The organism is Anaerobacillus sp. ABD4_527, from assembly GCF_056160805.1.
The window spans coordinates 807,400-919,320 of record NZ_JBSWXZ010000001.1 but is presented as its reverse complement, the minus strand read 5'-3'; the positions used below and the strand labels follow the sequence as shown (position 1 = coordinate 919,320).

133 protein-coding genes and 2 riboswitches (2 of these 135 cut by a window edge) are annotated in these 111,921 nt (G+C 41.0%); of the genes, 121 read left to right on the top strand and 12 right to left on the bottom strand.

What is annotated here, in order from left to right:
- The 8 genes from ACXAHI_RS04875 to ACXAHI_RS04840 all read left to right on the top strand — a co-directional run.
- Positions 1 to 214, top strand: the 3' portion of a protein-coding gene (locus ACXAHI_RS04875) for an ABC transporter permease (protein ID WP_474846358.1). The gene continues 608 nt to the left of window position 1, outside the view; 214 of the gene's 822 nt are visible here — the last part of the coding sequence; its start codon lies off the left edge, out of view; its stop codon occupies positions 212 to 214.
- 16 nt (positions 215 to 230) lie between these two features.
- Positions 231 to 1,220, top strand: a complete 990-nt coding sequence (locus ACXAHI_RS04870) for an ABC transporter ATP-binding protein (RefSeq protein WP_474846356.1) — start codon at positions 231 to 233, stop codon at positions 1,218 to 1,220.
- The gene (locus ACXAHI_RS04865) at positions 1,217 to 1,870 is read left to right on the top strand and encodes a TVP38/TMEM64 family protein (protein ID WP_474846354.1); all 654 of its coding nucleotides are present in this window, start codon (positions 1,217 to 1,219) and stop codon (positions 1,868 to 1,870) included. Before ACXAHI_RS04870 ends, ACXAHI_RS04865 begins: the two co-directional genes overlap by 4 nt.
- A 17-nt stretch (positions 1,871 to 1,887) precedes the next feature.
- On the top strand, positions 1,888 to 2,469 hold the full coding sequence (locus ACXAHI_RS04860; RefSeq protein ID WP_474846352.1) for a CDP-alcohol phosphatidyltransferase family protein: 582 nt from the start codon (positions 1,888 to 1,890) through the stop codon (positions 2,467 to 2,469).
- Between the two features lie 13 nt (positions 2,470 to 2,482).
- Complete coding sequence (locus ACXAHI_RS04855; RefSeq protein ID WP_474846350.1) at positions 2,483 to 3,910, top strand: dihydrolipoyl dehydrogenase family protein; 1,428 nt, start codon at positions 2,483 to 2,485, stop codon at positions 3,908 to 3,910.
- 18 nt (positions 3,911 to 3,928) lie between these two features.
- The gene (locus tag ACXAHI_RS04850) at positions 3,929 to 5,008 is read left to right on the top strand and encodes an FAD-dependent oxidoreductase (protein WP_474846348.1); all 1,080 of its coding nucleotides are present in this window, start codon (positions 3,929 to 3,931) and stop codon (positions 5,006 to 5,008) included.
- A 224-nt stretch (positions 5,009 to 5,232) separates the two neighbouring features.
- Positions 5,233 to 5,550, top strand: a complete 318-nt coding sequence (locus ACXAHI_RS04845; RefSeq protein WP_474846346.1) for an iron-sulfur cluster biosynthesis family protein — start codon at positions 5,233 to 5,235, stop codon at positions 5,548 to 5,550.
- Positions 5,551 to 5,567: 17 nt separating this feature from the next.
- Positions 5,568 to 5,729, top strand: coding sequence for a hypothetical protein (locus tag ACXAHI_RS04840; protein WP_474846344.1), 162 nt, complete (start codon positions 5,568 to 5,570; stop codon positions 5,727 to 5,729).
- Between the two features lie 50 nt (positions 5,730 to 5,779).
- Here ACXAHI_RS04840 and ACXAHI_RS04835 read toward each other — a convergent pair whose 3' ends face one another.
- Positions 5,780 to 6,697, bottom strand: coding sequence for a hydroxymethylglutaryl-CoA lyase (locus ACXAHI_RS04835; protein WP_474848070.1), 918 nt, complete (start codon positions 6,695 to 6,697; stop codon positions 5,780 to 5,782).
- Between the two features lie 157 nt (positions 6,698 to 6,854).
- On the opposite strand from ACXAHI_RS04835, the gene ACXAHI_RS04830 reads away from it, so the two are divergent.
- From ACXAHI_RS04830 to ACXAHI_RS04820, 3 genes are read left to right on the top strand one after another with little or no spacing between them, the layout of a single operon-like run.
- Entirely contained in the window at positions 6,855 to 8,039 is a 1,185-nt protein-coding gene (locus tag ACXAHI_RS04830; protein ID WP_474846342.1) for an acetyl-CoA C-acetyltransferase, read from the top strand.
- Between the two features lie 23 nt (positions 8,040 to 8,062).
- Positions 8,063 to 8,749, top strand: coding sequence for a CoA transferase subunit A (locus ACXAHI_RS04825; protein ID WP_270179140.1), 687 nt, complete (start codon positions 8,063 to 8,065; stop codon positions 8,747 to 8,749).
- 11 nt (positions 8,750 to 8,760) lie between these two features.
- Complete coding sequence (locus ACXAHI_RS04820; protein ID WP_474846340.1) at positions 8,761 to 9,429, top strand: CoA transferase subunit B; 669 nt, start codon at positions 8,761 to 8,763, stop codon at positions 9,427 to 9,429.
- A gap of 300 nt (positions 9,430 to 9,729) precedes the next feature.
- Here the strand turns inward: ACXAHI_RS04820 and ACXAHI_RS04815 are convergent, their stop codons facing one another.
- Complete coding sequence (locus ACXAHI_RS04815; protein WP_474846338.1) at positions 9,730 to 10,641, bottom strand: aldo/keto reductase; 912 nt, start codon at positions 10,639 to 10,641, stop codon at positions 9,730 to 9,732.
- A 129-nt stretch (positions 10,642 to 10,770) separates the two neighbouring features.
- Between ACXAHI_RS04815 and ACXAHI_RS04810 the strand changes: the two genes are divergently transcribed.
- Positions 10,771 to 11,313 carry a cysteine hydrolase family protein gene (locus ACXAHI_RS04810; protein WP_474846336.1) on the top strand — a complete coding sequence of 181 codons (543 nt, stop codon included), beginning with the start codon at positions 10,771 to 10,773 and terminating at the stop codon, positions 11,311 to 11,313.
- Between the two features lie 323 nt (positions 11,314 to 11,636).
- Here ACXAHI_RS04810 and mciZ read toward each other — a convergent pair whose 3' ends face one another.
- The gene (gene mciZ, locus ACXAHI_RS04805) at positions 11,637 to 11,795 is read right to left on the bottom strand and encodes a Z-ring formation inhibitor MciZ (RefSeq protein WP_474846334.1); all 159 of its coding nucleotides are present in this window, start codon (positions 11,793 to 11,795) and stop codon (positions 11,637 to 11,639) included.
- Positions 11,796 to 11,910: 115 nt separating this feature from the next.
- On the opposite strand from mciZ, the gene ACXAHI_RS04800 reads away from it, so the two are divergent.
- The 27 genes from ACXAHI_RS04800 (at position 11,911) to ACXAHI_RS04670 (ending at position 34,240) form a co-directional block, all read left to right on the top strand.
- Positions 11,911 to 12,450, top strand: a complete 540-nt coding sequence (locus ACXAHI_RS04800) for an NUDIX hydrolase (protein WP_474846332.1) — start codon at positions 11,911 to 11,913, stop codon at positions 12,448 to 12,450.
- 9 nt (positions 12,451 to 12,459) lie between these two features.
- Positions 12,460 to 13,620 carry an endonuclease Q family protein gene (locus tag ACXAHI_RS04795; protein ID WP_474846330.1) on the top strand — a complete coding sequence of 387 codons (1,161 nt, stop codon included), beginning with the start codon at positions 12,460 to 12,462 and terminating at the stop codon, positions 13,618 to 13,620.
- 74 nt (positions 13,621 to 13,694) lie between these two features.
- Positions 13,695 to 14,336 carry a stage II sporulation protein M gene (spoIIM, locus tag ACXAHI_RS04790; RefSeq protein ID WP_270179133.1) on the top strand — a complete coding sequence of 214 codons (642 nt, stop codon included), beginning with the start codon at positions 13,695 to 13,697 and terminating at the stop codon, positions 14,334 to 14,336.
- Positions 14,337 to 14,447: 111 nt separating this feature from the next.
- Complete coding sequence (gene fur / locus ACXAHI_RS04785; RefSeq protein WP_270179132.1) at positions 14,448 to 14,930, top strand: ferric iron uptake transcriptional regulator; 483 nt, start codon at positions 14,448 to 14,450, stop codon at positions 14,928 to 14,930.
- A 97-nt stretch (positions 14,931 to 15,027) separates the two neighbouring features.
- Positions 15,028 to 15,255, top strand: a complete 228-nt coding sequence (locus tag ACXAHI_RS04780) for a YqzK family protein (protein ID WP_270180579.1) — start codon at positions 15,028 to 15,030, stop codon at positions 15,253 to 15,255.
- Positions 15,256 to 15,269: 14 nt separating this feature from the next.
- Positions 15,270 to 16,160: a site-specific tyrosine recombinase XerD gene (gene xerD / locus ACXAHI_RS04775; protein WP_474846328.1), complete on the top strand. Its 891-nt coding sequence runs from the start codon at positions 15,270 to 15,272 to the stop codon at positions 16,158 to 16,160.
- Positions 16,161 to 16,299: 139 nt separating this feature from the next.
- Positions 16,300 to 17,478, top strand: a complete 1,179-nt coding sequence (deoB, locus tag ACXAHI_RS04770; RefSeq protein ID WP_474846326.1) for a phosphopentomutase — start codon at positions 16,300 to 16,302, stop codon at positions 17,476 to 17,478.
- 21 nt (positions 17,479 to 17,499) lie between these two features.
- Complete coding sequence (locus tag ACXAHI_RS04765; protein WP_474811310.1) at positions 17,500 to 18,327, top strand: purine-nucleoside phosphorylase; 828 nt, start codon at positions 17,500 to 17,502, stop codon at positions 18,325 to 18,327.
- A gap of 17 nt (positions 18,328 to 18,344) precedes the next feature.
- Positions 18,345 to 19,646 carry a pyrimidine-nucleoside phosphorylase gene (locus ACXAHI_RS04760; protein WP_474846324.1) on the top strand — a complete coding sequence of 434 codons (1,302 nt, stop codon included), beginning with the start codon at positions 18,345 to 18,347 and terminating at the stop codon, positions 19,644 to 19,646.
- 130 nt (positions 19,647 to 19,776) lie between these two features.
- Positions 19,777 to 20,952 (top strand): D-alanyl-D-alanine carboxypeptidase family protein, encoded by a 1,176-nt coding sequence (locus ACXAHI_RS04755; RefSeq protein WP_474846322.1) that lies wholly within the window; start codon positions 19,777 to 19,779, stop codon positions 20,950 to 20,952.
- A 101-nt stretch (positions 20,953 to 21,053) separates the two neighbouring features.
- Positions 21,054 to 21,404, top strand: coding sequence for an anti-sigma F factor antagonist (spoIIAA, locus tag ACXAHI_RS04750; RefSeq protein WP_270179126.1), 351 nt, complete (start codon positions 21,054 to 21,056; stop codon positions 21,402 to 21,404).
- A complete protein-coding gene (spoIIAB, locus tag ACXAHI_RS04745) occupies positions 21,404 to 21,844 on the top strand; it encodes an anti-sigma F factor (RefSeq protein ID WP_474846320.1) in 441 nt (146 codons plus the stop codon). The genes spoIIAA and spoIIAB overlap by 1 nt, the downstream gene beginning before the upstream one ends.
- 12 nt (positions 21,845 to 21,856) lie before the next feature.
- The gene (gene sigF, locus ACXAHI_RS04740) at positions 21,857 to 22,612 is read left to right on the top strand and encodes an RNA polymerase sporulation sigma factor SigF (RefSeq protein ID WP_270179124.1); all 756 of its coding nucleotides are present in this window, start codon (positions 21,857 to 21,859) and stop codon (positions 22,610 to 22,612) included.
- A gap of 165 nt (positions 22,613 to 22,777) precedes the next feature.
- Positions 22,778 to 23,377 carry a stage V sporulation protein AA gene (locus tag ACXAHI_RS04735; RefSeq protein WP_474848068.1) on the top strand — a complete coding sequence of 200 codons (600 nt, stop codon included), beginning with the start codon at positions 22,778 to 22,780 and terminating at the stop codon, positions 23,375 to 23,377.
- Positions 23,374 to 23,805, top strand: a complete 432-nt coding sequence (locus ACXAHI_RS04730) for a stage V sporulation protein AB (RefSeq protein WP_474846318.1) — start codon at positions 23,374 to 23,376, stop codon at positions 23,803 to 23,805. The genes ACXAHI_RS04735 and ACXAHI_RS04730 overlap by 4 nt, the downstream gene beginning before the upstream one ends.
- Positions 23,806 to 24,258, top strand: coding sequence for a stage V sporulation protein AC (spoVAC, locus tag ACXAHI_RS04725; RefSeq protein WP_474846316.1), 453 nt, complete (start codon positions 23,806 to 23,808; stop codon positions 24,256 to 24,258).
- 16 nt (positions 24,259 to 24,274) lie between these two features.
- Positions 24,275 to 25,288: a stage V sporulation protein AD gene (spoVAD, locus tag ACXAHI_RS04720; RefSeq protein ID WP_474846315.1), complete on the top strand. Its 1,014-nt coding sequence runs from the start codon at positions 24,275 to 24,277 to the stop codon at positions 25,286 to 25,288.
- Positions 25,288 to 25,638, top strand: a complete 351-nt coding sequence (gene spoVAE, locus ACXAHI_RS04715) for a stage V sporulation protein AE (protein WP_270179121.1) — start codon at positions 25,288 to 25,290, stop codon at positions 25,636 to 25,638. Before spoVAD ends, spoVAE begins: the two co-directional genes overlap by 1 nt.
- 4 nt (positions 25,639 to 25,642) lie before the next feature.
- Positions 25,643 to 26,227, top strand: coding sequence for a stage V sporulation protein SpoVABEA (spoVAEA, locus tag ACXAHI_RS04710; RefSeq protein WP_474846314.1), 585 nt, complete (start codon positions 25,643 to 25,645; stop codon positions 26,225 to 26,227).
- Entirely contained in the window at positions 26,205 to 27,698 is a 1,494-nt protein-coding gene (locus ACXAHI_RS04705) for a spore germination protein (protein ID WP_474846312.1), read from the top strand. Before spoVAEA ends, ACXAHI_RS04705 begins: the two co-directional genes overlap by 23 nt.
- Positions 27,699 to 27,744: 46 nt before the next feature.
- Positions 27,745 to 27,928: riboswitch (Lysine riboswitch) on the top strand.
- 104 nt (positions 27,929 to 28,032) lie between these two features.
- On the top strand, positions 28,033 to 29,355 hold the full coding sequence (gene lysA, locus ACXAHI_RS04700) for a diaminopimelate decarboxylase (RefSeq protein ID WP_474846310.1): 1,323 nt from the start codon (positions 28,033 to 28,035) through the stop codon (positions 29,353 to 29,355).
- Between the two features lie 91 nt (positions 29,356 to 29,446).
- A complete protein-coding gene (locus tag ACXAHI_RS04695; protein WP_270179117.1) occupies positions 29,447 to 29,881 on the top strand; it encodes a peptidylprolyl isomerase in 435 nt (144 codons plus the stop codon).
- 25 nt (positions 29,882 to 29,906) lie between these two features.
- Positions 29,907 to 30,063: riboswitch (FMN riboswitch) on the top strand.
- A 149-nt stretch (positions 30,064 to 30,212) separates the two neighbouring features.
- Positions 30,213 to 31,280 (top strand): bifunctional diaminohydroxyphosphoribosylaminopyrimidine deaminase/5-amino-6-(5-phosphoribosylamino)uracil reductase RibD, encoded by a 1,068-nt coding sequence (ribD, locus tag ACXAHI_RS04690; protein WP_474848066.1) that lies wholly within the window; start codon positions 30,213 to 30,215, stop codon positions 31,278 to 31,280.
- The gene (gene ribE / locus ACXAHI_RS04685) at positions 31,280 to 31,930 is read left to right on the top strand and encodes a riboflavin synthase (RefSeq protein ID WP_474846308.1); all 651 of its coding nucleotides are present in this window, start codon (positions 31,280 to 31,282) and stop codon (positions 31,928 to 31,930) included. The genes ribD and ribE overlap by 1 nt, the downstream gene beginning before the upstream one ends.
- Before the next feature lie 21 nt (positions 31,931 to 31,951).
- Positions 31,952 to 33,145: a bifunctional 3,4-dihydroxy-2-butanone-4-phosphate synthase/GTP cyclohydrolase II gene (locus ACXAHI_RS04680; RefSeq protein WP_474846306.1), complete on the top strand. Its 1,194-nt coding sequence runs from the start codon at positions 31,952 to 31,954 to the stop codon at positions 33,143 to 33,145.
- Between the two features lie 27 nt (positions 33,146 to 33,172).
- Positions 33,173 to 33,643 carry a 6,7-dimethyl-8-ribityllumazine synthase gene (gene ribH / locus ACXAHI_RS04675; RefSeq protein ID WP_474846304.1) on the top strand — a complete coding sequence of 157 codons (471 nt, stop codon included), beginning with the start codon at positions 33,173 to 33,175 and terminating at the stop codon, positions 33,641 to 33,643.
- Positions 33,644 to 33,868: 225 nt separating this feature from the next.
- A complete protein-coding gene (locus ACXAHI_RS04670) occupies positions 33,869 to 34,240 on the top strand; it encodes a GNAT family N-acetyltransferase (RefSeq protein WP_270180575.1) in 372 nt (123 codons plus the stop codon).
- 353 nt (positions 34,241 to 34,593) lie between these two features.
- Here the strand turns inward: ACXAHI_RS04670 and ACXAHI_RS04665 are convergent, their stop codons facing one another.
- Complete coding sequence (locus tag ACXAHI_RS04665; protein WP_474846302.1) at positions 34,594 to 35,121, bottom strand: DUF309 domain-containing protein; 528 nt, start codon at positions 35,119 to 35,121, stop codon at positions 34,594 to 34,596.
- Positions 35,122 to 35,253: 132 nt separating this feature from the next.
- Between ACXAHI_RS04665 and ACXAHI_RS04660 the strand changes: the two genes are divergently transcribed.
- The 17 genes from ACXAHI_RS04660 to ACXAHI_RS04580 all read left to right on the top strand — a co-directional run bounded on the left by ACXAHI_RS04660 (position 35,254) and on the right by ACXAHI_RS04580 (position 50,102).
- Positions 35,254 to 35,406, top strand: a complete 153-nt coding sequence (locus ACXAHI_RS04660; protein ID WP_474846300.1) for a hypothetical protein — start codon at positions 35,254 to 35,256, stop codon at positions 35,404 to 35,406.
- Positions 35,407 to 35,513: 107 nt separating this feature from the next.
- Positions 35,514 to 36,260: a segregation/condensation protein A gene (locus ACXAHI_RS04655; RefSeq protein ID WP_474846298.1), complete on the top strand. Its 747-nt coding sequence runs from the start codon at positions 35,514 to 35,516 to the stop codon at positions 36,258 to 36,260.
- Positions 36,260 to 36,838 carry an SMC-Scp complex subunit ScpB gene (scpB, locus tag ACXAHI_RS04650; protein ID WP_474846296.1) on the top strand — a complete coding sequence of 193 codons (579 nt, stop codon included), beginning with the start codon at positions 36,260 to 36,262 and terminating at the stop codon, positions 36,836 to 36,838. Before ACXAHI_RS04655 ends, scpB begins: the two co-directional genes overlap by 1 nt.
- Before the next feature lie 24 nt (positions 36,839 to 36,862).
- Positions 36,863 to 37,198 carry a hypothetical protein gene (locus tag ACXAHI_RS04645; RefSeq protein WP_474846294.1) on the top strand — a complete coding sequence of 112 codons (336 nt, stop codon included), beginning with the start codon at positions 36,863 to 36,865 and terminating at the stop codon, positions 37,196 to 37,198.
- Between the two features lie 114 nt (positions 37,199 to 37,312).
- A complete protein-coding gene (locus tag ACXAHI_RS04640; RefSeq protein ID WP_474846292.1) occupies positions 37,313 to 38,404 on the top strand; it encodes a type III polyketide synthase in 1,092 nt (363 codons plus the stop codon).
- The gene (locus ACXAHI_RS04635; protein WP_474846290.1) at positions 38,401 to 38,937 is read left to right on the top strand and encodes an isoprenylcysteine carboxyl methyltransferase family protein; all 537 of its coding nucleotides are present in this window, start codon (positions 38,401 to 38,403) and stop codon (positions 38,935 to 38,937) included. The genes ACXAHI_RS04640 and ACXAHI_RS04635 overlap by 4 nt, the downstream gene beginning before the upstream one ends.
- Before the next feature lie 65 nt (positions 38,938 to 39,002).
- On the top strand, positions 39,003 to 40,163 hold the full coding sequence (locus ACXAHI_RS04630) for a D-alanyl-D-alanine carboxypeptidase family protein (protein WP_474846288.1): 1,161 nt from the start codon (positions 39,003 to 39,005) through the stop codon (positions 40,161 to 40,163).
- On the top strand, positions 40,156 to 40,728 hold the full coding sequence (locus tag ACXAHI_RS04625; RefSeq protein WP_474846286.1) for a nucleoside recognition domain-containing protein: 573 nt from the start codon (positions 40,156 to 40,158) through the stop codon (positions 40,726 to 40,728). The genes ACXAHI_RS04630 and ACXAHI_RS04625 overlap by 8 nt, the downstream gene beginning before the upstream one ends.
- A gap of 12 nt (positions 40,729 to 40,740) precedes the next feature.
- Positions 40,741 to 41,259, top strand: a complete 519-nt coding sequence (locus tag ACXAHI_RS04620) for a spore maturation protein (protein WP_270180573.1) — start codon at positions 40,741 to 40,743, stop codon at positions 41,257 to 41,259.
- A gap of 564 nt (positions 41,260 to 41,823) precedes the next feature.
- The gene (locus tag ACXAHI_RS04615) at positions 41,824 to 42,558 is read left to right on the top strand and encodes a pseudouridine synthase (protein WP_474846284.1); all 735 of its coding nucleotides are present in this window, start codon (positions 41,824 to 41,826) and stop codon (positions 42,556 to 42,558) included.
- A 69-nt stretch (positions 42,559 to 42,627) separates the two neighbouring features.
- Positions 42,628 to 43,155: a thiol-disulfide oxidoreductase ResA gene (gene resA, locus ACXAHI_RS04610; RefSeq protein ID WP_474846282.1), complete on the top strand. Its 528-nt coding sequence runs from the start codon at positions 42,628 to 42,630 to the stop codon at positions 43,153 to 43,155.
- 12 nt (positions 43,156 to 43,167) lie between these two features.
- The gene (gene resB / locus ACXAHI_RS04605; protein WP_474846280.1) at positions 43,168 to 44,790 is read left to right on the top strand and encodes a cytochrome c biogenesis protein ResB; all 1,623 of its coding nucleotides are present in this window, start codon (positions 43,168 to 43,170) and stop codon (positions 44,788 to 44,790) included.
- Between the two features lie 30 nt (positions 44,791 to 44,820).
- Positions 44,821 to 46,020, top strand: coding sequence for a c-type cytochrome biogenesis protein CcsB (ccsB, locus tag ACXAHI_RS04600; RefSeq protein WP_474846278.1), 1,200 nt, complete (start codon positions 44,821 to 44,823; stop codon positions 46,018 to 46,020).
- 167 nt (positions 46,021 to 46,187) lie between these two features.
- Entirely contained in the window at positions 46,188 to 46,904 is a 717-nt protein-coding gene (locus tag ACXAHI_RS04595; RefSeq protein WP_270179101.1) for a response regulator, read from the top strand.
- Positions 46,904 to 48,682 (top strand): ATP-binding protein, encoded by a 1,779-nt coding sequence (locus ACXAHI_RS04590; RefSeq protein ID WP_474846276.1) that lies wholly within the window; start codon positions 46,904 to 46,906, stop codon positions 48,680 to 48,682. Before ACXAHI_RS04595 ends, ACXAHI_RS04590 begins: the two co-directional genes overlap by 1 nt.
- A gap of 123 nt (positions 48,683 to 48,805) precedes the next feature.
- Positions 48,806 to 49,162 (top strand): hypothetical protein, encoded by a 357-nt coding sequence (locus tag ACXAHI_RS04585; RefSeq protein ID WP_474846274.1) that lies wholly within the window; start codon positions 48,806 to 48,808, stop codon positions 49,160 to 49,162.
- A gap of 130 nt (positions 49,163 to 49,292) precedes the next feature.
- A complete protein-coding gene (locus tag ACXAHI_RS04580; protein ID WP_474846272.1) occupies positions 49,293 to 50,102 on the top strand; it encodes a histidinol-phosphatase in 810 nt (269 codons plus the stop codon).
- A 77-nt stretch (positions 50,103 to 50,179) separates the two neighbouring features.
- Here the strand turns inward: ACXAHI_RS04580 and serA are convergent, their stop codons facing one another.
- Together serA and ACXAHI_RS04570 are read right to left on the bottom strand one after the other, a co-directional pair.
- Complete coding sequence (gene serA, locus ACXAHI_RS04575) at positions 50,180 to 51,760, bottom strand: phosphoglycerate dehydrogenase (RefSeq protein ID WP_474846270.1); 1,581 nt, start codon at positions 51,758 to 51,760, stop codon at positions 50,180 to 50,182.
- A 150-nt stretch (positions 51,761 to 51,910) separates the two neighbouring features.
- Positions 51,911 to 52,159 (bottom strand): ferredoxin, encoded by a 249-nt coding sequence (locus tag ACXAHI_RS04570; protein ID WP_224878050.1) that lies wholly within the window; start codon positions 52,157 to 52,159, stop codon positions 51,911 to 51,913.
- A 212-nt stretch (positions 52,160 to 52,371) separates the two neighbouring features.
- On the opposite strand from ACXAHI_RS04570, the gene ACXAHI_RS04565 reads away from it, so the two are divergent.
- The 5 genes from ACXAHI_RS04565 (at position 52,372) to ACXAHI_RS04545 (ending at position 56,246) form a co-directional block, all read left to right on the top strand.
- On the top strand, positions 52,372 to 53,424 hold the full coding sequence (locus ACXAHI_RS04565; RefSeq protein ID WP_474846268.1) for a YpbB family protein: 1,053 nt from the start codon (positions 52,372 to 52,374) through the stop codon (positions 53,422 to 53,424).
- Positions 53,424 to 54,944: a RecQ family ATP-dependent DNA helicase gene (locus ACXAHI_RS04560; protein ID WP_474846266.1), complete on the top strand. Its 1,521-nt coding sequence runs from the start codon at positions 53,424 to 53,426 to the stop codon at positions 54,942 to 54,944. The genes ACXAHI_RS04565 and ACXAHI_RS04560 overlap by 1 nt, the downstream gene beginning before the upstream one ends.
- Positions 54,934 to 55,512, top strand: a complete 579-nt coding sequence (locus tag ACXAHI_RS04555; protein WP_474846264.1) for a lysostaphin resistance A-like protein — start codon at positions 54,934 to 54,936, stop codon at positions 55,510 to 55,512. Before ACXAHI_RS04560 ends, ACXAHI_RS04555 begins: the two co-directional genes overlap by 11 nt.
- Positions 55,513 to 55,535: 23 nt before the next feature.
- A complete protein-coding gene (locus ACXAHI_RS04550; RefSeq protein ID WP_474846262.1) occupies positions 55,536 to 55,715 on the top strand; it encodes a hypothetical protein in 180 nt (59 codons plus the stop codon).
- 81 nt (positions 55,716 to 55,796) lie between these two features.
- On the top strand, positions 55,797 to 56,246 hold the full coding sequence (locus tag ACXAHI_RS04545; protein ID WP_474846260.1) for a DUF2663 family protein: 450 nt from the start codon (positions 55,797 to 55,799) through the stop codon (positions 56,244 to 56,246).
- A 3-nt stretch (positions 56,247 to 56,249) separates the two neighbouring features.
- Here the strand turns inward: ACXAHI_RS04545 and ACXAHI_RS04540 are convergent, their stop codons facing one another.
- Positions 56,250 to 56,465: a hypothetical protein gene (locus ACXAHI_RS04540; protein ID WP_270179090.1), complete on the bottom strand. Its 216-nt coding sequence runs from the start codon at positions 56,463 to 56,465 to the stop codon at positions 56,250 to 56,252.
- A gap of 214 nt (positions 56,466 to 56,679) precedes the next feature.
- Between ACXAHI_RS04540 and ACXAHI_RS04535 the strand changes: the two genes are divergently transcribed.
- The 5 genes from ACXAHI_RS04535 (at position 56,680) to ACXAHI_RS04515 (ending at position 60,238) form a co-directional block, all read left to right on the top strand.
- Positions 56,680 to 57,315, top strand: a complete 636-nt coding sequence (locus ACXAHI_RS04535) for a CBS domain-containing protein (protein WP_474846258.1) — start codon at positions 56,680 to 56,682, stop codon at positions 57,313 to 57,315.
- A gap of 57 nt (positions 57,316 to 57,372) precedes the next feature.
- Positions 57,373 to 57,765, top strand: coding sequence for a hypothetical protein (locus tag ACXAHI_RS04530; protein ID WP_474846256.1), 393 nt, complete (start codon positions 57,373 to 57,375; stop codon positions 57,763 to 57,765).
- The gene (locus ACXAHI_RS04525) at positions 57,762 to 58,520 is read left to right on the top strand and encodes a metallophosphoesterase (protein ID WP_474846254.1); all 759 of its coding nucleotides are present in this window, start codon (positions 57,762 to 57,764) and stop codon (positions 58,518 to 58,520) included. Before ACXAHI_RS04530 ends, ACXAHI_RS04525 begins: the two co-directional genes overlap by 4 nt.
- 77 nt (positions 58,521 to 58,597) lie before the next feature.
- The gene (locus tag ACXAHI_RS04520) at positions 58,598 to 59,509 is read left to right on the top strand and encodes a MerR family transcriptional regulator (protein ID WP_474846252.1); all 912 of its coding nucleotides are present in this window, start codon (positions 58,598 to 58,600) and stop codon (positions 59,507 to 59,509) included.
- 138 nt (positions 59,510 to 59,647) lie between these two features.
- The gene (locus ACXAHI_RS04515; RefSeq protein ID WP_270179085.1) at positions 59,648 to 60,238 is read left to right on the top strand and encodes a genetic competence negative regulator; all 591 of its coding nucleotides are present in this window, start codon (positions 59,648 to 59,650) and stop codon (positions 60,236 to 60,238) included.
- Positions 60,239 to 60,283: 45 nt separating this feature from the next.
- Here ACXAHI_RS04515 and ACXAHI_RS04510 read toward each other — a convergent pair whose 3' ends face one another.
- Complete coding sequence (locus ACXAHI_RS04510) at positions 60,284 to 60,997, bottom strand: PIG-L deacetylase family protein (RefSeq protein ID WP_474846250.1); 714 nt, start codon at positions 60,995 to 60,997, stop codon at positions 60,284 to 60,286.
- A 201-nt stretch (positions 60,998 to 61,198) separates the two neighbouring features.
- On the opposite strand from ACXAHI_RS04510, the gene ACXAHI_RS04505 reads away from it, so the two are divergent.
- From ACXAHI_RS04505 to ACXAHI_RS04495, 3 genes are all read left to right on the top strand, one after another.
- On the top strand, positions 61,199 to 62,113 hold the full coding sequence (locus ACXAHI_RS04505; RefSeq protein WP_474846248.1) for a D-alanine--D-alanine ligase: 915 nt from the start codon (positions 61,199 to 61,201) through the stop codon (positions 62,111 to 62,113).
- 297 nt (positions 62,114 to 62,410) lie between these two features.
- Complete coding sequence (locus tag ACXAHI_RS04500; protein ID WP_270179082.1) at positions 62,411 to 63,691, top strand: Glu/Leu/Phe/Val family dehydrogenase; 1,281 nt, start codon at positions 62,411 to 62,413, stop codon at positions 63,689 to 63,691.
- Between the two features lie 118 nt (positions 63,692 to 63,809).
- Complete coding sequence (locus tag ACXAHI_RS04495) at positions 63,810 to 64,802, top strand: YpdA family putative bacillithiol disulfide reductase (RefSeq protein ID WP_474846246.1); 993 nt, start codon at positions 63,810 to 63,812, stop codon at positions 64,800 to 64,802.
- An 80-nt stretch (positions 64,803 to 64,882) separates the two neighbouring features.
- Here the strand turns inward: ACXAHI_RS04495 and ACXAHI_RS04490 are convergent, their stop codons facing one another.
- Positions 64,883 to 65,854, bottom strand: a complete 972-nt coding sequence (locus ACXAHI_RS04490) for an asparaginase (RefSeq protein WP_474846244.1) — start codon at positions 65,852 to 65,854, stop codon at positions 64,883 to 64,885.
- A gap of 124 nt (positions 65,855 to 65,978) precedes the next feature.
- Here ACXAHI_RS04490 and prsW point away from each other — a divergent pair, with 124 nt between their 5' ends.
- The 7 genes from prsW to rpsA all read left to right on the top strand — a co-directional run bounded on the left by prsW (position 65,979) and on the right by rpsA (position 71,848).
- Positions 65,979 to 66,665 (top strand): glutamic-type intramembrane protease PrsW, encoded by a 687-nt coding sequence (gene prsW / locus ACXAHI_RS04485; protein WP_474846242.1) that lies wholly within the window; start codon positions 65,979 to 65,981, stop codon positions 66,663 to 66,665.
- A 123-nt stretch (positions 66,666 to 66,788) separates the two neighbouring features.
- Entirely contained in the window at positions 66,789 to 67,577 is a 789-nt protein-coding gene (gene sleB, locus ACXAHI_RS04480; protein ID WP_474846240.1) for a spore cortex-lytic enzyme, read from the top strand.
- 16 nt (positions 67,578 to 67,593) lie between these two features.
- A complete protein-coding gene (gene ypeB, locus ACXAHI_RS04475; protein ID WP_474846238.1) occupies positions 67,594 to 68,943 on the top strand; it encodes a germination protein YpeB in 1,350 nt (449 codons plus the stop codon).
- A gap of 12 nt (positions 68,944 to 68,955) precedes the next feature.
- The gene (locus tag ACXAHI_RS04470; protein ID WP_474846236.1) at positions 68,956 to 69,123 is read left to right on the top strand and encodes a DUF5359 family protein; all 168 of its coding nucleotides are present in this window, start codon (positions 68,956 to 68,958) and stop codon (positions 69,121 to 69,123) included.
- 133 nt (positions 69,124 to 69,256) lie between these two features.
- Complete coding sequence (gene cmk / locus ACXAHI_RS04465; RefSeq protein ID WP_474846234.1) at positions 69,257 to 69,928, top strand: (d)CMP kinase; 672 nt, start codon at positions 69,257 to 69,259, stop codon at positions 69,926 to 69,928.
- Between the two features lie 4 nt (positions 69,929 to 69,932).
- A complete protein-coding gene (locus ACXAHI_RS04460) occupies positions 69,933 to 70,514 on the top strand; it encodes a lysophospholipid acyltransferase family protein (RefSeq protein WP_474846232.1) in 582 nt (193 codons plus the stop codon).
- A gap of 188 nt (positions 70,515 to 70,702) precedes the next feature.
- A complete protein-coding gene (rpsA, locus tag ACXAHI_RS04455) occupies positions 70,703 to 71,848 on the top strand; it encodes a 30S ribosomal protein S1 (RefSeq protein ID WP_270179074.1) in 1,146 nt (381 codons plus the stop codon).
- Positions 71,849 to 71,893: 45 nt separating this feature from the next.
- Here rpsA and ACXAHI_RS04450 read toward each other — a convergent pair whose 3' ends face one another.
- Positions 71,894 to 72,031: a YpzI family protein gene (locus ACXAHI_RS04450; RefSeq protein WP_474846230.1), complete on the bottom strand. Its 138-nt coding sequence runs from the start codon at positions 72,029 to 72,031 to the stop codon at positions 71,894 to 71,896.
- Between the two features lie 119 nt (positions 72,032 to 72,150).
- On the opposite strand from ACXAHI_RS04450, the gene ACXAHI_RS04445 reads away from it, so the two are divergent.
- From ACXAHI_RS04445 to ndk, 17 genes are all read left to right on the top strand, one after another.
- Positions 72,151 to 72,753 carry a YphA family membrane protein gene (locus ACXAHI_RS04445; RefSeq protein WP_474846228.1) on the top strand — a complete coding sequence of 201 codons (603 nt, stop codon included), beginning with the start codon at positions 72,151 to 72,153 and terminating at the stop codon, positions 72,751 to 72,753.
- Complete coding sequence (locus tag ACXAHI_RS04440; protein ID WP_474846226.1) at positions 72,750 to 73,640, top strand: YIEGIA family protein; 891 nt, start codon at positions 72,750 to 72,752, stop codon at positions 73,638 to 73,640. Before ACXAHI_RS04445 ends, ACXAHI_RS04440 begins: the two co-directional genes overlap by 4 nt.
- Positions 73,637 to 73,822 (top strand): capping complex subunit for YIEGIA, encoded by a 186-nt coding sequence (locus ACXAHI_RS04435; protein ID WP_474846224.1) that lies wholly within the window; start codon positions 73,637 to 73,639, stop codon positions 73,820 to 73,822. The genes ACXAHI_RS04440 and ACXAHI_RS04435 overlap by 4 nt, the downstream gene beginning before the upstream one ends.
- 173 nt (positions 73,823 to 73,995) lie before the next feature.
- A complete protein-coding gene (der, locus tag ACXAHI_RS04430) occupies positions 73,996 to 75,309 on the top strand; it encodes a ribosome biogenesis GTPase Der (RefSeq protein WP_474846222.1) in 1,314 nt (437 codons plus the stop codon).
- A gap of 32 nt (positions 75,310 to 75,341) precedes the next feature.
- Positions 75,342 to 75,941, top strand: coding sequence for a glycerol-3-phosphate 1-O-acyltransferase PlsY (gene plsY, locus ACXAHI_RS04425; protein WP_270179068.1), 600 nt, complete (start codon positions 75,342 to 75,344; stop codon positions 75,939 to 75,941).
- Between the two features lie 13 nt (positions 75,942 to 75,954).
- Positions 75,955 to 77,007, top strand: a complete 1,053-nt coding sequence (locus tag ACXAHI_RS04420; RefSeq protein ID WP_474846220.1) for an NAD(P)H-dependent glycerol-3-phosphate dehydrogenase — start codon at positions 75,955 to 75,957, stop codon at positions 77,005 to 77,007.
- A gap of 85 nt (positions 77,008 to 77,092) precedes the next feature.
- A complete protein-coding gene (locus ACXAHI_RS04415) occupies positions 77,093 to 77,344 on the top strand; it encodes a stage VI sporulation protein F (RefSeq protein WP_270179066.1) in 252 nt (83 codons plus the stop codon).
- A gap of 254 nt (positions 77,345 to 77,598) precedes the next feature.
- On the top strand, positions 77,599 to 77,796 hold the full coding sequence (locus ACXAHI_RS04410) for a DUF2768 domain-containing protein (protein WP_270179065.1): 198 nt from the start codon (positions 77,599 to 77,601) through the stop codon (positions 77,794 to 77,796).
- Between the two features lie 37 nt (positions 77,797 to 77,833).
- Complete coding sequence (locus ACXAHI_RS04405; RefSeq protein WP_474846218.1) at positions 77,834 to 78,553, top strand: hypothetical protein; 720 nt, start codon at positions 77,834 to 77,836, stop codon at positions 78,551 to 78,553.
- 220 nt (positions 78,554 to 78,773) lie between these two features.
- Positions 78,774 to 80,252 carry a stage IV sporulation protein A gene (gene spoIVA, locus ACXAHI_RS04400; protein WP_270179063.1) on the top strand — a complete coding sequence of 493 codons (1,479 nt, stop codon included), beginning with the start codon at positions 78,774 to 78,776 and terminating at the stop codon, positions 80,250 to 80,252.
- Positions 80,253 to 80,549: 297 nt separating this feature from the next.
- A complete protein-coding gene (locus tag ACXAHI_RS04395) occupies positions 80,550 to 80,822 on the top strand; it encodes an HU family DNA-binding protein (protein ID WP_224877993.1) in 273 nt (90 codons plus the stop codon).
- A 118-nt stretch (positions 80,823 to 80,940) separates the two neighbouring features.
- Entirely contained in the window at positions 80,941 to 81,507 is a 567-nt protein-coding gene (folE, locus tag ACXAHI_RS04390) for a GTP cyclohydrolase I FolE (RefSeq protein WP_474811392.1), read from the top strand.
- Positions 81,508 to 81,528: 21 nt separating this feature from the next.
- On the top strand, positions 81,529 to 81,750 hold the full coding sequence (gene mtrB, locus ACXAHI_RS04385) for a trp RNA-binding attenuation protein MtrB (RefSeq protein WP_224877989.1): 222 nt from the start codon (positions 81,529 to 81,531) through the stop codon (positions 81,748 to 81,750).
- 126 nt (positions 81,751 to 81,876) lie between these two features.
- On the top strand, positions 81,877 to 82,704 hold the full coding sequence (locus ACXAHI_RS04380) for a heptaprenyl diphosphate synthase component 1 (RefSeq protein ID WP_474846216.1): 828 nt from the start codon (positions 81,877 to 81,879) through the stop codon (positions 82,702 to 82,704).
- 4 nt (positions 82,705 to 82,708) lie between these two features.
- Positions 82,709 to 83,428 (top strand): demethylmenaquinone methyltransferase, encoded by a 720-nt coding sequence (locus ACXAHI_RS04375; protein WP_270179060.1) that lies wholly within the window; start codon positions 82,709 to 82,711, stop codon positions 83,426 to 83,428.
- Positions 83,429 to 83,460: 32 nt separating this feature from the next.
- Positions 83,461 to 84,432 (top strand): heptaprenyl diphosphate synthase component II, encoded by a 972-nt coding sequence (gene hepT / locus ACXAHI_RS04370; protein ID WP_474846214.1) that lies wholly within the window; start codon positions 83,461 to 83,463, stop codon positions 84,430 to 84,432.
- Between the two features lie 99 nt (positions 84,433 to 84,531).
- Positions 84,532 to 84,975 carry a nucleoside-diphosphate kinase gene (ndk, locus tag ACXAHI_RS04365; RefSeq protein ID WP_474835301.1) on the top strand — a complete coding sequence of 148 codons (444 nt, stop codon included), beginning with the start codon at positions 84,532 to 84,534 and terminating at the stop codon, positions 84,973 to 84,975.
- A 66-nt stretch (positions 84,976 to 85,041) separates the two neighbouring features.
- On the opposite strand, the gene ACXAHI_RS04360 is transcribed toward ndk, so the two are convergent.
- Positions 85,042 to 86,457 (bottom strand): amidase, encoded by a 1,416-nt coding sequence (locus ACXAHI_RS04360; RefSeq protein WP_474846212.1) that lies wholly within the window; start codon positions 86,455 to 86,457, stop codon positions 85,042 to 85,044.
- Between the two features lie 259 nt (positions 86,458 to 86,716).
- Between ACXAHI_RS04360 and aroC the strand changes: the two genes are divergently transcribed.
- The 23 genes from aroC to ACXAHI_RS04245 all read left to right on the top strand — a co-directional run bounded on the left by aroC (position 86,717) and on the right by ACXAHI_RS04245 (position 107,907).
- A complete protein-coding gene (gene aroC, locus ACXAHI_RS04355) occupies positions 86,717 to 87,889 on the top strand; it encodes a chorismate synthase (RefSeq protein ID WP_474846210.1) in 1,173 nt (390 codons plus the stop codon).
- Between the two features lie 3 nt (positions 87,890 to 87,892).
- Positions 87,893 to 88,969: a 3-dehydroquinate synthase gene (gene aroB, locus ACXAHI_RS04350; protein WP_474846209.1), complete on the top strand. Its 1,077-nt coding sequence runs from the start codon at positions 87,893 to 87,895 to the stop codon at positions 88,967 to 88,969.
- Between the two features lie 3 nt (positions 88,970 to 88,972).
- Positions 88,973 to 89,335: a chorismate mutase gene (aroH, locus tag ACXAHI_RS04345; protein ID WP_474846207.1), complete on the top strand. Its 363-nt coding sequence runs from the start codon at positions 88,973 to 88,975 to the stop codon at positions 89,333 to 89,335.
- A gap of 289 nt (positions 89,336 to 89,624) precedes the next feature.
- A complete protein-coding gene (trpE, locus tag ACXAHI_RS04340) occupies positions 89,625 to 91,136 on the top strand; it encodes an anthranilate synthase component I (protein ID WP_474846205.1) in 1,512 nt (503 codons plus the stop codon).
- On the top strand, positions 91,129 to 92,151 hold the full coding sequence (gene trpD / locus ACXAHI_RS04335) for an anthranilate phosphoribosyltransferase (protein WP_474846203.1): 1,023 nt from the start codon (positions 91,129 to 91,131) through the stop codon (positions 92,149 to 92,151). Before trpE ends, trpD begins: the two co-directional genes overlap by 8 nt.
- Positions 92,144 to 92,911, top strand: coding sequence for an indole-3-glycerol phosphate synthase TrpC (gene trpC / locus ACXAHI_RS04330; protein WP_474846202.1), 768 nt, complete (start codon positions 92,144 to 92,146; stop codon positions 92,909 to 92,911). The genes trpD and trpC overlap by 8 nt, the downstream gene beginning before the upstream one ends.
- The gene (locus ACXAHI_RS04325; protein ID WP_474846201.1) at positions 92,901 to 93,533 is read left to right on the top strand and encodes a phosphoribosylanthranilate isomerase; all 633 of its coding nucleotides are present in this window, start codon (positions 92,901 to 92,903) and stop codon (positions 93,531 to 93,533) included. Before trpC ends, ACXAHI_RS04325 begins: the two co-directional genes overlap by 11 nt.
- A 2-nt stretch (positions 93,534 to 93,535) precedes the next feature.
- Positions 93,536 to 94,723: a tryptophan synthase subunit beta gene (trpB, locus tag ACXAHI_RS04320; RefSeq protein WP_474846199.1), complete on the top strand. Its 1,188-nt coding sequence runs from the start codon at positions 93,536 to 93,538 to the stop codon at positions 94,721 to 94,723.
- A complete protein-coding gene (gene trpA / locus ACXAHI_RS04315) occupies positions 94,716 to 95,543 on the top strand; it encodes a tryptophan synthase subunit alpha (protein WP_474846197.1) in 828 nt (275 codons plus the stop codon). Before trpB ends, trpA begins: the two co-directional genes overlap by 8 nt.
- A 9-nt stretch (positions 95,544 to 95,552) precedes the next feature.
- Positions 95,553 to 96,656 (top strand): histidinol-phosphate transaminase, encoded by a 1,104-nt coding sequence (gene hisC / locus ACXAHI_RS04310; RefSeq protein ID WP_474846195.1) that lies wholly within the window; start codon positions 95,553 to 95,555, stop codon positions 96,654 to 96,656.
- Positions 96,653 to 97,756, top strand: coding sequence for a prephenate dehydrogenase (locus tag ACXAHI_RS04305; protein ID WP_474846193.1), 1,104 nt, complete (start codon positions 96,653 to 96,655; stop codon positions 97,754 to 97,756). The genes hisC and ACXAHI_RS04305 overlap by 4 nt, the downstream gene beginning before the upstream one ends.
- Positions 97,757 to 97,776: 20 nt before the next feature.
- The gene (aroA, locus tag ACXAHI_RS04300; protein ID WP_474846191.1) at positions 97,777 to 99,063 is read left to right on the top strand and encodes a 3-phosphoshikimate 1-carboxyvinyltransferase; all 1,287 of its coding nucleotides are present in this window, start codon (positions 97,777 to 97,779) and stop codon (positions 99,061 to 99,063) included.
- A 257-nt stretch (positions 99,064 to 99,320) separates the two neighbouring features.
- Positions 99,321 to 100,313: a hypothetical protein gene (locus ACXAHI_RS04295; protein ID WP_474846189.1), complete on the top strand. Its 993-nt coding sequence runs from the start codon at positions 99,321 to 99,323 to the stop codon at positions 100,311 to 100,313.
- A complete protein-coding gene (locus ACXAHI_RS04290) occupies positions 100,253 to 101,527 on the top strand; it encodes a tetratricopeptide repeat protein (RefSeq protein ID WP_474846187.1) in 1,275 nt (424 codons plus the stop codon). Before ACXAHI_RS04295 ends, ACXAHI_RS04290 begins: the two co-directional genes overlap by 61 nt.
- A gap of 71 nt (positions 101,528 to 101,598) precedes the next feature.
- On the top strand, positions 101,599 to 102,135 hold the full coding sequence (locus ACXAHI_RS04285; RefSeq protein WP_474846185.1) for a ReoY family proteolytic degradation factor: 537 nt from the start codon (positions 101,599 to 101,601) through the stop codon (positions 102,133 to 102,135).
- A gap of 71 nt (positions 102,136 to 102,206) precedes the next feature.
- Entirely contained in the window at positions 102,207 to 103,031 is an 825-nt protein-coding gene (locus ACXAHI_RS04280) for a GNAT family N-acetyltransferase (RefSeq protein WP_474846183.1), read from the top strand.
- Positions 103,028 to 103,498 carry a YpiF family protein gene (locus ACXAHI_RS04275; RefSeq protein WP_474846181.1) on the top strand — a complete coding sequence of 157 codons (471 nt, stop codon included), beginning with the start codon at positions 103,028 to 103,030 and terminating at the stop codon, positions 103,496 to 103,498. Before ACXAHI_RS04280 ends, ACXAHI_RS04275 begins: the two co-directional genes overlap by 4 nt.
- 131 nt (positions 103,499 to 103,629) lie before the next feature.
- Positions 103,630 to 104,127: a Rieske (2Fe-2S) protein gene (locus tag ACXAHI_RS04270; protein WP_474846179.1), complete on the top strand. Its 498-nt coding sequence runs from the start codon at positions 103,630 to 103,632 to the stop codon at positions 104,125 to 104,127.
- A 12-nt stretch (positions 104,128 to 104,139) separates the two neighbouring features.
- Complete coding sequence (qcrB, locus tag ACXAHI_RS04265) at positions 104,140 to 104,811, top strand: menaquinol-cytochrome c reductase cytochrome b subunit (RefSeq protein WP_194221909.1); 672 nt, start codon at positions 104,140 to 104,142, stop codon at positions 104,809 to 104,811.
- A 57-nt stretch (positions 104,812 to 104,868) separates the two neighbouring features.
- Positions 104,869 to 105,636: a c-type cytochrome gene (locus ACXAHI_RS04260; protein WP_474846178.1), complete on the top strand. Its 768-nt coding sequence runs from the start codon at positions 104,869 to 104,871 to the stop codon at positions 105,634 to 105,636.
- Between the two features lie 62 nt (positions 105,637 to 105,698).
- A complete protein-coding gene (gene lhaT / locus ACXAHI_RS04255) occupies positions 105,699 to 106,292 on the top strand; it encodes a lipoprotein heptaprenylglyceryl N-acetyltransferase LhaT (protein ID WP_474848064.1) in 594 nt (197 codons plus the stop codon).
- 67 nt (positions 106,293 to 106,359) lie between these two features.
- Positions 106,360 to 107,133, top strand: coding sequence for a sporulation protein YpjB (locus ACXAHI_RS04250; RefSeq protein ID WP_474846176.1), 774 nt, complete (start codon positions 106,360 to 106,362; stop codon positions 107,131 to 107,133).
- Positions 107,134 to 107,229: 96 nt separating this feature from the next.
- Complete coding sequence (locus ACXAHI_RS04245; RefSeq protein ID WP_474846175.1) at positions 107,230 to 107,907, top strand: zinc metallopeptidase; 678 nt, start codon at positions 107,230 to 107,232, stop codon at positions 107,905 to 107,907.
- Positions 107,908 to 108,120: 213 nt separating this feature from the next.
- On the opposite strand, the gene ACXAHI_RS04240 is transcribed toward ACXAHI_RS04245, so the two are convergent.
- The gene (locus tag ACXAHI_RS04240) at positions 108,121 to 108,990 is read right to left on the bottom strand and encodes a YitT family protein (RefSeq protein WP_270179035.1); all 870 of its coding nucleotides are present in this window, start codon (positions 108,988 to 108,990) and stop codon (positions 108,121 to 108,123) included.
- Positions 108,991 to 109,142: 152 nt separating this feature from the next.
- Between ACXAHI_RS04240 and ACXAHI_RS04235 the strand changes: the two genes are divergently transcribed.
- The 5 genes in view from ACXAHI_RS04235 to bshA are tightly spaced (at most 11 nt apart) and all read left to right on the top strand, a layout consistent with a single transcriptional unit that may run on beyond the window.
- Positions 109,143 to 109,505 (top strand): nucleotide pyrophosphohydrolase, encoded by a 363-nt coding sequence (locus tag ACXAHI_RS04235; protein ID WP_474846173.1) that lies wholly within the window; start codon positions 109,143 to 109,145, stop codon positions 109,503 to 109,505.
- A gap of 1 nt (position 109,506) precedes the next feature.
- Positions 109,507 to 110,307, top strand: coding sequence for a 4-hydroxy-tetrahydrodipicolinate reductase (gene dapB / locus ACXAHI_RS04230; RefSeq protein WP_474846171.1), 801 nt, complete (start codon positions 109,507 to 109,509; stop codon positions 110,305 to 110,307).
- A gap of 11 nt (positions 110,308 to 110,318) precedes the next feature.
- Entirely contained in the window at positions 110,319 to 110,732 is a 414-nt protein-coding gene (gene mgsA, locus ACXAHI_RS04225) for a methylglyoxal synthase (protein WP_474835329.1), read from the top strand.
- A complete protein-coding gene (gene bshB1, locus ACXAHI_RS04220) occupies positions 110,710 to 111,417 on the top strand; it encodes a bacillithiol biosynthesis deacetylase BshB1 (RefSeq protein ID WP_474846169.1) in 708 nt (235 codons plus the stop codon). The genes mgsA and bshB1 overlap by 23 nt, the downstream gene beginning before the upstream one ends.
- A gap of 10 nt (positions 111,418 to 111,427) precedes the next feature.
- Positions 111,428 to 111,921: the start of an N-acetyl-alpha-D-glucosaminyl L-malate synthase BshA gene (gene bshA / locus ACXAHI_RS04215; protein ID WP_474846167.1), read on the top strand. The gene runs 643 nt beyond the window's last position; the window shows 494 of its 1,137 coding nt (coding positions 1–494); its start codon is at positions 111,428 to 111,430; the stop codon falls past the right edge of the window.

Genomic DNA, 111,921 nt, shown 5'->3' with positions numbered 1-111,921 from the left:
ATTTGTAATATCTCTTGGGCAATATGCCCTAACAGCAATTATTGGTGGAGGGGTTGTAACAACACTGCCATTACTATACTATCCTTATTTTTCAAGCTCCAATGAAGCAGTTATCGCTGGATTCTCATTATTATTTGCTTTGCTTCCACTCCTATTTGTAGGAGTCGCGGAAATCGCATTAAGAGCGGTCATTCGGGTAGTCAATCGAATTTGAAAGGAAGTTTATAGGTATGAATGACCTTATTCAATGTAACCAGTTAACCAAAAACTATTCGGGCGAGCCGATCTTAAAAGGTGTTTCTTTTTCTCTGAAAAAGGGAGAACATGCAACGATCGTTGGACCTTCAGGCTGTGGAAAATCAACATTATTACGCTGTCTAGCAGGACTCGAATCGATCGACAGTGGAGATATTATGCTCAATGGTAAGTCGGTTACAAAAACCAAACCTGAAAAACGTTCGATCGTTCTGATGTTTCAAGATTCCTTATTATTTCCCCATCTATCCGTGCTAGAGAACGTCACGTATGGATTGAAAAGGAAAAAGGTTCCTAAAAAAGAGCGAATCTCACAAGCGCTACAGATGATACAAAAGGTGAAACTTTCACCTTGGAAGGACGCCTATCCACATGAGCTTTCTGGTGGCCAGAAGCAGCGGGTTTCTCTAGCGAGAGCACTTGTGTTAAAGCCGGATTTACTTTTACTTGACGAACCATTCAGCTCGTTAGACGCTTCACTTCGAGAATCTTTAAGAGGTGAAGTAAAGGAAATATTACATGAGGAAAACATTACATCTTTATTTATTACGCACGACAGGGATGAAGCGATCGAGTTGGCAGACATGCTTGCTGTCATGTATGAAGGTCGATTGATACAGCAGGGGGCTCCTTATGATGTTGTAACGTACCCTTCCTCTAAAGAAAGTGCAAGAATTATAGGTGAAGGTCTTCCTTTAGGAAAAGGGTTTGTACCTCAACATCAAATAACTGCTGTAAATCCTCATAATCATGTTCAAAATGATAAGGAACAAATTTCAATCCCAGGAAAGGTAACCGCGCTTACAGTTAAGAACAATTCTGTTTGTTACCGTGTATCTTGGGAAGGTGGAACCATTCTCGTTCCTTCTGAAGACATATTAGAGCCCGGTCAAGATGTTCTGTTGAGAGCAGCGCACGTATACCCATACGATCGAAACGAACGTGCATGGAGCAATACTCCATGACGATAAGAACGCTATTAAAAGGGATTATGATGATTTGTGTCGTGATCGGCATTTACTTACTTAATGAGAATGTTTTCAACCTGCGTCCTTCCCAAATTCGTTCGTGGATTTCGTCCTTCGGGCTTTATGCGCCTGTGATCTTCCTTATTGCTTGTATAGGAAGACCGTTCATTTTATTTCCAACATCGGTACTTTCTATAGCGGGTGGGTTGGTTTTTGGTCCGTATATTGGAACGCTCTTAGCTGTAGTAGGAGGATCGACTGGAGCACTTCTTTTCTTTCTTGCTGCTCGAAAACTAGGCTTCAAGGCTCTACCAGATGCATTGCGGAAGCGTGGAGAGAAATTAGAAAAAGGGCTTTCAGAGCAAGGTTTCTCATATGTGTTGCTACTAAGGTTGGTTCCCTTTCTGCATTTTGATCTTGTCAGTTACGTGTGCGGTGTTTCTAATGTTGATAAGAAGAAATATTATTTTGCAACGTTAGTAGGTATGCTTCCTGGTGCTCTTGTTTTGAACTTTTTAGGTGCGAGTTTTTTATCAAACAATATCAAATCGGTCGCAATTGTATCGATTGCTTTATTAGTTCTCTTATTAATCACGTTATATATCCGTAAAAAGGCATTCGGATCAGAATTAGAAGAAGAAATTTAATTGAAGGATGGTGTGCTGTGCTCGATACTCATGGCAGGAAATATGTACAGCCTGTTATGGATAGAACCGCAGGCTGGTTACTTAAGATAGGTCTTAGTGCGAATCAGGTAACGATCATATCGTTTATTATCGGGGTCACATCTGGGTTGTTTATTTATCTAGATCGTCCTGTTCTAGCGATCATTGTATTATGGGTTTCTGGATACTTAGATGCTGTGGATGGAACGATGGCTAGGAAAACGAAGCCTTCACCATTTGGAACAGTATTAGACGTAAGTTTTGATCGAGTTGTAGAGATAAGTGTGATATTAGGACTTGCCTTTGCATTCCCTGAATCGATGTGGGCATTGTTATTATTGAGTACCTCAATCATATTCGCAATGACGATCTTTTTAACGGTAGGAGCTGTTTCAGAAAAGCAAGGAATCAAATCATTTTATTATCAAGCAGGTGCCGCTGAACGGACAGAAGGTTTTCTATTGTTTACGGCTATGATTCTCTTTCCTGGGTACTTAACGCTACTTACCTTATTGTTCTTAGCAATCGAACTATTTACTAGCATACAAAGACTTACTGAAGCAAAAAGAATACTCGGATAGAGAGGTGTTTGAATTGGAAAAATATGATTTGATCGTAATAGGAGGAGGTTCTGGAGGGTTAACTGCTGCAGCAGGTGCCGCTAACATGGGCGCGAGTGTAGCGTTAATCGATGACCAGCCAGGACTTGGCGGAGATTGTTTGCATTTTGGATGCGTTCCTTCAAAAGCATTCATTACTGCAGCAAAAGAAGTTCATGCTGTCTATAAAGGTGCTAAAGAATTTGGCTTAACAGTAAATGGAGAGGTTCGATTTCAACGCGCGATCGAACGCGTCCATGAAGCGATCGAAGAAATACAAGAAGTAGATAGCGATGAGCGTTTTGAGGAGCTAGGCGTAACAATCTACCGTGGAAAAGGTTCTTTTGTCGATGAACATACTGTTTCGATCGATGGACAAACCTCCATTTCAGGTAAGCGGATTGTCATTTCAACAGGGTCCAGTCCGAACGTTCCTCCTCTTGAAGGAGTAGATAACGTCTCTTTTTTAACGAATGAATCCATCTTCAATTTAGATCACCTACCTGAGAGTATTGTATTTATAGGTGGGGGAGTCGTTGGTCTCGAACTTGCTCAATCATTAGCAAGGTTTGGATCAGATGTTACTGTCATCGAAACGTCAGATACCATCTTAAAAAAAGAAGATAGTGACATTATTCCAGTAGCTCGAGAGATTCTAGAAAAAGAACTGTCCTTTATCTATAACGCAGAGGTAACAGGAGTTTTCACACGTGAAGGAAGAAAAGTTGTCACATATAAAGTTGATGGCAAAGAAGAAGAACTAGTCGCTCATGAAATTATGATGTCGACAGGACGAAAGCCTAATACCGACAAGTTAAACCTAGAAGCGGCTGGTGTTGATTCCAACAAAGGCTACATTACAGTAAATGAGCAGCTACAAACATCGAAGTCTCATATTTATGCGATCGGTGACGTCAACGGAGCTTTTCCATTCACGCATGGAGCCGGAATGGAAGGGAAATTGATCGTACAAAATGCTGTGTTCGGTTTAAGAAGAAAAGTGAAATATGATAATGTACCATGGGTAACGTACACTGATCCTGAAATTTTTCACCTTGGATTAACTGAGAGCGAGGCAAGAGAAAAGCACGGTGAGGATGTGCGTATATTTAAAGTTGATATTAGCGATGTCGACCGTTTTATTGCAGAACGTAAGAAAGACGGTCTTGTGAAGGTGATCACTGATTCGAAAGGGAAAGTGTTAGGGGCGCATGCCGTAGGCGAAGATGCTTCAAGCTGGATGCAGGAAATCGTGTTTGCAAAAGAACATGGACATAAGCTAGGAGATCTATCGACAGTCATACATCCGTACCCGACCAAAGGAGCCATTCTTAATCAAGCTTCAGATTTATATTGGCGTGAAAAACTCTTCGATGGTGTCATTCCAAAGGTTGCTGAAAAGTACATTAAGTGGGTTCGGTAAGAGAAAAGGATGATTTGATTGAAAAAGAAGTTGTTGTTGATCGGTGGAGGTCATGCTCACCTTCATGTGATAAAAAAACTACAAGAAGAAGCAATAGATGCCGAGGTATCAGTCATTTCACCGTCTGAGTACCAATATTATTCAGGAATGTTTTCAGGATTTATGGAGGGGTTATATGAATTCGAAAAGATACGTATTCACATACCGACCCTCTCTGAAAAAGCAAATGTCACATTTATTAAGGGCGCAGCATTGTCGATCGATGCAGAAGCGAAAGTGGTGCTGACTGAAAAGGGTGATATCGTTCCTTACGATGTTTTATCAGTTGATATCGGATCTTACACGGGTGGGATCGATGTGCCTGGAGTAAGGAAACATGCGTTACGAATCAAACCTACTTATCGAATTGAAGATGTAGTAAGTAAGTTGTGGGATGCAGAAGATCCGGTGGTTGTAGGTGGAGGTGCAGCAGGAATCGAAATGGCGCTCTCTTTACATGCAAAAAGACGTTCTGAAGATGCTCCAGTAACGTTAGTAACCCAATCTACGCTTTTAGCAGGAGAAACTGAAAAGGCAACGTCTAAGATCCAAGAGATTGCAAAGGAAAAAGGGTTAAAAGTTTATGAACATGAGAAAGTATCGAACGTTACTTCTTCCCATGTCATCACTGGCGGAGGTAAGCAGATCGCTTATGATGAATTTTTATGGTTGACTGGTCCTAAAGCGCCTGGACTTTTTCAAACGTCGAAATTGCCAGTTGATCCTCAAGGTTATTTGCTAGTGGAAGATACATTGCAAGTAAGGGAATACCCTGCTATTTTTGCTGCAGGAGATTGTTCTTCGATAAAAGGTTTCCCGAACCTTCCAAAATCAGGAGTTATCGCTGTTAGGCAGTCAGAAGTGCTTTGGGATAACATCAAGGCCTTTATAAAAGGAGAAGACGGAACGCGTTTTCAACCTAAGCGAAAATATCTTTCTATCCTTTCTACAGGAAACCGTGAAGGTTTATTATTATACGGCAATTTAAGCTTTCACCACCATCTTTCGTGGAAGTTAAAAAATAAAATCGATCGGAAATTTGTTGAAACTTATAAATAAACCTAAGAAAGCAGGCTGCAGAGCCTGCTTTCTTAAGTTCACTTCATCACAGGGTGTGCAATTTATTGGCGTTCGCGTTTATAATAGAGTAGAAGTGAAAGCTTAGTAGCTAAAGAGAGGCTTGAATAATATAGTTCAGCTATATATCTAAAGCCAACCGTATTAAGTGAGTTTCGTGAGGTTAATTTTTGCCTTGCGATCGTGAGGAAAAAAGGAGTGAAATGATGAAGTTACAGTTTACAGATAGAGCGATTGAAAGACTAGAAAAAGAACAAAATGGTTTTCTTAAATTGAACTATGATATTGAGGATTGTGGATGTGTTGTCAACGGCGTAACACAGCTAGTATTAGATTCAGAGGTTGGGGATTATGATCTAGAAATAGAAACAAATTTCAGACCTGTTCTTGTGCAGAAACAATATAAGGTGTTTTTTGATGAGAACATGAAGATGGACTATTTACCGAAATACCATTGTTTTATGCTTAAAAGCGACAATGAGATACTGAACCCAAGAATGCGATACATCAATCGTATTTCATAATCTAGGAGGCATGTAACGTGTCATTTTTTATGTATTTTCTTATGTTTTTTGTTGTTTATATGATTGTGAAAGGAATCTCAAATTTTATTAAAGAAAAGAAGATGGATCGGATTTCATTCATTGGTGGAATTATTTTAGCTTTAATCTATAGCACGATCATTACGATTTTCAAAGGGTAAAAGGAGCACAAAAAGGTGCTCCTTTTTAATTTTTTTAAAATCGTAAAAAGTTAGTTTAGTTCAGCAGACGATTCTTTTTGATGGAGAGAGCGGTATGGAGTGTGAATGGAACGAGAGAGGTGCGGTTCGATTTCATCGATCGCTTTCATAAGTTTTTCTAGGTCGATACCAGTTTCAATCCCCATTCGTTCAAGCATATAAACCACACTCTCAGTTGCGACATTACCTGTTGCTCCTTTCGCAAAAGGACATCCGCCTAGCCCGCCTGCTGATGTGTCAAACCTTGATATGCCTGCAGTAAGGCAAGCGTAAATGTTTGCAAGCGCCATTCCTCTCGTATCATGAAAATGAGCTGTCAAAAGCGTGTTTGGAAATTCACTTTTTAGTGTATGAAAAAGGTTGTAGGACTCCTCTGGCGTCGCCATACCAATCGTATCTGCTACACTAAGTTCGTCGACCCCTGCTTCAACGAATGTTCTACAAACACCTAACGTATCCTTTAAGGTCATCTTTCCCTCATATGGGCAGTAGAAAGCTGTTGAGATACAGGCTCTGACAAAGTAACCATCACGCTTTAGTTCATCTACTAACACAACCAATTCTTCTAATAATTGAGCGGTCTCTTTGTTGCTGTTCTTTTTATTGAATGTATTACTTACACCTGCGAACAGCGCAACGGCTGAAACAGACGTTTCTTTTACTCGTTCAATTCCTTTTCGATTTGGTGCAAGTACAAAATTTCTTGACTCATCTAGACATGAGCTGACAATTTCTTTTGCATCTTTCATTTGTGGAACCCATTTTGGGGAAACAAAAGAAGTAAGCTCTATTTCACGCACGCCCGAATCTTTCAGTGCTTTTATGAATGATAGTTTATTTTCTGTAGGAACGTAATTTGCTTCATTTTGAAGTCCATCTCTTGGACCTACTTCAATTATCGTAGCTTGATTTGGTATCATAACGATCAGCCCCTTTATTTGTAAGCGTTATCTTTTTCATTAAAACAAAGCTTATTGGCAGTTGCAAGGAAATCGTTAGAATAATGGGAATTCTTTTTGTTTGAAGGAGTTTTCTGATTAAATTAAGAATTATGTAGAAGAGAGTCAATTTAAGGAGGAAAATGACATGAATCAAGATGTAGTAATTGTAAGCGCTGTCAGAACGCCGATCGGATCTTTTAATGGTGCCCTAAAGAATGTTTCAGCACCAGAGCTTGGAGCACTAGCGATTCAAGAATCGATACGACGAGCCGGCATAACGCCTGATCAAATACAAGAAGTCATCATGGGAAATGTACTACAAGCAGGGCTAGGTCAAAATCCAGCTAGACAAGCCGCTATTAAAGCTGAGATTCCAGTGACTACTCCTGCGATGACGATTAATAAAGTGTGTGGCTCAGGCTTGAAAACTGTTCATCTTGGTGCGCAATCGATCATGCTTGGTGAACAAGACATCGTCGTTGCTGGTGGAATGGAAAACATGAGCCAGGCACCATATCTTTTAAATGGAGCTAGGGATGGCTTAAGAATGGGTGATCAAAAGATGATCGACAGCATGGTTCATGATGGGCTATGGTGTGCGTTCAATGATTACCATATGGGTGTAACAGCAGAAAATTTATGTGATCATTACAACCTCAGCCGAGAAGAAATGGATGAATTCGCAGCTCAAAGTCAGCAAAAAGCACAGGCTGCAATTGAAGCAGGACGTTTTACAGACGAAATCATACCCGTTTCGATTCCAAAGCGAAAAGGCGATCCAGTAGTCTTTGATACAGATGAATATGTAAAACCGGGCACAACCGCTGAAAAGCTTGGGAAATTAAAACCAGCTTTTAGAAAAGATGGACGCGTAACAGCAGGTAATGCATCAGGAATAAATGATGGAGCAGCAGCTGTTGTTTTAATGAGTCGTAAGAAAGCAGAAGAGCTAGGTGTTGAATACATGGCGGTGATAAAAGCAAACGCGAGTGGTGGAGTAGACCCTAGCGTAATGGGACTTGGTCCTGTCCCTGCAACAAAGAAAGTACTTGAGAAAGCGAATCTATCCATGAGTGATATGGACTTAGTAGAAGCGAACGAGGCATTTGCCGCACAGTCGCTCGCTGTCGGAAGAGATTTAGACTTTAATCGTGAGATTCTTAATGTTAATGGTGGGGCGATCGCTCTTGGGCATCCAATCGGGGCGAGCGGAACAAGGGTATTTGTAACACTACTTCACGAAATGAAGCGAAGAAACAATCGCTATGGACTAGCTACCCTCTGTATAGGCGGTGGACAAGGAGTAGCGACAATTGTAGAAAGACCGTAATAAAAGAAGGAGGAATATTTGATATGAAACCGATACTTAACTCATTCGACGAAGCAGTGAAGGATATACAAGATGGTGCAACGCTTTTAGTAGGTGGATTCGGTCTTGTTGGTATTCCGGAAAATTTAATTATGGCTATCCGAGATAAAGGTGTGAAAGATCTGACCGTCATATCAAACAATTGTGGTGTAGACGACTGGGGTCTTGGTCTTTTGTTGAAGAATAAGCAGATTAAGAAGATGGTAGGTTCATACGTAGGTGAAAACAAAGAGTTTGAAAGGCAAGTTCTATCAGGTGAATTAGAAGTAGAATTGATTCCTCAAGGTACACTAGCTGAACGAATTCGCGCTGGAGGAGCTGGTATTCCAGCTTTCTATACACCTGCAGGAGTAGGTACTCCGATTGCTGAAGGAAAAGAGGTAAGGAGTTTTGATGGAAAGGAATACTTGCTTGAACCTGCGATTAAAGCAGACTTTTCACTCGTTCGAGCTGCCAAAGCAGACTTGATGGGAAACCTTATCTACAACAAAACGGCTAGAAACTTTAACCCTATGATTGCAGCAGCAGGTGAAGTAACGATTGCAGAAGTTGAAGAGCTTGTTGAAAACGGAGCGCTTGAGCCTGATCAAATTCATACTCCTAGTATCTATGTTCAAAAAGTGATTGTTGGTGAACAAGAAAAGAGAATCGAAAGACTAACGACTAGGTAAGGAGGCTAACTATGACAAAAGTGGATAAAGCAGCAGTTAGAGAGAAGATTGCGAGACGTGCAGAAAAAGAAATCAACGATGGTTTTTATGTGAATCTAGGAATTGGAATGCCAACGATGGTTGCGAACCATATCCCTGATGGCAAAAAGATCGTACTTCAATCCGAAAACGGTCTTCTAGGTATTGGACCTTATCCATCGGAAGGTGAAGTGGATCCAGACTTGATCAACGCTGGTAAGGAAACGGTAACAGCGATGCAGGGAGCAGCTTACTTTGATAGTGCTGAATCGTTCGCTATGATTCGTGGAGGCCATATTGACGTTGCAATTCTTGGAGGTATGGAAGTTTCGAAGAATGGTGACCTTGCGAATTGGATGATCCCAGGTAAGATGATTAAAGGTATGGGCGGTGCAATGGATTTAGTACATGGTGCTAAACGTATCGTCGTGATTATGGATCACGTTAATAAGAGCGGTGATCCGAAAATACTAAACGAATGTTCATTACCTTTAACTGGGAAGGGTGTGGTCAATCGAATCATAACAGACCGAGCTGTATTCGATGTAGCCGATGAAGGGTTGGTCCTCAGGGAAGTTGCTGAAGGATATACTGTTGATGAGATTAAAGCCTCTACTGAGCCAGAAATTATTGTGAAAGACGTCATAATGGACGCATATTAATAGAGAAGAGGCTGGGACAAAACCAACATACATGAAGGAAATCGCGAATGTTGAATGTTTAAGAGTAAGACCTTAGCGTAGCCAACATACGTAGACTCCTGCGGGAACAGCACGAGTCCAAAGGCCCCGCAGGAAAGCGTTTTTTGCTTTCTGAGGAGACTGAGGCCGTGCCCGCGGAAAGCGAAGTATGTTGGCGAAGCGGCGGTTTCCTATCTGTAAATTACAAAAGACCCGATCTAATTCAAATGAATTGATTGGGTCTTTCTCATGGTTATATGCTTATGTCCCAGCCTCTTTTACTTACCGGTGCTTATCATAAGTATTGGCTGTTGAGATCGATCGTATCTCGTTAATCTCATTTTGGGTTAGTTCAGGCGCATTTTGCGCTGTGAGGTTAGAAAGCAGCTGTTCGCTCTTACTCGCACCAGGTATTGCAGTTGCGACTGCTGGATGAGCAAGGGTATAACGTAAAGCAGTTTGCGTCATATTCCGTTCGTTTCCTTGCATATCGGATAGTTTTCTTGCAATTTCAAGTACGTCATCTTTAGAATGCGTTAGAAAACCTTCGTCTTTAACTTTATGCTCGAATCGGTCTGTTAGCATGCCTTTCGCGAGTGGCCCTCTTGCAATCACACTGATGTTGTTTTTGTGTAGCAAATCTAGTATTTCTTCCTCTGGGCGGCGATCAAGAATGCTGTACTGCATCATGACGGATGCGATCGATGAGCGCTTAACATACTCTCGAATCACGTTAGGGCGAATACTAGAAATTCCATATTCACGGATGAGACCCTCCTGTTTTAATTCTTCGAAAGCCTCGATCGTCTCATCAATCGGATCGTCAATCGTACCACCATGCAATTGATAAAGGTCGATATAGTCGGTCTTCAACCGTTTTAAGCTTTGCTTACATGCATCTTTGATATGTTCTTTAGAAGGGTCCCAGTACCAATCCTCTTTTCCTTCCTCCCAGTGATTTCCACCTTTTGTGGAGAGGATGACGGAGTCTCTTCTACCTTGAAGTGCTTCCCCAACAAGTTCTTCGTTCAAACCAAAATCATAAAGATCGGCAGTATCAATAAAGTTAACGCCGTTATCGATCGCTTCACGAATGAGTGAGATCCCTTTTTCGCGATCCGTGCCGATAGACATCGTGCCGAATCCGATTTCACTCACTTGAAGGTTGGATTTGCCTAATTGATTCTTATTCATCTTATACCTACCTCCCATTAAAATAACTACTACTAGTTTATCGTGACAAGAGCACTTAACGCTAATGATATGGGTGTCTTGTCACTTGTCAGATCGACTGGTATAGTTAATGGTTGAGGAGGCGTTTTGATGGGGAAAGAAGCTCTGTTAATAATCGATATGAGTAATGATTTTATTCACGACAAAGGGAATTTAACAGTAGGATTAAAGGGTCAAGAAATCGTACCTCATATCCTCTCGATTGCTAGCTCGTTTATAGCAGAAGGGAATGAAGTGATCATCTGTATGGACGCACATAATGAACAAGATTCACATTTTGATTTATGGCCTGTCCATAATGTTATAGGATCTTGGGGACAAGAATTGTATGGAGAGCTCCAAGACTGGTATGAGGAGTATAAAGACCATAGTTGTGTAGAGTATGTACCAAAGCCAGAATATGATGCTTTCTACAACACGAACCTCGAAGAGCTATTGCGGTCAAAAGGAGTAGAAACTGTTCATTTAACAGGTGTTTGTACAGACATATGTGATTTTCTTACCGCTTATGGTGCTTATGCAAGAGGCTTCAAAACCGTTGCACGTAGACGTGGTATGGCAACGTTCTCAGATCATCATGACGTTTTTCTTGAACAGATGAAAACCATCTTCCAAACAGAAATAAGAGATTGATAAATTCGTTAGTATAATACATCTACTCAAAAAGAGGCTGGGACAAAACCAACATACATGAAGGAAAACGCGAATGTTGAATGGTAAAGAGTAAGACCTTAGCGTAGCCAACATACGTAGACTCCTGCGGGAACAGCACGAGTCCGAAGGCCCCGCAGGAAAGCGTTTTTTGCTTTCTGAGGAGACTGAGGCCGTGCCCGCGGAAAGCGAAGTATGTTGGCGAAGCGGCGGTTTCCTATATGTAAATTACAAAAGACCCGATCTAATTCAAATGAATTGTTCGGGTCTTTCACATGGTTATATGCTTATGTCTCAACCTCTTTTTATTGAATTAATCTCAAATGTGACTTTGATTTTGATGGTGGTGCTTGGATCCACTCTTCGATCGTCTCATAGTGTTTCATATAGTGCTTGATCATTAATTGGATCTGTTTCGGTTTCCCTACCATTGTAACTCCGTTAGATTGTATATAAATCTTCACTCGTTTACCCTCCTACTTGATCGATACATAATCATCTGATCTGCCCCTATTATCTGTCTGTTGTGATAGACTTTATGTATCGGATATAAAATTTAGAACCAGGAGATGAGAGGACATGGATCATCTATATGAAAAGACCCTTCGTTCAGAAACACTCTATGAGGGTCGAATAATTAATTTAAGAGTTGAAGATGTAGAACTCCCGAACGGAAAAAAGAGTAAGCGAGAACTCATCGACCATCCTGGAGCTGTTGCAGTTATCGCAGTAACGCCTGATAATAAAATTCTTGCTGTAAGACAATATAGGAAGGCGCTAGGCAAATCGATCGTTGAAATTCCAGCAGGAAAGTTAGAAGCTGGCGAAGAGCCTGAAATCACTGCTGTAAGAGAGCTTGAAGAAGAAACGGGCTATACATGTCAATCGTTAAAAGAAGTAATATCATTTTATACTTCACCTGGATTTGCGAACGAGTTAGTTCATCTTTACGTTGCAGAGGGGCTAGTGAAAAAGGGAGAACAGTCTGCCGATGAAGATGAGTTCCTTGATGTTCTTTATCTATCGCTAGATGAATTAGAAGAAATGGTAAACACAAAAGAAGTGCATGATGCAAAAACGGCTTATGCTTTGCTTTATTTGAAAATGAACCAAAGGTGACGTTGCGCTATGATTGATTGTTATGCAGATTTTCACATACATATTGGAAGAACTTCTTCTTATAAACCGGTGAAAATCACTGCATCTGACTCTCTAACACTTTCTTCGATTTTAGATGAAGCTTCAAATCGTAAAGGGTTGGACATGATCGGTATAATCGATTGTCATGTTCCTGAAGTGATCGCTGATTTAGAAAATGAGGTCAGAGTAGGGAATGGTTATGAATTGGATGACGGTGGTATTAGGTTTGGAGATCTTACGTTAATTCTGGGTAGTGAGATTGAGATCTATGATGAAAATTGCAAAGGTCCTATTCACGTATTAGTTTATTTGCCTGATTTGATTGCAATGAAACATTTTTCAGAGTGGTTGATAGGCCGAATGACAAATATTCATTTGAGCTCGCAACGAATTTATGAAGATGCACAAGCATTGCAGCGTAAAGTTAAAGAACTCGGCGGATTGTTTATCCCTGCTCATATTTTTACACCTTTTAAAAGTTTGTTCGGTAGAGGGGTTTCTTACTCGTTAAAAGAAGTGTTCGATATTAAATTTATCGATGCTGTAGAATTAGGATTATCATCGAACACAATGATGGCAGATGAGATAGAAGAACTCCATGCTTTACCATTTCTTACGAATTCTGATGCCCATTCAACGCCAAAAATTGCACGAGAGTATCAACTATTGAGGGTGAAAACGCCTAGTTTTCAGGAATGGAAGAAAGCATTGAAGAACGAGGACGATAGGCAAATTGTTAGAAACTATGGGTTAGATCCTGAACTAGGTAAGTATTTCGAAACAGTTTGTGCAAAGTGTGAAACAAGCGTGCATGGGAGCGAATGTCAAACATGTAAGAGCACGAAATTGATTAAGGGTGTATCAAATCGAATACAAGAATTGCGTTCGACAACTAATAAGCCCTTAAGGCCAGAATATATTCATCATGTTCCTCTTGAATATATTCCTGGTATCGGACCAAGAACGTTAAGTCGATTGTTAGATCATTTTGGAAATGAGATGAATATTTTACACCGGGCTAAGGAAGAGGAGCTCGGGACAGTAGTGTCTTCTAAGATAGCGAGACTAATTAACCTTGCAAGAAACGGAGAACTCACGATTGATAAAGGTGGGGGAGGAAGATACGGCAAAGTACGAACAGGAGAGTGACAATCTAGCACCTGTCATACGCCTAGTATTCGATTCATAGACTTTACCAAGAGCAGTTTGGAGGGGGAGTTCTTATGAATCGGAGTCGACAGTTGAAGCAGATCATTTCGTCGCATATTACTGACCATCTATCGATTTATACATTCATCGCTGTGTTGTTTCTAATGGGGATCGTTTTCGGTGCAGTCATTGTTAACAGCTTAAGTTTAACCCAAAAAGAAGACCTCGCTCTCTATTTAAGCCGATTCTTTGGACAAGTGTCTGAAGGACAGTTTGCAACGTCTTCAGAGATGTTCCAGCAAAGTTTTACACACTATGTGAAATATATCGGATTGATGTGGCTACTAGGATTGACAGTGATCGGTCTACCGATTATTTTAGTGATGTTGTTTTTAAAGGGGATCGTAGTCGGATTCACAGTAGGCTTCCTTGTGAATCAAATGAGTTGGAAAGGTTTTCTATTAGCCTTTGTATCTGTTTTTCCTCAGAATGTATTGGCAGTTCCTGTATTTATAGTAATCGGAACAGCTTCCCTAACATTTTCTCTTCGACTTGTTAGACAGCTGTTTATGAAACGAAAAACAGAGTTGATCTTTCCTCCATTCATTCGGTTTTCTTTATTAGTTCTTGGTTCGCTGTGCGTGCTTTTTCTAGCATCATGGTTTGAAGCTTACTTATCCCCTTCATTAATTAAAGCTGTAGTTGATATTCAGTAATTATTATATGATAATAATTATAACGTACTATTGATAATTATTTTAGTTTGACACCTTTTTTTCTACTGCTTATAATGAAATTGGCATCGATCGAGGGAGGGAATAAGGGATATGGAAAGCAGAATCGATCGAATTAAGAAACAGCTTCATTCTCAAAGCTATAAGCTAACACCTCAACGTGAAGCAACCGTTAGGGTACTTCTTGAGAATGAGGAAGATCATTTGAGTGCTGAAGACGTTTACCTTCTCGTTAAAGAAAAGTCTCCAGAAATTGGACTGGCTACAGTATACAGAACGCTAGAGTTGCTAGCAGAATTGAAAATCGTTGACAAAATTAATTTTGGTGATGGCGTATCCAGATTTGATCTAAGACAAGAAGGTGCTGCACATTTCCATCATCACCTCGTATGTATTGAGTGTGGAGCAGTAGACGAAATACAAGAAGATCTACTCGGAGACGTAGAAGAAGTTGTCGAGAAAGATTGGAACTTCAAAATCAAAGATCATCGTTTAACATTTCATGGGATTTGCTACCGCTGTCAAAGCCAAGAACAAGCTGAGCAGCCTGAAGAGGAAACAGCGAATCGTTCCTAACAATTATAATGAACGCAAAAGAGCCCCTTATCAAACATGCTATGTATAAAAATCTCCTTATCTGGCATATCTTTTACTAGAGATGGAGGTGCATATGATGGTTAGGGGTCTATTGCTTGTTTTAGATACTATGAAGGTATTCTTGTTATTCACAGGCTGCACGCTACTGTTTTACTTTGGAATTCTCTGGGTAAATCAAGAGTATCAAAATTACCACCGGTATGATGAGCCAGAGGGAAAGGCAGTCAAAGTGGTGCAGATGGAGTCAGTACCTCAGCAGATTTTCCTTGAGAGGCTCGGTTTGTTTTTCCAAACTGGTGAATAAGGGAGTTTTCGCTTATGGAGGACCAGGTACAGGATTTTTTACACTATTTAATTGTTGAGCGGAGCCTATCAAAAAATACTCTCGATGCTTATAGGCGAGATCTGGCTCAATATACAAAGCACTTAACAGAACAAGAATCACTTACTTCATTGCAGGATGTAAGGCGTGTGCACATCGTTAATTATTTATACGAATTAAAGGATAACGGTAGAGCCTCAACGACCATAGCGCGTAACATTGCTTCGATAAGATCCTTTCATCAATTTCTCTTAAGAGAAAAAGAAACGGACCAAGATCCTTCCGTACATATTGAAACGCCCAAAGCTGAAAGAAAATTACCGAAAATCCTTTCTACATCAGAAGTGGAGCAGCTGCTTGAAGCACCTGATTATTCAACTCCGTTCGGTAAACGAGACCGTGCGATGCTTGAAGTACTCTACGCTACAGGACTTCGTGTTTCTGAGTTAGTGGATTTAAACATGGAGGATATCCACTTAACGATGGGATTTATACGCACGGTAGGCAAAGGCAATAAGGAGAGAATCGTCCCCTTAGGTAAGATGGCACGTGATGCATTACAGCTTTATTTAGATGAGGGAAGAAGTGCTCTATTAAAACGAAAAAAATCGGATGCGCTGTTCCTCAATCATCATGGTGAAAGACTTTCTAGGCAAGGATTCTGGAAAATCCTCAAAAAGCTTGCGCTGCATTCGAATATTGTAAAGCCTCTTACTCCGCATACGCTAAGGCATTCTTTCGCTACACATCTACTTGAAAACGGAGCAGATTTAAGAGCGGTTCAGGAATTGTTAGGTCATGCTGATATTTCGACAACACAGATATACACACATGTAACGAAGGCCAGGTTGAAAGATATTTACTCGACTTACCACCCAAGAGCTTAATTCGCTTTTCCAGAGATCAATCTGGTCGTTGACCAGGTTTCTTTTTTGTTTTATTGGACCGATTGTACATAAGTGTGTTTTTATATTTTCTGAAGGGAATAGTAAAATATGAGTGTTATTTACACAAGGAGGACTAGGAATGTCAAATAAATTTAAACGAGTATTTTTAGTAGTAATGGACTCTGTTGGTATCGGTGAAGCTCCTGATGCTGAGCAATTTAATGATAAAGGTGCAGATACGCTTGGGCATATTGCTGAGCACATGGGTGGTCTAAAGATGCCAAACATGGAAAAGTTAGGTCTCGGTAACATTAGAGAAGTCAATGGCATTTCCAAAGTGGAGAAACCGATGGCACACTATACAAAAATGCAGGAAGCATCAAATGGGAAAGATACGATGACTGGGCACTGGGAAATAATGGGTCTTCATATCGAACAGCCTTTCCGCACATTCCCTGATGGTTTCCCTGATAAGCTATTGAATGAATTAGAAGAAAGAACAGGTCGAAAAATCATCGGTAACAAGCCTGCTTCTGGCACAGAAATCATTAAAGAACTCGGTCAAGAACATGTGGAAACGGGTGCTTTAATCGTCTATACATCAGCAGATTCCGTACTGCAAATTGCAGCTCATGAAGAAGTAGTACCACTCGATGAGCTTTATCATATTTGTGAAATCGCAAGAGAGATGACGAAAGCAGAAGAGTACATGGTAGGAAGAGTTATCGCTCGCCCATTCGTTGGTAAAGAAGGCGAATTCAAACGAACTTCCAACCGTCACGACTACGCTTTAAAACCATTCGGTCATACTGTGATGAACGAGCTTCAGGAGAATGGAAAAGATGTCATCGCGATCGGGAAAATTTCCGATATATATGATGAAGAAGGTGTAACAGAATCTCTGAGAACGAAATCGAACATGGATGGTATGGACAAGCTTATCGATACCCAGAAAATGGAGTTTGAAGGGTTGAGCTTCCTGAATCTTGTTGATTTCGACGCACTCTTTGGACACAGAAGAGATCCACAAGGGTACGGAGAGGCTCTTGAGGAATACGATGCCCGTCTGAGTGAGTTCTTAGAAGGTATGCAAGAGGATGATCTCCTTCTAATTACTGCAGACCATGGTAACGACCCAGTACATCATGGAACGGATCACACTCGTGAGTATGTGCCGTTGCTTGCTTACCATAAAGGAATTGAAAAAGGTGAAGACCTTGGAATCCGCAAAACATTTGCAGATATTGGTGCTACTGTAGCGGATAACTTTGAGGTAAACTTGCCTAAGTATGGAACAAGCTTTCTTGAGAAGCTTTAAGGACAAGAGGAGGAATAAATAATGACAGTAATCAAACAAGAAATTCAAGATGCAGCATCATACATTACAGAAAACGCTGGAGAAGTGAAGCCTGAAATAGGTCTCATCTTAGGATCTGGTCTTGGTGTACTAGCAGAAGAAATCGAAAACCCTGTGAAAATCGCATATAGCGATATTCCTAACTTTCCTGTCTCAACAGTTTCAGGACATGCAGGTCAATTCGTATTTGGAACGCTTAACGGCAAGAACGTAGCAGCGATGCAAGGTCGCTTTCATTACTATGAAGGGTATGAAATGGATAAGGTAACGTTCCCGGTACGAGTAATGAAAGAGCTAGGCATCGAAAAAATCATCGTAACAAACGCTGCCGGAGGCGTTAATGAGGAGTTTGAACCTGGTGATTTGATGGTGATCTCAGATCACATCAATAACTTTGGCGCAAACCCGTTAATCGGCCCGAATAGCGAAGAGTTTGGTCCGCGCTTCCCTGATATGTCTACGGCATATAGCCAAGACTTACAAAAGCTTGCTCATGATACTGCAACAGAACTTGGCATGAAGCTTCAGTCTGGTGTGTATGTTGGGAACACGGGTCCAACATATGAAACACCAGCAGAAGTACGTATGCTACGTACAGTTGGTGGAGATGCAGTCGGCATGTCAACGGTTCCTGAAGTAATCGTTGCAAGACACGCTGGAATGGAAGTACTAGGAATATCTTGTATCTCAAACATGGCTGCAGGAATCCTTGATCAGCCACTTCACCATGGTGAGGTAATCGAAACAACTGAAAAAGTAAAAGCAAACTTCTTGCTTTTAGTTAAAAATATTGTAGAGAAGATGGCGTAGGAAGGGAGATTCATCACATGAGAATGGTTGATGTTATTCAAAAGAAACGTAACGGTAAAACGTTAACTAAAGAAGAAATCGAATTTTTTATTAATGGCTACACAGCAGGAGATATCCCGGACTATCAAGCTTCTGCACTTATGATGGCTGTTTATTTCAACGGCATGGAATCAAACGAAACAGCAATGTTAACGCAAGCGATGGTTGATTCTGGTGAAACGATCGATCTTTCTGCTATCGAAGGACACAAAGTAGATAAGCATTCTACAGGTGGAGTAGGAGATAAAACAACATTTATCGTTGGACCTCTTGTTGCTTCTGTTGGAGTTCCTGTTGCAAAAATGTCTGGTCGTGGACTAGGACATACGGGTGGTACTCTAGACAAGCTTGAATCGATCGAAGGCTTTAACATTGAAATGACGAAAGAAAAGTTTATCAACAACGTAAACACACACAAGCTTGCAGTGGCTGGTCAAACAGGAAATCTAGCTCCAGCTGATAAGAAGCTATATGCTCTTAGAGATGTTACTGCTACTGTTGACTCCATTCCTTTGATTGCAGGCTCAATCATGAGTAAGAAATTAGCGTCTGGTGCTGACAGCATTGTTCTTGATGTTAAGACGGGAACTGGAGCTTTCATGAAAGAATTAGAAGATTCTAAAGCTCTAGCAAGAGAAATGGTTAACATCGGAAATAATCTTGGACGTAACACTGTTGCAGTCATCAGTGACATGAACCAACCTCTAGGGTTTGAAGTTGGAAACGCGAACGAAGTACGTGAAGCTTGTGAAGTTCTTCAAGGTAAAAAAGTAGAAGACCTTCGTCTCTTATCATTAGAATTAGCTTCACATATGACTGTTCTTGCAGGAGTGTTTAATGACTTTGATTCTGCATATAAGACGCTTGAAGAAAACCTTGAAAACGGTAAAGCATTTGAAGCGTTCCGTTCTCTTGTTTCTGCTCAAGGTGGAGACGTAAGCGTAATCGACGATCTTTCTAAACTTCCGCAATCGAAGTATCATATTGAAGTAACTGCTGAACAAGACGGTTACGTAACTGCGATCGATGCAGAATCAGTCGGTGTTGCTGCTATGTACCTTGGAGCGGGTAGAGCAACGAAAGATGATCAAATCAATCACGGTGTAGGGATCACGTTAAACAAAAAAGTAGGCGATGCAGTGAAGAAAGGTGAAGCATTGGTTACACTTCATAGTGATGATGAGAATCCACAAGATTCAATCAAAAAGATCAATGAAGCATACACACTTTCTGAAGAATCTCCAGGTAAACACAAGCTTATTTATGATGTGATCAACTAAATATAAACGAAAGCCCCCTTTCTGGGGGCTTTTTTTATTGGTATCCGCCCTCGTTCTATCGTAATGAATGAAAGGTATACTTTACCAATAAGATGGGCATCCTTCTATTACTAAGAATGGAGGGATCCAGATGAAAGTTTCGGCAGCTTTACTCGCCATGCTACTCGTAGTAGCAACATTCGTTCCAACATTTGCAAGCGCTAATGAAATAAAATCAGATATTGTGGAAGAATCATCGTCTGCAATACTCATTGAACGAGATACAGGGGCAGTACTATATGAAAAAGACAGTGATAAGAAGCTTCCTCCAGCAAGTATGACAAAGATCATGACGATGGTTTTGATCATGGAAGCGATTGAAAGTGGAAAAGTGAAACTTGAAGACAAGATCCGCACGAGTGAATACGCTGCATCTATGGGAGGATCTCAAATCTTTCTAGAAGCAGGGGAAGAGATGACGGCCGACGATATGCTGAAGGGCATCGCAATTGCTTCAGGTAACGATGCATCTGTTGCAATGGCAGAGGCGATTGCTGGTTCAGAAGAAGCTTTTGTTCAAATGATGAATGATAAAGCAAAAGAAATGGGCCTAAAAGATACGAATTTCGTAAATCCTACGGGACTTCCAGCTAAGGAGCATTATTCGACTTCACATGATATGGCAATGATGGCGAGAGAGTTATTAAAGTATGACTTGATTACGAAATATACAGGAAAATACGAAGATTACTTAAGAGAAGATACTGATAAAAAGTTCTGGCTAGTGAACACGAATAAATTAGTTAAATTTTACCAAGGTGTAGATGGGTTGAAGACTGGTTTTACGAATGAAGCAAAATACTGTCTTACCGCTACTGCAAAACGCGATGATATGAGAGTAGTCGCTGTTGTGATGGGCGCACCATCTCCAAAAAAGCGGAATGCTGAGGTAACGAAGCTATTCGATTATGCCTTCTCTCAATATACGACAAACAAATTATTCGATCGAAATCACGTTGTGAAAGAAGTCGAAATTAACAAAGGTGACCGAGCAACCATGGACGTTGTAACTTCTGAGCAAGTTTCTGTGCTCATGAAAAAGGGCAGTAAAGACGAGAAAATAACGACCTCGATCAAAATGAATGAAAATCTTCAGGCGCCGATTAAAGAGGGTGATCCTGTAGGTGTTCTTACCGTTAAGGTAGATGGCAAAGTAACAGCAACGTCACCTGTATTGTCATCACAATCGATCGATCAAGCATCATGGTGGCAGTTGATGAAGAGGACGGTAGGGCAATTCGCCAAAGCGTCAGATGGTGTCAAGTAAGCAACCCTTTCATCGAACATTCACTAGTTTTGTCACGAAGAAGGAATTAAGGTAACAAACAGAGAAAAAACTCACAAGCAAACCATGAGGAGGAGTGCGTTGTGAGTCTTACGATTAACCTAGAAGTTAAGCATCCAGTTTTATTAATACGGTTAGAAGGCGAATTAGACCATCATACCGCTGAAGAGTTACGCGAGAGAGTCGATCAACTTCTTGAGGAGAGAAAAATTGAGCATATCGTTCTAAGTTTGGAAGGTCTGTCATTTATGGATAGCTCTGGGCTTGGTGTGATTCTTGGCCGGTACAACAAGGTGAAAAGCTTTGGTGGAGAGATGGTTGTATGCTCCATATCTCCAGCAGTAAAACGCCTTTTTGAGATGTCAGGTCTATTTAAGATCGTGAGACTCGAAGATGATGAGCAACATGCTCTTGCGACACTGGGGGTGGCTTAATGAGAAATCGTATGGATATTGAATTTTCAGCTCTCAGTCAGAATGAATCCTTTGCTCGAGTTACAGTTGCAGCTTTTATAGCTCAATTAGATCCAACAGTCGATGAGCTAACCGAAATCAAAACAGTTGTCTCTGAAGCAGTGACAAATGCAATCATTCATGGGTACGAACATAATGGAGATGGAAAAGTCTATATATCTGTTGAGCTCAACGATGATACTGTTCACCTCACTATTCGTGATAATGGAATCGGAATCGATGATTTGGATGAAGCTAGACAACCTCTGTTTACGACGAAGCCAGAATTAGAAAGATCTGGGATGGGCTTTACAATCATGGAGAACTTTATGGATGAAGTAAAAGTTGAATCTGCTAAGAACCAGGGTACTTCGATTCATGTTGTAAAGTACCTATCAAAAAATAAAGCGTTATGTAATTAAGGGGACCTGCGTATGGACGTGGAGGTAAAAAAAGGTAAACATACTCAGCTTAAGCATGAAGAAGTCAAGGAATTAATCAAACAGAGCCAAAATGGGGATCAGCAGGCAAGAGATCAGATTGTGCAAAAAAACATGAGACTTGTTTGGTCTGTGGTACAACGCTTTCTTAATAGAGGCTATGAGGCCGACGATTTATTCCAAATAGGGTGTATTGGTCTGTTAAAATCCGTTGACAAGTTCGATTTAAGTTATGATGTTAAATTCTCCACTTACGCTGTCCCAATGATTATAGGAGAAATCCAGCGCTTTATTCGAGATGATGGTACGGTAAAGGTTAGCAGATCTCTTAAAGAAACAGGAAACAAAGTTCGAAAGGCAAGAGATGAGTTGTCTAAAACGTTAGGTCGAACACCAACGATCAACGAAATAGCTGAACTTATTGACGTTACTCCAGAAGAAGTCGTCATGGCTCAGGAAGCTGTTCGAGCACCGAGTTCGATCCATGAAACGGTTTACGAAAATGACGGTGATCCAATTACGCTATTGGATCAGATAGCAGATCATTCAGATACATCGTGGTTCGATAAGATTGCCTTACAAGATGCTCTACAGCAGTTAGATTCAAGGGAAAGGTTAATCGTATATCTGAGGTATTACAAAGATCAAACACAATCAGAAGTAGCTGAACGGTTAGGGATTTCACAAGTACAGGTATCAAGGCTAGAAAAGAAAATTTTAAAGGAAATAAAAGAGCAGCTGAACAAATAGTTCAGCTGTTTTTTTATTGGATATTTTCTTTATCAGAACCATGTTTTTCTACGAGGGAATTAATGGAACATGAGTGCAGTTCGAATGAGAGCGATATACCAGAAACATACTATTACCTATATAAGGTACCTCTCGATAAGGAGGTGGAGAGCTGTGACAGCTGATATGATTTACCTTCGATTGAAACAAAAGATTAGAGTGAGGCCCGGAGCACATCTGACGATTGGTGATATCGCTCAGCTGATTGGAGAAGACGAGATATGTAGAAAACTTGAGACCACCATCATCCATCGCATACGGAAAGAAGATAAGAATCTCGTTGTAATCGATGTGATGAAAGTGATAAGAGCGATTCAACGTACAATCTCTCTTGAAGTGCAAATAATCGGACCGACACAAACCATTATCGAAGTGCAAATCTCAAAGAAAAAATTAGCACCTGTCTATTTTGTGTTCATTTGGCTTCTCCTATTTATTGGGGCTGCACTAGCAATTATGAACTTCCATGAAGATGTAAGTATGCGAGAAGTACACCAACAAATTTACAAAATCGTTACTGGAATTGATAATCCTAAACCTCTTCTCCTCCAGATTCCGTATTCATTCGGACTAGGAATTGGAATGATCCTATTCTTTAACCATTTATTTAAGAAACGGTTTAATGAAGAACCTAGTCCACTTGAAGTAGAGATGTTCAATTATCAACAAGACCTCGATCGATATGTCATCGTACATGAAAATGAAGACAATGGAAAGAACGAATGATGAATGCACAGATCATTTTGGTAATGATCATCGGTTTTGCTGAAGGAATTGCTGTAGGAGCTGGTTTAGTTGCATTTTTATCTGTTCTAGGGATCATCCCTCGTTTAACTCAAATAACAAAAACAAGGCATCTGATCAAGTTCTATGAGTGGGCAATCATCGTAGGGGCTGTAACAGCGAGCTGGCTATCATTAAGAAATCCAATCTTAGGGTTACCTAAGATCCTCATGATGCCCATTGGGCTTCTGGCAGGGGTTTTTATCGGAATGCTTGCGGCCGCTCTAACAGAGGTCCTAAACGTACTTCCAATTCTCACGAAACGAATTGGATTTATCGATAAAATCCTTTTGTTATTGATGGCTATCGTATTAGGAAAGATCTTCGGTTCACTATTTCATTGGACAGTATTTGTAGATGGAGGGTTTTAAATGTCGTTACACGACCAGGAACAATATTCGAAAAATATTAAGAATTATCATCCTAAAACACCTTATGTTTGGAATTCATTAAAAGCTTTTTTGGTGGGAGGCGCAATTTGTACATTTGGTCAAGGCATTCAGAATTTCTACATGAGTGTATTCGATTTTTCTGAAAAAAATGCAGGAAACCCAACGGTTGCTACGCTTATCCTTATCTCAGCTTTACTTACTGGTTTCGGTGTATACGATAAGATTGGACAGTTTGCGGGTGCGGGTTCAGCTGTTCCCGTAACAGGTTTTGCAAATTCGATTACAAGTGCTGCTCTCGAACATAAAAGTGAAGGAATCGTTTTAGGGGTCGCAACAAACATGTTTAAGCTCGCTGGGTCTGTCATCGTTTTCGGGGTTGTTGCAGCTTATTTGGTAGGAATTGTCCGGCTAATTTTCAGAGCGTTGTTGTAAGTAAGGAGAGAGTCGAATGAAAATTGGAAAACAAACGTGGAAGTTCTCTAATGTATATGTACAATCTGTTGGCACAGCAGTTGGTCCCAAGGAAGCTGAAGGTCCTTTAGGTGAATGTTTCGATGTGACTTATGACAATCTTCATTGTAATGAGGAGAATTGGGAGTTAGCCGAAAGAAAGCTTCTGGAAGACTCGATTACAAACTGTTTAAGCAAAAAAGGTTATTCAAAGGAAGATGTAGACATTTATGTTTCTGGAGATCTTTTAAATCAGATCGTAAGTGCGACCTATTCTGCAAGGGCATTACAAATTCCCTTCTTAGGAGTATTCGGAGCATGCTCGACCTCGATGGAATCCCTTGCATTAGCATCCTCTTTAGTAGAGGGAGGATTTGCGACATCTGCTATAGCTGGCGTTAGTAGTCATAATGCGACTGCTGAAAGGCAGTTTCGCTATCCAACAGAATACGGTGGGCAGAAGCCGGGAACTGCAACATCTACCGTTACTGGTGCAGGTGCGGTACTGATCGGTACAGACGCTACCAACATCAAGATTACTTCTGCAACTGTTGGAAGAGTCGTTGATTGGGGGGTGAAAGACCCGTTCGATATGGGTTCTGCGATGGCTCCTGCTGCAGCGGATACGATTGCTACTCACTTTAAAGATCTCGATATTGAGCCGACTGAATACGACTTGATCGTTACTGGTGACTTATCAGCAGTCGGTTCACCCATCGTCAGAGACTTGCTGTTAGAAGATGGATATGACATTACCAATAATCACAATGATTGTGGGTTGATGGTCTATCGCCCAGATCAAGAAGAAGTTTTTGCTGGAGGCAGTGGATGTGCATGTTCTGCGGTTGTAACGTATGGCCACCTTATGGATTTATTGAAAAAGGGGCGATATACCAAGATTTTAGTCGTTGCAACAGGATGCCTTCATAGCCCGGTTATGGTTCAACAGAAAGAAAGCATGCCAGCCATTGCACATGCTGTAGTTTTTGAAAGAATAGGAAGTGGTCAATAATGGAATATTTCCTTGCATTCGCTGTCGGAGGAGCAATCTGTGTGATAGGTCAACTTTTATTAGACATCTTTAAACTAACCCCTGCACACGTTATGTCGTCCTTCGTCGTCTCTGGAGCGATATTAGACGGATTTGGTATTTACGATAAGTTGATTGAATTTGCGGGGGCAGGAGCAACCGTTCCAATTACAAGCTTTGGGCATTCTTTGCTACATGGAGCCATGCAAAAGGGAGAAGAACACGGCTTTATCGGAATAGGGATGGGGATTTTTCAATTAACGTCAGCTGGTATTTCGTCAGCGATCGTATTCGGTTTTATTGTTGCCATACTGTTTAAACCAAAGGGGTGAAGATATGAATCATAAGCGGAGGGTTATTTTTGTTACTGACGGTGATCTATATGCTCAACAGGCTATTGAAACAGTAGCCTCAGAACTTGGCGGAAGATGTATCAGTCAATCGGCTGGTAACCCTACACCGCTTGCTGGATACGAAATTGTATCACTTATATCTCAAACCCCTCATGACCCCGTGTTTGTCATGTTTGATGACAGTGGCTACCAAGGTGAAGGGTACGGTGAACTTGCGATGCAGTACGTTGCTTCTGATCCAAACATAGAGGTTTTAGGAGCGATCGCTGTGGCATCGAGAACCCACTTTTCTGAATGGACAAAAGTGAATGTTTCCATCGACCGGTTTGGAGAGCTTACCGAATTTGGTGTGGATAAAAATGGACTCCCTGATATGGAAATCGGAAGAATAGATGGAGACACGGTATCGATCCTTGATAAATTGGACCTTCCAATCGTTGTGGGAGTCGGTGATATTGGTAAGATGTCAGGTTATGATGATCCGTCAAAAGGGTCACCGATTACAAGGAAAGCGGTTCAAATTCTTCTAGAAAGGAGTGGGATAGATGAGTTCAAAAACGAAGGATAAACAAAAAATCTTTAAAAAGATAAAAGAAAACGAAAAGTTCATGGAAAAGTCGATTGGTATTGGGAAGAGTTTTGACGTAGGCGTTAGGAAAATAAAAATATTAAACAAAGATGTGTACTTTTACTACTGTACAGGACTTTGTGATACATCCATCATAGTAGAAATCATGCGTGAATTGATGTATACAGACGAACATCACCGTCTGACTGCGCAGTTTGAAAAAGTGATTCACAATCACTTGCCACATCAGCAAGTGTCTACAGTAGATAACTTTGATGAAGTGGTAGATCAAGTTCTTTCAGGGTTAATCGCTGTTTTTATGGACGGCGAAGAACAGGCGTATATCATCGACGTTCGTAAGTATCCAGGTAGAACACCGCAAGAGCCCGACACAGAAAAGGTCATCCGCGGTTCGAGAGATGGGTACACAGAGAATATCATTGAAAATACCGCGTTAACACGTCGGAGAATACGTGATGGAAAACTTAGGAATGTGATCATGCAAGTTGGAGAACGATCTAAAACAGATATTTGCATAACTTATTTAGAGGATGTGGCAAATCCTAACCTAGTCGAAATCGTAACGAAAAAGTTAAAAGAAATCAATATCGATGGTTTACCGATGGCTGATAAAGCCATAGAAGAATTTTTGGTGCATCAAGCAGGCAATCCATTCCCTCTAGTGAGGTATACGGAAAGACCCGACGTTGCTGCGTCTCATTTATTGGAAGGTCATGTGCTGATCATCGTAGATACTTCACCGAGTGTTATCATCACGCCCACGACATTTTTCCATCACGTTCAGCACGCGGAGGAATATCGAGAAGCACCTTTAGCTGGTGCATTTCTTAGATGGGTTCGATTTGGTGGTATGCTTGCTGCATTGCTCCTTTTGCCACTATGGCTGCTGTTCGTATATGAACCGGAACTACTTCCAAAAACGATCGATTTTATCGGACCGAATGAAAAAACCAATGTTCCTATATTTGTTCAAATCGTTCTAGCCGAACTTGGTATAGAGACTTTGAGGATGGCCGCCATCCATACCCCTACGCCACTTTCAACAGCTATGGGCTTGATTGCAGCGGTTCTAATCGGGCAAATCGCCATCGACGTTGGTCTATTCGTGCCAGAGGTTATCCTTTATGTTTCGATCGCGGCAATCGGTTCTTATGCGACGCCAAGCTATGAACTTGCAATCGCGAACAAATTGATTCGGCTCTTATTATTGTTTCTCGTCTATTTCTTCCGAGTCCCAGGCTACATGATCGGCGTTACTTTGACGATATTGTTTTTAATAAGTTTACGCCCGCTCAATACACCGTATTTGTGGCCGTTCGTCCCGTTTAACGCAAAAGCGTTCTTACAGATTCTAATTAGAGTTTCCGTGCCATTAACGAAGCTAAGACCAAGTATCACGCAGCCTCAAAATAAAAAGAAGCAAGAGGACGAACCACTTGCTGAATCTTAAAAAGTGTGATAATTTAATTTTTAATAGAATAGACCTCATTGAATGTAATGGGGATAGAGGCGCAATGAGAATGAGTACGATATCTGAGCATATAATGGGTTGCGATGAAGGTATCTGAAAGGTCAAATTGCCGAAGTGGAGAAAGGTCCATCCTTCTTCTGCTGGGCTGTAGTTGAATAAGCTGCAGACTGTCACTGTTATCTATATTGCAGTGGTGAGCTAATCCAACTCGTGGGGATACGGAGCAAAACAGCCAATGTATCTATAAGTTGGCTGTTTGTTTTTTTATGTAGTGGGAGCTCGCTTACTGAATAAAGCGAGAGGGGAGAATATCGTGCACTTATTTGGTACAGCAGAAATTTCAGAAAACGGTCACTATACAATCGGAGGTGTCGATACATTTCAGCTAGCGAAAACGTACGGCACGGCATTGTACGTCTACGATGTGGCACTGATTCGAGAGAAAGCAAGAGCATTTAAAGAGGCTTTTGAGAAAAAGCAATTAAACTATCAGGTTGCGTATGCGAGTAAAGCATTCTCTTGTATAGCGATGATTCAACTTGCAGAAGAAGAAGGGTTGAGTCTTGATGTTGTCTCTGGAGGAGAATTATATACGGCTTTACAAGCAGGATTTCCAGTAGACCGGATTCACTTTCATGGTAACAATAAAAGCGAAAGAGAAATTAGGATGGCTCTGAAAGCTGGGATTGGTTGTTTTGTAGTCGATAACTTTTATGAGCTTTCGTTACTCGAACAGTTAGCAGCAGAAGAAGAAGTTTCAACGAACGTGCTCTTAAGAATAACGCCTGGAATCGAAGCGCACACACATGACTATATTCTAACGGGTCAAGAAGATTCAAAGTTTGGATTCGATTTACAGAGTGGTCAAGTAGAGCAAGCGATCGATACAGCGTTAAAAATGAGTAACATTCACCTGCTTGGTCTTCATTGCCATATCGGATCACAAATTTTTGAAACGACCGGATTTGTGATGGCGATCGACAAGATCTATAGTTACCTCCATCGCTGGAATGAAACGTTTGGGTATGAGCCTCAGGTGCTGAATTTAGGTGGCGGGTTTGGTATTCGATACAACCACGAAGATCAACCGATTTCTCCACAGAACTACATCGATGCCATGACGGATGCTGTAAAAAAGCAAATTGAGCATAGCAACATGTCGATGCCAGAAATCTGGATAGAACCTGGTCGCTCTCTTGTCGGTGAAGCTGGGTCTACATTGTACACCGTTGGCTCTCATAAAAATGTTCCTGAACTTAGGAATTACCTTGCTGTTGATGGGGGAATGAGTGACAATCTTCGTCCTGCTTTATATAACGCAAAGTATGAGGCATCGATCGTAAATCGAATGAATGAACCGAAAGATCACCTGTATTCGATCGCAGGAAAGTGCTGCGAATCGGGTGATATGTTGATTTGGGACTGTCAGCTTCAGCGAGCGATTGCTGGGGATGTGATGGTTGTCTTTTCAACCGGAGCATATGGGTATTCGATGGCGAATAATTACAATCGACTACCAAAGCCAGCTGTTGTTTTTGTTGAAGACGGGGAAGCTAGCCTTGTAGTTGAAAGAGAATCATATGAAGATTTGATTCAATATGACAGACCGTTAAAAAAAATGGTTATATCAAAATAGTTTCTTAAAGTTAATTAATATGGTAAATGAATCTCTTATGCTATAATGAAAGAGCTTTTAAGCAAATTGTTTACGCAGGAGGATATTTTTAATGAAAAAAGGTTCAATCGCATTTGAAAATGGCGAAGTAATTCAAATTGAATTCTTCCCAGAAGAAGCGCCAAACACTGTGGCTAACTTTGAAAAACTAGCAAATGAAGGCTTTTATAACGGTGTTAACTTCCATCGTGTCATTCCTGGATTCGTTGCACAAGGTGGAGACCCAACAGGAACTGGAATGGGCGGCCCTGGCTATACAATCGATTGTGAAACAGAAGGTAATCCTCATAAACATGTAGCGGGATCCCTTTCTATGGCTCATGCTGGTAAAAACACAGGTGGAAGTCAGTTCTTCTTAGTACATGAACCACAGCCTCACCTTGATGGTGTTCATACTGTATTCGGTCAAGTAACAGAAGGCATGGATACTGTTCTACGCATCAAACAAGGCGATGTGATGAAAGAAGTTAAAGTCTGGGAAGAGTAAGTTTCTAGACTTACAATTAAATAAAACTTTCCTTCGGGGTAGGGTGAGATTCCCAACCGGCGGTAATGCTTGATCACTCTATCGAGTAATCAACTAAGTCCGTGACCCGTTTGCGTCTTGTAAACGGTGGATCTGGTGAAAGACCAGGACCGACAGTATAGTCTGGATGGGAGAAGGAGTAAAAGTTTGCCGATCCTTTTGAAAAAGTACGTTCAAAAGGCTTATTTGGTATACTCTTTTTAAAGCCTCCCTATCTAATAGGGAGGCTTTTTTTATCTCTTAACCCCAATTGATTCGTTAGGAGATGATACATGTGAATAACAATGATTATATGAAGATGGCGATTGAACTCGCGAGAAATACAGTGGGTCAAACAGCCCCAAATCCAGCTGTTGGCGCTGTGATCGTCAGTGAAGGAAGAATAGTTGGAATGGGAGCCCATTTAAAAGCTGGTGAGCCACATGCTGAGGTTTACGCACTTAGAATGGCAGGCGACAAAGCTAAGGGAGCAACTGCTTATGTGACGTTAGAACCTTGTAGTCACCATGGGAAAACTCCCCCGTGTGCGAATGCATTAATAGATGCTGGTATCACAGAGGTGCATGTAGCGATGCAAGACCCAAATCCTCTCGTAGGAGGAAGAGGGATTGAGCGGTTGAAGGAAGCTGGTATATCCGTTTATGTTGGCTTACTTGAAGAGGAAGCTTACTCTCTAAATGACGTGTTCTTTCATTACATAAAGACGAACCGTCCTTATGTGACACTAAAATCAGCAGTTTCATTAGATGGTAAAGTAGCAACTAAAACAGGAGATAGCAAATGGATTACTGGAAGCGAAGCGAGGCAAGATGTTCATGCAGAACGTCACCAACACGATGCGATACTCGTAGGTGTTGGAACCGTTGAGAAGGATGATCCCTCGCTTACAACAAGGTATGGTGAAGGCATAAGTCCTATAAGGATAATTCTCGATCGGACATTAAGACTTCCTCCTGATGCTGTTGTTTTGCAAGATGACACTGTAGAAACTTGGATTATTACGACTGAAAAGGCTAAGACAGAAACAAAAAGAATGTTCTCCTCGCATGTAACTGTCCTTGCAGTGGAAGGTGATTCCATTTCAATTGATGATGTATTGCTTATGCTAGGTGATCGAGGGGTCACCTCTGTTTTTGTAGAAGGTGGACCAACGATCAACGGTAGTTTTCTAGAGGCAGGAGCTTTTCAAAAGGTTATCACTTACGTAGCTCCTAAGTTAATCGGAGGTACAGATGCTCCTACCTCCTTCGAAGGAATGGGATTTGCAGCTATGCAAGAAACAGTCGAACTCTCCATTGAGAGCGTCGAGCAAATTGGGGACGACATCAAGATCGTATCAAAACGAAAAGAGGTGGAGTAATGTTCACTGGCATCGTTGAAGAAATCGGGAAAATACAAAGTGTCAACCAATCCGGAGAGTCGATCGTAATGGACATACGCGCTTCAAAAGTTCTCGAAGATGTTCATTTGGGTGATAGCATTTCGATAAATGGGGTATGTTTAACGGTTACAACTTTTACGAATTCCTTCTTTTCGGTAGATGTTATGCCTGAAACGTTCCGAGCAACCGGCTTAAATGAGCTTCGTCCAAATGACAATGTGAACTTAGAGCGTGCAATGGCCGCAAACGGAAGATTTGGTGGCCACTTTGTTTCGGGTCACGTAGATGGTAAAGGAGAAATCTCAAAGATTGAACAAGTAGATAACGCGTTGTACTTCGATATTAAACTATCTGCCGATCTCATGGACTATTTTGTTGAGAAGGGTTCAGTCTCTGTTGATGGGACGAGCTTGACTGTGTTTAAACTAACGGAAGATACATTAACCATCTCCCTTATACCTCATACGGTAGATGCTACAGTGCTAGGCAGTAAGCGTGTTGGTGACACGGTTAACATCGAATGCGATATGCTTGGGAAATATATACTCAAGTACTTAAAGAAAGGTAACAATTCAAACGAGCAAAGTACGCTTAATCATGATTTTTTTGAAGATCACGGTTTTAAGTAGACGTGAGAGGGAGGGGTTAGTATGTTTCATACGATAGAAGAAGCCATCTATGATTTAATGCAGGGTAAAATCGTAATCGTTTGTGATGATGAAGACCGTGAAAATGAAGGGGATTTTATCGCTTTAGCAGATAAGGTTACCCCTGAGACGATTAATTTCATGATAACGGTTGGACGTGGTCTTGTTTGTACACCTATAACAGAAGAAAGAGCAAAGAAGCTGCAGCTTAATCCGATGGTGGATCATAATACAGATTCACACGGTACCGCTTTTACAGTAAGTGTTGACCATGTGAGTACTACGACTGGGATTTCTGCTTCAGAGAGAGCTGCAACCATAAATGCTCTAATCGATGATCACGTAAAGCCATCAGACTTTAATCGACCAGGCCATATCTTCCCGTTAGTAGCAAAGGACGGCGGGGTATTAAGACGTGCAGGGCATACGGAAGCGGCGATTGATCTTGCCAAATTAGCAGGATCAGAACCTGCTGGGGTGATATGCGAAATCATTAAAGAAAATGGTGAAATGGCGCGTGTTCCTGATTTAGCTAAGCTATCAAAAGAACATGATATGAAGATGATCACAATTAAGGATCTTATTCACTATCGAAACCGAAAAGACAACCTTATTAAGCGGGAAGTTGAAATAGAGATGCCTACTGAATACGGCTCATTCCGAGCGATCGGCTACTCCAATATTCTTGACCAAAAAGAACATGTAGCACTTGTAAAAGGCGAGATTCTTCCTGATGAAGCTACGCTGGTGAGGGTTCATTCAGAATGTTTAACAGGTGATGTGTTCGGTTCTTTCCGATGCGATTGCGGTCCGCAGCTTCATGCTGCACTGTCTCAGATCGAGAAAGAAGGGCATGGAGTTTTACTCTATATGCGTCAGGAAGGAAGAGGTATCGGACTTCTCAATAAAATGAAGGCGTACAAACTGCAAGAAGAGGGATATGACACGGTAGAAGCAAATGAGAAGCTCGGTTTCAAGCCAGACTTGAGGGATTATGGGATCGGTGCACAGATTCTACGTGATTTAGGAATTTCTAACATGAAACTGCTAACGAACAACCCAAGAAAAATCGCAGGATTAAAAGGGTATGGACTCGAGGTAGAAGACCGTGTTCCGCTTCAGATGGAATCAAGAATGGAAAACGAACGTTATTTAAAAACAAAACATAGTAAACTTGGTCATATGCTGCACTTCTAATTAAGAGATATAGGGAGGAAATGAATAATGGGTCATTTATATGAAGGTAACTTAGTCGCATCAGGATTAAAAGTAGGGATTGTTGTAGGAAGGTTTAATGAATTTATTACGAGCAAGTTGCTTGGTGGTGCTGAGGATGCCTTAAAAAGACACGGCATTTCAGAAAATGATATCGATGTAGCGTGGGTTCCTGGAGCTTTTGAAATACCATTTGCTGCTAAAAAGATGGTCGATACTGGTCGGTATGATGCTGTCATTACCCTTGGAACGGTGATTAGAGGAGCAACACCACACTTCGATTACGTTTGTAGTGAAGTTGCAAAAGGCGTTTCAAATTTAACGCTTCAGAGCGGTGTGCCAGTCATCTTTGGAGTACTGACTACCAACACGATCGAACAGGCTGTAGAGCGTGCAGGAACGAAAGCTGGTAACAAGGGCTGGGAAGCTGCTGCAGCTGCGATTGAAATGGCGAATTTATCAAAATCATTTGAAGGTTGATTAATAGGAGATTTTTGGCTATGATTGTGTTGATGTTTAACAATGCGGCAAGGGAGTCATGCACGTGAAGGGTAAAAAACAAGAGAAGTGGCTGATCCGTATGTGTATACTGATTGCTGTAATCATGCTCTTTGCGCTTGTGCGAAGACTTGTATGAACACTTCTTTGTACGATTGAATATGGTAATGAACAGAACGCCAAGAATTTCTTTAATGAGGGATAATGATGTTAATTCGATATAAAAAAGCTCATGAAAAGATCGCAATGGGACTTTTGAGCTTTATGCCAAATGAAAAAGAAATAAAGAAGCTTCAGCAGTCCATCAAAGATTATGAAGATATGGACTCAAGACAGCTCTATCTGTGGAAAGATGAGGATATCATCGGACTATTAGGTATTGAGTGGATCAGTGATACCGAAGTTGAACTAAAAGACATTAGCGTCAACCCTTCTCACCGTCACCAGGGAATCGGTAAACAAATGGTTGAAGCTCTATGTGAGATCCTAACTGATGATGTTGATATTAAAGGGAATGAGTTTACAGGAACATTTTTTGAGAGATGTCATCTTGAGGGAAATATCAATATATCTAATTAGAAGAAAGGAACGGCTCAGCCGTTCCTTTTAGTGTAGAGAAAAAGTCTTGGTATTGCTTAGTATTGAGTTGAGAGTAGTCGATCATTTCCGCTCCAAGATTGATGTTGAGAAAGTGTTGGTCAGAATCGCCAAATTCAACTGTAGAACCATTGGGACGGAATGTTCGTTTTGAATTTATTCTTATCAAGTAGGAGAGACAATCGCGGACTCCTGCGGTAAAACGGGCGGCCGAGAACGGGGTGTGGGTTTCACCTCGGGCTTGGACGTTCGTCCGCGGAAAGCGTGCAATCGACTACGGCATCGGGAGCACCGAATAATGACATAGGTTTCTCGACAAGCTAAAAAGGAACGGCTCAGCCGTTCCTTTTTTCTTTACGTATTTGGATTTGTTGATCTCGCTCTTCGAGTACCTCTGTTCGATCTCGTTTCGTGTGTTTATGGACGATATATTCGTTCGTTAGATCACTTGGAGATCCATATACACAGCCTACTTCTGAACAGCGTGCATCACAAAGCTCGAGAAGTTTTGGACTCGTTATAGGAAGGTCGATACTTTCGTATGGTGCGTTTTTTTCAATGAGTTCAATCTGTTTTGTCAGCTTTACGATAAGGGCATCTACTTCTAGTGAAAGCTGTTCAAGAGCCTCTCTTTCCTCGAATGCAATTTTCTTTGCATTTGTGAGCATGCGTTTAGCTCCGGCAACGTTTCCCCTTCGATGATGATATAAACCGACCGCAATTTGAATTAGACCTACCCAGTGGGGTTTTCGCTCACCACGAGGATCTTCTTTCCAGTGTTCTTCTAATATCTCGTGGCATTCAAAGTAATCTCGCAAACCGTGAAAATGCACTAAATAATCAATATAAGCTTTTGGATACATGTCATTTCCTCCAATTCCCTTGTAGTTTAGCACATGATGAAAGCACTTTAAAAGTGAATGGGATACCTAGACATGTAGCATAATAAGACCGGTTCATCTTATTGAACTAAAACAAAATCGGGAGTGGCTATTATGGGCAAGAAAAGCAACATGATGCCATTATTAACAGCGGTTAGTGTCGGGGCTGCATTGTACAGTGTGTATCAAAATCGCCAGCCTAAAAAAGGAAATACAGAGGATGTTTCAACGATGATCAGCTCAGTCCTCGGTCAACAAAAGCAATGATAGATCGGGCATTCGCCCGGTCTTTATTTGTATTTTCCTAAGCCGGTACACTGATTCAGTGTGATATAATCGGTTTATTAGATGGTATATAAAAGGAAGATGAATACATGAAGCACTATAATGTTAAAGTGGATGCTTTCGAAGGTCCCTTAGATTTATTGTTACATTTGATCAATAAGTATGAAGTAGATATTTATGACATACCCGTTTCAGAAATAACTGATCAATATTTAACATATATACATACGATGCAAGAACTAGAGCTCGACATTGCGAGTGAATATCTTGTGATGGCTGCAACTCTTCTCGCTATTAAAAGCAAGATGCTATTACCTCAGCGAGAGGAAGAGTTTTTTGAAGAAGATGCTGAACTTGATGAAGACCCTCGTGATGAGCTCGTTCAGCGACTTGTCGAGTACCGGAAATATAAAGAAGCTGCAGATGAGTTAAAGAAAAAAGAAAGCAGTCGAAGTTTATTATATACTCGTCCACCAGCTGATATGACTGAATATAGCCGTGAAGATTCAAACACTTCGATCGGGGATGTTACGCTTTACGATATGCTGGCTGCTTTTCAGAAAATGTCGCGGAGAGCGAAAGAAAAAAAGCCTAAAAGAACAACGATTAAAACAGAAGAGATCCCAATTGAGGATCGTATGAGCGAAATTAAGGAGCAGCTCAAAGGTGGAAAACGAAAGCGATTTACGGATTTATTTACCGAAAAGGAAAAGGGACCGATGATCGTTACGTTTCTAGCGATATTAGAACTTATGAAAACAAGGTATGTGAGCTGTGAACAAGAAGGTAACTTCGGAGAAATTATGATTTTTGAGTGTGAAAGGAAGGCAATGTAGTGTCGAACGAAGAAATAAAAAGTATCATCGAAAGTCTCCTGTTTGTAGTAGGAGATGAAGGAATCGATCTGAAAAGCTTATCTGAAACGATGTCGATCGATGAACAGAATGTGTTAGAAGCAATAAACGAATTGCAGGAAGAATATGTTGAAAAGGAAAGAGGTTTTCAAATCGTTTTTCTTGGAGGGAGCTATCAGCTAACTACGAACTCAAAGAATGCTTCTTACATTGAAAAGATGGTTGAGGATCCTAAGAATCAATCTATATCGCAAGCAGCACTTGAAACGCTAGCCATCATTGCATATAAGCAGCCGATTACGAGAGTAGAGGTAGAGGAAATACGTGGTGTAAAGACCGATAAGCCTCTTCAAACGTTAATGAGCAAGCTTCTGATCAAAGAAGTCGGCCGAGCTGAAAAGACGGGTAGAGCGATTCTTTATGGGACGACAAGAGAGTTTCTATTTCACTTTGGTTTAAGCGCGATTGAAGACCTTCCACCATTACCAGATGGGGAAGATCAGGGAGAAGATGATGAAGCAGATTTGTTTTTCGAGAAATTTCAAGAAATTCCTGACTGACCATTCGTATCGGAGGGGATATCTATGCGAATTAAACACATTGTAGGTGGAGAGTTAGAGAAAGAACGTTCAAATTCACCGGAAGATGCTTTCTCGAGGATGACGGTTACATATGAATCTAACGGATCTGAAAAGAATTTCTCAGTCTTGTATCCGACTGTATTTGAGAGCAAAGTGATCGAAGAAGAACTTTTAGGAGAAGAATCTTTTCTAAAAGAAAAGATCGCACTTTGCTTTTTTGAGCGATATCCTGAACGAAAGCGACTTTATATCAGTGAAGCCGATGAGTTCATGGATGTAATAAAAAGTAGTGATCTAGAAGAGATACAAACTTCGCTAAATCGTATAAAAAAGAAGTGATAAGACGAATGAGGTGCTCAAAGGTGAGTACCTCATTTTTGTGTGAACTTTTTAGAATAATAACTACCAATTAATCTCAAAATAAGTGAAAAGATCGTTGAAGGAGTCGGTATGATGATTCTATCGATAGGAAGACACCTTCCTCCCAATCGTTTAGATCAAGATGAAGCAATAACATTTGCAAGAGATCAGTTTGGTAGTCATTTTAAAGATATCGACAGGCTATTACCTGCTTTTCAAAGCGCGGAGATCGACTCGAGGTATTTTGCGATGCCTGTGGAGTGGTATAAGGAAGGCCCTACTTTTGAAGAGAAGAATGAAAAGTATATCACCCTTTCTGTTGATTATGCCTCTAAGGCAATCCTAGACTGTTTAGAAAGCTCATATTACCTTCATTCGAAAGTGGAGTGTAGTGAGGTGGATGCTATTTTCTTCGTTTCTACCACTGGGATTTCGACTCCAAGTATTGAAGCTAGATTGATGAACGTTCTTCCTTTTTCTTCTCATACAAAGCGTATTCCGATTTGGGGGTTGGGATGTGCAGGTGGTGCTGCGGGATTATCAAGAGCGCATGATTATTGTCTAGCTCACCCAGAAGAGACCGTCATCGTTGTGAACGTGGAGCTTTGTAGTTTAACGTTTCAGCATGGTGACTATTCGAAAAGTAACTTGATTGGAACAGCCCTTTTTGCAGATGGTACCTCATGTGTACTTCTATGTGGGAAAAACTCTCCACTTCTAAAACGATCGAAATTAGATTGTCTACCAGTCATCCGTACAACATCCTCTACATTAATGAAAGACTCTGAAGACGTGATGGGGTGGGACGTGAGTAATCAAGGATTGCACGTTGTTTTTTCAAAATCGATCCCTTCTATCGTTTCTAAGTGGCTTGAACCGAACGTGAAAGAATTCCTTACATTAAACAATGTTGAAAACATCGATTATTTTATCGCGCATCCAGGAGGAACTAAAGTTTTAGCTGCTTATGAAGAGGCCTTAGGCATGGACCGTTCCAAAACAGCTAATTCAAGGTCAGTGTTAAGAGAATTTGGAAACATGAGCTCAGTAACCGTCATCTTTGTATTAGATTTGTTTTTGCGTGAAGGATGTACGGTTGGAGCGACAGGATTGATGGCAGCATTGGGGCCAGGCTTTTGTTCTGAATTATTACTATTAGAGTGGGAGGAAGTGCGTTCGGCATGACGATTGTGTTTACTGTTTTCTTTCTATTAATCGTAGTGCAGCGGCTTGCAGAGCTGATGGTTGCAAAAAGGAATGAAAGATGGATGAAAGATAATGGAGCCTTCGAAGCTGGGAAGGAGCACTACAAATTCATCGTCATGCTTCATGTTGCTTTTCTGGCAGCGTTTTTTGTTGAGGGAGCGATAAGAGGGTTTCAGCTTTCTTCTGTGTGGGCAGTCATGCTCACGATTTTTATCATCACTCAATTACTTAGAGTTTGGACGATAAAAAGTCTAGGGAGATTCTGGAATACTAAGATCATTGTACTTCCAGATGCAAATGTTGTTACTAAGGGACCTTACAAGTTTATTCGCCATCCAAATTATCTCATTGTTGTGATTGAAATCATCGCATTGCCCCTTATCTTTTCATCCTATTTAACAGCGTTGTTATTCACAGTTTTGAATGCATTCTTACTCCTGAAAATAAGGATACCAGCTGAGGAATTCGCATTAAGGAGTGCCACGGATTTCGGACGTTCAAATAATAAATGATAATCATATCCACGTTCTGTCATTCATAGACTTGTACAAATACGGAGTCAGGGGACGTGGAAGTCATGAACAAGTTGTTACGTTCGAAAGTAAGCATCGTTATACTAATCATCACCTTATTGTTCCTTTTGATCCCTGAGAATGTTTTTGCAAGAGGCGTTAGTGTGTCAGCACGTAGTGCAATTTTAATGGAACAAGATACAGGACGGATATTATATGAGAAAGATGCCTATACACAAAGAAGAATAGCAAGTATCACCAAGATTATGACGGCGATATTAGCGATAGAGTCTGGAAAGATGAATGAGAACGTAGAGGTTAGTTCCCGTGCATCAGGTACAGAAGGGTCTTCACTTTATTTAAAACCTGGAGAGAAAATATCACTCGAGAACCTTGTATATGGATTGATGCTGCGCTCTGGAAACGATGCAGCTGTGGCGATTGCTGAGGAAGTGGGAGGGAGCCTTGAAGGGTTTGTGCGATTGATGAATTACAAGGCAGAAGAAATCGGAATGACGAAGACAGTCTTTGCCAATCCGCATGGCCTTGATGACCATGAAGAGCACTATTCAACTGCTTATGATATGGCGCTTCTTACCCAATATGCCATGAACAATGAAATGTATCGAATCATATCGAGTACAGAAGTTCATAGAGCACCGAATGAGAATGAAAGCTGGGATTACGTTTGGAGAAATAAAAACAAGTTAGTAACGGGTCTATATAGCGACTCGACCGGGGGGAAGACGGGGTATACGAAAAGAGCGAAACGGACGCTCGTTTCCACGGCTGAGCGCGACGGTATGTCGTTAATAGCGGTTACGCTCGATGCACCCTCCGATTGGAACGATCATATCGGAATGTTTAACTGGGGTTACGAGAATTATGAACTCACTACAATAGCAGAAAAAGGTTTCCTTGATGAAGTGAAAAAGGAACCGTATAAAGGAAAGGTTAAATTACACCGTGATCTAGTTTATCCATTGACTAAGAACGAGAGGAAAGAAATCGAATCAAGTATCCGACTGGCAAAACCACCAGAGAAAAAATCTTGGGATGACCCTGAATCTTTTCAAGATCCAGTTGGTATTTATAAGATCAGTTTAGATGACAAAGTAATCGTCAAAGCACCACTAACATATGAAAGTGAAACAGAAAGCAAAGGGTTTTGGGGTTTCTTTAAAAAGCTGTTTTCACTAGATACTAAGCGTGATTTATATGGTTAACTTGATATGGGTGGGCCTTTTCGTGCTTAGTATTCTTTATGCAATGTTTAACGGCACCATGGAAGAAGTGAACAAAGCTATTTTTAGCGGTGCGGAAGAAGCTGTAGCTGTTTGTATCGGATTGTTAAGCGTCCTGGTTTTCTGGCTCGGGTTAATGAGGATCGCACAAAATGCTGGCCTTTTAGTGAGTTTATCGAACGTTTTTAAACCGATCGTTTCAAAGCTATTTCCAGAAGTTCCTCCAGAGCACCCAGCTATGGGCTATATCTTATCGAATATGATCGCAAACATGTTTGGGCTTGGAAATGCTGCAACACCTATGGGCATCAAAGCGATGGAAGAGCTTAAGAAATTAAATCACATGAGAGATAGCGCTTCTCGATCGATGGTAACGCTACTAGCCTTAAATACTTCTAGTCTTACATTGATTCCTACTAGTGTAATAGCGATTCGAATGAAGTACGGCTCAATATCACCCGCCGAAATAATAGGAACGACAATTGCGGCTACCGTTTGTTCAACGATAGGCGCAATTATCATCGATCGCATGTTCAATAGGAGATAAGGGGGAGATGATCTGAATATCTCGATCTGGATTATCCCTATATTAATTGCGTTTGTACTTGTTTATGGAACATTAAAAAGAGTCCCTACTTACGAATCGTTTGTAGAAGGTGGGAAAGAAGGGCTTTCGATTGCGATCTCCATTGTCCCTTACCTAATCGGAATGATGGTTGCAATCTCCGTTTTTAGAGCGTCTGGCGCCATGGCGTTTGTGAGTGACATGTTAAAAGCTCCCCTCGATATGATCGGGGTCCCAACAGAAATCGTCCCCCTAGCTCTCATTCGCCCGATTTCTGGGACAGGTGCTCTTGCGATGACGACAGACATCATAAGAACATACGGACCAGATTCATTTATTGGAAGGTTAGCGTCCACGATGCAAGGAAGTACGGATACAACTCTATACATCCTTACCGTTTACTTTGGTGCAGTAGGTATAAAACGAATGGGGAATGCCTTAAAAGTAGGATTGCTTGCAGACTTAGTCGGAATCATCGCAGCAATCGTTTTCGTCACAATCGTATTTGGTTAAGAGTCTCTTAAATAAAGCATACCTCTAGGATATTGTGGATCCTTAATGCAATGGAACACATCTTGCTTTCCTGTGGACGAACATCAGGATCTCCTGCAAAATAGTCCGAGCTTCCAGCGCACGTTAGAACATGGGAGAGATGTCACTCCTACTTAGTTTACATTTATATCAACTAGTACTTTCCGATCTTATATGCCATTATTTATAGGTGTCACATCAGGTTATTTTTTCTATGAATTTGAACATCCTTACGCGGATTGGAGCGGAAGGATGCTCGACTCCTGCGGGATCAGCGGGACAGGTGAGATCCCACAGGAGCGTAAGCGAGGAGGAAGCTCACTGCCCGCCCCGCGGAAAGACATCCTGTAGCGGAAATCTCACAATATTCATGGTAAATAGCTCTTAAAGCTTTCTCGACAGTTTGTGAGTCTCTTTTATCAAGAGACTCTTTTTGCATTTTAAATGGTTGGTTAAGATGCGAATTGCCTATAATGAATGATAGAATGAATCTGTACTTGAGGTTTCGTTAACACAAGAGTATGATGTTTTAGTGAGGTGAATGATATGGAACGTTTACAGAAGGTAATCGCACAAGCTGGAGTTACATCTAGACGAAAAGCAGAAACATTGATTGAAGAAGGCAGAGTAAAGGTGAACGGAAGGCTTGTTACAGAGCTAGGTACGAAAGTAAAAGACAGTGACAAAATAGAAGTGGACGGAATTCCGGTGTATCGTGAACAGCCGGTTTATTTTTTGTTTTATAAACCAACTGGAGTCATTTCTACAGTAGAAGACGACAAAGGAAGAAAAGCTGTTACGGATTATTTTCATCATATCGAGCAGCGTGTTTTCCCTGTTGGCAGGTTGGATTATGACACTTCAGGTGCGCTACTCCTAACAAATGATGGAGACTTTGCAAATAAGCTTATGCATCCAAGTTACAAAATCGACAAAGTCTACGTGGTAAAAGTGAAAGGAATCGTCACAAAAGAGGTTATTCAAAAGCTACAGAATGGTGTACATCTTGAAGATGGGAAAACCTCTAAATCACAAGCGAGAATTCTATCGATCGATAAGCAAAAACAAAAATCAATCGTAGAAATTACCATTCATGAAGGTAAAAATCGCCAGGTGAGAAGAATGTTTGAAGCGTTAGGATTCCCTGTTCAGAAGCTAAAGCGCGAAAGATACGGCTTTTTAGAATTAACTGGGCTTAACTCTGGGGAATACCGTGAGCTTAAACCATACGAGGTTAAGCAGCTTCGTAACGAGGCTGTCACACAAAAGTCAAAAAAATAGTCATTCGTATTCCAGACAGCACGTTATAGTAAAAGTAGCATTGTTTTGTTTGATTGGAGTTGGTGTGAAATGAAGAAAAAAAACCGGCTCGTTGTCCGAACGGTGATTCTGGCTGCTGTATTACTAGCAGTCGGATATACGTTCTATACGAACTTTTTCGCGAATGATAGCGGTGTCGTTCAAGCGGGCGATCAAGCTCCTAACTTTATTCTTTCTGATTTAGAAGGAAATGAAGTGGAGTTGAAGGATTACAGAGGAAAAGGGGTTTTCCTGAATTTCTGGGCAACGTACTGTGAGCCATGTAAAGATGAGATGCCAGCGATGGACAAGAAGTATAAAGAATACAAAGAAAAAGGAGTAGAAATTCTCGCAGTGAATGTTTCAGAACCGAAGCTGACTGCTAAGAGTTTTGCTGATCGCTATAAGCTTAGTTTTCCAGTGCTTCTTGATAAAGGAAACGACGTAACAAATCATTATGGGGTTGGACCAATTCCGGTTACATTCTTAATCGATAAAGACGGTAAAGTGATACAGAAGACAGAAGCCAGTTTATCTGAAGAAGTGATCGATGAGTATATGAAGCGAATCCAACCGTAACGGGGTGTTCGAATGAGTAACAAAACGATTACCTGTGAATGCGGACACGTGAACCCTTATGGAACTGAAATATGTGAGGCATGTGGGAAGCCGCTTCAAGGAGACTTAGAATCAAAGAAACTTCTAAATATGAGATATGAAGGAAGTGCGAGAAGATCTCAAACCTATAAAACAACCATTGTCGACAAGGTTTGGAACTTCTTTTCTTCCGTTAAGGTAGGGATCTGGATTATCGTTCTGCTGTTAGTTGCTTCAGCGCTCGGAACGATATTCCCTCAAGAAATGTACATACCTCCTCTTTCTGACCCATCTGAGTACTATCGAGACCAATACGGAATCCCAGGTCAATTGTTTTATGATTTAGGCTTTCATAATCTTTATGGTTCCTGGTGGTATATGCTGCTCATTGCTGCTTTAGGTCTATCGTTGATCGTCGCAAGCCTTGACCGTTTTGTCCCTTTGTATCGCTCTTTGAGAAAACAACGAACGATCCGTCACGAGAGTTTTATGAAGCGCCAGAAGTACTTTGGTATTACCAACATTGAACGTGATAAGCCGAGTCTTTCTAAGGTGAAGGAAGTGCTTCAGAAAAAGAGGTACAATGTTAGAGAAGAAGATGGTCACCTTTTTGCAGAGAAAAATAGATTTTCTCGATGGGGTCCTTATGTAAATCACATCGGGTTAATCATCTTTCTTATCGGAGGAATGCTTCGATTCTTCCCTGGTATGTACGTGGATGAAGTTCTATGGATTAAAGAAGACGAAACGAGAAAAATCAAAGGTACAGAAGAAGCCTACTATTTAAAAAGCGACGGCTTTATACTAGAAACCTATGATAATAATGATGAGAAGTTTAAAGCTGCGATCGAACAATCAGGTCAGGAAGTCGTAGCTAAAAACTACCAAACAGATGCAGTACTTTATAAACAGGTTGGAGATAGAATTGCTGGTACAGAGCCAGAACTAGAGAAAGTAAAGGAACATCCGATTCAAGTAAATAGGCCTCTTAAGTTTGATGACTATGCAATCTATCAAGTTGATTATAAGCTTAACGAACTGCAAAGCATGACCTTTACGTTAGATAAAAAAGAAACTGGTGAATCATTCGGGGAACTAACCGTCGATCTATACAACCCTAAAGATGAGTATGCACTCGATGAGGGGTATCGAGTGGAAGTAATGGATTATTTCCCAGACTTTGAATTTAACGATAAAGGTGAGCCGACTACAAAATCAAAAATCCCTAATAACCCAGCATTCATCCTTCGAATGATATCTCCGGAACATCCTGACGGTGAGGTTGCATTTGTCGCGATTCGTCAAAACTTAGAGCCTCTAGGTGAGAATGAATACAAGATGTCTTTCCAGAATGTTGATACGAAGAATGTATCAGGTCTCGTTGTCCGAAAAGACAACACGCTCTGGATTCTTGGTATCGGTGGAGCAATCTTTATGATCGGTGTTGTACAAGGCATGTACTGGAATCACCGCAGGATTTGGGTGCGTAGAAAAGATGATGAACTGTGGATTGCGTCTCATACGAATAAGAATTGGTATGGGCTAAGACGCGAACTTGAATCGATTACAGAACAAACGGGGATTGAGATGCCTCAAGATCAATCTGAACAAAAATAGCACCTCTATTACGAAGGGAGGCATGATGAGATGGCACAACTCAGCAGTAACTTGCTTTATATATCTTTCTTTATTTATTTTGCAGCAAGCCTTGTTTTCGCCATTTCACTGCTTGGAAAGAAATGGAGAAAGTCAGATGAAGAGACCCACGCGAAGAAGTGGGGACGTGGAGGATTCATCCTTTCGACCGTCGGCTTTCTATTTCAACTAGGATATTTTATTACAAGGTGGATTGCGGCAGGTCATGCGCCTGTCAGCAACCTCTTTGAATTTACGACATTCTTTGGGATGACGATGGTATTTGCTTTCCTAATGATCTATGTCATCTATAGAAGTAACGTCATCGGTGTGTTCGCCATGCCGGTCGCTCTTATCATCATTGCTTACGCGAGTGTATTTCCTTCTGAAATTCAACCGCTCATACCTGCGTTACAAAGTAACTGGCTTAAAATTCATGTTACAACCGCAGCACTCGGTGAAGGTATTCTTGCAATCAGTTTTGCTGCAGGACTCGTTTATCTAGTAAAAAAGGTGAACCAAGAAAAAGCGAGTAAGTCGACCTTTTGGCTTGAAGCTGTAATGTACACGCTGATCAGTACGATAGCATTCGTTATTATATCTCTTAGTTTTGAAGCAGCGGGTTATTCATCTACTTATGATTTTGTAGATAACAACGATCAACCAGCTACAGTAGAGTACACCATTCCAACTCTTATTGGTCCAACAGATGCCACATATGTTAGTGGAAATGAATTCGGACCACTCGTTGATGCTCCTTCTTGGATGAAGGGTGAAAAAGCTGCTCAAAAACTCAATACATTAGTTTGGTCGATGCTTGGTGGTTTAGCTTTATATTGGATCATCCGTCTAATTCTAAGAAAGCGGATCGGAGCCGCTTTACAGCCTGCAGTTAAAAATGTAAACGAAGAACTTGTTGACGAAATTCAATATCGTGCAGTGGCGATTGGGTTCCCTGTTTTCACATTAGGAGCGCTCATCTTTGCAATGATCTGGGCACAAGTCGCATGGACTCGTTTCTGGGGCTGGGACCCTAAAGAAGTATGGGCACTCATTACATGGCTTTTTTATGCAGCATATCTACATCTTCGGCTCTCAAGAGGCTGGCAAGGAGAGAAGTCGGCCTGGCTTGCAGTAGTAGGATTTATCATCATTATGCTTAACCTTGTTGTTGTTAACCTGGTCATCTCAGGACTTCATTCTTATGCATAATCTGAAAGCCTTCACAGAATGTGAAGGTTTTCTTTCTTTAAATTAGGAATAATGGTTAGTACACAGCACATCTGCTGAAGGATTGTATGCGGTTTCTTGATTAGTGGTCTCTAGTGATGTGTGCGTGGTAAAATAAGGTATAGTAGTACAAGTAGGAGGGAATCTTCTTGGAAAAAGACGCGAAAATTTTAGTTGTAGATGATGAAGATCGTATTAGAAAACTGTTACGAATGTATTTAGAAAGAGAAAACTATGAAATTGAAGAAGCAGAGAACGGAGAGGCTGCTTTAGAGATAGCAACAGAAGACGATTTTGACCTTATTCTGCTGGATCTTATGCTACCAGGTATAGATGGAATTGAAGTATGTGAACAGCTGCGTGAACACAAGGCTACGCCAGTGATCATGTTAACCGCTAAAGGTGAGGAAGCGAATCGTGTACAAGGATTTGAAGTGGGGGCTGATGATTATATCACGAAGCCTTTTAGTCCAAGAGAAGTTGTTTTACGTGTGAAGGCCCTTTTAAGAAGGTCTTCAACTACGAAATTTTTACAAACTGAAACAACGACAAAAAACGTAATCGTCTTTCCATATTTAACGATCGACCATGATGCACACCGTGTCTTAGCTGAAGATCAAATCATTAATCTTACACCAAAAGAATATGAGCTATTATATTTTCTAGCAAAAGCACCTGATAAAGTCTTTTCACGAGAAGATCTATTAAAAGATGTATGGAACTATGAATTCTTTGGTGACCTAAGAACGGTAGACACACATGTGAAGCGTTTGAGAGAGAAATTAAACAAGGTATCCCCTAATGCAGCTGGAATGATTTCAACCGTTTGGGGAGTGGGTTACAAGTTCGAGGCAGCTAAAGACTAATGATCTGGAGAAGTGTTGTAGGGAAGCTATGGTTGACCATCATCCTTCTTGTGGCTTCCGTTTTATTTATCTTGACCATTCTATTGCTTCAGTTCTTCGAAGATTTTCATGTTGAAAAAGAAGCAGAAGAGATGGAAAGGCTTGCGACGAAAGTGTCTTCCGTAATCGAAAATTACGATGATAGAAAAAAAGCTATGGAAACGGCATGGGAAATTACAGATTTCTACCCAACTGGAGTAATGGTGATTGAAGATATCGAGGATCGGTCTACCATTCAATATTCACCTAATAGTCATGGACTACCAAACTTTCCACTACGAGTGTTCAAAGACGATCCAGTCCTTGAGGATGTATTTACAAATCAACGTACCATCGTGAAACAAGGAGAGTTGGCAGCTGACTCTGTTTCAAGAAATGATTTGTTGATCGTCGGTGTTCCAATGCAAGTTGGAAATGAAAAGGGAGCAGTATTTCTTTACCAGTCTCTCGATGTTATAGCAGAAACAACGAGACAAGCTAGGAACTTGATCTATATATCAGCAGGAATCGCTATTGTACTCACGACCATATTCGCCTTTTTCTTATCGACGCGTATTACAGCACCCCTTAGGAAGATGAGAGAAGCCGCAACTCAGGTTGCAAAAGGGAAGTTCGATACGAAAGTTCCAATGGTTACTCATGATGAAATAGGAGAACTATCAGTTGCCTTCAACCGTATGGGTAGGCAGTTGAATAACTATGTAACGGCCTTGAATCAGGAAAAAGAACAGCTGTCTAGTATTCTGAGTAGTATGGCTGACGGTGTGATTACCTTCGATAAAACAGGAGCGATCTTAAGTACCAATCCTCCTGCAGAAAGGTTCTTAAAGGCGTGGTATTATGAGCAGGGTATGCAAGAGGAGCCTGGAAAAGAAGTCCCTGAAGATATCAATGAATTATTTAGTCTAGTGGTGATGCAGGAACGAGAACAGCTCACCGAAGTAGAGTTACAGGGACGCAACTGGGTGATCGTGATGACACCACTCTATAATAAATCTGCGATCCGAGGCGCTGTGGCTGTTCTTCGAGATATGACGGAGGAGCGTCGTTTGGATAAGCTCAGGAAGGATTTTATCGCGAACGTTTCCCATGAATTAAGAACACCTATCGCGATGCTTCAAGGATACAGTGAAGCGATTGTCGATGACATCGCAAGCAGTGATGAAGAGAAGAAGGAAGTTGCTCAAATCATCTATGATGAATCGTTAAGGATGGGACGTCTTGTTAATGAGCTTCTCGACCTCGCTAGAATGGAAGCTGGCCATACTGAGCTTCATTATAGTGAGATCAACCTTTACGATTTTGGTCAACGGATTTTGAGGAAGTTCCAAGGTCCAGCTCGAGAGAGAGAAGTTGGCTTGCATTATTATGTATCAGACCACGATCATACACTTTCAATTGACGCTGACCGAATCGAACAAGTCTTAACCAACTTACTAGATAATGCAGTGAGACATACACCGAAAGAGGGAGAAGTCAGCTTGATCATTACGGTTCAACGTAACGGTGTACAGTTCGATGTGAAAGATACAGGATCAGGTATTCCTGAAGTGGACCTTCCTTTTGTGTTCGAAAGATTTTACAAAGCAGATAAAGCTAGAACGAGAGGACGCTCAGGAACCGGGCTCGGTCTTGCGATCGCACGCAATATTGTAGAAGCCCACCGAGGTCAAATTTCTGTTCATAGTAAAGATGGTGAGGGAACGACATTCTCTTTCTTTCTACCTCAAGTTGTCTAGAGCCTTCATTTTGGAGGCTCTTTTTCTATTCTACTTCCCTTTTAACCTGTCGCACGTATAATCCGATCGTGAATGCTACACAATAGTTAAGTAGGATAAAAAGTTGGACAGGAGGAAATGACATTGAAAAAAAGTATGAAAGTATTCTTGGGGCCCTTAGGAATTTTGTCTGTAATCGTGCTGATCCTATCAGTCTCCAAAAGAGCAAGGAAAGTTACGAGTAAAACGATTAAAAAAGGATACAGCAGCTTAAGCGCTCAGTCATCCGGTTCAAGTGAAAAGAAAGAGCAAGAAGGTGGGCACGCTGAACAAGCAAACTACCCTTCATATATCGGCTATGGAAAAAGTAGTGTTAACCAGAAGGTTCGTAAAATAAATCCAACACGTTTTAAAAATGCTCAAAATGTGTTCAACGATGAAAAGATGCCTTCCAAAATGGCTGAAATTGCAGAGGAATTTGATTTAAACGATCACCAATAGTGTTAGGCTGTGTCCTTAATCCAAGAAAAGGTGAGACATTTCATTTTTCTACATTTGCTATCCTGTTAAGCTTTTGTACGTTACAATGATAGTGGAAATGTCAAACTAGTTCGATAAAGGGGATGAAGGCATGTATACTGACTATCATAACCATTTGGAAAAAGGGACACTAACGCTAGATTACTTGACAAAATTCGTAGAAGAAGCGAGAAAGAAGAATATTGAACACTTTGGTATATCAGAACATGCATATCATTTCTATGAAACAGAAGATATACTAAAAAATCCGTGGGTGAATGAACGTAGATGGTACAGTATGAAGGATTATGTGCGTTTATTTAATGAAGCAGAGGACAATGGAATGGATGTGAAGATGTCCATTGAAATGGATTACACGCCTGGAAAACATGCTGAGATGAAGAAATTCATTTCGTCCTATCAATTTGATTATGTGATAGGCTCGATTCATTGGGTCGATGACTTCGGTATCGATCTTGCGGAATATCGACATTTGTGGGATGAAAGAGATGTTGTCGATACGTACAGAAAATATTTCGATCAGGTCGTCACACTTGCAGAATCGAACTTATTCGATATCGTTGGGCATTTAGATCTCGTCAAGATTTTCAAGTATAAACCAGATGATAAAGACTTTCTTTTAGAGCAGTATGATCGAGCGACGAATGCCCTTGCGAATTCAAAGACGTGTGTGGAAATAAGTACTGCTGGCTTAAGAAAGCCTGTTGGTGAGCTTTATCCTGATTATGATCTATTGAAGATGTGCTATGAAAAAGACATTCCGATCGTACTCTCTTCTGATGCTCATGTACCAGAGGATGTAGGTGCAGACTATGATCAGGCGCTAACACTCGCTAAGTCTGTCGGTTATTCACAGCTTATGACCTTTAATAAGGGAGAGCGTAAGTCTATCAAGATTTAGTAACAGCTTCATGTGTGTTCACCGCGGATATCCTTTACACGATTAAGACCAAGAGCAGCTGCTCTTGGTCTTTTTTATTACACGCCTTTAATTTGCTCCACCTTAACAATGTCTTGTACGCTACTGATCGTTGATTCGATATGGGTAGGGAGTGCTTCATCAAATGATAGCATCATGATTGCTTCCCCACCTGCCACTTTTCTTCCTACTTGCATCGTAGCGATATTAACTTCATGTTCCCCTAACACTTTTCCAACGTTACCTATAACGCCTGGTCTGTCATTGTGCTGAATATACAATAAATGTCCCTGTGGATGAAAGTCGATGTCGAATCCGTTTAGTTGTGTGATTCTCTCGCCGTATTCTTTGATGTACGTTCCTTGTAAAGAGAAAGAACCTTTGTCTCCTTCGACCGTCACTGAAATTAGATTGGAGTATCCGTGAGTCTCAGATGTATGTTTTTCTCCGTATGTGATCCCGCGTTCTTTTGCAATTGAAGGAGCATTCACTTCGTTTACTGTCGTATCTAGTCTATATCGTAAGAATGAAGCCATTAAACTTCTTGTTAAGATCGCTGTATCTAATTCTGTTAACGTTCCAGCGTAGGTGACATCTACGACGTTAACTGCTGTTTTCATGCATTGTGAAAGAATGCTTCCCATCTTACGAGTTAATTCGTAGTATGGTTTAATCTTTTCGTATTCTTCGTTTGAGAAAGCAGGTAAATTGATTGTATTTCGAATTGGTTTGCCGCTCAAATACAGGTGTACTTCATCCGCAACTTGTGCAGCTACATTCAGTTGAGCTTCTTTCGTAGAAGCACCTAGATGAGGGGTAACAATCACCTGGTCATATTTAAGAAGAGGATGATCCTCACTTGGGGGTTCGGATTCAAAAACGTCTAGCGCGACGCCGCCGATATGTCCAGAGTCAAGATAAGGGATGAGTGCATTCTCATCAATGATTCCACCTCTTGCGCAGTTGATTAGAAAAACACCTTTTTTCGTTTTCGCTAGTGTTTCCCCATTGATCAACCCTCGTGTATTTTCTGTAAGAGGAGTGTGAACAGTAATGAAGTCAGACTGTTCGAGTAGCGCATCGATATCAACTGAAGCTACGTCTAACTTATCCGCGCGATCATTTGTTAAAAAAGGATCGAATACCATTACGTGCATTCCAAATGCTCTCGCTCGCCTTGATAACTCTGTACCGATTCTTCCTAGGCCAATAATACCGAGTGTTTTACGATTTAATTCTGTACCGACGTATTGTTTCCTCATCCATTTTCCGTTTTTTAAACTATTTGTTCCTTGAGGGATGTTTCTGGCAAGAGAAGCCATCATGGCAAAAGTATGCTCTGTTGTTGAGATTGTATTACCATCCGGAGCGTTTACAACAATAACGCCTCGCTTCGTTGCTTCTTCTATATCGATGTTGTCGATCCCAACTCCAGCTCTAGCGACGATCTTTAGATTAGGCATCTTGTCAAGGAGGTCTGATGTTACTTTAGTAGCGCTCCTAACTAAAAGCGCTTCGTACTTTGAAAGGTGTTCCTCATAAGTTTGAATCGAACCTATATCACATTGAATCGAATCGTCATTTAGTAATGGAAGTAAACCATCCTCTTGAATAGAATCAGTAACTAGCACATGTGCCAACAATCTCCACTCCTTTTTTCTCTTCTTTATTATAATATTTAGAAAAGATAATACATTACTTTTTACCACGAAAGCACTAAAGTGTCAATTTGATATTCTGAAAATTCACCATAAAAAAATCTCCGATATGCTTATCGGAGATTCGTACTACTATTCGAATTTTAGTGGATCGCCATCAAAAGACTCTTCAGCAATTTTGATGGAATCAGTAGGACACCCTTCAAACGCGTCCATCATGTCTTCGTGTAACACATCAGGAATTTCTACGATACCTTCATTATCATCAAGCGTAACAAAAGCGATTCCTTCATCATCATAATCATAAATATCTGGCGCAGCAGCACCGCATGCACCGCAAGCAATACAAGTATCTTTATCTACAATAGTATACTTAGCCATGTATTAACCTCCTATTCAATACTTCTATATGTCTGTCATCACTACAATATTCATCAAATGAATGTTTTGATAACTTTATTGTAAAGGTGATGCCTTGACTTTTCAATAGCTAAATCCTTCACTATGCTTACTAAAAGGTTACCCGATTTGGAATTCACTAAACAGGACAAAAATTTTGATACAATAGAAGTAGAAAGAAACAGGGTGATTCAATGATAAAATATTTAGACGGACTTCTTTTATTCGTCTTACATGAGATGAAAGGTGAAAGGACGATTTCAGGTGCATACCACTTGTTGAAAGGGAAGAAGTCATCTCAAACGATTCAGGATGCGAAATTATTCGGTTTATCTTTTTTATTTGGTATGCAGAAGAATTTAACTCGTGGCCAAATTGAGGAAGCCGTTTCAACGCTCTATGGTGACGGCTTGCTTGAACAAATCGATCGACATACATACAAGGTTAATGAAAGAGGACATGACGCTCTTAACGGGTTCCTTGAAGAACATTCTTTTCCTGCATATTTGAATGGGTGGAAGTACCACATGGTTTCAGACGATTTTTGGAACCGTATTAGTTTGTACATGCAGGCTCTTTCACATTCTGTAAATAGTTCAATGGATTTTTACCCAGTAATCCGTGAAGAACAAGCACAGAAGTGGGTTAGAACGCATTTTCCAGCAAACCTTGAGGAAAGGAAAAGAACAGCTCGGAAGCTTTATCGAGAGCTTCGGCAAGTATTAGAAGTGTTACCAGAGAATCATGCGCGTTTCTTTGTCCTTCGATTGAGTGGATTTCATAGGACTGGATTAACAGTAGAACAAAGCTGTGCATCGCTTGATCTTGCATATGAAGAAGGGATGATCGTTTTTTATGGGGTAATTCATGCTTGTATTACGCATGCTCGAAAAGATGCAAATTCTTACCCGATCATAACTTCTTTTATAGAAAATAAGACGTTGCCAGTTCCTTTAACTGCCTCTACTCGTACAACGTTCACTATGTTGCAAAAGGGGATGTCCTTTCAACAGATTATGGAGATCAGAAGACTAAAGAGAAGTACGATAGAAGACCACATTGTCGAGATAGCAATAAATGTTGAGGGGTTTTCGATTGATCCTTTCGTCACCAAACAAGCACAGAAGGACATTTTGATGGCAAGCAGATCGACCAACAGTCATCGACTAAAAACAATACGTGATCACCTAGAGAATCGATATGGATATTTCGAAATTAGGTTAACACTGTGTAAAGTAGGGGTTTAATGAATTTAACGAGGACGTTACTTGATAAATTTGGTTATGAAGAATTTCGAATGGGACAAGAGGAGATCATTCGGGATGTTATGGACGGCAAAGATGTCTTTGCGATGCTCCCTACAGGTGCAGGGAAATCACTTTGTTATCAGCTCCCTGCATACTTAGGCCATTCCCCAGTTCTAATCGTATCTCCACTTGTTTCGCTTATGGAGGATCAAGTTCAACAATTAAAAACAAATGGAGAGAAACGCGTTCTTGCGTTGAATAGTTTTCTCGATTTCGAAAAAAGGTTGACCGCTCTTCAGAATCTATCGTCATACACGTTTATCTTTGCATCACCAGAGATTTTACAAAACAATAATGTAAAACGAACGTTAAAAAAGGTTCGGTTTGCTTTGATGGTAGTAGACGAAGCACATTGCATTTCCCAATGGGGGCATGACTTTAGAACCGATTACTTAAAGCTAGGTGATGTGAGAGCAGAGCTCGGTCAACCGCCTCTTTTAGCATTAACGGCTACCGCTACCGAAGATGTTCGAAAAGATATTATCGCTCAATTAAATATGGTCGATCCTACGCTCCATATCAATTCGGTCGATCGTCCAAATATTGCGTTTAAATTAGAAAGGCATGAGACTCTTGATTCCAAGATAAATTCGGTCTTAGAATATGGAAAGACACTTCAAGGACCTGGCATTATCTATTTCTCTAGTCGTGCGATAGCTGAACAGGTCAGTATCAAACTGTCAGAATCAGGTGTTCAGGGTGTCGCTGCATACCATGCTGGTCTAGACTCAGAATCTCGTCTGCTTATTCAGCAGCAGTTTATTAATGACGAACTCTCACTAATTTGTAGTACAAATGCATTTGGTATGGGAATCAATAAGAGCAACGTGAGATACGTCGTTCATTTTCATCCACCTTCGAACACTGAAAGCTACTTACAAGAAATTGGTCGGGCTGGTAGAGATCAAAAACCCGCAATCGCTATTCAACTTTTTACTGAAGCTGATGAGCGGTTACCGATTTCGTTTATTGAGACAGAGTTACCTGAGCGTCAGCAAATCAGTATGTTACTAGAAGAATTGCGTGTACGAGCTGGTGAGCGCATGTCGGTAGACTATGAAAAAGAAGGCATTCGATACAAGCTGTCTGAAACAGCCTGGCGATTCATCATTCATCACCTGCATCAAAAAGGAATCTTGATGAACGGCATCGTTAATACATTCCATTATCAAAGCCTTTTGGAAGACCTTTCAAATGAGGTAGAGAGGTTAAGAAAACGAAAACTGCTAAAGTGGATCGATTTTAAAAAATGGCTTTATGATAGCCAATGTCGGCGCAGAGGTATTTTAGAGCGTTTCGGTGAAGATGCTCCTATGATCGATCAATGCTGTGACCACTGTGGCCTAATCGAAGAGGTTTATATGAAGCAGGGAGACATGATTCAAAAAGAAGTGACCGCTATAGATTGGGATAAAGAATTACAATTTATGCTGAGGGTGGAGGAGAAGGGTGAGGAATAAACAAGCAGAAGTTGTCAAAGCCCTCTCAGATCGAGAATTACTTTTAAATGTATATTTAACGCAGCTTTCCTTATTACTTATCTCTTGGATAGTAGGGTATTTTTTGTTTCGAGAAGTGTGGTTTCTCGATCGAATAGTCGAGCTAGAATGGGCAGATATGGTTTTGTACGGCGGCGGGGTAGCGGTAGCTGTCATCTTGATCGACCTTGCTCTGATGAGGATGTTACCACAGTCTGCATTCGATGATGGAGGCATTAATGAGCGGATCTTTAAGAACAGATCGATCTTCCATATTTTCATACTTTCTATACTAATTTCAATCAGTGAGGAAGTCTTGTTCCGTGGAGTGTTACAAACACATTTTGGCCTGGTTATTGCAAGTCTATTGTTTGCGATCATCCATGTGAGATACTTGACTAAACCGGTGTTATTTAGTCTTGTAGTGGGGATAAGTTTTTTATTAGGAATCATATACGAGATAACAGGTAACATAGCTGTTACGATAACTGCGCACTTCTTAATCGATTTCATTATGGGGTGCTTAATTAAATATCGAACCCCAAAATGATCACATCTTGAAAGGTGAGTTTAATGAAAAAAGAGAACCCTTTACCATCTAGAAAGGAATATCATAAGCATAAAGCCAAGAAGAAAGGGAGATCAAATAAAAAAAGAGAAGAAACAACGCCTTCTCTTACGCTCATTCGTATTTTAGCACTGCTTTTTTTATCGATGGTTGCGATTTTTCTCCTGTATTCGATTTATTCTTAAACCATCATTTTAAGTTAGAGCATCGATGGTATTATGTTCTCAATTCCAAGCATAAACTAGTTTCAAAAAAGGAGGACAACCATGGATGCTCTAAAGCAGTGGAATCTCCCACAACCTCAATCTGATGTGACGCTTGTGTTATTGAGTGAACTGGTCGATCGAAAAAGAGAAGAGAGGCAGTATAAAGCTAAATCAGAGTTTTATAGCTATGCACTCATGATCTTATTGGTTGTGAGTGGTGGGTTCTTAGTATACCAGCTACAGGTGAGTAGTTCGATTCTTTGGCAGGCTTTTTCGTTGTCCGAAGCACCTATCATCGTTTTAATGTTGCTCCTTAACGGGTTCGTCTATTATCAGTTAAAAAGAGTGACCAAGAAGTTAAAGAAAGCGGAAGATGAGCTTGATTCGTTGCGGCTAGAGGTAATCGATCGTAGTGAGGAGTTATGGAAAAGTGAAACTCAATGGGAGAAGCGTCATGATGTCTTCTCTTACATGAAAGAAGAATACGATATTAATTTATTCTACAAATAACTCTTATCGATGTTCTGGGCAGCCAAAAAATAAATACTGTTCGATTTGAAAACAGTTCCCGTTGATAAGTAACGCGCTTTCATCGAACATTTCGATTTTGCCAAATGCCACAGTATCCTTGATCTTTGGACAGAACACTTCGACAGGCATTCCGAGTCGACGGTTGAAATCAAGGTCATCGTTACCCAACAAAGATTGTGTTTTCAGTTTGTTTATCATAGGTCCATCATCTCCGTTAGTTTGATATACGTCCTTTAGTAGTCTGCTTTGATAATATCTTACCTTAAAAAGACTGAATTTTCAAGAAACGATATCGCCCATTTTTACGAGTTCACAACCCATTTTTTGAATTAATGGTAGTTAAGGAGGACATTGTATTGGTAGTATGGTATTAATTATAATGGGGGAGTAACTAATAGAAGAGGTGATAGTCGTGTTTGTAAGAAGTGCTATGAAATCGCTAAGAGAAACAATTTCTGTGAATTATGACACAAGTCTTGAAGAAACACTGGAGCTACTCAAGAAGAGTCAGATCGATGGTTTACCAGTTATTCAAGAAGGAAGGTATGAAGGAATCGTAACGTTTAACAGAATTTATAAATCGTTTTTTAAAAGCGATATGACTGATAAAAATCAGTTTCTAAAAGAGACAAAAGCAGGAGCAATTGCATACCAGAAGGATGTAACGGTAGATAAAGAGGCAGTTTTTGAGACCACGCTACTTCTCGTGAACGATGCTCCTTTGGTTGCTGTCGTGGATGAAAAAGAGCAGTGCATCGGTATTATCACAAGAGCGGATATATTGGATCAATTCCAAAGTGCGTTCGGGATGAGAAAGACAGGTGTAAGGATTGCATTCGCTTCTTCTGAAACGGAAGGTAGGATTGCAAGACTTGCTAAAATTGCGAAAAGCTTTCATGAGAACATTATTTCATTATCTACGTTTGACGAAACAAATCAGAACGTTAGACGAATCGTGATGAAGATCGAGAAGAATGAAAATATCGATCAGTTCATTGCAAAACTTGAGCAAAATGGGTTTAAAGTATTAGATATTAAAGAAATGTAGGATTAAATTTATAATACCTCCTTCTCTATCATAGATATAGAGGGGGAGGTTTTTTCTATGCTGCTATCTTTTTTGCGTTTACTATCATCATTTGGTTTACTGTATATTGCACAAGAAACGCTTGTTTTTAAGTCCATTACGTTTACAGACTTAATGTTGAATAGTTTTCGTTATGGTGCTGGAGCGCTTTGTTTCTTATTCGGTTTCTTAGCAGTTGCAAGTATCATCCGAAATCAACTTGAAAACGTCATTTCTCAAGGTATTAAGGCACGAATTGGAGCAGTTCTTTTGGAATTTGGTTTATTGTCAGCAATGTACTGGGTATTGTTTGAAAAAAACGTTTGGTTATCAATTGCTTCTCTTATTATGGCTACAATGTACGGTGTATTATCTGCTAACATTGAAGCAGCAAGGGCAGCTAAGAAATTTAGGAGGGGCGTTGAAATATGACGGTGGTCTTATTCGTTGCAGCAGCCTCTGTGCTGCTGTTGATCTATATGTGGATCGAAGCACATTTAAATAGGGTTGTTAAAAAAGAACTTTTTGTTGAAGGGCTGCCTGATGAGTTCGAGTCCTTCACCATCTTCTTCATATCAGATTTACATAACCGCAGGATAGCGAAAAGTATCATCGATGAAGTTAAGGGAGAAGTAGACATCGTCGTCATCGGAGGAGATGTGATGGAAAAAGGCGTTTCTTTTGAAAAGGTACAGGAAAATTTAGAAGATCTAAGGAAGATTGCTCCTTGTTATTTCGTTTGGGGTAATAATGATTACGAAGAAGATCCAGATCGTCTTGAACGGATACTTGTTGAAAGTAATATTACGATTTTAAAAAACACATCTGAAACCATCACGAAAAATGACGATGAAATAAGTCTAGTTGGCATAGACGATCTCTCGACACATAATCATTCACTAAAAGAAGCTTGTTCAAAAGCGAAAGCCCAGCTGAAGATTTTAATCAGTCATAACCCTGATATTAAACATGAGCTTACAACTGATTCAGATATTAAGCTTTTACTTTCAGGTCATACGCATGGGGGGCAGATTAGACTTTTAGGTTGGGGATTGCGTGAAAAAGGCGGAATAAAACAAGTTGGAGGAACGACTGTTGTGATCAGTAATGGATACGGTACCACCACACTTCCGTTAAGACTGATGGCACCTGCTGAGTCGCATCTTTTTACATTAAAAAGGAAATAACTTATACAAAGTTTACACAAACGTCATCCATCCCTTATACTGAGTATGATGAATGAATAGTAGAGGAGTAGAGGGCTATGTCGGATGGTAAATATAATATTAAAGCAGTCTCTAAAAAACTAGGTATTCAGCCTGGAACGTTAAGAGCATGGGAGAGACGGTACAATATTATTTCTCCTATAAGAAATGATGCTGGTCATCGCCTCTATTCAGATGAGCATTTATCGGTTTTGAAATGGTTAGTCCAAAAGACAGAACAAGGCTTTACGATAAGTCAAGCGGTAGAATTGCTTGAAGATGGAAATACAGAGCCACACTCAGATGCTACTGAGCTAAGTCGAGATCGTGCTCACGTGTTATCAGATGATATTTTGGAAGCGTTACTTGCATTTGAAGAAAACAAAGCTCAGGAATTGTTGAATCAAGCCTTTTCACTCTTTAGTATCGATAAAGTTGTACAAGATATCCTAGGGCAGCTTCAAGTTCGAGTAGGGGAACTGTGGGAAAACGAAAAGATCACAGTGGCACATGAACATTTCGCTACTGCATTTTTACGATCGAGGATAGGCATGATTTTTCATACCTTGCCGATCGATGGATACCTTCCTAAGGTTATGGCGGTGTGTTCAACAGATGAGTACCATGAACTAGGACTTTTAATCTTCACATTGTACCTTAGAAGGAAAGGCTTTGAAGTGATTTACTTAGGTCCTAGCATCCCTGAAAAAGACATTGAAATCGTAGTAGAAGACACTGCACCTAGTATATTGTTCTTATCCTGCACCCTCATGTCAAATCTACCTAAATGTTTGAACTTGATCGATCGGCTCGATAATAAGTTTCCGGATTTAACAATCGGTGTTGGAGGAGGAGCACTTCTACATCTACATGGAGAAAAGAGACAAGCTTATGATCACTATTTCGTTGGAAAGAATAAAGATGAATGGGATGTATGGATAAAACACAAGCTTCATAAACTTTCGATTTAGTATAGGAAGTACAGGACTTGTCTAACATTCCCAATACGGTGTAAACTATAAGAATATCGTCAAGCAAGAACCATCTATGTAATATCACATATATTATGTTAAAGGATATGCTGGTGACAGACGGTAGGGGGGAATTAGATGCGTCTTGAACGTTTAACATACGACAAAATTAAAATATTTCTCACTTATGACGATTTGAACGAGCGAGGAATAACGAAAGAAGAATTATGGCAGGACGTGCCAAAGGTCCATAAGTTATTCAGAGAAATGATTATGGAAGCAGACGATGAACTAGGCTTTAAAGTAGATGGCCCTATCGCAGTTGAAGTGTTTTCATTGCCTGCTCAAGGTATGGTCGTAATCGTAACAAAAGGCTCGAAAGAAACCGATTTTGAAGATGATTACAACGATGAATACATTGAAATGCAGGTTACGCTTGATGAAAGCGATGAAGTATTTTATGAATTTAATACGTTCGAAGATGTGATCGGTCTTTCGAAACGTTTACTTGATGTAGGTGTTGAAGGTGGGATTCTTTATTCGTACCAACAACAATTCTATTTGAAGATTAACGAAGAGGAAATCGGTGACATGGAGTTAGATACGCTCATCGCGCTATTAGCTGAATTCGGTAATCCATCTACAATCACAAGTTATCGCGTTATTGAATACGGAAAAACACTGATGCACTCTGAAGCTGTAAAACAATTGAATCACTATTTTCAATAAAAATAAGCCTTCCGAAGAAAACGCGCGGAAGGCTATTCTTATGAACTATGAAAGAATGGACTCTGTCTTCGAGTCGCTCTCCCATGCTCTTATGAAGTATTCTTTGTTTTCAAATTTAGTAAATCCACTCTGATTATGGATAGTTGGAAATACTCGCTCCACTGAAAGGTGTTGAGTTTTATGGGCAAGGAGAGCAAGCTGTACATTCTTCATATGTTCCTCTGAGAAGGATTTCATTAGCGTGATGTTTTCATCAGGATCAGCAAACGCTGGGTTTCCAGTTTTAGTTGCGAGTGATTGTGGTAGCGTAGCATAGTATAGTTCTTTTACGCTGTTTGGTGATTCTTGAACAGCTTCTAAACATGCTTCCTGTATAGCTGTATGGTCGCTGTGCCCAGATAGCCCGTGTGGGGGGAACGTAACGACGGCGTCAGGCTGATAAGTATCCAGTAGAGTGATGATTCTGTTTTTTAATGTATGAGGTGCAAGTTCACTTAGCTTTCCATCCTGATAGTCATCAATTACGAGTTCATTGATCCCTAGATGGTGAGCCGCCTCCTGTAGTTCATTTCTACGAACGTTTGCGAGGTTGTCACGGGTGCACAAAGGAGGTTCACCACACTTCCCTGCATCACCTGCAGTAGCACTATATAGAATAGTATTGGTATCTTTTTGCTTAGAAAGCTCAAGTATTGTACCCCCACATGTGAATGATTCATCATCAGGATGGGCGAATGCGAATAGAATTGTCTTTGACATAGTGGTAGATCCTTTCTTATTGAAGATAGTGCAAGTATACGGAACAGGTGGCGTGATTTCCAATTCTTTGTTCGAGGTGATGAATTACCAGCCACACATTGCAAGAAAACATGGTATGATGAGAGAAGTTTTCAACTGTTCCAATTAGGTGAATAACGAATATAATGATGTACATAAATGTAGCCCAGGAGGTATTTGATCATGAAAGTTGCAGTACTATATGGTGGAACATCTGCCGAAAGAGAAGTATCCCTATCGAGTGGGAAAGGAATCATTGCCGCACTCGAACATAATGGTCATGAAGTAATCGGAATTGATTTTCATCCAGATAAAATTAGCGACATTTTAAAATTAGATGTCGATATGGTTTTCATCGGCCTTCATGGTAGATTTGGCGAAGATGGAAGAATTCAAGGGTTACTCGATATGCTGGAGATCCCATATGTTGGTTCTGGTGTACTCGGTTCAGCTGTAGCTATGGATAAAGCAAAAAGTAAAAAAGTACTAAACGATACGAGTATTCGTCTTGCTAAAGATCTTGTGTTGGAGAGAGGCGATAGCTATGAAAACCTCGACCTTCCATTTGATTTTCCTGTTGTTGTGAAGCCTAACAGTGAAGGTTCGACAATAGGGTTAACGATCGCTCATTCAGAAGATGAATTGGTTAGGGGAATCGATGAAGCCTTCCGTTTCGATACAAAAGTTATCCTTGAGGAGTTCATTTCTGGAACAGAAGTTACTGTTGCTGTTTTAGGTGAGAAAGGTAATGTGCGAGCATTGCCTGTCGTTGAGATTGTACCTCGTAACGCATATTATGATTATGAATCGAAATACGCAGAGGGTGGTAGTGAACATATCGTTCCTGCACGTATTACCGAAGAGTATACAACGATGATTCAGGAGGAGTCTGTTCTTGCACATGAGTTGCTAGGTTGTGAAACATACTCAAGGGTGGATTACATTATCCCTAAAGATGGTTCTAAGCCCGTTTTCCTTGAAGTGAATACGTTGCCAGGCATGACGCCTACGAGCCTTTATCCTGATGCAGCTAAGGAAGTTGGCTATTCGTATGAAGAGATGATTGAACAGCTGCTTCAACTCGGGTTGAAAAAGTAAATGGCTATAAGAAACCTCACACATTACTGTGAGGTTTTTTTCGAATAGCAATATGGGCCTACCTACTAGTAAGCGTTTGCAAATTTGTGAAACAAATTGCATAAAATGTGGACGGAATACCTTCTCATAGGATACCTAAACGTGTATACTATGTTTTGAAAGCAAGACAATAGAGTATTCTAATTATTAATGAAACCAAAAAACTGAACAATGTTAGATGTAAATGGGTCAAAGGTCACCTAATCGGATCTTTTATGAAGACACCACAGTAAGGGCATAGTTATGGGAGGTTAAGTAATGGTCGACAAAAACGAAACAGATAACGGACAAGGTAACAAAAAGAAAAGGGATGTATTAGAGTCGACGCAATCGGTCATAAATGAAGCACTTGATAAGTTGGGCTATCCAAAAGAGGTTTTTGAACTTCTAAAAGAACCTATGAGGTTGATGACAGTCCGTATCCCTGTGCGAATGGATGACGGATCTATAAAAATCTTTACTGGATATCGTGCTCAGCACAACGATTCGGTTGGTCCTACTAAAGGTGGGGTTCGCTTTCATCCAGACGTAACGGAAACTGAAGTGAAAGCACTTTCTGTTTGGATGAGCCTTAAAGCTGGAATTGTTGATTTACCATATGGTGGAGGAAAAGGCGGAATCATTTGCGACCCTCGAGAAATGTCTTTCAGAGAGCTTGAAAGGTTAAGTCGCGGATACGTAAGGGCAATCAGCCAAATCGTTGGCCCGACGAAAGATATCCCAGCTCCAGACGTGTTTACAAATTCACAGATCATGGCGTGGATGATGGATGAATACAGCCGTATTCGCGAGTTTGATTCTCCAGGGTTTATTACAGGTAAACCGCTTGTGCTCGGTGGTTCGCATGGACGTGAATCAGCAACAGCAAAAGGTGTAACGATCTGCATACGAGAAGCAGCTAAGAAGAAAGGCATTAAGATTGAAGGAGCTCGCGTCGTTATTCAAGGGTTTGGTAACGCAGGTAGTTTTCTTGCGAAGTTTATGCATGATGCTGGTGCAAAGATCGTTGGGATTTCAGATGCATATGGAGCGCTTCACGATCCAGAAGGCCTTGATATCGATTACTTATTAGATCGCCGCGACAGCTTTGGAACAGTAACGAAACTTTTCAAAGAAACGATTAGTAATAAAGAGCTTCTAGAACTTGACTGTGATATTCTAGTTCCTGCAGCGATTGAAAATCAGATTACAGAAGAGAATGCCCATCAGATCAAAGCAAGCATCGTCGTTGAGGCAGCGAATGGACCGACAACGATTGAGGCGACTAAGATCTTAACCGAAAGGGACATCTTACTAGTACCAGATGTTCTTGCTAGTTCTGGTGGAGTAACGGTTTCTTACTTTGAATGGGTACAGAATAACCAGGGTTACTATTGGACCGAAGAAGAAGTTGAGGCAAAGCTTGAAAAGGTCATGGTAAACGCATTTAACTCGATCTATAGAACTTCTGAAACTAGACGTGTAAACATGAGGCTTTCAGCATATATGGTCGGTGTTCGAAAAATGGCTGAAGCGTCTCGCTTCCGTGGTTGGATTTAAATAGTTGATATTGCGACAGAAATTCCCTATCATTCAGGTAGGGAATTTTTTGGTTGTAATGAGTACAATAAAAAAAGAAATAAATCGTTTATATGGATTGTTGCAGGAGTGAGGGAATATGAGAGAAGAGCAGGTAATCATTATTGGAGCTGGTCCGTGTGGTATGTCAGCAGCGATTGAACTTCAAAACAAAGGGTTCGATCCATTGATCATAGAAAAAGGGAATATCGTAAATGCGATCTATCATTATCCCACACACCAGACGTTTTTCAGCTCAAGTGAAAAACTTGAAATAGGTGAAGTACCGTTCATTATTGAAGAAAGAAAACCGAAGCGTAACCAGGCGCTCGCATATTATAGAGATGTTGCGAAAAGAAAAAATCTTCGAATCCATTCATATGAAAAGGTTAATAAGATCGAAACAAAAAATGATGGATTTGTGATTGAGTCTGAGAAGCTACATGAATCGAAGGAGATCACATATCGAGCAACACATGTGATCATCGCGACCGGGTATTATGATAGCCCAAACTATATGGGTATTCCTGGAGAAGATCTTGATAAAGTGATGCATTATTTTAAAGAGCCACATCCTTACTTCAATAAAGATGTTGTTGTCGTTGGGGGTAAAAACTCCGCAGTTGATGCTGCATTAGAGCTTGAAAAAGCTGGAGCGCGCGTGACCGTTCTCTATCGACAGGGAGAGTACTCGAAAAGCATTAAACCATGGATCCTACCTGAGTTTGAAGCATTAGTGCGAAATGGAAAAGTACAGATGGCGTTTAATGCTGAGTTAGTTGAAGTTCGTGAAAAAGAAGTTGTAATCACTGTGAATGGAGAAAAACAAACGATCGCGAATGATTTTGTTTTTGCCATGACAGGTTATCATCCAGATCATTCGTTCTTAACGAAGATTGGCATCGACATCGATGAAGCATCTGGCAGACCTGCGTTTGATCCTGAAACGATGGAGACGAATGTAGAAGGGTGCTACATTGCTGGCGTTATTGCTGCAGGAAACAACGCGAATGAAATATTTATTGAGAATGGCCGACACCACGGCGCACAAATAGCAAACGATATGATCGACAAAGCAAGAAAGCCTATCTAATAAGATAGGCTTTCTTGCTTGTGGAGAAACCTAGATTTTCGTGGTCTCTATAACCTAGGAGCTTCATGATTTCGTTTTAATTATCTTAAGAATAGTTGCTGTAACTCATTTAAATCTTCAGTTGCTTCTAGGGCTACTAAGAGCTTCAACCTTGCTTTTTGTCCATTGAGTCCATTTGAGAAAACAACTCCGAGTTCCTTCAAATGCTTCCCTCCACCTTCATATCCATAGACGTCCTGCACGATGCCATTGAAACATCTCGAAACCATTACAACAGCGATCCCTTTTTTTCGTAATTGCTTTATCCCGTCGACTGTCTGTGGGGGTAGATTTCCTTGACCCAATGCTTCGATGACGATGCCGTTGATTCCAAGTTCCCCAGCAGCTTGAAGAAGTTGAGAGTCCATTCCTGCATACGCTTTTAGAAGCATGACTGTTTTACTTAGCTTTGAAATGTGATAGCGATCACGGTTCGTTAAAGTATGATGGAAATGGACACGCTGCTTTGTGACGATTCCGATCGGGCCGTATTGTGGACTTTGAAATGTTGAAACGTTGCTCGTGTGTGTTTTCGTAACGTTTTTTGCCGTATGTATTTCATCGTTCAACACAACGAGTACGCCTTTTCCTTTCGCTTCTTGGCAGGACGCAACCTTCAAAGAGGAAATTAGATTATATGGGCCATCAGACCCAATTTCATTGCTCGACCTCATCGCTCCAGTCACCACGACTGGTAGGTCAGTTTGTAAGATAAGATCAAGTAAATAAGCAGTTTCTTCCAGAGTATCGGTTCCATGAGTGACGACTACTCCGCTAATATGTTCCTTTTTTATCCTGCTTTCAATTCGTTCAGCAATCTGAAACATCAGCTCAGGATTCATATGAGGAGAAGGAATGTTAATAAAGTCATCGACGATCAGATCCACATCGTGGATGAGGTCACTTAATGTTGCGTTAAGAGGATTTCTTTCACCTGGACTTACTGCTCCAGATTCTCCATTTTCCTCCATCGCGATTGTTCCACCAGTGTGTAGCACGAGTATTTTGCTCAAAAATCTCACCTCAGGCCAAATTTTATTTAGTTTCCATAAATAAAGTAACATGGTACGATAAGAAAAGTATAGGTATGGTAAAGTTGCTTTTTCATCATCTACCGTGTAGAAATGGGGAAAGCCTATGTTAGCGGCTATAACTGCTGGAATCGCTCCAGGGATTGCGCTTCTTTGTTTTTTTTATTTAAAACACCATCAGTATGAGTCTGAGCCCATCAGACCAGTAGTCAGGAGCTTTGTTTTCGGTGCCATGCTCGTGTTTCCAGTGATGGTTATCCAGCATGGTTTTAAAGTTGAACAATTCCTGCAATCTCCTTTTAGTCAATCTTATATCATGTCAGGATTGCTTGAGGAGTTTTTAAAATGGTTTATCTTTTATTTTACCGTTTACATTCACCTTGAATTCAGTGACTTTTATGACGGAATCGTTTACGGCGTTGCGATATCGCTAGGCTTTGCATCAGTAGAGAATGTTTTCTTTTTATTTGCTTATGGCATTCAAGAAGCCTGGTGGCGTGCTCTGTTACCTGTTTCTAGTCACGCTTTGTTTGGGGTCATCATGGGATCTTATTTAGGACGAGGGAAGTTTTCGCTGCAAAACAAAGTATTTAAGTGGATCATCTTGTCGCTTCTTATACCTGTTTTGTTCCACGGGACGTATAATTACCTCATTCTTCAGTTCAATACCAACATGATCTATATCATGATTCCTTTTATGCTAGTATTATGGTCGATCGGACTTAGAAAAATTAGAGTGGCAGATCTTAATCAGGCCAAGCTGATGCAAACAAAAGAAGATGCAAGTATATAAGTTTTGATAAAAGATGCCTCACGGGCATCTTTTTTTGTTTATCTAAAAAAGAAGGTTTGTATAAAATACCTTTTGATACAAAAACTACAACCATGAAAACACATTGATCAGGAGGTCCAAAGGATGAGGAAGCTATTTAATATATTTAAAATCCCTCTGATAATCGGTTTATTATGCGTGCCGCTTATGACGGTGCTTGACTATAACCATGAAGCAGACGCATTTTCAAATCAAGTTATTCAAAAAGGGGCAACAGGTGATGATGTGATCGAGCTACAAGCACGGTTACAGTACATCGGGTTTTACAAAGGAAAGATCGATGGTGTTTTTGGTTGGGGTACGTATTGGGCAGTTCGAAACTTCCAACATGAATTTGGATTGACCGTCGATGGACTAGTAGGTTCTGAGATGAAGGCTAAATTAAACAAAGCAACGAAATACGATCCTTCGATAAAGCAAAAAGTAAATAAGGGAGAAAGTCCTAAGAACTACGGTGGATCCTCTGGTGGCGACGGAGGCACTAAGGCAACGCAAGGTAAGAATACACCTGCTGGATACTCACAAAATGACATTAAACTGATGGCAAACGCAGTTTATGGAGAAGCAAGAGGTGAGCCTTACGAAGGACAAGTAGCGGTCGCTGCGGTTATTTTAAACCGAGTGCAAAGCTCTTCTTTTCCGAATACCGTATCGGGCGTCATATTTGAACCACGTGCCTTCACTGCAGTATCAGATGGACAGATATGGCTGACTCCTGACGATAGGGCAAAAGAAGCAGTATTAGATGCAGTTAATGGCTGGGATCCTTCCGGTGAAGCACTTTACTATTTTAATCCTAACACGGCAACATCAGGTTGGATTTGGACCCGTCCTCAGATCAAACGAATCGGAAAACATATTTTCTGTGAATAGTGGAGGTGATTGAACAATGATTAGGTCTATATTGATTGGAGCACTGGCAATAGGTGTCGTTTCTACAAGTTATTGGGGATATAAAGAACACCAGGAGAAAAATGCAGTTTTGATCAATGCCGAAAATAACTATCAACGAGCGTTTCATGAGCTGAATTTTCATGTTGATGCTCTTGAAGAGAAGATCGGGTCGACTCTTGCGATGAGTTCTCGAGCTCGATTATCACCTGCACTTGCAGAAGTGTGGAGATTGACCTCAGAAGCTCAGAATGATGTCGGTCAGCTTCCGTTGACGCTGATGCCTTTTAACAAGACTGAGGAGTTTCTTTCAAATATAGGGCAGTTTAGCTATCGCGTAGCGGTTAGAGACCTTGATGAGAAACCTTTGTCTGATGATGAATATGACACGCTTAAAAAGCTGCATAAACACGCTACTGAAATTAAAAACGAACTAAGAAAAGTACAGGCTATGGTGATCAATCATAACTTGCGTTGGATGGATGTCGAGTTAGCGCTCGCTTCAGAAAAGCAGGCGCAAGATAACACGATCATCGACGGATTCAAAACAGTTGATAAACAAGTAGAAGGATATAGTGATGTGAATTGGGGGCCAGAAGTCACCCAGCTGAATGAAAAGAAAGAAAACCTTTCGAACAACGTACTAGGTGAGGAGGTTACAGAAGATGAAGCAAAGAAAGCTGTAATCGACTACTTGGATATTGAGAGTGATGCAAAAATCGATATCACCTCAACTGGTGAGAAAGCAGGGTATCAGGCATATAGTCTTTCGATCGAAAACCCCAAGAATAAATCAAGTGTAAATCTTGATGTTACGAAAAAAGGGGCTCATCCGATCTGGATCTTAATGGACCGTAAGATTGGAAAACAAAAAATCAGTTTAAATGAAGCAGCTACAAAAGCGGAGGCATTTCTAAAAGAACATGACATCACCAATATGGTGGTCTCTGAAAGCAGTCAGTATGATAAGATGGGCGTCTTCACGTTTGTTTATCAACAGGATGACATCAATATCTATCCTGACGCTATCCATATCAAAGTAGCACTAGATAATGGAGATATTGCTGGATATGAATCGATCGACTATTTAACAAATCATCAAAAAAGAGAATTGCCAAAGCCTGCTATGTCAAGAGAAGAAGCTTTAGCACAAATCAACGAGAGTGTTCAAATCATGGAGGAAGGATTAGGCGTCATCCGAAATGATCTTAACGAAGAAGTATTGTGTTATGAATTTATGGGTACGATTGATAATGAAACGTATCGCATCTTCATAAACGCAGAAAACTTACGAGAAGAAAAAGTAGAGAAGATGGACGGCACGGAAACAAATTATGATGAGCTATAGTGAGGTGAGGAAATGGGGAAAGTTGAGCGTTTGTTGATTAAGTTAGTTATGATACAGTTCGCGTTTCTCCTCATTGCTCAAACACTTCTTACTCATGAACCCTTTCGTATTTATCTCAGCAAAACATTGTATTATGAAGGGGTCGTGAACGGCGAACAGATGCCTTCTAAACGGCACTAGTTAATAGACCGTCTACTTTGATTGTGTTATGATTAACTTGAAACGTAGTGTACAAAAAAAGCAGGAATCCCTGCTTTTTTTGTACGTTGTAGAACTTATTTGGTGACCAATGAACGATGGGGGAAAGATGTTTATGAGAAGAAATATTAATATTGCAATAGATGGACCAGCAGGTGCTGGAAAAAGTACCGTAGCAAGAAGAGTAGCTGATAAGCTCTCTTTTCTATATATAGATACTGGTGCGATGTATCGAGCTCTAACTTATAAAGCGATCGAAAATAATGCGGACCTTGAAGATGGTCCTGTTCTTAAGAAGCTCCTAGATAAAACTGACATAGATCTTCAACTCGGTGAGAAAGACCAACATGTTTTGATCGATAGCATCGATGTAACAGAAGACATCCGCTCTTTAAAAGTTACGAACAACGTTTCTTTCGTTGCGAGACAAAGTGAAGTAAGAGGCGAAATGGTGAAACGTCAGCAGCTATTAGCTGAAAAAGGCGGCGTCGTGATGGATGGACGTGATATCGGAACTCACGTGCTTCCAAAAGCGGAACTAAAGGTGTTCTTAAGTGCTTCTGTAGAAGAAAGAGCTGCGCGTCGTTACAAAGAACTTGTTGATAATGGAATACAAGCTAACTACGACCAAATCAAAGAAGAAATAGCGCTACGGGATAAACGTGATTCAGAACGTGAGGTAGCACCACTTGTAAAAGCAGAAGATGCGATCGAAATCGATACAACGTCAATGACGATTTCTGAAGTGGTACATCATATTCTACTATTAGCGAAAGAGAGGGCTTGAAGCAGTGAGCTTATATGATGTGGGAAGAGGATTGTTCAAAGTCTATTTTAAACTTTTTAACAGAGTAACCGTTGTTGGTGAAGAAAACATTCCTTCTGATAAAGGGATTCTACTCTGTTCAAATCATATTAACAACCTTGATCCACCACTAGTTGGAGCGATGTGCCCACGACAGGTACGTTTTATGGCGAAGTCAGAACTATTTACAATCCCTGTGCTAGGTAAGTTGATCGATAAAGTTGGCGCTTTTCCGGTGAAAAGAGGGATGAGTGATAAACAAGCTCTCCGAAGTGGAATTGGCATCTTAAAAGATGGTGGAGTAGTTGGATTGTTTCCTGAAGGAACAAGAAGCAAAACTGGTCAGCTCGGAGAAGGGTTATCTGGTGCTGGTTTTTTCGCACTTCGTCCAGAGGTTAGAGTCGTACCTTGTGCAATTATGGGGTCTTACAAGCCGTTTGGAAAATTGAAGATCATCTATGGAAAACCAGTTGATCTATCACCTCTCCGTGAAGAACAGGGTGCAGCGAAGAAGGCTACACAGGCGATCATGAAAGAAATTCAACAACTAATCGATGCTAACCGTTAACATTTCATTATTTTCAAAAAAAATAAATAAATGTTGCAGGACACTTGACAAATTGACTGATTTTAGTGAAAGTTAAAGGAAAGGGTGATTAACTTTTCATAAAATTCTTTCGCTGATGGTAAGTGGAAGGCTTTTATAAATATTATTGAAAAGTTCTATTTCTTTTGGATTGAAGGAGGAGTTTGTCAATGGTTGAAGAGATGAATCAGGAAATGACTGAGTTCAAATCATTCGAAGTTGGAGATGTGGTGACTGGAAAGATCTCCAAAGTCGAAGAGAAACACGCATCGGTGGATGTGGGTTTTAAAATTGATGGAGTGCTGCCTATCAGCGAACTGTCAAGCCTTCACGTCGAAAAAGTCAGCGACGCACTCTCAGAAGGCGATGAAATAGAAGTGAAAGTGATCAAATTATCTGAGGACGAGCTAGTGCTTTCAAAGAAAGCAGTAGAAGCTGACAAAGCTTGGGATGAGCTCGAAGCAAAATATCAAAACAGCGAGGCTTTCGAAGTAGAGATTGCTGACGTTGTTAAAGGTGGACTAGTCGTTGACCTTGGAGTGCGTGGATTTATTCCTGCATCTCTTGTCGAGCGCCACTATGTTGAAGATTTTGCAGATTACAAGGGCAAGACCTTAAGTGTAAAGATCGTTGAATTTGATCCTGAAAAATCAAAAGTCATTCTTTCTCACCGCGCTGTGTTAGAGCAAGAGGCGGATGTGAAGAAGCAGGAAACACTGGCTTCTCTTCAAGCAGGACAGATCGTTGAAGGTACTGTTCAACGTCTTACTGATTTTGGTGCTTTTGTAGACATCGGTGGAGTAGATGGACTTGTGCATATCTCTCAGATGGCACATCACCGTGTTGAAACCCCATCCGAAGTTGTAGCAGAAGGACAAAAGGTAAACGTTAAAATTCTATCTGTGGATAGAGATAACGAACGTATCTCGCTATCCATTAAAGAAACGCTGCCTGGACCTTGGGAAGAAATCGAAGGCAAAGTAAAAGCTGGAGACGAAATCGAAGGTACGGTTAAACGTCTTGTAAGCTTCGGTGCATTTGTAGAAGTTGCACCTGGAGTAGAAGGACTCGTTCACATTTCTGAGATTTCAAACAAACACATTGGTACCCCTCACGAAGCACTATCAGAAGGGGAGCAAGTTCGAGTTAAAGTACTAGATGTAAATCTAAATGAAAAGCGCATCTCACTTAGCATTAAAGTACTAGAAGCAGAACAAGTGACGAGCCAGGTTGAAGAATATCAAAAAGATGGAGATGGAAATTCCCCGTTTTCCCTTGGAGATATGATCGGTGATCAACTGAAAAAGTATAAATAATGTTAAAGCTCTCTGCTGCAGCAGAGAGCTTTTTTGTGTTTAAAACTATTCTTGTCCGTTTCTTTTTCTTGCGTGATCAGGCCCTTCCATTGTAGAAGCTCCTTTATATTCTAGTGATTGATCGCGATCAGACTCTACACGATTCGATTTTTTTAGTTTTTTCTCCTGTCTATCTCTTCCCAAGATCATCCCTCCTTTGCTTTATTATCATGAAATAAAAGGGAAAACGTTATACATTTTTTAATTGTTGGTCTAATCACGAAGAATTTTTCCCATACTGAGCATAATAAGGAGTGATTGCTTTGGATGGGGCACTATTTATTTGGTTAAGTTGGATCGCTATCATCGTTCTTGTCTTCTTTGTTAAACCATCCCAAACTAACCAAAATATCGTCGTTTTAAGTTTAATCATGATTTGTGCAGCGAATGTGGAGATTTCGATCGTGGTTTTTAACGTGAACGGCGCATTGATTCTATGCTGGTTGATCGGCTATTTTATGTTAATGAAAACGCTACATAGTAAGAAGTTGTACGCTGCTCTAGTCGTTTTGATGCTTATGGCAGCTTACGCATCGATCGAACTCTTTTCTCTTTACGATCCAGTGTTTAGCTATCTATACACATCATGGTCTATCGCTCTTGCACTGTTTGTTATCGTCCATTTGACGGTACAAGGAGCAGGACAGAGGTGCGCGCTTCTGATGCTTGCGATCGTACAAGGAGAACTTATTATGGCGGTAATCTATTATCAGATGGGCATTCAAACTGTGATCGGTAGGTACAGCTCATTAGACATCATGGCGATATCTGTTACGGGCATCTTCATGTGGGAAGGGTTTGTTCAGCTTACGAGCCACCTGGAGAACGTTATGAAAAAACATCAAGAAAGACGTGGTTATTCATGAATGAATTTACGGTTCCGATCTTGTTTAGTGTAATCATCGGTACGTTATCTCGAATCTATATGTTTCGTACTGATTATCGTCAGTATCCTACTTATCCTCATGGGATGATCATCCATCTTGCATTAGGGTTTATTGCAGCTGCACTCGGAGCATTAGTAGTGCCTTCAATCATGTCAGAAGAATTTACAGCGGTTACTTTCCTGACACTTGCGGCTTCGCAATTTAGAGAAGTAAGAAATATGGAAAGAAAAACGTTAACAGAAATGGATACGTTAGAGTTGGTTCCAAGAGGAGCGTCTTATATCGAAGGAATTGCCGTTACGTTTGAAGGTAGGAATTATTTAGTGATCTTCATTTCTTTCATAACATCGATCGCTTATTTATCTTTGAACGTGTGGGCGTCTCTTGTGGCGGCTGTACTTTCATTTCTAGTAGCGAGAAAATATATGACCGGAAGTAAACTAGGGAAAATCGCGAATATTGAACATTCTTCCCTTTCTTTTGAAGGTGCGGGGTTATATGTAGACAATATTTATATTATGAACATTGGGATACCTGAAAGACAGGAAGAAATTTTGAAACATGGACTTGGATTTGTGATTAGTCCTAAAAACTTTGACGCTAGGATGACGATCGGAAATCTTGGACAGAGACAAGCCATTCTTCACGACCTAGCTATTTCTCTAGGAGTTTATCGTGACTCAGGGACGCCTGCGCTTGTTCCATTGATAAAACGTGACCTCGATGATGGGCGGATTGGCGTATTCATCCTGCCTCAGAATAATAATGTTGAACTTGCAAAAAAAATCATTTCGCAAGTGCCTACCCTTGAGAACGCTATTCGTATGCCCACTGAAACGAAAGAGAAGGGAAGTGATCAGTCGTGATCTTGGAAAAAGCGATACTGGCTGCTATTACGGATTCTGTACATAAAGTTCCGGTAGGTTCGAATGTGTTCGTTTGCGACACGAAGGCTGAAATGGATAAAGTTGCTGCGGAATTGGAAGCGATCCTTGACGGAATTGCCCATAAGTTGAGCAATGATGTGTATATTATCGTCAAACATTAGATAGATACTCTGTTGTTCATTGGTTGCTTTTTTGATAAGATATAAAAGCTATCAAGAGACTACACCCTTCTTAGTTAAGGAGGGTTTTTTACAATGAGCTACTGGAAAGTTTGTCCACGACTTTCTAGAGGTAAGCTTAAGATAGATACTTATTTTGAAAGGGCGTGTACATATTGGCCAAGCCAGTTGTCGCAATCGTCGGTCGTCCAAACGTTGGTAAATCGACTATATTTAATCGTATTGTAGGAGAAAGAATTTCAATTGTCGAAGATACACCAGGAGTAACAAGAGATCGTATTTATAGCTCAGCAGAATGGTTGAACCGTGATTTTCATATTATTGATACAGGTGGTATTGAAATTGGAGACGCTCCATTTCTTTCACAAATTCGTTATCAAGCTGAAATCGCAATCGATGAAGCTGATGTGATCATCTTTATGGTAAATGGTAGAGATGGCATCTCGAATGCGGATGAAGAAGTAGCAAAAATCCTATACCGCTCAAAGAAACCTGTCGTGCTAGCAGTCAATAAAATTGACAACCCTGAGCAACAAGCGTTGATTCATGATTTTTATTCATTAGGAGTGGGTGCTCCATTCCCAATTTCAGGATCGCACGGACTAGGTCTTGGGGACTTACTAGATGAAGTATTTAAATTCTTCCCTGACGAAGGTGAAATTGAATATGATGAAAACACAATCAAGTTTTCTGTTATCGGTCGTCCAAACGTTGGTAAATCGTCACTTGTTAACGCCATCTTGGGTGAAGAAAGGGTCATCGTTAGTAATGTAGCTGGTACAACTAGGGATGCGATCGATTCTTCCTTTACAAGAGAAGGACAGGATTATGTCATCATCGATACAGCCGGTATGCGAAAGCGTGGAAAAATTTACGAAAATACAGAAAAATACAGTGTACTACGCGCAATGAGAGGAATTGAACGTTCAGACGTTGTTCTCGTTGTCATCGATGGAGAAGAAGGAATCATCGAACAAGATAAGAAAGTAGCAGGCTATGCACACGAAGCTGGTAAAGCTGTCGTAATCGTAGTGAACAAATGGGATGCTGTTGAAAAAGACGATAAAACGATGCGTAACTTTGAACAAAAAATCCGAGATCATTTCTTGTATTTAAGCTATGCACCTATCGTTTTCCTTTCTGCAAAAACGAAGCAACGACTGCACACGTTACTACCTGTTATCAATACCGTTGCTGAGAATCACACGCTTCGAGTAAAAACAAATGTGTTGAACGAATTGATCATGGACTCTGTAGCGATGAACCCAACACCAACAGATAAGGGAAGAAGGCTAAAGATCAACTACGCGACTCAAGTTGCTGTAAAGCCACCTACTATCGTACTGTTTGTAAATGATCCTGAATTGCTACATTTCTCATATCGACGCTTTTTAGAAAATAGAATCCGAGAGACGTTTGGCTTCCAGGGAACTCCGCTTCGCATTCTTGCGAGAAAGAAGAGTGAATAAGGTTTAAGCATCTCATTTGAGGGGGGAATTCGATGATCGCAATTCTGATTTGCGTAGCTGCTTATCTTCTCGGGTCAGTTAGCTTCAGCTATTTAATCGCTCGAATTGTGAAAAAGATAGACATTAGAGAACATGGAAGCGGGAACGCAGGAGCGACCAACACTCTCAGGGTTTTGGGCACTGTACCTGCTGTCGTGGTTCTTTTACTCGATGTCCTAAAAGGCGTAATCGCTGTTTGGTTAGGTTATTGGTTTTCAGCGGAACCCATCGTGCCTTTCCTAGCTGGTATCGCCGCGATTATCGGTCATAATTGGCCGGTATTCTTCGGGTTTAGAGGTGGTAAAGGAGTGGCGACTACGATTGGAGTATTCGCTACGATCGCCTTTTTACCAGCACTGTATGCAGGTATCCTTGCAATCATAGCTATTTTTATTACGAGATATGTGTCACTTGGATCACTTATTTTTGTTGTGTTAACACCGGCATTTATCTTCTTACTTGGTGGAAATCCAGCATCTTATGTACTGCTAGGTTTTTTTGTAGCGATCTTATCGCTATTTAGACATCGTACAAACGTGAAGAGACTTCTATCAGGAAATGAGAGTAAGATTGGACAAAAAGTAGAGCAGTGAGGAGTGAGATAGAATGGCTACGATTTCAGTTATTGGTGCAGGAAGCTGGGGAACAGCGCTTGCGATCGTTCTTGCAGATAACAACCACAATGTAAAAATGTGGGCAAGACGAGAGGATCTAGCAACAGAAATTAATGAACATCATACGAATGAAAAATATTTGCCTGGTATCACCTTACCTACATCTCTACACGCTACTACGTCGCTTGCTGATTGTGTGGAAGGTGCGGAAGCGATATTACTCGTTACGCCTACGAAGGCATTAAGAGACGTGTTACCTGAGTTAAAAGGGTTAATCGCAGATCCTGTTTCGATTATCCATGCGAGTAAAGGTATTGAACCAGGGTCACTCATGCGTATATCACAAGTAATCGAAGAAGAAATTCCAGAGAATCTCAGAAAATCGGTCGTAGTGCTTTCTGGACCAAGTCATGCTGAAGAAGTAAGTCTTCGTCATCCGACGACCGTTACGGTTTCTTCTAAGAATATCAAGGAAGCTGAATATGCGCAGGATCTCTTTATCAATTCGAATTTTCGAGTCTACACGAATGATGACATCATAGGTGTTGAACTAGGAGGAGCTCTTAAGAATATTATTGCATTAGGAGCAGGGTTATCCGATGGTCTCGGTTATGGTGATAATGCGAAAGCGGCCCTTATCACAAGAGGTTTAGCAGAAATTGCGAGACTTGGAGCTTCGATGGGCGCAAACCCACTTACATTTATGGGTCTTACAGGAATAGGCGACCTCGTCGTGACATGCACCAGTGCTCACAGTAGAAACTGGCGTGCAGGCAATTTATTAGGTAAAGGAAATAGCCTCGATGAAGTGCTTGAGAACATGGGGATGGTCGTAGAAGGGGTTCGTACGACTAAGGCTGCTTATCATCTTGCTAAGGAACAGCAGGTAGAGATGCCGATCACATCCGTCTTATATGAAGTGCTCTTCAATAATATTGAGCCAAAAGATGGCGTAGACCAGCTTATGGGAAGATTAAGAACTCATGAAACAGAGGATCTTACATCGTTACTGGCTGATAAATTCGAATTGAATCGTAAACAATAGCATTCAATTAATTTAGATAGGGAAAGCACGAAGTATTCCTCCTTGCATACACTATGTTGAACCATAATGGTAAGGAGGAAACAGTGTGAGCGATTTGTTTGATAATATTGAAAAGAAAACCAATGTAAAAAAAGAAGACATATTTAAATTGGCTGACTCGGTCCAAGGCGCAGACTTTTCAGATGAACGAACTGTGCGAAGGCTAATTGCAAACGTTGCTCGTGTAGCCAACGTGCAGGTATCTAAAGAAAAGGAAGACAGGATCGTAAAGGCCATCGTGAATAAAAACATACCTTTGGATTTCGCTTCCATTGCAAAGTTATTCAGCCAAAAATAGGAAAAGTAAACGAAATTTAGGCGTTTAAACGATACCGGATGGATGAAATATCATATACTGATACAGAACGATTATTGAGCAGAAGCACACTTCAATGAAATTCATATAGTCAAAGCTGAGGAAAAGCCCCTTTCTTCAGCTTTTTATTTGTGGATACATAAAGAGTTCACTATTTTATCGAAAGGGGTTAGGACTGATCGGTTAAATTTTGATATAATGGTGGGCAGCAGTTAGATTAGACTGGAGGAACGTATATGTCACCGGCATTAATAAAAATGTGGGTAGCGCTATCATCAATGGGGTTGATGTTCGTCGCTGTACTCGCGATCATGTTCAGTAGAGCTAAATTAAATGGAGTATTAAAAGTACTCGTGTCAACCTTCGCTTATTTATGCATGTTCACTTCGGGTGTTCTCATGCTCCTCGTTGTTTTTACAGGTCCAACAGACTGAGGAGTTCTCGAAATATTACGTTGAAGGACTGAAAATAATGAAAAAAATTGGACTAAATCTTCTTTTATGGACAAGCCTTTTACTAATTCTCTCTGGGTGTTTATATCCAGAAAGTAGAAAAGGCGAAAATAGGATACCCTATACAGATCAAATCGAGTCGGTTCAGACGGCTGTCAAACAATATCAAGAAAATAAGTCTGTGCTTCCAATCAAAACGAGGGAACAAGGTACGCCTATCTATCAAAAATATCCGATCGACTTTAAAAAGTTAGTACCAGCTTATTTGCAAGAGCCACCAGGAAACGCTTTCGAAAATGGGGGCGTCTTTCAATATGTACTGATAAATGTAGAAGAAGATCCGATGGTTCGAATATTGGATTTGATTATCGTTGAAGAAGTAAAAGACTTGCAAATGAGAATCAATGATTATCGAAGAAACCATAAGTATCCACCGTTCAAAGACATTTTAGCTAAAGATCGATACTCTATCGATTACGAAAAGCTAGGATTGGACAGCGAACCAATGATTAAAAGCCCTTTCACAAACGATGATCTTCCTTTTTTCCTCGATGAAGAAGGAAACGTTCATGTGGATTATCGAAGCGATCTAAACAAGGCGATTACGAATAATCCTGATCATTCCTTTGAAGAAGGAGATGATATCAGGGACTTATTAGCTTTTAATTCTTTCTACGTTCCAGTTTCGTCCGTACCCTATACAATTGAAAATGGTAAAGCTGTTTTTTTAGCAAAATAGGTATTTTCCCTTCTCTTTAGCAATACAACTATTAAAAAGAGGAGGGACTTTTTTATGTGGAGGATTTATAGAGGAGGCAAGGTGTTTCTCGTAAATCAAATGCTTTTACTGTGATTTGTCATATTTATTGGACAACATCATAGAATGATAGTGTCCAAGTAAGTCTGCGGTCAGTATTGAATTATTCCATCCAATGAGGTGGAATTCAGGAGGCGATCACGTGGAGAGAGTGGATATCTTCAAAGATATCGCAGAGCGTACAGGAGGAGATATATACCTGGGGGTCGTAGGTTCTGTTAGAACAGGCAAATCAACATTCATCAAAAAGTTTATGGAGTTAATCGTACTGCCGAATATGGAAAGTGACTCCGATCGTGCAAGAGCACAGGATGAACTCCCACAAAGTGCTGCAGGGCGCACGATTATGACCACTGAACCAAAATTTGTACCTAACCATGCCATTCAAATTCATGTCGAGGATGGACTAGATGTTAATGTAAGGCTTGTAGACTGTGTAGGATATGCTGTTCCAGGTGCAAAGGGATATGAAGATGATGATGGACCAAGAATGATCAATACACCTTGGTACGAAGAACCGATCCCATTCCAAGAAGCAGCTGAGATCGGTACACGTAAAGTCATCCAGGAGCATTCCACTCTCGGTGTAGTGATCACGACAGATGGATCTATCGGTGAAATTCCTCGTCATGATTATCTTGAGTCAGAAGAAAGAGTGGTTGAAGAATTAAAAGAAGTTGGAAAGCCGTTTATTATGATCGTCAATTCGGCTCATCCGCACCACCCTCAAACAGAAGCATTAAGAGGAGACTTATCCAATAAATACGATATTCCTGTTATCTCACTCAGCGTTGAGAGCATGACAGAGCATGATATCAACAACGTGATGAGAGAAGTTCTTTATGAATTCCCAGTTTTAGAAGTGAATGTGAACCTACCGAGCTGGGTGATGGTGCTCCATCAAGATCACTGGCTACGCCAGAACTACGAAGAATCCGTTAGAGAAACGGTTAAAGACATTAAGCGTTTACGGGATGTGGATCGAGTAGTAGGCAATTTTGAAGAGTTTGAGTTCATTCAAAATGCTCGTTTAGCTGGAATTGAAATGGGTCAGGGAATCGCAGAAATCGACCTTTATGCTCCTGAAGACTTATACGACCAGATATTAAAAGAAGTTGTTGGGGTTGAAATAAGAGGGAAAGATCACTTGCTTCAGTTGATGCAAGAATTTGCATTCGCGAAAGCTGAATATGACCAGGTTTCAGATGCCCTTCGAATGGTGAGACAAACTGGTTACGGAATTGCAGCGCCATCGATTGAAGATATGAGCCTCGATGAGCCTGAAATCATCCGTCAAGGATCAAGGTTTGGAGTAAGGCTAAAAGCTGTTGCGCCATCAATCCATATGATAAAAGTTGATGTCGAGTCAGAGTTTGCTCCAATTATCGGGACAGAGAAACAAAGTGAGGAGCTCGTAAGGTATTTGATGCAAGATTTTGAAGAAGATCCATTATCGATCTGGAATTCTGATATATTTGGAAGGTCTTTGAACTCTATCGTAAGAGAAGGCATCCAAGCAAAACTTGGTCTTATGCCTGAAAATGCGCGATATAAGCTAAAAGAAACCTTAGAGCGAATTATCAACGAAGGTTCAGGCGGATTAATTGCGATCATATTATAATTAAGCCGACTCCAATAGCTGGAGTCGGTTTTTCGCATGTTCAGGAAACAATTGCAAGATGGTCTTCATTACTTTTCAAAAGTTTGATATAAAGCGTTTACAATTAGGTAAAATAGCGGATAATAGAGAAAAAATCCCTTAAAAAAGGCTTAAATCGGGACAAACATATTGAATTCTTCAGCGTCTTCGTATATTATAGGGCTTGCAAACGTACTAAACGTGCATTGCTCCGTATAAATATCGGATATTTTGTGAATGAATGTATGTATGCATCTCTCTTGAGAGGAGGTGAACGGAATGAACAAGACAGATCTTATCAATTCTGTTGCAGAATCTGCAGAGCTTTCTAAGAAAGAAGCTACAAAAGCTGTTGATGCAGTTTTTGATAACATTATGCAGTCCTTGCAAGAAGGTGACAAAGTTCAACTAATTGGTTTTGGTAACTTTGAAGTCCGTGAGCGTTCTGCTCGTAAAGGGCGCAACCCTCAAACTGGCGAAGAGATTGAAATCGCTGCAAGCAAGGTACCTGCTTTTAAACCTGGTAAAGCCCTTAAGGATGCAGTTAAGTAAATACATAGGGCAAAAGAAGAGTCGCACCTTATGCGACTCTTCTTTTTTGCTAACTGATCCTCCGTGTGCTAAAATTTTCATATGTATTGTAAGGTCCTGAATGGAGGAGTAAAGAACAATGTTTGAAGTTAATCATGGAAAGATACAAGAGGCAGTTAAAATGATCCTAGAAGCGATCGGCGAGGATCCTGAGCGCGAAGGCTTACAAGATACACCAAAACGTGTTGCAAGAATGTATGAAGAGATTTTCCAGGGACTTAATCAAGATCCAAAAGAACATTTCCAAACGATATTTGGAGAGGATCATGAAGAATTAGTCCTTGTTAAAGATATACCATTCTATTCAACGTGTGAGCATCACCTAGTTCCTTTCTTTGGGAAAGCTCACGTTGCATATATACCAAAAGGCGGCAAGGTTACTGGTCTGAGTAAACTTGCTAGAGCAGTAGAAGCTGTTACGAAACGTCCACAGCTTCAGGAACGTATCACATCAACGATTGCGAATACGATGGTCGACACACTCGAACCTCATGGTGTGATGGTCGTTGTAGAAGCTGAGCATATGTGTATGACGATGAGAGGCGTGAAGAAGCCAGGCTCTTCAACAGTTACTTCTGCAGTAAGAGGAATCTTTGAAACGGATACTGCTGCTAGAGCAGAAGTACTTGGTTTAATTAAAGGTTAATCCTGATTCAGGAGGGATATCATGAAATTAGAGAACAATGATTTCTTTGTTATTAAAGCTCTTGAGAATGGTGTGAACGTTATTGGATTAACACGTGGGTCTGATACGAGATTCCATCATTCTGAGAAGCTCGATAAAGGTGAGGTAATGATCGCGCAGTTTACCGAGCATACTTCTGCTGTGAAAATTAGAGGGAAGGCCGTTATTCAAACTAGCCATGGTGAGATTAACAACGATGAGTAAAGCAGGGTATTAAAGCCTGCTTTTCTTCATTTGGCACCGCTTCAGTTCCGTTTTAGCACAAGCCTTCTTGTGCTATACTAAGTATAAATACATACTCTACTGGAAGATACGTTAGGGGTAAGGGATATGAAGAATTCTATGGATCATAAACATCAACAACTAAACGTCGTACGTGAGATGTTGCATGCTCGATTGGCACATTCTTACTTGCTTCGTTTCATCGATATACCAGTTATCGATGAGGAGAAGCTGTATCTGTTCCACGAGATGCTAGAGCAGACCTCTTTAGAGAAGGAAAGAAAGCAGGATACATTGCTCTCTATCATGCTTGTGCAGATAGCATTAGACACTCACGAACGTATCTCACTGAAAGATATTCAAAATGAAGGTGAGCGTAAGACAAGACAGCTGACTGTCTTAGCGGGGGACTATTTCAGTAGCATGTATTACCATATCCTTTCTAAATGGCAAGACAACGATTTGATTCGTACGTTATCTGGAGCGATCCAAGAAATCAATGAATCAAAGATGGCTTTTTACCATGCGGATGATCAGTCTGTTGATCATCTATTCAAAAACTTGAAGGATATAGAATCCATCTTGATACGAAAGGTTGCAGAACATTTCGATCTTGATGAATGGAAGTCGTTCGGTACCCAATATTTTTATTTGAATCGCCTGCTTTTTGAAAGAAAACAAGAGTTAATTCAGACAGGGACCAACCTTCTTCACAAAATCGCCTTCACGTTTCTTTCAGTTAAAGGATCTACATTGACCACCGAACAAACGGCAAAGGCAAGGTCAGTTCTAGATTCGTACGTTGAACATGCTAAGAAGGACATCGATTTTCTATTTCAACAGTATTCTGATTTTCATCGCTGGTTTCATAATAGGCATGAATTTTACTGGGGAATGAACGGTGTACATGAGAAGAAAATGGCGGAAGAGGGATAAATAGATGGCTACCACCAAAGAAGAACGCGTTCATCAAGTGTTTCAATCCATTTCAAAACGATACGACGTGATGAATTCTGTCATCAGTTTTCAGCGTCATAAAGCTTGGCGCAAAGATACGATGAGACGAATGGAAGTAAAAGAAGGAGCAAGAGCGCTCGATGTATGTTGTGGTACAGCGGATTGGACGCTTGCAATGGCAGAAGCAGTAGGTGAAAGTGGAGAGGCGATCGGGCTAGATTTTAGTGAAAATATGCTCGAAGTCGGAAAAGAAAAAGTAAAGAATCAAGAAAAGTCGAATGTGACGCTCATCCACGGAAATGCGATGGAGCTTCCTTTTGATAATAATTCTTTTGATTACGTCACGATTGGATTTGGACTGCGAAACGTACCAGATTACGATCAGGTGATAAAAGAAATGTATAGAGTTGTGAAACCAGGAGGTCGTGTCGTTTGTCTTGAAACCTCTCAACCGACGTTACCTGTTTTCCGACAAGTGTATTATGGGTATTTTAAGTTTGTCATGCCTTTACTCGGCAAAATGTTTGCTAAAAGCTATAACGAGTACTCCTGGTTACAGGAATCAGCTAGTTCTTTCCCAGGTGCGGAAGAATTAAGAAAGCTTTTTCTTTCGAACGGCTTCGAGCGGGTAGATGTGAAGCCTTACTCTGGCGGAGCTGCTGCAATGCATATGGGCTTTAAACCAGAAAAAATCAACCATTAAAGATATTTGTGAAAATCAGTTAGGTGGATCTCATGAAACTAACAACGATATATGCCTCATTAAAAAAAGATTTAACTTTCATAGAGTCAGAACTCGAACAGACGGTGAATGCTCACCATCCAGTCTTGCGAGATGCATCTAACCACCTTCTTAAAGCAGGGGGGAAAAGGATACGTCCCGTTTTTGTACTGCTTTCAGGGAAGTTCGGGGATTATGACCTGTTAAAAATGAAGAATGTTGCGGTTGCATTAGAGCTGATCCATATGGCCTCACTCGTTCATGACGATGTGATCGATGATGCTGAAATGAGAAGAGGAGCCAAAACCATTAAAGCCCAGTGGGACAACCGTGTCGCGATGTATACGGGGGACTACATCTTTGCCAGAGCCCTTGAGTTAGTTACAGAACTAGAAGATCCTGAAGCAAACAGCATTTTGTCAAATGCAATCCTAGAAATGTGTATCGGTGAAATAGAGCAAATAAGAGATCAGTTTAATTGGAATCAGAATGTAAGAGATTACTTTAGAAGGATCAAGCGGAAAACCGCGCTCCTGATTTCGATTTCATGTGAACTTGGGGCCGTTGCTGCTGGGGCATCTAAAGCTGAACAGTGGCACCTCAAGCAATTCGGTTATTTTGTAGGGATGGCCTACCAGATCACAGATGATATTTTAGATTACACAGGTACTGTTAGGGAACTAGGGAAGCCTGCTGGTGGAGATCTTCTTCAAGGGAACATCACGTTACCCGTTCTCTATGCGATGCATCAGGGGAATGCAAAACATGACATCATGAATGTATTTTCAGATGGAAAACCAGTATCACAACGTGAAGTGGATCAGGTTCTCTCCATCGTAAAGTCTTCTGGGGGAATAGAATTCGCTCGAGAGATTAGTGATCGCTACCTTCAAAAAGCATTTCAAGCGCTAGAGCATCTACCATCAACTTCTTCGAGAACCTCACTCAAGCAAATCGCAGAATACATAGGGAAAAGAAAACATTAAAAGTAATGTTGTTATTTTTTCGAAAATTTGATAGAATTTGGAGGGCAGAAAACGCTTTCTGCCCAATACATATAACTTGTTGAAAGTGAGGAGATTTACATGGAGAAAACGTTTTTGATGGTAAAGCCTGACGGCGTTCAAAGAAACCTTATCGGTGAAATCGTATCTCGTTTCGAGAAAAAAGGTTTTAATTTGGTGGGAGCTAAATTGATGACGGTTTCAAAAGAGCTAGCAGAAAACCATTATGGTGAACATAAAGAGCGTCCTTTCTTTGGAGAACTCGTTGATTTCATTACTTCTGGACCTGTCTTTGCAATGGTATGGGAAGGTGAGAACGTAATCTCAACAGCTCGTACGATGATGGGTGCAACAAACCCGAAGGATGCTGCTCCTGGTACAATTCGTGGGGACTACGGTGTTCAGGTTAGCATGAACGTTATCCATGGTTCTGATTCTCCTGAAAGTGCTGAGCGTGAGGTATCACTGTTCTTCAACGAAAATGAAGTAAATGAGTACTCAAAGACCATCTCTAAGTGGGTTTAATTTTTTAAGTCTTATGAAAGCGCTTATATACAACCGACCGGACAATTTGTCCGGTCGGTTGTTTTTTTATAAGCTTGGTGAGCTGGTGCCGTTTGCAGTTTCAATTACGCTTGCAATGCGAAGAAGGATCGAATCGTTAAATTTACTTGCTGAAGCCTGTAATCCAACGGGCAAACCACCTGAAAACCCTGCTGGGATCGAGGCAGCTGGATGTCCTGTACAATTGTAGAGCTGTGTCATCATCCAGTCAGAGATGGGCGCTGCATCCTTACCGTTTATTCGATCAGGACCTTCTATATCGTATGGGAAAGCGGTAACGCCTAGGACAGGGGATAGCAAAGCATCATATTCGCTGTAAATATGCTGTAACGTATTCCAAATAACAGTTCGCAGCTCCTCCGTTCTACGAAGTTCGACCGCACTGATCGTTCTCCCCTCATCGATCATAGTTGCTACTGAAGAACCAAAGGATGCGGGGTTTCGGTCATAGAGATCGCCGTACGCTGTAGCGAGACCCGCATACCACATTCTATTAAAGAAAGATATTAATTCTCTGAGATCTAACCCAAAGTCAATTGGTACCTCTACTATTTTTGCACCGTACTCTTCTAAAATAGGTAGAACGCTCTCAATAACGCTGCTTACCTCAGAATCACACTCATATAATCCAAAATTTCGCGTGTAAGCAAATGTCATCCCTTTTATTCCTTTAAGCGCTTCTTCATATAAATTTTCTTTTACAAGAGGCACTGAATAAGGGTCGTTGGGCTCATACCCTTCAAGTATTGAGAGAAGGAGAGCGGAATCTTCTACCCTTCTACTCAAAGGTCCAAAATGAACGTATGGCTGTGTTGTACCAAATCGATTAATAGGTGAACTATCGAATGGAACTCGACCGAAAGTAGGCTTTAACCCGAAAATTCCGTTAAAGCTCGCTGGAATACGTATTGAACCGCCTCCGTCGCTTCCTTCTGCTAGTGGAACGCATTTGCTTGCAACGGCAGCTCCTGAACCACCGCTCGATCCACCTGCAGTCATAGAGGGATTCCAAGGATTCTTGGCAGGGCCTACAATTTCGTTATCCGTTGTACCTTTATGTCCAAATTCAGGTGTGTTCGTTTTTCCAACGATGATCGCTCCCGAATGTTTAATACGTTTGACGATTGTCGGTTCATGTGTCGCAATATGGTCTTTAAAGAGCTGTGAGCCAAACGTTGTACGTCTTCCTCGAACGGGTGTCAGGTCTTTTAGTGCGATCGGAACGCCGTGAAGTGGACCGAGGCTTTCTCCTCTCATCAAACGGTCTTCTGCTGATTTTGCTTCTTGTAATGCTTCGTTTCTAAAGACAGAAACAAACATATTCAGTTTCCCATTAAGCTGGTCGATTCGATCTAAGTGTGCTGAAACAACATCGACTGGGGAAATCTCTTTGTGAGCGATCAGCCTCGCCATTTCTTTGGCACTCATGTCTATAATGTTCACTGTATCACTTCCTAAAATGGTCTATGAGTTTAACTTTAGCGAAAAATAAGGGAGTGAGCAATTTATTAGACGAGCTTGTAAGAAAACATTTTTGTTAACATGAAGGTACACCAGCTTCAATAAAGAAGACGTCTACGGTGTTTTTTGAATTTTAATAGGAATTCGTAATGTCAGAATCGAAAAAATCATTACACGGATGTTTTTCATTATGATATAGTAGTACGTAAAAGCGCCAAAGTGTATTGGAGGAGGAAGTAGGATGAGATACTTAACAGCAGGAGAATCGCATGGACCACAATTAACAACAATTCTAGAAGGGGTACCTGCAGGACTAGAACTTCTTGCAGAAGACATAGATACAGAATTAGCCAGAAGGCAGCTAGGTTATGGACGCGGACGAAGAATGCAAATTGAGAAAGACCGGGTTCAGATTATGAGTGGAGTTCGCCATGGAAAAACCACAGGTGCTCCTATTACGCTTGTTGTTGAAAACAAAGATTGGACACATTGGAAAAACTACATGGGAGCTGAGCCTCTTACAGAATCGCAAGAGAAGAATATGAAACGTCAAATCTCTCGCCCAAGGCCAGGACATGCGGATCTAAATGGGGCGATAAAATATGGTCATCGCGATATGAGAAATGTTCTTGAACGATCTTCTGCACGTGAAACGACCGTTCGAGTCGCTGCAGGTGCGGTAGCAAAAAAGCTATTAAAGACGCTCGGAATTAACGTCGCAGGGCACGTTCGTATGATCGGTGGTATCGAGAGCAATTATAGTGGAGGAATGTCGCTAGAGGAGATGCAGCGTATTTCAGAAGAATCACCTGTTCGAAGCCTTGATGAAGTAGCTGGTGAAAAGATGATGAAAGCGATCGACGATGCGAAGAGTAATGGAGATTCGATCGGAGGCATCGTTGAAGCAGTCGTAGAGGGAGTACCGATCGGGTTAGGGAGTCACGTTCAATTTGATCGAAAGCTCGACTCCAAAATAGCTGCCGCCATCGTTAGCATCAATGCGTTTAAAGGTGTTGAATTTGGAATTGGATTTGAAGCTGCTAGACTTCCAGGCAGTGAAGTGCATGATGAAATACAATGGTCGAAGGAAGAAGGGTACACTCGAAAAACGAATCGTCTTGGTGGTTTTGAAGGTGGGATGACGACTGGGATGCCAATCGTTGTAAAAGGCGTTATGAAGCCAATCCCTACTTTGTACAAGCCACTACAAAGTGTTGATATCGATTCGAAAGAACCGTTCAATGCTAGCATCGAACGATCTGATAGCTGCGCTGTACCGGCAGCTAGTGTGGTAGCTGAGAATGTTGTCGCATGGGAGATCGCATCTTCATTACTAGAAAAGTTTGGACACGATCGTATTGAAGAGATCGCAAGCAACCTCAGTCAATACAAATCATACAGTCAGGAGTTTTAATTCATGGAATCAATGGTGATCGATACGACTAACAGAAGCTACCCCGTCTATATCGGGGTAGGGATAAGTAGGAATTGGCAGAAACTTATCGATCAGCTTCACCCTTATTCCAAATACTTCTTAATTACTGATGAGACGGTATCTGAAAAGTACCTTTCTTCTTTTTTAGACGAAGAAAAAGACATTTTTGTACACGTTATCCCTTCTGGCGAGACGTCCAAATCAATGGAACAATATGCAGCGTGCTTAACGGCGATGTTAGAAGCGGGGCTCGACCGGAAGTCTTGTGTCATCGCGCTAGGTGGCGGCGTCGTAGGGGATTTAGCTGGCTTTGCAGCTGCTACTTACATGAGGGGCATCGATTTTGTTCAAGTGCCGACTACCCTTCTCGCACATGATTCTAGCGTGGGTGGAAAAACAGGTATCAACCATACTTATGGGAAAAACGTGATCGGAGCGTTTCATCAGCCTGTTGCTGTTATTTATGATGTGAACTTTCTACGTACGTTACCGATCAAAGAGTGGCGATCTGGTTTTAGTGAAGTGATCAAACACGCCTTTATACAAGATGAAGCCTTTCTAGATTGGCTTATGAGTCGTGGGAAACGAGTAGAGTCTTATACGGACGAAGAATTAGAATATATCATCAAAAAAGGGATTAGTATCAAAGGGAAGATCGTAAAAGAAGATGAACGAGAAAAGGGTGTGAGGGCTCACCTTAATTTTGGTCATACACTTGGTCATGCGATAGAGGCTGAGCTTGGTTATGGCGTTATCACGCATGGTGAAGCTGTTGCGATCGGTATGATCTACGCACTAAGGCTGAGCGAATCATATTATTCAGTCGATCTTCGTATTCATGATATAGAGAAGTGGTTTTCACAAATGGAGCTTCCGACCGCCGTCCCTAAATCTTTAAACGCTAATCGACTAGTGAAACGGATGAAAAAAGACAAAAAAGCAGAAAATCAGAACTTGTCATTTGTTCTTTTGAAGAAAATCGGTGAGCCACAAAGGGTAACGATCGATGACAACGCCGCTTTGAAGCTGCTTGAAACAAGTTTTGAAGGGGGAGAGTAAAGGTTGCTTAGAGGAGTTAGAGGTGCGACTACTGTTGAACAAAACGATAAAGATGAGATACTCGAGGCAACAGAAAGGTTATTACAAGAGGTGATCGACCAAAACAACGTCGTACCGGATCGTGTAGCATCGATTCAGTTTACGATGACGAACGATCTAAATGCTGTTTTTCCTGCAGAGGCTGTTCGCGCTCTTGATGGGTGGATGCATGTTCCTTTACTCTGTTCTTCTGAAATACCAGTTGATGGAGCTCTATCATCATGTATTCGTATTTTGATGATGATTAATACTGATATGAATCAAGATGAGATCCAGCATGTTTATTTAGAGAAAGCGATCGCGTTACGTCCTGATCTTGTAAGTTGACAAATAAACACGACCATACTAGTATGTATGTAAGTTTAGAAGAGATGAAAGAATTAGAACGAATTAGATTTTGAGCTGAGATAGTAGAGAATAGGATAGTTGAGTTGAGGAGAGCTTAGAGGGATACGTCTATTTATACCCCCTGAGACAATCAGGGGGATTTTTATACCCTTTTTAGGTATGTGAGTATTCAGACAATTTGTCTGTTATTTGGTATACCTCCATAATAAATCCTCATCAATACTCAGCTTTTCCATTCTCCATTTCAATCGATGGAGGAGTGAGAAAGTTGACCACAGAATTTTCTTCTTTTAAAAAGGATGCCGAGAATTACAGGACCATCCCATTAATGAAGTCGTATTTCATGGATACGACGACCCCAATCCAAATTTTTCAAAACCTAGGTGACCGCGCAAGTTTCTTGTTAGAGAGTAGTGACCAGGAATCAAAGTGGTCCAGATATTCCTTTATTGGATCAGATCCGATCTACTCATTGGTCGAGCTACAAGGGAAATTCTCTGTAATCGATCATAATGGAGCGACTGTCCTGACAAGTCATTCTTTTCAATCAGGTGTAGACGCGTTGTTTCAGCTGATGAAGCCAAAAACGATCGATACCGATTTTCCTTTCTATGGTGGTGCTGTAGGCTATATCGGCTATGACTCTATCAGCCAATTCGACAAAGTACCTGAACATCCAAAGAGAGACAAGGATGTCCCACTTTACCATTTACATGTGTGTGAGAATCTCTTGATATATGATCATCATTTAAAACGTCTAACCGTTAGCCATAATGCAAGGATTAATGAAAGAGAGCAAATCGATAACGTGTATGAACACGGTCTTCAAGTGATCGACGAACTCTCAACGCTTGCTGCTTTACCAGTTCATACGAGCGCGATCAACATTCCAGCGAATATAGAGGATGAAGTTGATTTTTCTCAAGTAACCTCAAATTATCCGAAAGATAAGTTTTTAGCGGATGTTGAAAAAATAAAGCAATATATCCTTGAAGGAGACGTGTTTCAAGCAGTACTTTCTCAGCGCTTTGAAAAAGAACTCATTGTTGAAGGGTTAGACCTATACCGCGTATTAAGAATTATCAATCCTTCTCCTTATATGTTTTATCTAAAAATGGACGATGTTGAGATCATCGGAAGCTCGCCAGAAAAACTTGTTCAAGTGAGAGATGGCACGGTTGAAATCGACCCTATCGCTGGAACGCGAAAAAGAGGGAGAACAGAGGAAGAAGACCAGGCCCTTGAACATGAACTCCTCCGTGATGAGAAAGAACGAGCCGAACATTACATGCTTGTCGATCTTGCGAGAAATGATGTCGGCAGGGTTTCTGAATATGGAAGTATCGATATTCCTCAATTGATGGAGATCGGCAGGTTTTCACACGTGATGCATATCGTTTCGAGGGTCACCGGGATATTAGCTCCAACCGTTACAAGCCTCGATGCTGTCATCGCATCTTTTCCTGCTGGAACGGTTTCAGGCGCTCCTAAAATACGAGCGATGCAAATACTAAGGGAACTAGAGCCAACACCTCGCTCCATCTATTCTGGTGCGATCGGCTACATTGGGTTTGATGGCAATATTGATTCCTGTATCGCTATAAGGACTATGGTATTAAAAGACGGAAAAGCCTATATACAAGCAGGAGCGGGCGTCGTAGCAGATTCGATCCCAGAGAATGAGTGGGAAGAGACGCGAAACAAAGCGAGTGCTTTAATCAAAGCGATACAGGTAGCGGAATCCATTTTTGGTAAAAGGGGAGAAGAGCTCAATGTTTAAACAGCAATTAAAAGAGATGTTAAATGGCTGTACATTAACTGAAATACAGGCGGAAAAGATGATGGATTATATCATGGAAGGGCAAGTAGAGGATGCACAAATCGCAAGCTTTTTAACGTTATTAGAAGTAAGAGGTGAGACCGTTGATGAACTAACCGGTTTTGTAAGGTCGCTTCGTAATCATGTTCTACAGCTCGATCACGGAGGATTACCATTGATCGATACGTGCGGAACCGGTGGAGATGGGCATTCCACGTTCAATATTTCGACAGCTGCTGCAATACTGGTATCGAGCCAAGGAGTCAAAGTTGCAAAGCACGGGAATCGAGCGGTTTCTTCTAAGAGTGGAAGTGCAGACGTATTAGACGAACTTGGCATTCCAACGCAATCTTCAAGAGAGATGGCCGTCGAAGTGCTAAAAGATCGTAACATGTGTTTTCTTTTTGCACCAAACTACCACGTAGCTATGAAACACGCTGTGAATGCTAGAAAAGCGATCGGATTTCGAACGGTGTTCAATAGCCTTGGTCCGTTAGCAAATCCTGCTGGCAGTCAATCCCAGCTAATCGGCGTATACTCACATGAGAAAGCGTTAAAGATGGCTGAAGCATTAAAACGATTAGGTACGAAGAGAGCCCTTCTCGTCACAGGAGGAGAGGGGATGGATGAATGTTCGATCAGCACGTACACAGACTTTGTTGAATTAAGAGACGGCGAGATTACTACGTACCGGTTAACTCCTGAAGACGTTGGCTTAGAATCACAGCATTCAAGTGAGCTACGAGTGGAAACAGCGAGGGAGAGTGCTCAAGTCATTTCAGACATCTTTGAGAATAAAGCTAACAAAGCACGAAGGGGTGTCGTTCTGTTTAATGCAGGTGCTGCACTTTACCTTGCAGGAGTATGTGAGTCAATTGCCGAAGGCGTGCATATTGCGAGAAAAGCAATCGAAAATGGAGAAGCTAGTAAACAGCTAACATTGCTTAATGGAAGGGAGTTAAATGTACATGCTTGATAAGATTGTTGAAGTGAAGAAAGAAGAGTTAAAGAACTTTACCTTGCCAGACAGAGTAGAAGTGAATCACGTATCCCTTAAAGAGAGCATAATAAATGCCAATCATACGATCGGATTGATTGCCGAAGTTAAGAAAGCTTCACCATCAAAAGGAATGATCAATGAGGATTTTGATCCGGTAGAAGTAGCGATGGCCTATGAACGAGCTGGAGCGGATGCCATTTCTGTCTTAACTGATGAGACGTTTTTTAAAGGAAGTAACACATTCCTAACCGATGTTAAGAAGCATGTTAATCTTCCTGTGCTGCGTAAAGATTTTATCATCGATAAAAGACAAATTGAAGAAAGTAAGCTGATCGGTGCAGATGCGATTTTACTGATTGTGAAAGTACTTGGAGCTAAGAAGACAAAAGAATTTTATGACTTCGCTAAGGAATACAACTTAGAATGCCTTGTGGAAGTGCATTCAAGTGAAGAGATACAAGCACTTACGAACGAATTCGAACCTGACATCATCGGAATTAACAACAGAAACTTAGACACCTTTGAAACCTCTACGAAACATACGAGAGACATGAGTACGTTCGTACCTTCTAAATCATTGATGATCAGTGAGAGTGGCATTTCGAATTATCATGACATTCAAGATGTGATCAAGGCGGGTGCATCAGGCGTTCTCGTTGGTGAAGCTCTCATGAGAGGCGGAAGGTTCGAGGAAAGGATAAGCGATCTGTTTAGGAGCACTGTCTATGAAGACTGATTTAAAACTATGCGGAAATAGATCTCTCGATGATTGGAAGCTTGTAAGAGAAAGTGACGCGACTCATGCAGGATTTATCTTTGCAAACAGTCCAAGACGAGTGGAAGGCGAGACGGTCGGAAGATGGCTAAAGGACTTCCCTCCGAATGGAAAGAAGATCGTAGCGGTTTTTGTTAACCCTGATTTAGAGGAGATCGCTGATATCTTGCGATCGGTCCCTGTCGACATCGTCCAACTACATGGAAGTGAAAATGCTTCGTTCGCTACGAAGATCAAGCAGATGACAGGGAAAGAGATTTGGAAAGTAATCCACCATAGTCAATCAGCGATAGAAGACATGGGGCATTTTACAGGAATTGCCGATGGGTATGTTATCGATACGAAATTACCGGGACAGTGGGGTGGAACTGGGAAGAAGTTTGATTGGGAATCAATTCCTTCCTACAAAAAAGAAGCTTATAAACAAGGCGTTCCTTTGTTTGTTGCTGGTGGCATCAATGAGAGCAACGTTACTGAACTCCTTTCGTATGAGCCTGATGGAATTGATTTATCTAGTGGAATAGAGCATAACGACGGAAAAGATCGTAATAAGATTGAAAAACTTCAGGGAAGGCTGTGTTAATCATGTCAACGATCGTACCAGATCAACGTGGAAGATACGGACAATTCGGAGGGAAATTTGTTCCGGAAACGGTAATGTATGCGCTAGAAGAATTAGAAGGTTCTTTGAACGAAGCGATGAGTTCTAAGGAATTTATCGAACACTATCACGAAGAATTAAAAAGATATTCTGGTAGACCAACACCAATTACTCATGCTGAGAATTTATCTAAACGGCTTGGGGGAGCACAAATTTATTTGAAACGTGAGGACCTAAATCATACTGGTGCTCATAAATTGAATAATGCGATCGGACAAGCATTACTCGCTGTAAGAATGGGAAAACAAAAGATCGTAGCAGAAACTGGCGCTGGTCAGCATGGGGTTGCTGCAGCAACGGTAGCAGCTAGGTATGGCCTTGAATGCAAAGTCTTCATGGGTGAGGAGGACATTAGACGGCAGGAATTGAATGTATTCAGAATGAAACTATTAGGGGCAGAAGTCGTCCCTGTGTCATCTGGGAGTAAAACCTTAAAAGATGCGACGAACGAAGCGATTCGATACTGGGTGTCAAATGTAGAGGATACCTTTTATCTCATCGGTTCTGTAGTTGGCCCGCATCCTTATCCGAAGATGGTACGAGATTTTCAACGTGTCATCGGCGATGAATCACGCGTTCAACTAGAGAAAACTCCTGACAAGATCATTGCTTGTGTTGGTGGCGGAAGTAATGCCATGGGAATGTTCTATCCTTATTTAGAAGAAGAAGTTGATTTAATTGGGGTGGAAGCCTCAGGAAAAGGGATTCACACTGGAAAACACGCCGCGACCTTATCAGAAGGAAGGCTTGGGGTGATCCACGGTTCGATTACGTATCTCCTTCAAAATGAAACGGGGCAAATCCAAGAACCATACTCAATTTCAGCTGGCCTAGATTATCCTGGCATAGGACCAGAACATGCATATTTATCTGAAACAGGACGAGTCACGTATAAAGGTATTACAGATCAGGAAGCATTAGATGCTTTGAAGATTCTTTCTGAAGAAGAAGGGATCATCCCTGCGATCGAGAGCGCTCACGCACTTGCTGAAGCGATTAAACAAGCACCAGAATTAACAGCATCTCAAGAAATCCTTGTTTGTTTATCTGGGAGAGGAGATAAAGACGTTCATACGATCATGGAGCACCTTGGAGGTGATGTTGATGAATAAACGATTCAAAGAGCACGTTGAGAATAAAAACGATCTGTTTATCCCTTTCATTACAGCGGGAGATCCTGAACCCGAGACCACGATCGAACTAGCACTCATGTTACAAGAAGAAGGAGCTAACGCCATTGAGCTCGGAATACCATATTCTGACCCACTTGCTGATGGACCAGTGATTCAACGTGCATCAGAAAGAGCGTTGAAAAATGGAATGAGCCTCGAAAAAGCGATGGACTTGGTTCCGAAAATGCGTGAAAAAGGACTTGAAATCCCTGTAATTATATTTACTTATTATAATCTTTTGTTACAATTAGGAGAAGATCGCTTCTTCGCTTTAGTGCGTAAAAATGACGTCGATGGACTTTTAGTTCCAGACCTCCCGTTTGAGGAAAGTGCAGAATGGAAAGAGAGCTGTCTTAAAAATGAAACGGCTCTTATTTCGCTTGTAGCTCCTACTACTTCAGAGGAACGCCTAAAGAAAATTGCTGATGAAGCCACTGGCTTCCTATACTGCGTATCATCGCTCGGTGTAACAGGGACTCGCTCCCATTTTCAGAGCTCAGTTTTCTCTTTCGTCGAGAGGGTGAAAAAACAAAGCAAGGTGCCGGTAGCAGTTGGATTTGGTGTTTCTCGACCGGAGCATGTACGGGAGCTAAAAGATTATTGCGACGGTGTTATCGTTGGAAGTGCGATCATTAGACAAGTAGAATCACAAGTAGAAGCTTTACAAAATCCAGAGACACAAAAGGAAGCAATCGATCAGATCAGAGCATATGTGAGGGATTTGGTGGCTCCTTTTGAGAAAACGACAATACATTCGTGAGGTGCAGTTATGATTCCAAAACGTCAACTTAAGGGGCTAACTCCCTACAAGCCAGGCAAGCCGATTGAAGAAGTGAAGAAAGAGCTTGGTTTAAAAGAAGTGATAAAGCTAGCTTCAAATGAGAATCCGTATGGCTCTTCCCAATCTGTAAAAGATGCTATACAGAAAGAGCTATCTCAACTTCATATTTATCCAGATGGATACGCAGCTTCCTTAAGGGATGCTGTTGCAGCATTTCTTGATGTTGATCAGAATCAGTTAGTTTTTGGGAATGGATCTGATGAAGTCGTTCAAATGATCTGTAGAACGTACCTTGAAAAAGGAACGAATACTGTTATGGCATCAACAACGTTTCCTCAATACCGTCATAATGCCGTTATTGAAGATGCGGAAATACGAGAAGTTCCGTTAAAAAATGGAAAGCATCAGTTAGGAAAAATGCTTGAGGCAATCGATAACGAAACACGTATCGTTTGGGTGTGTTCCCCGAATAACCCGACTGGAGAACACGTTACTGAAATGGAACTTATCGAATTTTTAGATCGTGTTCCTGAGCATGTGCTCGTCGTTTTAGACGAAGCGTACAAAGAGTATGTAACAGCGGATGATTTTCACGATTCGCTAGCTGCACTTCCAAACTACAAGAATCTTGTTATCTTGAGGACTTTCTCAAAGGCATATGGAATCGCAGCTTTAAGAGTTGGATATGGTGTTGCAAACCCTGAAGTCATTAAGACTATTGAACCATCGAGAGAGCCATTCAATACGTCGAGAGTCGCTCAAGCCGCTGCAATTGCTGCACTTCAGGATCAAGAGTTTATCGATCGCTGCCGAGAAGAAAATGAAAAAGGTAGAGAACGTTACTATGAGTTTTGCCGCGAGTTCGGACTCACTGTTTATCCATCACAAGGAAATTTCGTGTTGATTGATTTTGAAGTACCATCTGATGAGGTTTTTGAACACCTGCTTAAAAAAGGCTATATCGTCCGTTCAGGCAGTGCCCTCGGGTTGCCTACTTCTCTTCGAATTACAGTTGGATCCGACGAACAAAATAAAGAAATCATTTCACATTTAACTCAGTTTGTAGAAGATCGGAGAAAATTGAACTCATGAATAAAGAAGTAGCAATCATTGGACTTGGTTTAATAGGTGGTTCAATCGCACTAGCGATCAAGCAGGCACATAAAAACGTAATGATTAAAGGATTCGATGTTAACGAAAATCAGCTCCAGCTTGCGAAAGCATTACGAGTCGTTGATGAAACAGCTTCTTCACTTGAAGAAGCTGTTGAATCAGCTGATGTCATCATCATTTCTACACCAGTTGTTCAAACGGAAATGATACTCGATCAGTTGAGCAAACTCCAACTAAATCAAAACGTGATCGTAACAGATGTTGGAAGCACGAAGCAGTCGATCGTTGAGCATGCAAAACAAACGCTGCCATCCAACGTAACCTTTATTGGTGGACATCCTATGGCAGGTTCTCATAAAACAGGTGTTTCAGCAGCTAAGTCACATCTGTTCGAAAATGCGTTCTATATCTTAACACCAGAAGTTGGTTTGGATACGGATAAACTACGAGAATTAAAGGAACTTTTAAAGGGTGCGAATGCTACTTTTGTAGAACTAGATGCAGAGGAGCATGATTACCTTGTTGGTTTAATCAGTCATTTTCCGCATATTTTAGCAGCCAGTCTTGTGAACTATGTGAGCTCTAGCAATAATGATGAACGCATCAATGTTGCAAGGTTCGCGGCAGGAGGGTTTCGGGATATAACAAGGATTGCTTCGGCGAGTCCTGTAATGTGGCGTGACATATTACTAAGGAATAAGCGCGTCCTGCTTCAGATGATCGATGATCTAAAAGAAGAACTAGGTCGCATTCACTCACATATCGAGCATGAGGACGGAGATGAAATTTACCGTTATTTTTCTGATGCAAAAGATTTTAGAGACGGCCTTCCCGTTCGATCTAGAGGGGCGATCCCAGCCTTTTATGATCTATTCTTAGATGTGGAAGATGAGCCAGGTGTTATCGCTGCTGTGACACAGAACCTTGCAAAAGAGGCTATATCGATCACGAACATACGTATCATCGAAACACGTGAAGACATCATGGGCGTATTGAGAGTTAGCTTCAGGTCTGAAGGCGATCGTGACCGCGCTAAACAGGTTCTCGATACATATTTTACAACGTATATAGATGATTGAGTAAGGAGATGCAGAACGATATGGAAACCATCAAGAAAGCTAAACGTTTACAAGGAAGTATTACGATCCCAGGAGATAAATCAATTTCACATCGAGCGGTCATGTTCGGGGCGATGGCAAAGGGTACGAGTCGCATATCAAACTTTTTACCTGGAGAGGACTGTTTGAGCACCATCTCTTGTTTTGAACAAATGGGTGTTTCTATTGAACATGAAGGCACATCCGTTGTCGTTCATGGTAGGGGAATCGAAGCGTTACAAGAACCAAATGAACTATTGAATGTTGGAAACTCAGGTACAACGTTCCGTTTGATGATGGGGGTTCTTGCAGGAAGACCGTTTTATTCAGTACTTGCTGGAGATGACTCCATAGCGAAGCGACCGATGAATAGAGTTTCCATCCCGCTGAAGGAGATGGGAGCAACGATCGATGGTCGTGATGATGGTACATATGCGCCGATCTCGATTCGTGGTGGTCATTTAATAGGAATGAACTATTCCTCTCCTGTTGCCAGTGCGCAGGTGAAATCTGCGATCCTTCTAGCAGGTCTTCAAGCTAAAGGAATAACTTCTGTCACTGAAACACATCGTTCGAGAAATCATACAGAAAATATGCTCGAAAGCTTTGGTGTGAAAGTGAACAGAGATGGATTAACAGTAGGCGTTGAAGGAGGACAGGAGCTTATGGCAACAGATGTAGAAGTTCCTGGTGACATTTCCTCTGCTGCCTTCTTCCTAGTGGCCGGAGCAATCGTCCCACAGAGTACGGTCACCCTTTTAAATGTTGGAATCAATCATACTCGTTCTGGAATCATAGATGTACTAGAGCAGATGGGTGCAGATTTAACGATTCAGAATAGAAGAGTAATCAACCAAGAAGAAGTGGCTGATTTAACGATTAAAACGAGTGACCTTACTGGGATTACGATCGAAGGCGAAATGATTCCACGTTTGATCGATGAAATACCTATTATCGCTCTGTTAGCTACAAAAGCGAAGGGGAAAACCGTTATTAAAGATGCAGAAGAGCTGAAAGTTAAAGAAACGAACCGCATCGATGCTGTTGTGGACGCCCTGAGTGCGTTAGGAGCTGCAATAAAAGGAACTGAGGATGGAATGATCATTGAAGGTACAGATCGATTAAATGGCGCTACTCTGTCAAGCCTAGGCGACCATCGGATCGGTATGATGTTAGCTGTTGCTGGTTGTATCACTGAAAGTGAGCTCACTTTAGAGAAGCCAGAAGCGATCAAAGTATCTTACCCAGGGTTTTTTGACCACATGAAACAATTGAGAGTAAATTCCTAGGAATTTACTCTTTTATTAATCTATTTTAAAAATATTACTAATTTTTCTAAATTATCTGTTGATTTAATGGGATTCCCTGTTATACTAAGGATAGTAATGGTTTCTCTCCACTCCTATCCATATTTAACTTTGTCCCTGTGTTTTGAAAGCGCTGTCAAACGCTTTCTGCACAGGGAATTTTTTTATTGAGTGGGTTATCATATTCAAGACGTGGGCCACATAGCCTGTCATTATAAGATGGCAGGGGAGGATTCCTTTTGAAGCAGCTATATAGTAAGGTTTCCATTGATGGCATGCGTGATGAGTATAAAATCGTTGCTGGAGAGAAAATAACATTTAAGACGAATACCGGCCGACTCGAAAAAGGAATTTGCTGTTCACTCAGTGGATACAGGATGGAGCCCGGAAAAGTAGGTTTTGATGAAGAGATGTATCACTTCTCAAAAGATGAGGTTGTAACTCAAATAGAACAGTACGTTCATCAGGGGATCACGACGATAATGGCGAGTGTACCGATCGCATCAGAAAGGACCTTAGAAGAAGAATTACAGAGCGCCCTACGCGCTTATGAAGACTCCCCAATCGATTATGTTCTAGGAATACGAATGGCTGCAGAACGAGTTACGCCAGATGTAATGAGAAAGTGTGGTCGTTACCGCTTACCTTTTATCATAATCGAATTTGAGCATGAGTCATCTTGGAATAACTTCGTGTTTGAATGGATTCATCAAGCTAATTTTCCTTATCGTGCAGCAATGTTGGTTGATTTCACGTTTTTGTCAGAAATTCCTGAGTCAAAACGCATGAAAGAGATAAAGATGTGTTACGACCTTCTTAGTGATAAGGGAATCGAACCATATGAGTATGATATTATTGAACCTCATCACGTATCGACTTCCTTTTTAATGCGTACAGGTCTCTTTCCACTAAAAGGGTCATTAACCCAAGGGTCGCACTTTGATTATAACCTTTATTCTGATCATGAAAGCACTCGAGTTGATGAAGAGCAAATTCTTGATTATCATGGAGAAGAGCCAGCTATTATTGGACTACGTGGTGAAATCCTTAAAGTGGAAAAGAAGTTACACTTGAAGCGAGGATTTGGAGAGCGGTTAGAGATAAGAAAACCGGGATTCTTCACCGCAAGTCATGGAAATAAAATAAGTAGAGTAAGAAGGAGTTTTGGGTCGTGGAGCGTCTTAAACAAGCTATCTCCCTCATTGAGGCAGGTAATTTCGAAAAAGGATTAAAAGAATTAACGAAAGTTCGTGAAACAGCGGATCATGAAGGGTTGTATGATTTATCTAACATTTATTACAACCTTGGACTAATTGAAGATGCACGAGATGTTGTTGAAGAACTTTTGATGCATTATCCAAATGAAGGTGAGCTACTTGTACAAGCAGCAGAGTGCTATGTAGATCTTGAACAAGAACAAGAAGCGATCGCTGCACTCAGTAAAATAGATGAAAATGACGCTGCCTATCCGCCAGCATTACTGCTACTAGCAGACCTTTATCAAACGGAAGGTCTTGAAGAAGTAGCAGAACAAAAGCTATTAGAAGCGAAGCGTATATCTCCTGATGAACCGATCATCGACTTTGGTCTAGGTGAATTCTATTTAACTCAAGGTCATCACTTAAAGGCGGTTCCTTATTATGAAGCAGTGATTAATACGAAGAGTGAGCTTGCTAACGAAAATATAGAACTTAGACTTGCTGAAGCTCTCAGTGGAAGTGGACAGTTCGAAGAAGCACTAACGTATTACGAAAAAGGTCTTGAGAACGCACGTGAGATCAATGCATTGTTTGGGTATGGATTTACTGCTATTCAAATCAATGAGTATAAGAAAGCTATCCATGCATTCAAAGAGCTTAAAGATTTGGATCCACAATATAGTACACTCTATCCTTATCTAGCGAAAGCGTACGAAGAGGAAGGTGCGGTTACTGAGGCTATCGAAACTTTAGCGCAAGGCATTAAGGTCGATGAGTTTAATGAAGAACTTTATCTTCAAGCAAGCCGCCTAAGTTTTAAATCGCATGACGAAGAAAGTGGAGAGAGATATTTGAGAGAACTGCTTGCGATCAATCCTTCACACATTGAAGCGGCTAAGACGCTTGCGACTTTCTTTAGAACAGAAGAGCGTTACGACGATATTCTCGATCTTCTTCAAAATATTGAAGAAGGAGAACAAAGTGATCCTTATCTAGATTGGTCAGCAGCAACAGCTCTTCAGCACGAAGAGAAATATAAAGAGGCAATAAATCGTTATGAAAATGCATATACTTATTTCAAAAACGATCCGTTGTTCCTTGAAGAATATGGATTATTCTTAATCGAAGAAGGCCGTAGAAAAGAAGCGATCGAATTATTCAAACATGCATTGAAACAGGATCCTACATTGACTCACCTCGAAGAAGACATCATACGATTCGAGGAAGAAAGAATTGAAGAGGATTAATCCTGTATTGGAAGGATATTCAACTTCAATGACGAATTCTTAATTTAGGAAAATCTCAGGGAGGAATCGCTATGAGCAGCTCCGTTTCAGTCGTTGAAAAAAAGGACTTTCTTAAATGGTTCCTGAAAAATTATCAGGTGAAGAAGCGTGAATGTGTCTGGCTTTTGAATTATCTAATCAGCGACGAAGTGCTTATGGGAAATGTTCATTTTGTAGAGAATGCAGAATTTTGCCCGAAGGCTCTCGTTATTTCTACGCACTGTGTGGAAAACGCTCCTTTCAGATTTTACAAACACAACATCATCACAACGGATCCTGAGAAGTCGTTTCACGATATTAGGTTGAATCAGGACGAGCCTATTTATATTCAGCTTAACTTCAAAAGTAAGAATGTGTCTCCACACTATGTAGCAGTGCTAGAAGAAAATCCTTTTCTACCGGAAAATATGGCAGCAGATAAGAAGTATTCCTTCCTTGCTGAGATGGTACTGGACGAATCGTTTACACGATTTAAGCGTGAGTCGATTTTAAAAGAGATAGACGATGCTCTTGATCAAAAAGACATGGATCGTTTTCAGCATTTAAGCAAACAGTTGAATAACCTCTAACCCTTGAAACTTTTCAAGGGTTTTTTTATACTTTTAAAAGGTTTACATGGTGAAAGTGTGGAGGTTCAAAGGTGATCAGATACTTAACATATTCAGATTATGGTCAACTAAAGAGAATGAAAACGAACATTCATGACGATTATATTGTTCGTATCTTCCCTAGACTTGTAGAACAAGACTCACTGTTGGGATATTTTGACGATGACCGTTTAGTAGGGATAGCAGGGCTGACAACATTTGAAAATGAAATTGGCATTCTAGGCCGATTGCGCACAGATGTTGATTTCAGAGGGAGGGGAATCGCACCCTCGCTTATGAAAGCGCTTATGGAAAGAGCTTATTCATCTTCATCGATTAAATGGATTGGCTATGCAACGGAGAAAAGCAATCTGAGTGCTAATCAGCTCTCAAACAAACTAAATATGATGTTGACTTCGACTGTCGTATCAGCCCGTATACCAGCGGGCGTAATCAGAGGAGAGGCTGATTCAATAAGCTTTAACAAATCTCAAGACCCTATCACGAAAAGAAAAGCACTCGCTAACAGTTTTCAAGACAGTCGTTTCTCTTTCTTTCCATATGAAATTTACTATCCGCTTCCTTATATTCCAGTCTTAAGTGATGTATACATTGAGAAAATAGAGTTGTATAGTAGTGAAGCTGGGGACTTTTTTCTCTCAAGGGAAGAAAAAGGGGATTCATATCTTCACTTGAAGCTATTTAACCCTTCACTCCTTAATAGCAAAGCAATGTGGATGATCGTGAATAATATTGCGCGGGAGGAAGATCGAAGAATCTGGATCGACTTACCTTTAGAATATGATCATCTTTTAAACAGAGAATTCGAAAAAACTTTATGGCATTTAATTGGACAAGGAAGGGAGACTAGAACATGAAATGGACTGAATCGGATATAGGGGTTTACGTAAAAGAAAAAGAATACGTGGATACTGCTGTTATTCCTTTGATTCCAATTTCTCTTACATCAAATGTAAAGAGCACCGTTTCGATGGGAGAATATATTTCTATAATCGCAAATGAGCTCGAAAGGCAATTGAAAGGGCGCCTTCTGCTTGTTCCTGCATTTACTTACCTTCAGTCAGAAGATGAGGCCTCACGTACAACGAGACTGAAACAAGTAGAAGCTGAACTGATGGAGGGTGGGATGAAGCATATCATTACACTTACTTCTGACGTTGAATGGAAGCAGTCAGAAAATCAGCTTTCAAGCGGGTTATTATGGATGCCTGCGATTCCACTCGAACACATGGATGAGCAGTATAAAATTGAAACGGTTTCAGCACAAATCAAACAAGTCCTGCAATTTGTAACAAATAAGTGGCAAAGTAGTATAAAAGGCTGATTTGAGGCAAGCTAAAGACTAATCAGAATATTGACAGCGTAAGAGTGACTACGCTATCATAGGAATGTCCTAGTTATATGTGTGTATTATACGTCCGGCTGGACTGACTTCATAGGATAGGGGGGAAACCAATGGCGAAGAAGAAGGAAGTAACAAGACGCCAATTTCTAAACTACAGCCTGACTGGTGTAGGTGGGTTTATGGCAGCTGGAATGCTTATGCCGATGGTTCGATTTGCGATCGACCCATTGTTAAAGGAAAAATCGAAGCAGGATTTTGTTCCTGTTATGGAAACAAGTGAAATTACAACTGAGCCAGTTCGTAAAGAATTCAAAATCGACCAGGTTGATGGTTGGTACGAATCTGAAGTAACGCAATCCGCTTGGATTTACAAAGAGGAAGGCGATAAGATTGTCGCACTTTCACCTGTTTGTAAACACCTTGGATGTACTGTCGACTGGGGTTCAAATCCTGCATATCCTGACCAGTTTTTCTGCCCATGTCATGCAGGGCGTTACACGAAAGACGGCGTGAACGTTCCGGGCACACCGCCTCTTGCACCACTTGATGTTTACAACAAGAAAGTCGAGAATGGAAAACTTTACCTCGGGAAACCTGAACCACGTTAGGGGGCGTAATCTATGTTAAACAAGATCTATGATTGGGTAGATGAACGCTTAGATATTACGCCTATGTGGCGCGATATTGCGGATCACGAAGTGCCTGAGCACGTTAACCCTGCTCACCACTTTTCAGCGTTTGTTTATTGCTTTGGAGGATTAACGTTTTTTATTACAGTAATCCAAATTTTATCCGGGATGTTCCTTACAATGTATTATGTACCGGACATTGTGAACGCCTGGGAGTCCGTATACTACCTTCAGAACGAAGTAGCATTTGGACAAATTGTTCGAGGAATGCACCACTGGGGAGCTAGTTTAGTTATCGTTATGATGTTTCTACATACCCTACGAGTGTTCTTTACAGGTTCATATAAGAAGCCTCGTGAACTTAACTGGGTTGTCGGTGTACTAATTTTCTTCGTAATGCTTGGTCTAGGATTTACAGGATACCTTCTTCCTTGGGATATGAAAGCACTTTTCGCAACAAAAGTTGGTCTGGAAATTGCAGTTACCATCCCAGTAGTAGGTGAGTGGGCGAAAACGCTACTCGCAGGGGGAGAAATCATCGGGGCTCAAACACTTGCTCGTTTCTTTGCGATTCATGTGTTCTTCCTTCCAGCAGCGCTGCTTGGATTGCTTGGTGCCCACTTTATCATGATTCGAAAGCAGGGTATTTCTGGACCGTTGTAAGATACGGCTGATCGACTTGTAAATACCATATTATTTTTTTACGAAGGAGGGGGACAGATGCATCGCGGAAAAGGAATGAAGTTTGTAGGCGACTCGCGTATCCCTGCGCAGAGAAAGCCTAACATTCCAAAAGATTATTCAGAGTACCCCGGCAAAACAGAAGCGTTTTGGCCGAACTTTCTATTAAAAGAATGGATGGTTGGTGCTGTATTCCTTATCGGTTACCTAGCACTAACGATTGCTCATCCGTCTCCGCTTGAACGTGTAGCGGATCCAACGGATGCAACTTATACACCACTTCCAGACTGGTATTTCTTATTCTTGTATCAGCTCTTGAAGTATAAATATGCGGCAGGAGATTATACGCTTGTAGGTACGATCATCATGCCAGGTCTTGCTTTCGGTGCTCTATTGTTAGCGCCTTGGCTAGACCGTGGTCCTGAGAGACGTCCTGCGAAGCGTCCTGTAGCGACTGCTCTTATGTTGCTTGGTCTTATCTCAACTGTTTACTTAACTTGGGAATCTGTTGTTACTCATGACTGGGAAAAACAAGCTAAGCAAGGTAAAATCGTTGAGGCAACTGTAGACAAAGAGTCAGAAGGTTATCAGATTTATTCTTCTCAAAGCTGTATCGGATGTCACGGTGACAGCTTACAAGGTGGCTCAGGTCCATCACTTCTTGAGACCGGTTTGAAAGAAGAACAAATTAAAGATATCGCTGTAAATGGAATTGGCGGAATGCCAGCTAATGCGTTCAAAGGTTCTGATGAAGAGCTTGATAAATTAGCTACCTTTATCGTTGAAACTGTTGAAGCGAATAAATAATTAGAAGAAAGCTGACTGTAACGGTCAGCTTTTTTTCAATCATTTAGAGGAGAAGTCAGATGATACATGAACTTTTCTATATACTAAGATCAAAACCGTTTCTTTGGGGCATGTTGATTATCAATGTATTAGGCACAGCTTACGGGTATTACTGGTATGGTTGGCAGCTTGAAGAAACTGCGCCTATCTTCTTGTTGTTTGTACCTGATAGTCCAACAGCTAGCTTGTTTTTTTGCTTTGTATTGATCGCATTTTTACTCGGCAAAAATTGGCCGTTACTTGAGGCGTTAGCTGCTGTAACTCTTTTCAAGTATGGAATTTGGGCCGTCGTTATGAACGTGATGGTGATGCAAGTGACGGGCGTCCTATCTCCGATTGCAATCATGCTGATCATCTCCCACTTTGGGATGGCAGTCGAAGGGTTGCTTTACTCTCCTTTTTATAAAATCAAAAGCTGGCATTTGATCGTCGTTGCGATTTGGACGTTACATAATGATGTGATCGATTACGTGTTCGGACAGATGCCTAGGTATTCGATGCTTCATGAATACACATCTCAAATCGGTTATTTTACCTTCTGGCTATCGTTAGCTTCCATTCTCCTTGTTTACTTGTTAACCATTCGGAATTCACGATTCAAGTTAGAACTTCGTTAAGCAAGAGTTAATGGTCTACTCTTGTCCCTTTTATCATACATTGAAGTAGGATGAAGGAGGGACAGGTATGGTTAGAGGATTACTCCTGCTTTTATTGCTTTTCATTCTTCCTATTAACGCTTTTGCAGCTGAATCGGATACGAGACAAGCATGGGATGATTTCGCATCGAAAGTTCTAGAGTTTGGTAAGCAAGAAGAGTTCGAAAGGGCAAAAGCAATGCTCGAGAAGTTTGAAGAAGTGTTTCCAGGCGAAGAGAATACAGAATTGACGATCACTGAAATGCGCATTGTCTTGAACACTCACAATAGAGCTCTACATTCAGTCACAGCCGCCGATCAGGAAACGGAGCAGCGGATGAAGGCACTTACAGAATTTCGTCTTGCTGTAGATGCACTTGTTACAGAAGAACAGCCTATTTGGCGTCAAACGGACGATAAGATGCTCGGTCTGATCGATGAAATGAAAGCAGCCGTAGCGCATAGGGATTATAAGGTTTATGAAAGAGATCTCCAGCAGTTTTTAGGGTCTTATAGCGTGATTAGACCAGCACTTGGCATCGATCTCTCGACTGAAATGCAGCAAAGACTCGACTCACACATTGCATTCTTTGAAAATTACGGATCTTCTCATAAAAAAGAGCTAGCTACACAGCTTGAAACGATGAAGTCAGACTTTAAAGAGGTTTATGAAGGTCATGTTGAGAAAAACGAATCATCGATCGTGTGGATGATAATTTCTATAGGTGGGATAATAACGGTCACATTGCTATACGTTCTCTACCGAAAGTACCGTGGAGAAAAGACGGATGTGAAGAAATATAAACAATTTGAGAAAGATTAAACCTTGGTATGACAGTAAAATGATTGACTTTTACTAGTTATTTGACTAAAATTGACGTTAAGATAGATAGAGATATACTACTATGGAGGAATGGAAATGGCTAGTATTCTAATTTATTTTGCTCTTCTTCTAATCATCCCACTTTGGGCTCAGAGTCGTGTGAAGAGCGCATACAAAAAATATTCAAAAGTTCCTAACTCATCTGGAATGACGGGTGCTGAAGTTGCTCGAAAAATTCTTGATGAAAATGGTTTATACTCGGTAGGAGTAGAAGAAGTTCGCGGTCATTTATCTGATCATTATGACCCACGTTCTAAAACAGTAAGATTGTCATCAGGTAATTTCCATGGACATTCTGTAGCTGGAGCAGCAATTGCAGCTCACGAAGTAGGACACGCTATTCAGGACCAGCAGGATTATGCTCCATTACGCTTCAGACATTCATTGGTGCCTGTAGCTAACCTAGGTTCTAACTTCAGTTATTTTGTTATCCTAGCAGGTATTTTGATGTCTTCTTCAAACTTTATCTTACTCGGGATCATCTTCATGAGTGCTGCCGTACTATTCCAGTTAGTCACGCTACCGGTTGAGTTTAACGCTTCTAGTCGTGCGATGGAACAAGTTGTTTCATCAGGAGTCATCCGAAACGATGAAGAGCGTGAGACGAAGAAAGTATTGAATGCTGCAGCCCTTACCTATGTAGCAGCTGCGGTCGTTGCACTACTTGAACTTGTGCGTTTCGTGTTTATCTTTCTCGGAATGAATGAAGATTAATAAATAAACCTCGCCATTGTTGGCGAGGTTTTTAGTTTATAGAGAAACCTGATCAATGTGTTCCATATGCTGTAAAAGTCTGAATACCTCTTTCTTTCGTATGAACTAAGAATCCGTTGGAGTTGTACTAGATTGCAATCAATCCAAGTGAACACTCCGACCAATTTTACCGAAATTACAAAAATCTTGCCCTTTACGCATGGTTTATTTCAATTAATCTTCAATTGGGTTTTTGTTTTCGTCTAACGTAAATCCTTCACCAAGAACATCGTGCACGTCATTAACAGCAACGAAAGCGTGCGGGTCGACCTGGCGAATGATGCTCTTCAGTCTAGAAAGTTCGTTTCTTGCGACTACGCAATAGAGCACTTCTTTCTGCAGCCCAGAAAAGCTTCCTTTTCCGTTTAAAACGGTAGCGCCGCGATCCATCTCTTTCATGATGGTATCAGCAATCTCTTTGTTATTTTCCGATATGATCATGGCAGCTTTTGCGGAATAAGCGCCTTGTTGGATAAAGTCGATCACGCGTGCTGCTATAAATACTGCGACGAGCGTATACATTGCTTCTTTGTAGTTTAAGTAGACGAGGGAAATCGCGATCACACAAAAATCGAAAACGAACATCGTCCTGCCCATGCTCCAGCCCGCATATTTAAAACCAAGTCTTGCGATGATGTCTACGCCCCCAGTTGTTCCTCCATACCTGAAGATAATCCCTAATCCTAATCCAATAAACACACCTGCAAATAGTGCGGCGAGCGTCATGTCGTCTCTTAATGGAATCGAAAGAGCTGAGTAACGTTGAAAAATCCATAGAAATACGGACAGCGCTACCGTCCCTAGTAACGTATAGATGAATGATTTCCTGCCAAGTAAACGCCAGCCAATAAAGAATAACGGTATGTTTAATACAAGGTTTGAAATGGCTGGGTCGATATCAAATAGAAAATAGAGTAGAAGGGTTATGCCTGTGAACCCACCTTCAGCTAAGTTGTTCTCCATATTAAAATGAACGAGTCCAAAAGCAAAAATTGCAGAACCTAATAAAATGAAGATCACATTCTTCATCCGAATTCCTTCCATATGCAAACATCCTTTCCGTCCTATACAGTCAACAGCATTCATTATAATCAAATAATGAGCGAACAGCAATTTGATTTTGGTATACTTTCTACAGAGCGCAGAAATGGTTAAATATTTGTCAAACACATGTCTTTTAGCTAACATAGTAGCAGATGAGAAAGGTGGGAGCACTCGTGTCTGAAAAGACGATTAAAGATATGCAAGAAGAAGTGGATCAATACATAGGTCAATTTAAGGAAGGGTATTTTAGCCCCCTTTCGATGTTAGCAAGAATGACGGAAGAACTAGGTGAGCTTGCTAGAGAAGTTAACCATTATTATGGTGAGAAGCCAAAGAAAAGCGAGGAAACACAAAGGTCGATGGAAGAAGAAATGGGTGACCTTCTGTTTGTGTTAACTTGCTTTGCAAATTCACTTAATATCGATTTAGATGAAGCATTCGATCAAGTGATGACAAAGTTTAATACAAGAGATAAAGATCGTTGGACAAAGAAAGAAGAGGAGAGTGAATCATAATATGGATACGGTAAAGATCGTTATAGCAGGACCAAGAGGGAAGATGGGGACCGAGGCAGTTAAGCTCGTGGCTCGTACAGATCACTTCTCGTTATCAGCTGTAGTGGATTCAAGACAATCTGGAGAGACTGTAAAAGACATTCCAGATCTCCCGTCATTAGACTCCCCGGTTTACACCGATCTTGACGTGTGTCTATCTGAAGTTGAGTGTGATGTGTTGATCGATTTAACGACGCCGGAGTATGGAAAAAAGCATATGGAGATTGCGTTTCAACATAATGTAAGACCTGTAGTAGGTACGACTGGATTTTCAAATGAAGATGTTGAAAGGCTATCAGAAATAGCAGAGCAGAAAGGGATCGGCGCGATCATCGCTCCTAACTTTGCAATCGGTGCAGTCTTGATGATGAAGTTTGCTTCGATGGCAGCTAAGTATTTTCCTGATGTTGAGATTATTGAGCAACATCATGATCGAAAGCTCGATGCGCCATCCGGAACAGCTGTTAAAACTGCCAAGATGATTTCTGAGGTTCGTGAACCTAAAGTTCAGGGTCATGAAGATGAAAGCGAAGAGCTCCAAGGGGCTAGAGGTGCCGATTACGAAGGTATGAGAATTCATAGCGTAAGGCTGCCAGGTCTCGTCGCTCATCAGGAAGTATTATTTGGCGGTGAGGGACAAACCCTGAAGATACGCCATGATTCCATGCACAGAGGTTCGTTTATGCCTGGCGTGCAGCTTGCCGTTGAAACCGTCTTAAAGATTGATCAGTTGGTTTATGGACTTGAGAATATAATGGAATAGGGGATGGTATCATGAATATCGCCTTGATTGCTCACGATAAAAAGAAAGATGATCTCGTTCGATTTGCTTTAGCCTATAAACAAATATTAGATCCACACACGCTTTATGCAACTGGAACGACCGGAAAACGCATTATCGATGAAACAGGGCTGACGATTCATCGTTTTCAGTCTGGTCCTTTAGGTGGCGATCAACAGATCGGTGCGATGATCGCTGACAATGCGATGGATGCTATCATCTTCTTCCGTGATCCATTGACAGCGCAGCCTCACGAGCCAGATGTAACAGCATTGATCAGATTGTGTGATGTGTATAACATCCCGCTCGCAACAAACATGGGAAGCGCTGAAATCCTTGTACACGCGTTGGGTCGAGGAGAACTAGATTGGAGAGAAATTGTACATGGAAGAAACACAGAAACTTGATGTATTAGCATTTGGTGCACATGCAGATGATGTAGAAATCGGTATGGCTGGTACATTAAAGAAGCTTGCAGAGGACGGTAAGCGAACTGGTATTTGTGATTTAACTGAAGCAGAACTATCATCGAATGGGACGGTAGCACAAAGAAAAGTAGAAGCAAAAGCAGCAGCAGACATTCTTACAGTTTCAAATCGCTATAACCTCGGTCTTCCTGACCGGGGACTTAGTGTTAATGAAGGCTCGATGGAAAAGTGCGTTGAACTTATTCGAGCGGTAAAGCCGTCTGCTGTCTTTATGCCATACTTTGATGATCGTCATCCTGATCATGGACATGCTGCAACATTGGTCGAGGAAGCCGTCTTTTCAGCAGGGATACGAAACTACAAACCTGATCTTGGGAAGGCGCACAAAGTAACGCGCGTTTACTATTATTTTATAAACGGTTTTCATAAACCACAGTTCACAATTGATGTTTCAGAACAGATCGATGCGAAGAAACAAGCGTTAGAAGCTTATGAAAGTCAATTTGTTCTAGGGGAAGATAGTGTAGAAACACCATTAACAAACGGGTATGTTCAAAAAGTCATTCATCGAGAATACCTTTATGGAAAAGAGTCTGGCGTTGACTATGCAGAAGGATTTATTTCTAAGAACATGCTTTGTCTGAAAGAGATACCGTTAGAATAGGAGAAAGAGAATGAAGTTAAAAATCGGCATCACATGTTATCCGACGGTTGGTGGTTCTGGAGTAATCGCGACTGAGCTCGGAAAAATGCTAGCTGAAAAGGGGCATGAGGTACATTTTATTACGAGCAGCGTCCCGTTTAGGCTCGATACATTTCATCCAAACATATTCTTTCATGAGGTAGAAGTTAATCAATACGCCGTATTCCGTTACCCACCTTATGACCTGACACTAGCTAGTAAAATGGCAGAAGTCATCCAACGTGAGAACCTAGACCTCCTACACGTTCACTATGCTGTTCCACATGCGGTGTGTGCGTTTCTTGCAAAAGAAATGGTCGGAGGCGATGTTAAGATCGTGACAACGCTTCACGGAACAGACATAACAGTGCTTGGCTACGATCCTTCTCTTACACAGCTAATTCGCTTTGGAATCGAGAAATCGGACAGTGTTACGGCGGTTTCTGATGATCTAGTTAGACAAACGCAAGAACTGCTCGAGACAAG

What these genes read in the sequence shown, in the direction of transcription:
- spoVAC (WP_474846316.1), top strand. Translation starts at nt 23,806, where the DNA reads ATGTCGTTACACGACCAGGAACAATATTCGAAAAATATTAAGAATTAT.
- ACXAHI_RS04520 (WP_474846252.1), top strand. Translation starts at nt 58,598, where the DNA reads ATGTCGGATGGTAAATATAATATTAAAGCAGTCTCTAAAAAACTAGGT.
- ACXAHI_RS04245 (WP_474846175.1), top strand. Translation starts at nt 107,230, where the DNA reads ATGGCTAGTATTCTAATTTATTTTGCTCTTCTTCTAATCATCCCACTT.
- ACXAHI_RS04730 (WP_474846318.1), top strand. Translation starts at nt 23,374, where the DNA reads ATGATGAATGCACAGATCATTTTGGTAATGATCATCGGTTTTGCTGAA.
- mgsA (WP_474835329.1), top strand. Translation starts at nt 110,319, where the DNA reads ATGAATATCGCCTTGATTGCTCACGATAAAAAGAAAGATGATCTCGTT.
- ribD (WP_474848066.1), top strand. Translation starts at nt 30,213, where the DNA reads ATGAAGATGGCGATTGAACTCGCGAGAAATACAGTGGGTCAAACAGCC.
- ACXAHI_RS04540 (WP_270179090.1), bottom strand. Translation starts at nt 56,465, where the DNA reads ATGATAAACAAACTGAAAACACAATCTTTGTTGGGTAACGATGACCTT.
- ACXAHI_RS04815 (WP_474846338.1), bottom strand. Translation starts at nt 10,641, where the DNA reads ATGAATAAGAATCAATTAGGCAAATCCAACCTTCAAGTGAGTGAAATC.
- ACXAHI_RS04760 (WP_474846324.1), top strand. Translation starts at nt 18,345, where the DNA reads ATGAGAATGGTTGATGTTATTCAAAAGAAACGTAACGGTAAAACGTTA.
- aroB (WP_474846209.1), top strand. Translation starts at nt 87,893, where the DNA reads ATGGAATCAATGGTGATCGATACGACTAACAGAAGCTACCCCGTCTAT.
- ACXAHI_RS04590 (WP_474846276.1), top strand. Translation starts at nt 46,904, where the DNA reads ATGATCTGGAGAAGTGTTGTAGGGAAGCTATGGTTGACCATCATCCTT.
- resA (WP_474846282.1), top strand. Translation starts at nt 42,628, where the DNA reads ATGAAGAAAAAAAACCGGCTCGTTGTCCGAACGGTGATTCTGGCTGCT.
- trpD (WP_474846203.1), top strand. Translation starts at nt 91,129, where the DNA reads ATGTTTAAACAGCAATTAAAAGAGATGTTAAATGGCTGTACATTAACT.
- ACXAHI_RS04845 (WP_474846346.1), top strand. Translation starts at nt 5,233, where the DNA reads ATGAAGTTACAGTTTACAGATAGAGCGATTGAAAGACTAGAAAAAGAA.
- spoVAD (WP_474846315.1), top strand. Translation starts at nt 24,275, where the DNA reads ATGAAAATTGGAAAACAAACGTGGAAGTTCTCTAATGTATATGTACAA.
- ACXAHI_RS04505 (WP_474846248.1), top strand. Translation starts at nt 61,199, where the DNA reads ATGAAAGTTGCAGTACTATATGGTGGAACATCTGCCGAAAGAGAAGTA.
- ACXAHI_RS04870 (WP_474846356.1), top strand. Translation starts at nt 231, where the DNA reads ATGAATGACCTTATTCAATGTAACCAGTTAACCAAAAACTATTCGGGC.
- ACXAHI_RS04325 (WP_474846201.1), top strand. Translation starts at nt 92,901, where the DNA reads ATGAAGACTGATTTAAAACTATGCGGAAATAGATCTCTCGATGATTGG.
- aroC (WP_474846210.1), top strand. Translation starts at nt 86,717, where the DNA reads ATGAGATACTTAACAGCAGGAGAATCGCATGGACCACAATTAACAACA.
- ACXAHI_RS04495 (WP_474846246.1), top strand. Translation starts at nt 63,810, where the DNA reads ATGAGAGAAGAGCAGGTAATCATTATTGGAGCTGGTCCGTGTGGTATG.
- ACXAHI_RS04660 (WP_474846300.1), top strand. Translation starts at nt 35,254, where the DNA reads ATGGGCAAGAAAAGCAACATGATGCCATTATTAACAGCGGTTAGTGTC.
- ACXAHI_RS04630 (WP_474846288.1), top strand. Translation starts at nt 39,003, where the DNA reads ATGAACAAGTTGTTACGTTCGAAAGTAAGCATCGTTATACTAATCATC.
- trpC (WP_474846202.1), top strand. Translation starts at nt 92,144, where the DNA reads ATGCTTGATAAGATTGTTGAAGTGAAGAAAGAAGAGTTAAAGAACTTT.
- spoVAEA (WP_474846314.1), top strand. Translation starts at nt 25,643, where the DNA reads ATGAATCATAAGCGGAGGGTTATTTTTGTTACTGACGGTGATCTATAT.
- resB (WP_474846280.1), top strand. Translation starts at nt 43,168, where the DNA reads ATGAGTAACAAAACGATTACCTGTGAATGCGGACACGTGAACCCTTAT.
- bshB1 (WP_474846169.1), top strand. Translation starts at nt 110,710, where the DNA reads ATGGAAGAAACACAGAAACTTGATGTATTAGCATTTGGTGCACATGCA.
- spoIIM (WP_270179133.1), top strand. Translation starts at nt 13,695, where the DNA reads ATGAATCGGAGTCGACAGTTGAAGCAGATCATTTCGTCGCATATTACT.
- ribE (WP_474846308.1), top strand. Translation starts at nt 31,280, where the DNA reads ATGTTCACTGGCATCGTTGAAGAAATCGGGAAAATACAAAGTGTCAAC.
- ACXAHI_RS04440 (WP_474846226.1), top strand. Translation starts at nt 72,750, where the DNA reads ATGAATGAATTTACGGTTCCGATCTTGTTTAGTGTAATCATCGGTACG.
- ACXAHI_RS04655 (WP_474846298.1), top strand. Translation starts at nt 35,514, where the DNA reads ATGAAGCACTATAATGTTAAAGTGGATGCTTTCGAAGGTCCCTTAGAT.
- xerD (WP_474846328.1), top strand. Translation starts at nt 15,270, where the DNA reads ATGGAGGACCAGGTACAGGATTTTTTACACTATTTAATTGTTGAGCGG.
- ACXAHI_RS04410 (WP_270179065.1), top strand. Translation starts at nt 77,599, where the DNA reads ATGTCACCGGCATTAATAAAAATGTGGGTAGCGCTATCATCAATGGGG.
- ACXAHI_RS04705 (WP_474846312.1), top strand. Translation starts at nt 26,205, where the DNA reads ATGAGTTCAAAAACGAAGGATAAACAAAAAATCTTTAAAAAGATAAAA.
- ACXAHI_RS04405 (WP_474846218.1), top strand. Translation starts at nt 77,834, where the DNA reads ATGAAAAAAATTGGACTAAATCTTCTTTTATGGACAAGCCTTTTACTA.
- ACXAHI_RS04270 (WP_474846179.1), top strand. Translation starts at nt 103,630, where the DNA reads ATGGCGAAGAAGAAGGAAGTAACAAGACGCCAATTTCTAAACTACAGC.
- ACXAHI_RS04305 (WP_474846193.1), top strand. Translation starts at nt 96,653, where the DNA reads ATGAATAAAGAAGTAGCAATCATTGGACTTGGTTTAATAGGTGGTTCA.
- ACXAHI_RS04640 (WP_474846292.1), top strand. Translation starts at nt 37,313, where the DNA reads ATGATTCTATCGATAGGAAGACACCTTCCTCCCAATCGTTTAGATCAA.
- ACXAHI_RS04830 (WP_474846342.1), top strand. Translation starts at nt 6,855, where the DNA reads ATGAATCAAGATGTAGTAATTGTAAGCGCTGTCAGAACGCCGATCGGA.
- ACXAHI_RS04735 (WP_474848068.1), top strand. Translation starts at nt 22,778, where the DNA reads ATGATTTACCTTCGATTGAAACAAAAGATTAGAGTGAGGCCCGGAGCA.
- ACXAHI_RS04825 (WP_270179140.1), top strand. Translation starts at nt 8,063, where the DNA reads ATGAAACCGATACTTAACTCATTCGACGAAGCAGTGAAGGATATACAA.
- ACXAHI_RS04580 (WP_474846272.1), top strand. Translation starts at nt 49,293, where the DNA reads ATGTATACTGACTATCATAACCATTTGGAAAAAGGGACACTAACGCTA.
- ACXAHI_RS04665 (WP_474846302.1), bottom strand. Translation starts at nt 35,121, where the DNA reads ATGTATCCAAAAGCTTATATTGATTATTTAGTGCATTTTCACGGTTTG.
- ACXAHI_RS04865 (WP_474846354.1), top strand. Translation starts at nt 1,217, where the DNA reads ATGACGATAAGAACGCTATTAAAAGGGATTATGATGATTTGTGTCGTG.
- sigF (WP_270179124.1), top strand. Translation starts at nt 21,857, where the DNA reads ATGGACGTGGAGGTAAAAAAAGGTAAACATACTCAGCTTAAGCATGAA.
- ACXAHI_RS04380 (WP_474846216.1), top strand. Translation starts at nt 81,877, where the DNA reads ATGAAGAATTCTATGGATCATAAACATCAACAACTAAACGTCGTACGT.
- ACXAHI_RS04810 (WP_474846336.1), top strand. Translation starts at nt 10,771, where the DNA reads ATGGGGAAAGAAGCTCTGTTAATAATCGATATGAGTAATGATTTTATT.
- ACXAHI_RS04515 (WP_270179085.1), top strand. Translation starts at nt 59,648, where the DNA reads ATGCGTCTTGAACGTTTAACATACGACAAAATTAAAATATTTCTCACT.
- ACXAHI_RS04235 (WP_474846173.1), top strand. Translation starts at nt 109,143, where the DNA reads ATGAGAAAGGTGGGAGCACTCGTGTCTGAAAAGACGATTAAAGATATG.
- trpB (WP_474846199.1), top strand. Translation starts at nt 93,536, where the DNA reads ATGTCAACGATCGTACCAGATCAACGTGGAAGATACGGACAATTCGGA.
- mtrB (WP_224877989.1), top strand. Translation starts at nt 81,529, where the DNA reads ATGAAATTAGAGAACAATGATTTCTTTGTTATTAAAGCTCTTGAGAAT.
- dapB (WP_474846171.1), top strand. Translation starts at nt 109,507, where the DNA reads ATGGATACGGTAAAGATCGTTATAGCAGGACCAAGAGGGAAGATGGGG.
- ACXAHI_RS04285 (WP_474846185.1), top strand. Translation starts at nt 101,599, where the DNA reads ATGAGCAGCTCCGTTTCAGTCGTTGAAAAAAAGGACTTTCTTAAATGG.
- hepT (WP_474846214.1), top strand. Translation starts at nt 83,461, where the DNA reads ATGAAACTAACAACGATATATGCCTCATTAAAAAAAGATTTAACTTTC.
- ACXAHI_RS04765 (WP_474811310.1), top strand. Translation starts at nt 17,500, where the DNA reads ATGACAGTAATCAAACAAGAAATTCAAGATGCAGCATCATACATTACA.
- ACXAHI_RS04375 (WP_270179060.1), top strand. Translation starts at nt 82,709, where the DNA reads ATGGCTACCACCAAAGAAGAACGCGTTCATCAAGTGTTTCAATCCATT.
- qcrB (WP_194221909.1), top strand. Translation starts at nt 104,140, where the DNA reads ATGTTAAACAAGATCTATGATTGGGTAGATGAACGCTTAGATATTACG.
- ACXAHI_RS04570 (WP_224878050.1), bottom strand. Translation starts at nt 52,159, where the DNA reads ATGGCTAAGTATACTATTGTAGATAAAGATACTTGTATTGCTTGCGGT.
- ndk (WP_474835301.1), top strand. Translation starts at nt 84,532, where the DNA reads ATGGAGAAAACGTTTTTGATGGTAAAGCCTGACGGCGTTCAAAGAAAC.
- ACXAHI_RS04615 (WP_474846284.1), top strand. Translation starts at nt 41,824, where the DNA reads ATGGAACGTTTACAGAAGGTAATCGCACAAGCTGGAGTTACATCTAGA.
- ACXAHI_RS04695 (WP_270179117.1), top strand. Translation starts at nt 29,447, where the DNA reads ATGAAAAAAGGTTCAATCGCATTTGAAAATGGCGAAGTAATTCAAATT.
- ACXAHI_RS04565 (WP_474846268.1), top strand. Translation starts at nt 52,372, where the DNA reads ATGATAAAATATTTAGACGGACTTCTTTTATTCGTCTTACATGAGATG.
- ACXAHI_RS04510 (WP_474846250.1), bottom strand. Translation starts at nt 60,997, where the DNA reads ATGTCAAAGACAATTCTATTCGCATTCGCCCATCCTGATGATGAATCA.
- ACXAHI_RS04820 (WP_474846340.1), top strand. Translation starts at nt 8,761, where the DNA reads ATGACAAAAGTGGATAAAGCAGCAGTTAGAGAGAAGATTGCGAGACGT.
- trpA (WP_474846197.1), top strand. Translation starts at nt 94,716, where the DNA reads ATGAATAAACGATTCAAAGAGCACGTTGAGAATAAAAACGATCTGTTT.
- ACXAHI_RS04530 (WP_474846256.1), top strand. Translation starts at nt 57,373, where the DNA reads ATGCTGCTATCTTTTTTGCGTTTACTATCATCATTTGGTTTACTGTAT.
- ribH (WP_474846304.1), top strand. Translation starts at nt 33,173, where the DNA reads ATGGGTCATTTATATGAAGGTAACTTAGTCGCATCAGGATTAAAAGTA.
- ccsB (WP_474846278.1), top strand. Translation starts at nt 44,821, where the DNA reads ATGGCACAACTCAGCAGTAACTTGCTTTATATATCTTTCTTTATTTAT.
- fur (WP_270179132.1), top strand. Translation starts at nt 14,448, where the DNA reads ATGGAAAGCAGAATCGATCGAATTAAGAAACAGCTTCATTCTCAAAGC.
- ACXAHI_RS04500 (WP_270179082.1), top strand. Translation starts at nt 62,411, where the DNA reads ATGGTCGACAAAAACGAAACAGATAACGGACAAGGTAACAAAAAGAAA.
- spoIIAB (WP_474846320.1), top strand. Translation starts at nt 21,404, where the DNA reads ATGAGAAATCGTATGGATATTGAATTTTCAGCTCTCAGTCAGAATGAA.
- ACXAHI_RS04795 (WP_474846330.1), top strand. Translation starts at nt 12,460, where the DNA reads ATGATTGATTGTTATGCAGATTTTCACATACATATTGGAAGAACTTCT.
- ACXAHI_RS04240 (WP_270179035.1), bottom strand. Translation starts at nt 108,990, where the DNA reads ATGGAAGGAATTCGGATGAAGAATGTGATCTTCATTTTATTAGGTTCT.
- ACXAHI_RS04525 (WP_474846254.1), top strand. Translation starts at nt 57,762, where the DNA reads ATGACGGTGGTCTTATTCGTTGCAGCAGCCTCTGTGCTGCTGTTGATC.
- aroA (WP_474846191.1), top strand. Translation starts at nt 97,777, where the DNA reads ATGGAAACCATCAAGAAAGCTAAACGTTTACAAGGAAGTATTACGATC.
- ACXAHI_RS04780 (WP_270180579.1), top strand. Translation starts at nt 15,028, where the DNA reads ATGGTTAGGGGTCTATTGCTTGTTTTAGATACTATGAAGGTATTCTTG.
- ACXAHI_RS04560 (WP_474846266.1), top strand. Translation starts at nt 53,424, where the DNA reads ATGAATTTAACGAGGACGTTACTTGATAAATTTGGTTATGAAGAATTT.
- ACXAHI_RS04680 (WP_474846306.1), top strand. Translation starts at nt 31,952, where the DNA reads ATGTTTCATACGATAGAAGAAGCCATCTATGATTTAATGCAGGGTAAA.
- sleB (WP_474846240.1), top strand. Translation starts at nt 66,789, where the DNA reads ATGAGGAAGCTATTTAATATATTTAAAATCCCTCTGATAATCGGTTTA.
- ACXAHI_RS04260 (WP_474846178.1), top strand. Translation starts at nt 104,869, where the DNA reads ATGCATCGCGGAAAAGGAATGAAGTTTGTAGGCGACTCGCGTATCCCT.
- ACXAHI_RS04645 (WP_474846294.1), top strand. Translation starts at nt 36,863, where the DNA reads ATGCGAATTAAACACATTGTAGGTGGAGAGTTAGAGAAAGAACGTTCA.
- deoB (WP_474846326.1), top strand. Translation starts at nt 16,300, where the DNA reads ATGTCAAATAAATTTAAACGAGTATTTTTAGTAGTAATGGACTCTGTT.
- ACXAHI_RS04545 (WP_474846260.1), top strand. Translation starts at nt 55,797, where the DNA reads ATGGATGCTCTAAAGCAGTGGAATCTCCCACAACCTCAATCTGATGTG.
- ACXAHI_RS04550 (WP_474846262.1), top strand. Translation starts at nt 55,536, where the DNA reads ATGAAAAAAGAGAACCCTTTACCATCTAGAAAGGAATATCATAAGCAT.
- hisC (WP_474846195.1), top strand. Translation starts at nt 95,553, where the DNA reads ATGATTCCAAAACGTCAACTTAAGGGGCTAACTCCCTACAAGCCAGGC.
- ACXAHI_RS04275 (WP_474846181.1), top strand. Translation starts at nt 103,028, where the DNA reads ATGAAATGGACTGAATCGGATATAGGGGTTTACGTAAAAGAAAAAGAA.
- plsY (WP_270179068.1), top strand. Translation starts at nt 75,342, where the DNA reads ATGATCGCAATTCTGATTTGCGTAGCTGCTTATCTTCTCGGGTCAGTT.
- ACXAHI_RS04420 (WP_474846220.1), top strand. Translation starts at nt 75,955, where the DNA reads ATGGCTACGATTTCAGTTATTGGTGCAGGAAGCTGGGGAACAGCGCTT.
- ACXAHI_RS04800 (WP_474846332.1), top strand. Translation starts at nt 11,911, where the DNA reads ATGGATCATCTATATGAAAAGACCCTTCGTTCAGAAACACTCTATGAG.
- ypeB (WP_474846238.1), top strand. Translation starts at nt 67,594, where the DNA reads ATGATTAGGTCTATATTGATTGGAGCACTGGCAATAGGTGTCGTTTCT.
- spoVAE (WP_270179121.1), top strand. Translation starts at nt 25,288, where the DNA reads ATGGAATATTTCCTTGCATTCGCTGTCGGAGGAGCAATCTGTGTGATA.
- ACXAHI_RS04250 (WP_474846176.1), top strand. Translation starts at nt 106,360, where the DNA reads ATGGTTAGAGGATTACTCCTGCTTTTATTGCTTTTCATTCTTCCTATT.
- ACXAHI_RS04670 (WP_270180575.1), top strand. Translation starts at nt 33,869, where the DNA reads ATGTTAATTCGATATAAAAAAGCTCATGAAAAGATCGCAATGGGACTT.
- ACXAHI_RS04625 (WP_474846286.1), top strand. Translation starts at nt 40,156, where the DNA reads ATGGTTAACTTGATATGGGTGGGCCTTTTCGTGCTTAGTATTCTTTAT.
- ACXAHI_RS04395 (WP_224877993.1), top strand. Translation starts at nt 80,550, where the DNA reads ATGAACAAGACAGATCTTATCAATTCTGTTGCAGAATCTGCAGAGCTT.
- folE (WP_474811392.1), top strand. Translation starts at nt 80,941, where the DNA reads ATGTTTGAAGTTAATCATGGAAAGATACAAGAGGCAGTTAAAATGATC.
- cmk (WP_474846234.1), top strand. Translation starts at nt 69,257, where the DNA reads ATGAGAAGAAATATTAATATTGCAATAGATGGACCAGCAGGTGCTGGA.
- ACXAHI_RS04635 (WP_474846290.1), top strand. Translation starts at nt 38,401, where the DNA reads ATGACGATTGTGTTTACTGTTTTCTTTCTATTAATCGTAGTGCAGCGG.
- prsW (WP_474846242.1), top strand. Translation starts at nt 65,979, where the DNA reads ATGTTAGCGGCTATAACTGCTGGAATCGCTCCAGGGATTGCGCTTCTT.
- ACXAHI_RS04755 (WP_474846322.1), top strand. Translation starts at nt 19,777, where the DNA reads ATGAAAGTTTCGGCAGCTTTACTCGCCATGCTACTCGTAGTAGCAACA.
- ACXAHI_RS04470 (WP_474846236.1), top strand. Translation starts at nt 68,956, where the DNA reads ATGGGGAAAGTTGAGCGTTTGTTGATTAAGTTAGTTATGATACAGTTC.
- rpsA (WP_270179074.1), top strand. Translation starts at nt 70,703, where the DNA reads ATGGTTGAAGAGATGAATCAGGAAATGACTGAGTTCAAATCATTCGAA.